The organism is Chloroflexus islandicus (assembly GCF_001650695.1).
Classification (GTDB): domain Bacteria; phylum Chloroflexota; class Chloroflexia; order Chloroflexales; family Chloroflexaceae; genus Chloroflexus; species Chloroflexus islandicus.
The window spans coordinates 57,672-173,014 of the sequence record NZ_LWQS01000082.1; the positions used below are offsets into that span (position 1 = coordinate 57,672).

Here is a 115,343-nt window from a genome sequence, read left to right on the forward strand (position 1 = left end):
TCGGGTCGGGGTAGGGATCGCTCACCACCTGCGCCAAGCCAACCGCTTGCCGCTCGTCGCCGGTATGGTAAATCAGCGCCTCATCACCGTTGCGCATCTCGCGCATGTGCTTGAGGGCCACGTTGTTTTCCACGCCATCCCATACCGTGCGGCCTTCCCGCACCAAATCGGCGAAACTATAGACGGTTGGCTCCGTCTTGAGCAACCAATACTTCGGCATAGAGGCATTCCTTGAACATTGCAATGCATGAACCATGTGGCATGATACCATTTTCATGGTACCATCAACAATTGCGCAAAGACAGCGTCCACCTGCCACCGCATAAACCGGCGGCATGCTATAATGCCCGGCGCGAAAGGGGGTTGCGTGAACGACGATTTTGACCAACTTGATGATTACGCCATCCTCGGCATCCGGCCCGGCGCAGCGCCAGCCGACATTAAACAGGCGTACCTCAAACAGATCAGCCTTTACCATCCTGACCGGTATGCCGGCGCCTCACCCGCCGAGCAAGAGTATGCGGCCCGCCGCGCGCGCCGGATCAATCAGGCGTATCAGAACCTGCGCCGGCGGCGACCGTCCGCGCCAGTCACACCGGTACAGCGTGATTACCAAGCCGAGTTGTACGCGCAAGCGCAAGCCCACCTTGCCGCTGGCAGACGATTGCAAGCGCTGGCTACCCTGCGCGAACTGCAACGCATCAACCCTTGGTACCGCGATTGCGCAACCTTGATTGCCGAGCTGGAAGCGGAATACCAAACCCCGGCCCCTGCCGGCGGGCCAACCATCTCGCGGCGCACGCTGTTAACGGCAGCAGTAGGCGGCCTGACACTGGCCCTGCTCGGCTGGTACGGCTGGCGCCAACTGCAGGGGGCAATGACGGCCCAAGAGCTGGAGCATGTGCCGGCCGCCGCACCATCACCCACCGCCGCGCCGTCCGCCGCGCCATCACCTACTGCCGGGCCGGCAGCTACGCCATCACCCACCGCCGCGCCGGCCGCCGCGCCATCACCCACCGCCGCGCCGGCCGCCGCGCCATCACCCACCGCCGCGCCGGCCACCACGCCATCACCCACCGCCGCACCCACCACCGCGCCATCACCGACAACGATCGCTGCCGGCGGGCCCGTGGTCTATCAGGCTGACTTTGGCCCCAACAGCGACTGGCCCACAACCAGCGGCAACGGCTGGAGCGTCAGCGCGAGCAATGGCGCCTATCGCATTCAAGCCAACGCCGGCCTCGGCGACATTTGGGCCTTCCGCACCTCGCCGATCGGAGCCGATATGGTAATCGAAGTGGAAGCCAGCGTCATCGGGGATTGGGGCGGCTTAATGCTGCGTTTCAACGGCCCGCAGCGCTACCTCAGCTTTGCCATCAATCCGGCCAGCGGCCAATTCCGTTGCGATGAACGCAACGGCGACCAACGCACCCTCCTCGCCGAAGGAGCATTCACCTTCACCGAACGCACCCGCCTCAGCGCACGGCTCGAAGGCCAGAGCATCGAATTGCGGATCAACGATCAAGTAGTGAGCATCGTCACCAGCGCCACCCCGCCGCCCGACGCGCGGTACGGCCTGCTGGCCCGCGCCGAACGGAACGCCACCACCGCGACGTTCAGCAATCTCGTGATTCGCGCTTTGCGTTAGCAGGGAGGAGGGAGGTAGGGAGTAGGGAATACAGTGATGCAGAGTTCCCTACTCCCTATTCCCCACTCCCTATTCCCTACCTCTCCGGCGGCAACCACATCGCCAACACGCCATCGCTGCGCCGGCTGGCGATCCCGCGCCCAATATCCAGCACATACACCCCATCGCGCGCGCTATAGACCAAGGCCCGGCCATCGCTCGACCAGAGATCGAACGACAGCGCGTAGGCATCAAAGAAATTAATTTGGGCCAAAAACTCCTGTGAAGGCGCGAAGGTCGTCAACGCGCGCGGCGCGCCGCCAGTGCGGTTGACCAACTGCCAGCGCAACTGCACCGCACCGTTCGAGGTGCGTCCGGCTGGAGTCAGATACGCCAATTGCTCACCGTTCGGCGACCAGAAAAACGCCACCACGTTATCATCTTGCGCCGACAAGGTGTAGACCTTGCCATCGAGCGCAACCAGCTTCAGCGGGCCAAACCCATTGGGGCCGATCGTCGTATACGCAATCTCATCACTCCGCGGCGAACGGCCAAAGATAATCGCCGCCTGCGGCTCACGGGCCAACGCCTGCGGCTGGGTCTCACCCACCTTCACCCGCGTCAACACACTCTCAACCTTTTCCACTGCCGGCGGGCCATCAATCGGGGGTTGCGCCACATAAAAGAAACTCTGGCCATCAACACTCCACGCCGGCGTCTGGAAAAAGCCGGGATCGCTCACTTCATACAACGGCTGCGCACGGCCGGGTTGCACCGTCACCAAGCGGCCATCTTCAAAGGTGGAGCCGCCAATATGCACCAGCAAGGCCGTACTATCAGGCTGCCACGCCAAATAGAGCGACGTCGGCGAAACACTCACCAACTCAGCGGGACGCGAACCATCCGCCGCTACAACATGCATCCCCAACCCGCCGCCGCCACGGTTCGACAAAAACGAGAGATAGCGACCATCGGGCGACCAAACCATATAGAGCGGCGGATTCGTCGCCGAGCGATAGAGTTCCACCCGGGCGCCAGTGCGTAGATCGATCACCCGCAACACACTGGTATTACCACTCTGGCTAATATACGCAATCCGGCTGCCATCAGGCGCCAACGCCGGGTAACGGAACAACTCCGGACTGCGATCATCAGCCAGCACCTGCGCCGTACCGTGGCGATCAACCAGCGCCAACCGGCGTTCTGGCCCCACCACCAGCAGCTTCTGATCGACAGGCCGGTTCGTGATCAGCAAAACGGTCAACACACCGGCGCTCAGGCTGCCGATCAGAATCACCACGCTCAACAGGCCAATCAGCGTCAGCAGAATCCGGCGCGCCGCCATGCTTCGCTCCTTTCCGGGGGACAGTACGGTGTACTAAGTAGTATACCAAGATTTGGGGCGGGGTGGGGGCTTGAATATTCCCACTTGATCAGTGATGATGTACTCACGCATACATGAGCGGGATTTTGCCAAAAACAGGGCGAAATCGCAAAAAAAACCGCATAATTTGCGGTACTGCACTGATACTATATCCGCACACAGAGCTAAAGGAAAAGACTATGCGCCGCAAAACCGAAGACCGTTACAGCCGGCTTGATGCTATCGAAAGCTACTTAGCAACCCATCCTAATGGCTGTACAACCCAAGAACTGGCCAACGAGTTTGGCGTAGACACCGATACTATCAGACGCGATCTCATTGTACTGGAAAGCCGTGGCACCGGCCTGATCAAACAAGGACGCCGGTACTTGATCGATCATCGCCGGATCGTTCATACGCTCAAGATTTCAAACAACGAGGCCCTTGCCCTCTATCTTGCGGCACGCTTGCTGTCACGCCACAGTGATGAACATAACCCGTATGTGGTAAGTGCGCTTGAGCGTCTCAGTGATGCGTTACGGCTCAAAACGCCATTGATTGCCGAGCATATCGCACGCGCGGCAGCCGCAGTACGCGAGCGGCCCAGCCGGAAAAGTTATGTCAATACTCTTGGAATTCTTACCGAAGCATGGGCGCTTGGCAAAAAGGTGTGGCTGCGATATGAGTCGCAACGCACGAACGAGGCTGGCGAAATTATCGATGACATTACAGAGCGTACCTTTGCCCCTTATTTTCTCGAACCATCAAGCATCGGCTATGCGTGCTACGCGATCGGCTTTGACGATTTACGACAAGAAATTCGCACATTTAAAGTCGAGCGGATCAGAGAGATAAGACTAACTGATGAATCTTACACTATTCCTACGACATTCGATCCACACAAAATGCTGCGTTCGGCATGGGGTATTATGTGGGGCGAAGATAACATCGAAGTCGTACTTCATTTTGCCCCACGAGCTGCGCGTCGTCTTAAAGAGAGCGTCTGGCACATCAGCCAACGGATTGAGGACAACCCTGATGGCTCATGTATTTTCACCGTTCGAGTTGGCAAAGTGATTGAGATGAAACCTTGGATTCGGCAGTGGGGCGCCGCGGTACAAGTGCTCAAGCCGGACTTTTTGCGGCGGGAACTGGCTGAGGAAGCGCGCGCGATGGTCAAGATGTACAGCGACACCAACGAGGAGTGATGATGAATCAATCTGACTTCTCTGTATTGGAATTCTGGGGTAAAACGCCTCGCGCTGGAACGGCAAGTGCGCCGTTTCATCCGGCTATCTTTCATATGATCGATGTTGCATGCGTTGCCGAGGCGTTGCTCCTCAATGGGCCGCCGCGCTTACAGCAAGCGATATGTACGGCTTGGCAAGGCGCTGATACTGGTACGCTGCTGGCTTGGCTACCGTTCCTGATCGCTCTTCACGATCTCGGTAAAATCTCAGCCGCTTTTCAAGGTCAAGATGATGAGCAACGTAAACGTTTGACCCAAGCCGGAGTGCGCTTCGACCGGCGCTCAGCCGAGATGTACCATGCCGAGATCAGTGCGCTATGGCTTCACGATCATCTTGCCCAGCACGAGACCGGTATTGCGAAGGAGTTGGTTTGGATCCTGCGCGACGCGATGGGCGGCCATCACGGACGTTTCGCTGAGGCAAGCATGCGTGAGCTACGACAACGGCTCCATCATGCGGAACGCCACGAATCACGCTGGCCGGAATGGCGTTCGCAAACGTACCGCCTTCTCCGTACCTTGCTGGCGCCAGCACATGCTGGATTAGCCGATATTGGTCTGCCGCAAGCGATACGTCCGGCCACCATTGCGCTGACCGGTTTTATCGTGTGGTGCGACTGGATCGGTTCTAACGAACACAATTTTCCACTGACTACCTGCATGCAGGCAGATGAATATCTCAAACTCAGCCGCCGGCGTGCGCAGACCGCATTACAGAACCATCGTCTGAATTTCAAGCGTCAACCGCCGCAGTACGCCAATTTTCAAACCCTTTTTCCCACAACAACGCCAAGACCATTACAAGTCCTGATTGATCAACTAGCGGACACTTTAGTGGCCCAACCACTACTGGCCATTATCGAAGCTCCTACCGGCGAAGGCAAAACGGAAGCGGCGCTGGCGTTAGCTCGGCGTATTGCTGTCGCTCGCGGGAATGATGAAATCTTTTTTGCTTTGCCCACAATGGCAACGGGCAATCAGATGTTTACCCGCCTTGAGCATTTCTATCGCACGTTATACGGTGAAGATGGCAGTGTACGTTTGACCCACAGCCAAGCTATCGTCGTGGAAGAGGAATTGCGCCGGCAGGTGGCGTTCTACACCGACCGGGATCGCTTCGATGCTGATGGCGCTAGCGCCGGCTCAGCCTTGGAATGGTTCGTTGGCCCCAAGAAGGCTATGCTGGCGCCATTCGGGGTTGGCACGGTGGATCAGGTTGAGCTTGGCGGTCTCAACGTGCGCCATTATCCGTTGCGCCTATTCGGACTAGCCAACAAGGTTGTGATCATTGACGAAGTGCATGCCTACGATACCTACATGAATGTCATTATCGATCATACCCTAACGTGGTTATCAATGCTTGGATGCTCGGTCATCTTGCTGTCGGCCACGCTGCCGCAACAGCGCCACCGCGAATTAGCCCAAGCCTTTATCAAAGGATTAAACGTAAAGACCCTGCCAGCACTACCCATGCCCATGCCTTATCCGCTGCTGGCCCTCTACAGCCAGAATAGAGCTGAGCAACACTCATTCGCCGTTTTTCGCCCTGAGCAACGCTTCACACTGCACTTACGCCAGCTTCACAGTCCGGCGGAAGAAGCGCGGCGGTTAGTTGAACTTGTGCGCGATGGCGGCGCAGTAGCGCGTATTTGCAATCGGGTCGATGATGCGCAGGCGATCTATCAGGAGCTTCTCAACCTTACCAACAGCGATTGTATTCTGCTGCACGCGCGTTTCCCCCTCTATGAACGGCAACGACGTGAGCAGCGCATTGGCGAACTCGTAGGCAAAGCATCACAACGCCAGCCGGATCAGCGGATTATCATTGTCGGCACCCAAGTGCTCGAACAAAGTCTCGACTACGATGTCGATGTGATGATCAGCGATTTTGCCCCCATTGACCTGCTTTTACAACGGGCTGGCCGGCTGCACCGCCACCAACGCCATCGTCCAGACCGCCATCGCGTCCCGGTGCTGGAAGTAGCAGTTCCGGTCGGCGAACGGAACAAGCCTGACTGGCGGCGTTGGAAGGGGATTTACGAACCTTACATCCTCTGGCGGAGTTTTGTCGCGTTGGGGGAAAGCTTGGAACACGAGCGATTGGTGACGTTGCCGCAAGATTACCGCACCCTGATTGAGGCTGTCTACAGTGAGGAATCGCTGGCAAGCCAATATGCCGGTGATATTGCGCAGGCGAAACAAGACTATCAACAAACGCTAGAGGTGCAGCGCGCAAAGGCGCGCCAACCGCTGACCCCTGACCCACTTGGGAAAGGAGCAATTGTAGAAGATGGCGGGAGGGCATTTATTGATGACGAGTCTGGCGAGGCGGCAAACCGGCAATTAGCCAAGACCCGGCTCGGTGATCAAATATCGCTCGTGCCAGTCTACTACCTAGAGGGCGAAATGTCGCTTGATCCCGGCGGCACCTTCCGGATTCCTACTGATGTGCCGCCAACGCTCGACCAGATGAAAGATTTGCTCACCCACGCAGTACCGGTCAGCGACCGCGCCATTATTGCCGCCTACCGCGATGAAAGGCGTCCACGCGCATTACGCTGGCCGTGGTCTGATGTCCCTACGCCACTGCGCAGCATGCATCCACTGCCATTGGATCGGCAAACCCATCGTTGTGCAATCAACCGGCGGCAGCTCCGTTTGGATAAAGCTTTGGGGTTAGTGATTGAAAAAGGAGACGGTGCTATGGATTGGTATGAGGAGGATCTATGAACCCATCACCGCAGTTTAATCTCTGGACTGAGCCGTGGATTCGCGTGATCCGGAGCAATCATCGCGACGACGAGGTCAGTATTCGCGATTGTCTTTTACAAGCGCCCGACCTGATCGCGCTGAGTGATCCGTCACCGTTGGTCGTTGGCGGCACACACCGGCTGCTAGCCGCGATTGTGCAAGCGATCTACCAACCAACCAGTTTGGACGATATTGCACATGTGCTGCAAGCCGCAACGTTTGACGCCGGAAAGATTGCCGCATTTGAGCAACGCTATGGGCCACGGTTTGATCTCTTCCACCCCGAAGCGCCTTTTCTCCAGACCGGCGATGTGCCCCTCGACGGTTGGAAGAAGCCAGCCAAAGGCCAAAAGAACGATTGGGGCGATCCCCAACCGATTGCCCGCCTGTTTGCCGAAGTGCCGGTGGCTACTGCGCGGACCCATTTTCATCACGTCACCGACGACGATCACTCCTATTGTCCGGCTTGCTGCGCACGCGGGTTGGTTACCGTGCCAGCGTTTGCCTTGGCAGACGGACGCAATATGCCTCCCTCTATCAACAAGACACCGCCAATCTACGTTTTTCCGGCTGGCGATACCTTATTTGAGACGCTGGCTCTTTCACTCGTCAGTCCTGACTACCAACCACGCACTGCTGATCCGGAGCGCAAGCATGAGGCCATCTGGACCACCAACCCGCCAATCGTCGCAAAGGATCGTGAAGTCAGCGCAGTCGGTTATCTCGAAAGCCTCACCTTTCCTGCCCGGCGGATGCGGCTGTATCCGCACATCGGCAAGACGGTATGCACAAACTGTGGACGCGATACCGATCTGTATGTGCGCGACCTGCTCTATGAGAAAGGTCACTGGCTGAGCAAAGAGATTGGCGTTTGGGACGATCCATTTGTGGCGTTCCGCCAGAAAAAGGATGAGATCCAAGCGATACGGCCAGAAGAGGGGAAAGCGCTGTGGCGCGAATACACCAACTTATTGTTGCAAGAGGACACGACCGCACAACGGCCACTGATTATCAAACAAATTGTGCGGTTGATCGATCACGGCTCGCTCAAGGAACACCAGTCAGTGCGTTTCCGCTGTATCGGTATTCGTACTGATGGCAAAGCCAAAATCTTTGAGTGGCTCGATGAATCGTTAGAAGCGCCGCCAGCGCTGCTCGTAGACGTGGCTACCGCAGAGTATGTTGCCGAGGCATTGCGACGGGCAACCGAGATTGCCAGCATTCTCAACGCCGTCTTTAATCGCCATTTCAAGCCAGAACGCGGCGCAAGCGGCCTTAAGCAGCAAGATCTTGTCCGCTACAAGAGCGTGCGAGAACGGCTGATCGCCGATTATTGGCGCGCATTGGGTCTTCGTTTTCGCCAGTTCATCAACGATCTGGCTCGCGCGCAACCGTACCAACGTGACGACATCGCAAGGAACTGGGTTCAAATCATTGTTGCGCTGGCCCGCGAATGTTTTGATGCGGCGCTAGCCCAGATCGGCAATCGCGCTGACGAATTGCGCGCTCGCGTCGAAGCAAAACACGAATGTGATCGCCTGCTTTACGCCAAACGAAAGGAGTGGTTGGATGAGTGACATGTCGCCGCGACAACAACAGGTTGCCGCTTTTATCACCGCTCTGGCGCGGCTCGACAATGCCGGACGGGCACGGCTCAAACGCAACGCCGGACGCACCCTGAACGAAGCACGCGATGTCCACCGGATCTTCTATCAAGCGTTGCCTTACGAAGTTGCCGGACGGCCCGAAGAAGAAATCTACTTTCTCATCGCGACGCTCTACCCATTAGCAAAGGCGCGCAGCGATGGGGTAACACTAGGGACAACCCTGCGCATGGCGCGCTTGTTACGCGAGAGTGAAAGTATTGATCGGCGCTTCCAAGCGCTGATCGATAGCGATCTTGATCAATTGCGATTTCGCTTGCGGCAAATTGTGCGGCTCATTGCCGCCAGCGAACAAGCGATTGACTGGGGACAACTCCTGAACGATCTGCTCGCGTGGAACCATCCGGATCGCTACGTCCAGTTACGCTGGGCACGGGATTACTTTGTTGGTCAGCCGGCGACGGCATAAGCTTTCTATATGAGTGAAAGGATCCATGACCATGCTTATCGCAGTGCATCTCTTGCAGAATCACGCTCCCTCGAACCTGAACCGCGACGACAACAATGAACCGAAAGATGCCATTTTTGGCGGCGTACGCCGGGCCCGCATCTCAAGCCAAGCGATCAAACGGAGCATCCGCTGGTCGCCGCATTTCCGCACCCCGTTTGAAGAAGCGCAGCTTGGGCATTTACTGGCCGTACGAACGCAACTGCTGCCTGAAGAGGTGCGCAAGCGCCTTGAACACACCGATCTGGCCGATGAGGCCAAGCAGGCGATCATCGAAGCCGCCGCGCGGCTTGGCAAAGGAGAGCGCAATCCGAGCAGCGAAGAGGACAGCAGCGACAAGAAACGCGGACGGGGCAAGGGGAAGGGAACGGCTGCTGGCGGTGAAGAGAAATTCAAGACGGCCCAATTAATGTTCTTGACCGCAAAGGACATCGATCACTTGACCACCCGTCTCAGCGACATTGTGCGTACGAAAGGCATTGACTATTTACAAGCCCTGCAAGGCGATAACCTTGTGGGCGAAATCGGCGCGTATGAACCGCACTCAGTGGATATCGCCATGTTTGGGCGAATGACCACTTCAAGCCCGTTCAAAGACGTTGATGCGGCGGTGCAAGTCGCGCACGCCATCTCAACCCACGGGATTGAGACTGAGTTCGATTTCTACACCGCCGTCGATGACATTTCCGGTGAAACAGGCGCTGGCTTCATTGGCGATACAACCTTCAACAGCGCCACCTACTACAAGTATTTCTCGATCGACTGGGAAGCGTTGGTCAAGAACCTGAACGAGGATAAGAACATCGCTGCTATGGCGGTGCATGCGTTGATCAAGGCGGCGATGTTTGCCATTCCCAGTGGCAAGCAAAACAGCTTTGCCGCCCACAACCTGCCCGATCTCGTTTTGGTAGAGGTGCGGACCGACAACATTGCCCTCAGCTATGCGAACGCCTTTGTGAAACCGGTGCGCGCGACTGCGCAGATGTCGCTATTAGAAGCATCGGCCAAAGCGCTGCAAGACTACATTCCGCAGATCAACGGCATCTACAACTTGAAAGCGGAGCGTGCTTTCTTGAGCACTGTACCCTTCACATTAAACGGCGCCACTTCCTGCACCGATCTGGCAGCTTTGCAAACGTGGCTGGCAGCGCAAGGAGTGCATGCATGAACACGCTCTTTCTCCGTCTGGAAGGGCCGCTGCAAGCTTGGGGCCTACGGGCGCGCTGGCGTGAACGGGACACTGCCGATACTCCCACCAAATCAGGCATCATCGGCCTGCTCGGCTGTGCGCTTGGTTTGAGTCGCGATGATCACCGTCTGCGCGATCTCAGTGATCGTCTACGCATAGGGGTACGGGTCGATCTACCCGGAACGCTTTTGCGTGACTATCACACCGTTGGCGGGGGACGGTTCGGCGCTGCGACAACCGGCAACAAAACGCGTTACCACGATGAACCATACATTGGCGGCGTGCTATCGGCTGAAGTGGATAAAGGCCGGATCAAAGTCAAAATCAATCAAAAAACCGGTGAACCAGAAACGGATGTCTCCGAGCGCTACTATCTCGCCGACGCATCGTTCCGGGTAGCGGTGCAAGGGCCGGACGATCTCATCGAAGAACTGGCTGCTGCGGTGCAACATCCGATCTGGCCGCTGTTCCTTGGTCGCAAAGCCTGCATTCCGGCCACCCCGATCTATGACGGCAGCGGACAATTTGCCAATCTCATCAAAGCGTTGCACGAACCAACCTTTTCGCAACGGGTCTTACAAGCGTGGGAACAGCAAAAGCCATCCACCCTGCGCGCATTGATCGAAACCGAACCCGGCAGCGGCAATCGCCAATATGACAATATCGGCATCCCAGAACGGCGTCTGTTCCGTCCGCGCTATGTACGTGAGATCTGGATCACGCTTTCAGGCGACCTGACGAGCATCAACACCTTGGAGGGATAGGATGGAAGTTTACCTCTCACGTCTCATCCTCAACGCTCGTGACAGCCGGGTACGGCGCGATGTAAGTGACACATACCAGTTACATCGCACCATCCTGTCAGCCTTTCCCCAAGCGCCGGCAGGTGTGTCAGCCCGCGAACACTTTGGCATTCTCTATCGGCTCGAAGCGCTTGAACAAGAACCGCTCTTGTTCAGACTAATCGTCCAGTCAACGACCCAACCAAGCTGGTCAGCACTTCCAGCACGCATCTTCGGCCCAGCGCCCGATGAGCGTGGTAATCCGGCAGTGCGACGGGTCGATGAAGAATATGGACGCATCAGCAATGGTATGCAATTGGTCTTCCGTCTACGAGCCAACCCAACCCGCCGAGTAAGCCAGCATTTGGAAGACAACGATCCGTTGGCGGGAAAGCGAGTAGCGCTGCTACGTGAGGAAGACCAACTGGCATGGCTTGCTCGCAAAGGCGAGCAACACGGCTTTCGCCTGCTAACGACGCACTATGCCAACATTCCAGCCGCGCAGGCCGCCAAACAAGCGAATGAACGCGGCTATCGTCCGGTAGGCGACGACCGTAAATCGATGCCACTAACGTTTGGTGCCACCGTCTTTACCGGCCAGCTTGAAGTTACCGATGCCGAGCGATTCCGCAATGCATTGTTCAAAGGCATCGGCAGCGGTAAAGCGTTTGGCTTTGGTCTCTTATCAGTAGCGTCAGCTAGCCGGTAACGAGGATAGCACGACGTTGCACCTTAACAATCCAATCACGTAACCTCGTATCTATACCGAACATGCCGCCAAAAGAAGTCCTTTTCAGGGTAGAACAACCGCTCAGGACGGATAGAGTGGTTGATGGCGCAAAGAAAACATGAAGCTCATCAACCACTCATCTCACGAAAGGAGGAATACGTTGCCAATCCACGATCTCCATATCTTGCCAAAAGTACGCGATAGTTGGAGCTTTGTCTATGTTGAACATGCCGTGATCGAACAAGATGACAAAGCCATTGCTGTATTCGACAAAAACGGCAAAACACCGATTCCATGCGCCACGCTCACTCTGCTGATGCTTGGACCGGGAACAAATATCACCCACCAAGCGATCAAAACGCTTGCGGAAAACGGTTGTCTCGTAGCATGGAGCGGTGAAGCGGGGGTGAGATTCTACGCGGTTGGCATGGGTGAAACTCGTTCAGCGGCCAACTTGCTGCGACAAGCCGCGATGCATAGCGATCCCGATCTACGACTGCGCGTAGTTCGGCGCATGTATGAAATGCGCTTTCCAGAGCCACTGCCACCTAATCTCAGCATCAAGCAAATCCGTGGCAAAGAAGGGGTCAGAGTGAGAGAAAGCTATGCGCGCTGGAGCAAAGAAACCGGTATCAAGTGGGATGGCCGCCACTACAAACAAAACGACTGGCGGCGCACGGAACCAATCAATCGCGCTCTATCAGCAGCCAATAGTTGTCTTTACGGCATAGCGCATGCCGCCATCGTTGCAGCCGGATACTCACCGGCCCTCGGCTTCATTCACACCGGAAAAATGCTTTCGTTTGTATACGACATCGCCGACATTTACAAAGCGGACATTGCGATCCCCGCCGCATTTCGATGCACCGCCGCAGGCGAGAATAGGCTAGAGAGCCGGGTTCGCCACCTCTGTCGCGACATCTTTCGCGAACAGCGACTACTGGCAAGGATTATCAACGATCTTGATCGACTTTTTGCTCACGAAGGACTCGACAAACGTGAATCTGAACTATTTGATCGCTATTACGCGCGTCCGGGCGGATTGTGGGATCCAGACGAAGGCGAAGTAGCTGGTGGGATCAACTATGGAGACGAGGAGGAATAGTCCAAAATGACCGTCATTATTGTTGAACGGGTTCCAATCGGGTTACGCGGTGAACTAACACGATGGATGCTCGAATTGCATGCCGGAATTTTTGTCGGTACGCTTTCGGCAATGGTTCGTGATCTCCTCTGGGAACACGTCTGTCGCGAACTACGGGAGGGAGCCGGTTTCCTCATTTATCAGACCAACAACGAACAGGGCTTTGCCCTGCGCAGTTGCGGTCAGACAAGTCGCAAATTAGTACAGATCGAGGGGCTATTTCTCGTGCAAATTCCGCAATGATGCGAACTATGACTTCACCGCTTGATTTCAGATCAGGATCGCGTTAGAATGCGGAAAGAGGAAGTGTTGTCCCCACGCACGTGGGGGTGAACCGTTGGCCAACTGTTATGCAATGTATGCATCGCTGTTGTCCCCACGCACGTGGGGGTGAACCGGCCTTCCCTCTTGCCGTGCTTCCCCCCCCTTTGTTGTCCCCACGCACGTGGGGGTGAACCGATTAGCAAGCCAATCAGGACAGCACCGACGAAGTTGTCCCCACGCACGTGGGGGTGAACCGGAAACTGGGAGGGCAGGATGGACGCGAGGGATGTTGTCCCCACGCACGTGGGGGTGAACCGCCAGAGCTGGAATGCCCATGCGAGTGCCCAGAGGTTGTCCCCACGCACGTGGGGGTGAACCGGAGTAGCGCTACCTCATCCGCACGACGCGCCGGTTGTCCCCACGCACGTGGGGGTGAACCGTTACTTTGGGCGATCGTGCTGGCGTTTTTGGTGTTGTCCCCACGCACGTGGGGGTGAACCGTATTGCCACGCCTCATCAGCAAGGATAACGTGGTTGTCCCCACGCACGTGGGGGTGAACCGGATAACGTGGCCGGCCGGCCACGCGGCCGGCTGTTGTCCCCACGCACGTGGGGGTGAACCGTAAGGGGGGGCGTATGGAGTTGCTGGCCGTTCGTTGTCCCCACGCACGTGGGGGTGAACCGCAAAGGTACGGAACGTTACGGGGTGTCAGGAAGTTGTCCCCACGCACGTGGGGGTGAACCGTGCCGTCGGCGCCACTCTTGTTGCGTGGGCGGGTTGTCCCCACGCACGTGGGGGTGAACCGCAAAGGTACGGAACGTTACGGGGTGTCAGGAAGTTGTCCCCACGCACGTGGGGGTGAACCGTGCCGTCGGCGCCACTCTTGTTGCGTGGGCGGGTTGTCCCCACGCACGTGGGGGTGAACCGATGGCCCGCATCGTCTCAATCTGCACACCTTTGTTGTCCCCACGCACGTGGGGGTGAACCGACATCGATAGCCTGCTTAGTCGTTACATGGTGGTTGTCCCCACGCACGTGGGGGTGAACCGGATCATCCGGGTTCGGTCGGCAGCATCTGGCTGTTGTCCCCACGCACGTGGGGGTGAACCGATGGCCCGCATCGTCTCAATCTGCACACCTTTGTTGTCCCCACGCACGTGGGGGTGAACCGACATCGATAGCCTGCTTAGTCGTTACATGGTGGTTGTCCCCACGCACGTGGGGGTGAACCGCAATATCATCATTTGATCCCGTCGCTCGATCCGTTGTCCCCACGCACGTGGGGGTGAACCGAATTGCCCCGCGGGGTGCGTGCCATCTCGGTGGTTGTCCCCACGCACGTGGGGGTGAACCGGCAACCGCATCGGCTCGTGAAACGGTTTTGGCGTTGTCCCCACGCACGTGGGGGTGAACCAAATTCGTTACACAGCGAACGAAATACATCCACGTTGTCCCCACGCACGTGGGGGTGAACCAGATGGTCGGCCTGTGTATATCGCTGAGTTAAACGTTGTCCCCACGCACGTGGGGGTGAACCGGGGAACGCTGGGCGGTGATGTTAGTGCTGACGGTTGTCCCCACGCACGTGGGGGTGAACCGCAGTTGGGGGCCAAAAACACGGGCCGGTTTAGGTTGTCCCCACGCACGTGGGGGTGAACCGTTTTTTATCTGTCAAGTGGTTGCGCGTGAAACGTTGTCCCCACGCACGTGGGGGTGAACCGCAATCGGTTGACAGATCAAGCGTTTGCACGAGGTTGTCCCCACGCACGTGGGGGTGAACCGGTTCAATCCCCCCCCAAAAAACCGATGGGGGGTTGTCCCCACGCACGTGGGGGTGAACCGCGTAGACGCGCATTGGCGGGCACGGGCCGGATGTTGTCCCCACGCACGTGGGGGTGAACCGACCCGAACAATAGTTCGTATAATGCGGGGATGGTTGTCCCCACGCACGTGGGGGTGAACCGCAATTGCGTGACATCAGCAGTAACCACCGGGGGTTGTCCCCACGCACGTGGGGGTGAACCGTACAAAGAACAGCGCGCCGTCAAACGGAATACGTTGCCCCCACGCACGTGGGGGTGAACCGGTACGCTCGATACGAGCGCGGCGGGATCCCCCCACACCTTCCCTCACCGAAAGCGTAGCTTCCGATCAGAAGAGACGACCTGCAGAGCCGTCTCTCCTGACCATGCTCTCGCAAACCCTCACCACTCGCGCCACTCTTCCGCAATGTCAAACCGGTACGGCCATTCGCGCGGATGCGATACCAGACCGGCACGCACCGGGTTGTGCTGGGTGTAGGTCAGCACGCGCTCGGCTTCTCCCGCCCGGTAGATCGGGTATTCGTAGTGATCGAGGTGCCAAAAGGGGCCGCTGCGATTGATCACTTCATTCGCGAGCCGGCCGGTCTGGCCTTTGAAACGTTTGATCAGCCGGGCTAGCGAGTATTGGTACATCGGTACCGCATTGCTGCGCTCAATGATGAGATGAACGTGGTTGGGCATGATGCAGTAGCCGAACATCCGGTAGTAGCGGCCATTGAATTCAGTTAACGCATCACTGACGATCTGCGCAATCGCTGGTTCAATCAGCCATTGCGGGCCGCCGGCAATGCCCTGATCTAACAGCGCGTCGAGCCGCTCGAAGTGATGCTGGACAAGCTGGTAGAGGTGATGGAGTTGCTCGGCGCCAGTGTACTGCGCGGTGATCGTAGCCTGCGTCCGGTTTTGTTCTTGTTTCAGTTGGAGCAGCGTTTTTTCCGGGATGGTATCGATTAGCGGGAAGGTGATGAAGGTGATGGTGGCTGGAGGAAATTGTGGCGGCGCGACGTAGTGTTTGAGTAGTTGTTGCATGATGGTGGCGACATGTTCCGGGCAAATCTGTATTACCATATTTTAACGAATGTTGGCGATTTGAGCAAATCTGGAGCGCACGAACGGCCCGCTTGCGGTTTAAATTCGTGACCGGAAACGTGTTACTATGTAGTGAGTCGAGATGTAGAGTGCGCTGTTTCGGTGTGACTCGCTATCATTCGTAAACCATTATGTCAAATCCATTAGTGGGTGTGCGGGTGACGACCGCTGCGCTGCGGGAAGTGCCACGCATGGAGGCGGCTGCTGAGATTGCGCGCCGGCGCGCGCGTGCTTTGGGCCGTCCGGTGTTGGTGAGTGTGACGACCCAAGTTGGGCTGCGTGATCCGTTGGCCCTCTTTGCCCGTGGCGCCGGTGTGACCCATAATCGGTTGTTTTGGAGCGTGCCCGCCGCCGGTTTTGAGTTGACCGGTCTCGGCGCTGCATGGAGTTTTACCCCGCCGTCTGAGGTTGATCGGTTCGCCGCTAGCGCTGCGGCGTGGCGGCAGTTGGTGGCTGAGGCGGTGATTGAGGTTGACCCTGATGTGCCGGTGCAGGGGCCAGTGGCGATCGCTGGGTTTCGCTTTGATCCTGCTCAGCCGGCTAGCGAGTTGTGGCGTGATTATCCCCATGCCTTGCTGGTGCTGCCGCGGTTGCTGATCGTTCGCCACGGTGACGTGACGACCCTCACTGTGAATGGTATGGTTGATGAGCGTAGTTCGACGCTCTCGCTTGGCGCTGCCGCCGCTCGTCGCTTGCAAGCATTGATAGGTTTGCCGTGGCGTCCCCGCCGTCCGCCGCTCGATTTGCAGGTGGATGTGTCGCTTGATCCTGCCGAATGGAAGGCGATTGTCGCCGATGCAATCGCTGATCTCCGCGCCGGCGCGCTTGAGAAGGTGGTGCTGGCCCGCGCTGTCCGTCTGCGCGGCGCTGAGCCATTCGATACTGCGGCGACGCTTGATGTGTTGCGCCGCGATTATCCGCATACTTTTGTGTTTGCGATCGCGCGCGGCGGTCGTACCTTTCTCGGCGCGTCTCCCGAACGTTTGGTCGCTCTCCGCGATGGCCGGGTGTCCGCTTCAGCGCTGGCTGGCTCCGCTCCTCGTGGCAAGACGCCGGCTGAAGATGCGGCGCTGGCCGCTGCTCTGTTGCAGAGCGCGAAGGATCGCGCTGAGCATGCGTTTGTGGTGCAGATGATCCGCTCGGCGCTGGCTGAGTATTGTGACGATGTGCAAGCGCCTGACTCGCCTGAGATTATGCAGGTGCGGAATGTTCAGCATCTCTTTACGCCGGTGACGGCATGTATCAGGCCCGGTTACGATATTTTCGATCTAGTTGGCCGGCTGCATCCGACCCCCGCCGTCGGCGGCAAACCCGGCCCGGCGGCGCTGGCGTGGATCCGCTCCCGCGAGCGGCTCGATCGCGGTTGGTACGCTGCGCCGGTCGGTTGGGTCGATGCCCGCGGCGATGGTGAGTTTGCGGTGGCGCTGCGTTCGGCGTTGATTGGCCGCCGCGAGGCGACCCTGTTTGCCGGCTGCGGGATTGTGGCCGCTTCTGATCCGGAACGGGAGTTGGCCGAAACGCGCATCAAGTTGCGCGCTATGCTGGGGGCGCTGGGGGCAGGCGAAGAGATGATTGGCTAGCGCGAGAGTCTGTTCCCGCTCATCCAGCATGGTTCCCTTGCCCCGCCGGTATGGCGAGAGGGGCGAACAACCTATTTGGCTGTGCGATGCCGCAACGTTCCTGCACTCCAATCCTCCGGGTCAGAGGGTTCAAGGGCGGACAGAACAGATGTCTGTCCGCCCCTCAACGCCAGTGGGAGAGGGGCTAGGGTGAGGGCCGACAAGGGATAAACGATGAGCGATGTTTCAACCCATCTTTATGCGCTGACTCATTGGGTGGCGGCGATTGCGAATGGTCTGGCGGCGAGCGGGGTGCATGACGTGGTGGTCTGTCCCGGTTCGCGCAGTACGCCGTTGGCGCTGGCGGTTGCGCGCCATCCGCACCTGCGAGTGTGGATGCATCTTGATGAGCGTTCCGCCGGTTTTTTTGCGCTGGGCATGGCCCGCTCCCGCAATGCGCCGGTAGCAGTGCTTTGCACATCGGGCACCGCAGTGGCAAATCTCTTGCCAGCAGTCGTTGAGGCTAATCTTGCCCGTGTGCCGTTGCTGTTGCTCACTGCCGACCGTCCGCCTGAGCTGCGCGATAATGGCGCGCCGCAGACAATTGACCAGATTGGGATTTTTGGCCGGAATGTGCGCTGGTTTGTTGATCTGCCGGCGCCGCATACGCCGCTCGTGCCTTTTTTGCGCGCCACGCTTGGCAGAGCAATTGGGGCAGCGCGCAGCGCTCCCGCCGGGCCGGTGCATCTCAACCTGCCCTTCCGCGAGCCGTTGGTGCCCGACCGCGCGCTGCTGGCGTCGCTGTTGGCCGCGCCGGTTACGCCGGTGCAGGTGGCGCCGGCGCGCCGGATGCTCGGCGGTACCGAGCTGGCTGCGCTGGCGACCAGTCTGGTTGAGTACCGGCACGGGTTGATCATCGCCGGCCCCGATTGCCCGCCCGATCTTGGCCCGCTGTTGGTGACGCTGGCCCATCGCTTGCGCTTCCCGATTTTGGCCGATCCGCTCTCTGGCGTGCGCTATGGCCGCCATGTCGATGATGTTGTACTCGGCGCGTATGACGCCTTTTTGCGCGATGAGCGGTTTGCCGCTGCGTATGCGCCGGAGGTGGTGCTGCGGTTTGGCGCGATGCCGACGAGCAAGCCAGTCTTGCTCTACCTGCAGCGTCATCCGCAGGCCCGCCAACTGGTGATCGATGGCGGGGCCGGTTGGCGTGAACCGACTAGTCTCGCCACCGAGCATCTGCCGGTTGATGAACATTGGTTTTGTATGGCGCTGGCCGATGCGCTGGCCTCGTCCCAACGCGAGGGGCCGACACTGTGGTTGCGGGCATGGCTAACTGCCGAGCGGGTGACCCGCGCGGCGATGAATGAGCATTTGCTGGCTCAGCCAACGATCAGCGAGCCGGGATTGTTTGCTCGCCTCGGCGAGTGGCTGCCTGCCGGTACGACGCTGTTCGTCGGCAATTCAATGCCGGTGCGCGATTGCGATAGTTTCCTCGGCCCGCGCGCGCTGCCGCTGGCGGTGCTCGGCAATCGCGGCGCGAATGGGATTGATGGCTTGGTATCGACCGCGCTCGGCTTGGCTGCCGGCGGCGCGACGCCGTTGGTGATGGCGCTCGGCGATCTCTCGTTGTTGCACGATGCCAATGGCTTGCTGGCGGCGCGGTTGCATCAGCTCAATGCCACTATTCTCTTGATCAATAATGATGGTGGCGGGATCTTCTCGTTTTTGCCTCAGGCCAGCGAGACCGACCAGTTTGAGTTGTTGTTCGGCACCCCGCACGGGATCGATTTTGCGCCGTTGGCTGCTCTGCACGGCGCCCGTTATACGCTGGCCGTCGATTGGCCGGCGGCCCAAGCCGCTTTGCAAACGAGTTTGGCCGGTGGTCTGCATGTGATCGAGATTCGCACCCGCCGCGACCAGAATGTGGCCGATCATCGCGTGATCTGGCCTTTGGTCAGCGCCGCGCTTGAACGGGTTGGGTTGGTGGAAAGGAGACCGGAGTGACCCATACCTTCGTGACCAATGCCGATATTATTGCCCAAGAGGCGCAGTATACCAGCGGTCTGTACCCCAAGCGCCCGCTGGCGATTGTGCGCGGAGAAGGGGCGCATCTGTACGATGCCGAAGGCCGGATGTACATCGATTGCGTGGGCGGGCAGGGCGCGGCCAACCTCGGCCATAGCCATCCAGCGATTGTGGCTGCGATTCGCGAGCAAGCTGAACGGCTGATCAGTTGCCCTGAGATCTTCCCCAACGATGTGCGCGCGGCGTATCTGGCTGAGTTGGCGGCGGCTTTGCCGTTCCCGTCCCGCATCTTTCTTTGCAATAGCGGGGCCGAAGCGGTTGAAGCCGCGCTCAAGTTTGCCCGCTTGCTCACCGGGCGGCCCGGCATTATCGCGACGATGCGCGGGTTTCATGGCCGCACGATGGGGGCGCTGAGCGCAACGTGGGAGAGCAAGTATCGCGAGCCGTTTGTGCCGCTGGTACCAGAATTTAGCCACGTGCCTTACGGTAATCTCGATGCGCTCCGCGCTGCGGTTGGCCCGCAGACGGCGGCGGTGCTGGTTGAACCGGTACAGGGCGAGGGTGGCGTGCGGCCCGCACCGGACGGGTATCTCGCAGGCGTGGCCGAGATTTGCGCGGCCACCGGTGCGCTGTTGTTGGTGGATGAAGTGCAGACGGGGTTTGGCCGCACCGGCAAGCTGTTTGCGATTGAACACAGCGGGGTGACGCCCGATATCCTGATTTTGGCCAAGAGTATCGCTGCCGGGGTGCCGATGGGGGCCGTCGCTCTTCATGAACGGTTTGGCCCTTTGCCGCCGGGAACCCACGGTTCGACCTTTGGCGGCAACCCGCTGGCGTGCGCCGCTGCCCGCGCCGCCCTGCGCGTCTATCGCGAAGAGCGCATCCCTGAGCAGGCGGCAGCTAAGGGGGCGTGGTTGCTACAGGCGCTGCGCGATCTCAATTTGCCCGCCGTGCGCGAGGTGCGCGGCTTGGGGTTGCTGGTCGGCCTCGAACTCAAGAGCCGTTCGCAACCGGTGATTGCCGCGTTGCTCGATCACGGCGTGCTGGCTTTGCCCGCCGGCCCCAACGTGTTGCGCTTGTTGCCGCCGTTGATCATCGAACAGGCTGATCTGGAACGGGTAGTGGCGGCGATTGCGGCGGTGTTGCGTTCGCCTCTGCCCGCCGCTCCAACGCAAACAACACAATCGCCACATCAGCCGGATTGATGCCTGCCAACCGCCCGGCCTGCCCCAGCGTCGCCGGGCGGAACCGCATCAATACCTGCCGCGCTTCGTTGCGCAGTCCCGGCAGCGCGGTGTAATCGAAATCGGGCGGGATGCGCCGGTGCTCCATCTTCTGCATACGCGCCACTTCCCGCTCTTGACGGGCAATGTAGCCGCTATACTTGCAGGCGATTTCGAGTTGCTCGGCCACCGCCGGCGCGAGTTCCGGCAGATCGGGGATGGCGGCGCGGAGCTGGTCGTAGCGCACATCAGGCCGGGCCAACACTTCGGCCACTGTCGCCGGCTGGCTCAGCGGTTTGATGCCTTGTTCTTCCAACGCCGCGTTGATCGCCGCCGCCGGGTAGATACGCCGCTCGCGCGCTTGCTGCACCGCCTGCTCGGTCTGCGCGCGCCGCGCTTCAACCACCGCCGCCCGCTCGCCATCCACCAACCCCAGCTCATACGCGAGCGGCGTCAAGCGCAGATCAGCGTTGTCGCCGCGCAAGATCAGCCGGTATTCGGCCCGCGAGGTAAACATGCGGTACGGTTCGCGAATCTCTTTGGTGGTCAGGTCGTCGATCAAGACGCCAATGTACGCCTCGGCCCGGCCCAGAATGACCGGCGGCTTGCCTTGCACGTAACGCGCCGCATTGATGCCGGCCATCAACCCTTGCGCCGCCGCCTCTTCGTAGCCGGTCGTGCCGTTGATCTGCCCGGCAAAGAACAAGCCGCGCAGCCGCCGGGTCTGCATATCGGCGGTAATTTCGCCGGTTGCGACCGCGTCATATTCGATAGCGTAGCCGATCCGCATCAGCTCGACATTGCGCAACGCCGGGATCGAGCGCAGCATCGCCCACTGTACATCTTCGGGCAGCGAGGTGTTGCACCCCTGCACATACACCTCCGAGGTCGTCCAGCCTTCCGGTTCCAGAAACAGGCTGTGGCGCTCTTTGTCGGCAAAACGCACGATCTTGTCTTCGATGCTCGGACAATAGCGCGGCCCTACCCCTTCGATAATGCCACTAAAGAGTGGCGCGCGGTGCAGATTGTCGCGAATAAGGGCGTGAAACTCCGGCGTGGTATGCACTTGATAGCAGGGCAACTGCGGTCGCCAGCCATCAAGCTGCGGGTGCGGGTAGACCGGCGCCGGCGGGCCGTGATAGTCCGGCGGCGGTATCGTTTCACCCAATTCGGCGTAGTAGTGGCCGAACGTCAGCGGCTTATCGCTGCCCGGCTGCAATTCGGTCAACGAGAAGTCGATCGTCGCTGCCGCCAGTCGCGGCGGGGTGCCAGTCTTTAGCCGCACCAGCGGGAACCCCAGCGCCGCAAGGTCTTCGCTCAACGCCATTGCCGGCGCTTCGCCGGCCCGTCCCGCCCCCCACATTGCCTCACCGGTAATTGCCCGCCCGCGCAAGAAGGTGCCAGTGGTCAAAATCACCGCCGGCGCGAGGTAGCGCCAGCCGGTGTGGGTCGTCACCGTAAAGCACTGGGTATCAGCGCTCGGCGGCGCAATCCGTTCCACCATCGCTTGGCGCAGATCGAGATTCGGCACCCGCTCCAGCGTCTCTTTCATCAACCGCGCGTACAACCGCTTATCGCACTGCGCCCGCAACGATTGCACCGCCGGCCCTTTGCTCTCGTTCAACAAGCGAATTTGGATCGCACTGCGATCGGTGATGCGACCCATCAAGCCGCCCATCGCGTCAATTTCTCGCACCAGATGGCCCTTCGCCGGCCCGCCAATGCTCGGATTGCACGACATATGGGCCAGCTTGTCGAGATCAATTGTTAATAGCAGCGTCCGGCACCCCAGCCGGGCCGCCGCGTGAGCCGCCTCGCAACCGGCGTGGCCGGCCCCAACGACAATTACATCGTAACGTGTCTGCATATCAGTGTGGCTATCCGAATGGTTATGAATCAAGTTTAGTCACATTGTTGAATGTTTGGTCTTTCTCCTCGCCAAGGCGAGGGCACACTGTAGAGGCAAAGCTCCGCCTTACCCCATACGGTGACGCAATCGCTTGCAAGCACGAGCGCCAACCGCACAGTGTTGACTCCCGCTCAAGTGGGAGATTGCTTCGGTCGGGCGGCATCCAGCGACGCTGGACGCCGCCGCTCCCTCGCAATGACAACGAGACAGCGTCTCGCCGCGCCCCGTTGTCATTATGCGCCGAGCGCAGTGCAGTAACACTGTCTCCTGCGCGCACAAGCGTTAGAACTTTCCCCCACCCCTCGCCCCTCCCCCTCCGGGGGAGGGTTGGGGTGGGGGCCACTTCCTCGCGCCCAATAACAACCTGTATGTTTCCGTGGCCATTCCCACCTGCCACGGCAGTACCCAAACGAGCATGGTATAATACCGCCGCGCGCAACAATCATTGTGCGCGCTATATGATAAAGATATCGCTATGCGCACTATTCTCATTATAGACGATGATGTCGCCTTCACGGCGAAACTCAAAGAACAACTCAGCGAAGCCGGCTATCGCGTGCTCAATACGAGCATCATTGCCCACGCCGAACGCGAATGCGCCCGCGAGCACCCCGATCTGGTGTTGCTCGAAGTGCGCACTGAGCGCGATGCCGGTTGGGAAGCGCTTCCGCGGCTGGCGGCCCTGCAACCGGTGATCGTGCTGAGCAGCGCCGGGTTGGAAGAAGATGTGATGCGCGGGTTTGCTGCCGGCGCTGCCGATTATGTCACTAAACCGTACCGCACCGGCGAGCTGTTAGCCCGCATTCAAGCCCGTATGCTGCCGGAAGCGCCGGTGATCGCGCCGGCGAAGCCGGTGGCGACCGCCGCTACCGTTGAGGAGACTCCTGCAATGCCGAGCAAGCGCCGCCCCGCCGAGGAAGAGCCTGAGCCGGTCTTCATGAGCGAGGCCGAAGAACTGGCGCTGCTGCGCAACACCGAGAGCACGCCGATTCGCCAGTTGACCGAAAGCGAAGAGCAGGCCAGCTTTGGTCGCCGTTTGCGCGCCGAACGCCAGCGCCGCCATTTGACGCTGGTGCAGATCGAGAACGATATCAAGGTGCGTATGTATTATTTGCAGGCGATCGAAGATGAACAGTGGTCGCTGTTGCCGCGTGGGCCGGCGGCGTTGCGCATGATGCGCGCCTACGCGAGCTATTTCGGCATCGACTCAGCGGCTGCCGAAGCCGAGTATCGCTCGCGCTATCAAGTTGACGAAAAATCGCCGGCGTTCTCATTCACCGTCGGCAATGTCAACACGCGCATCACCCGCCGCACCCCGCCCCGCTGGCTGATTATCACGCTCGCGGTTGTGCTGGCGCTCGCCATTGCCGGCGGCGCCATTGCCTATTTCGATCCGGCATTCTTTAACCAACTGTTTGGGGCGTTATCGTCATAAATTGGGGAGTGCGGCAGTTGCATTGCCGCACTCCAAACCTCCGGCTCCGCTCCTCAACCCGCCGCTACGGCTTCTGCCACGGCACATCAGCCACACCGGCCCGCGCATTGGCAACACGCGCCGCAACAAACAGAAAATCTGACAACCGGTTGAGGTATGGCACGATCTCAGGATTGATCGCCTCTTCGGCGGCCAACGAGACGACGACCCGCTCGGCGCGCCGGCAGATGGTGCGGGCCAGATGCAAATACGCCGCAGCGGCAGTGCCGCCGGGCAGAATAAACTGCTTGAGCGGCGCTAATTCGGCTTCCATCGCATCGATCTGCGCTTCGAGAAAGGCCGTCATCTCAGCCGTTACCCGCGGGATGTAGGGCGATTCCTCTGGCGCAGCCAGATCCGATCCCACCACAAACAGTTGGTTTTGCACCACCGCCAGCGCCGCATCGAGCGCCGGATCAACTCCGGCTGCCCGCACCACGCCAATCGCCGAATTGCATTCATCGGCAGTGCCGTACGCTTCCACCCGCAGCACGTCTTTCCGCACTCGCGGCCCGCCAAACAGAGCTGTTTCACCGTTATCGCCGGTGCGCGTGTAAATCTTCATGGGATGGCGCTCCTTGCCAGAGGTCTCGATGCCTGATGCTCGCTCTTCGTAGTATACACGAGAAGCGATCACCAAATTTCGTTATTGCGAAATTGTCCGATCACGTCGCCCAAAGAATCGGCTGCGATCTTGCCAAAATCGCTTTGTTCCGGCTATCCTTGCAAGTGATGGGAAATACAGAGGAGTATCAACGTGAGCGAGCGACACACGCTAACCCGTTATGCATGGCTCTCGATTGCCGCTGCTGTGGCGACGATCAGCCTCAAGCTGGTTGCCTATTGGCTGACCGATTCGATCGGTTTGCTGGCCGATGCGCTTGAGTCGCTGGTCAATCTCGCCGCCGCGGTGATGGCACTCTGGATGCTGACCATCGCTGCCCGTCCCGCCGACCACGATCACGCCTATGGCCACGGCAAAGCCGAGTATTTCGCCGGGGTGATCGAGGGTGTGCTGATTATTATCGCTGCCGGCGGGATTGGCTGGACGGCGTTCCAACGCCTGTTTGCGCCGCAGCCGCTCGACCATACCGCCGCTGGCTTGGCGGTAGCCGGCATCGCTACGTTGATTAACGGCACAGTGGCGATGGTGTTGCTCCGCGCTGGCCGCAAACACGACTCGCTCACCCTTGAAGCCGATGGCCAGCATCTCATGACTGATGTGTGGACGTCGGTTGCCGTCGTGGCCGGGATCGGGTTGGTGGCGCTCACCGGCTGGTATATCCTTGACCCGCTGATTGCATTAGCAGTGGCGGTGAATATCACCGTGACCGGCATCCAACTGGTGCGCCGCGCAGTGCTGGGGTTGATGGATACGGCCCTGCCCGATGACGAGCTGGCGGCTATTCAGACCGCGCTCGCCGATCTCGGCGACTATGGCTGTGATTATCACGCCTTGCGCACCCGCCAATCCGGCGCACGCCGCTTTATCTCGTTTCACCTGCTCGTGCCCGATACGTGGAGCATTCAGCAGGCGCACGCGATGGCCGAACAGGTTGAGGCTGCGGTGCGCGCCGCGGTACCCAACAGCACTGTCTTCACCCACCTCGAACCGCGCAACGATCCGGCGGCGCTGGCCGATATTGCACTCGATCGGGCGGATGAAGCGGAGCACGCCGATCCGGTTGCCCGTTAACCCCTTGGGGGCCGCCTCGCGGTGCGGCCCCTGTCTCCGACGATGTCTTGGTGATCAGTCGTTACGTGAATGCAAACAACGCCACCTGCACCATCCCCACGATGATAAAGACCACGATCACGATTGCAACGATCGCCCCCACAATCGCCCCTGCCCCCACCCCACGCTGCGGACGCAACGGTTCGCCGGCCAGCGTCTGCCGCACGGCCTGCGCAAGCTGGGCCGGAATGTTCGCCGCTGCCGCCGGCTCAATCCCAACCCAAGCCCAATTATTGTTGGCTACTGGGACGAACAACTTGCGTGCTGGGTAGCGATTGAGCCTGCTAGGATCGCCGGTTGGCTGCCACACGCCAACGATCAGATCGGCGCTAGCCAGTTGCGCATCGGCGTCAGGCGCACCACCCGCAATCGTAAGCGCCAGTTGCGGGAACTGTTGGCGTAACACGCCGGCAATCTGCTCCGCTAATGCGCCCTCAGCCAACACCGCTACCCGCACCTGCGCTTGCCGGCTCAATTCAGCCGCTTCGCGCATCCGGGTGTCGGCGCGCAATGCGAACCCATGTGTGACCAGTACCCCTGCCGCTATCAGGCCAAACGCGATCGCCTGCGCTAGATCGGCCAGCAAGTTGCCGCTGAATGGCTCACCCAACGCAATGCTAATCAAGCGGAAGAGCATGTAGATCAAGGCCGAGAGTAAGGTGAGCGACGCGACAAACAAAAAGCCAAAGAGGTAGATCCGCCGCACCAGTGAGCTGCGTTCGGCAACGCCGGTTTCGCCAGCCATAGCCGCCGCGCGCTGTATCTGCCGCCAGCATATTGCCCAGATCGGCAAGCCTGTGACCAAAGTCGCCCCAAACCACGCTAACGGTTCGCGCAGATCGGCGATCGCGTCAGCGCCGGCAAGCCCGCGAATGATGACGCTGAGCAGGCCGCCGATCCCAACCAGCGCTGCCACTTGGCCGATCGCAGCCACCAAATACCACGCCAGCCGCCGCACCCCCGCCTGCCGCGGCCCCTCAGCAATCGCCGCTGCGTCGGTTTGGATGACGGAAGCATGGTAGAGCGCAACCACGGTCAAGACGACCATCGGCGCCACTACGTCGATGAGGTTGCCTTCGACCTGTAGGCCCAACAGGCCGCGGAACACCCCAGCCAGCAAGAAGGTGGCGTTCGTCACGGCGGTGATGGCAGCGACGACAATCACCAGATACAGGTAGAACTTGCGGAATGCTGAACCGCGTTCATCTTCATCGGCGCTGGCAAAGAGACGCTGCGCCCGCCACCAATGGCCTAACCAGACAATGAAACCGATAAACACGTTCAGCATAGCGCTGATGAGGAGTTGGACGATGGCGGTGCCGCTCGCTGAGCCGAAAATCAGCCGGATGAGATCCATCACGCCATTCGCCCAGATCACCAAGCCGGCCCCAGCGGCAAAGAGCAAGTAAACCCGCCGCACCAGCGCCCCCGCGCCGGCCAGCGGCGCTTGATGGGCATCGTTGCGCGCCACGACGCTGTGATAGGCAAACAGCGCACCTAACACCAGCGAGGCAATCACACCGTACCAGATTTGCGCTTGCGGATCGGTGCGGCGCGCGCCGCTCAGCAACGCGAATACGGTGTCGAGCAACTCATAGACACTGCCGGTCAACGGGATCAAAAACGCTGCCAGATTGCCATACAAGTAGAGCTTGCGCACCGCTGACGCGCGCTCGTCAGGATCACGCCGCGCCAGCCGCTCGCCCCATAGCCAGTGGATCAGCCAGAGCGGCAAACAGATCACGAGCGCTGCTAATTGGAACGCGGTTGCGCTGATTGATGGCCGGATAGATGCGACCAAAACGCCGTACAGCAGCCAGATCAGCGACCATGCAAATCCTTGCAACCCGATCGTGGCGCTGATGTAGAGATACCATCGCCGTACGACTGCCATCAGCAGCCCTCCTTCTGCTCCCAGCACCACATCCAGATCCGCCAGCCGGAACTGCTGGTCAGTTGCCAGCCGGCAGCCGTTTGCTCTAATTCCATCGTAAAGGTGTTGCTTGATTGCGAGCTGCCAAACAGACCGCCGCGATAAACGTTCGTCTCCCGTACCGTTACCGTGGCCCGATTGCCGTTGATCGCGGTATTGATGATCGCGTAGCTCGTATCGCTATCAGAAACGCCAAACCGCTGCAATTGATCGCGCATGGCTTGCGCGCTGCGCGGATAGCCGGGCAACGTTGGCGAGAGATAGCTATAAGCGCGATCATAATCGCCCCGTTGCACCGCCAGTATGTAATTGAACGCCACGTCTTCCGGGCCGTTGCCGGCGCGGTATTCCGGTGCGGCGCGCGTTAACACGATCACAACCGCAATAATCGCCAAGACCACGGCGCCGCCGACAATGCCCCATAAAAAGCGGTCGCCCGATTGAATGCGCATACGCTGATCCCTTTCTTTATCACCAGCAAGATGGTGACGCTATCTGCGCCACAACCTTAAACAAGGCGCAATTCCTCACCCTCTTTTTCCTGTTTTAGATCAGACGTATTGAACAGCCGAAAAGTTCACTGCCGCTGCCGTTCTTGGCGTGGCAGCCATTGATCGTGGTTGCGATAGCGCCGCCGTAATCGCCGGCCATACCCTCCCAGCAGCCAGTTGCCTTTCGTCACCAGCCAGTCGGCGATTGTGTGCGCGGCGCTGCCGGTGCAGAAGCCGATGACGAAGGCCCATGTCTCTGTGGGATGCGCTCGTATCAATTCTTGCACCCACGCTGCCCATTCGCGATGGTAGGCCGGCGTCGTCATACCGAGTTGCCCCAGTGACCAGACGACGGCAAACGCCAACCCGTACACGACCGCCGCAAAATAGCCGAGCCGCAACAGCGGTGAGATGACCAGACTATGACTCCAAAAGCCGCGATGCGGGATGAGCCACATATAAGGCCGCCAGATCCAGAAGAAGATCCCCCAGCGGTTGTCGATTGCCGAGTCAATGTCGAGGTCGGGCGAGAACATGATTCCCGATAGCAGATGCGCGCCGCCGAGCCAGAGACTATAGGCGAGGGCGGTATCTGGCGCAACCGGCGTGTATTCCAGATAGGCATAATACGCCAGCGGGGTGATCGCTGCGCCGCTGAGGACAGTAATGAGATCATGGGTGCGAGCAGAGGGCATAAGCGGCCTTATGGAGCATTTCAGAATAATACGCGGCTGAGCATTCGTGTGCCCGCTCGATGCGAGCATATCATCTGCTATAATAGCACGTGTGTTCGCTCTGTGGCGGAGGTTTGCATGGAATCGTCCCCTATTGCCGCCTTGCCCGGCCAGCCGCCGGGGCCGCGCCTTGCCTTTGCCGGTGATCGCCAACGTCCCGACGAAATCGCTGAGTCGCTGGCAGCGCTGGCCAATGCCCACGGCGGCGCGCTGGTGATCAGCGGCGGACGCGGCCCACAACTCGCCCCGCTGCGCGATCCTGCCGCTGCTATCGAGCTAGCATTGTCGGCGGCGCTGGCCTGCACGCCGCCGCTGATTATCCCGCTGCCCCAAGTCGTTGTTTACCACGATATGCCCGTTGTCATCGTGGAAGTGCCTGCCGGTTTACCTTATGTCTACTCAGTTAATGGCCGTTACCTGCGCCGCGAGGGTGCCAGTAACCAACCACTCTCACCGGCGGCGCTGCACCGCCTGTTTAGCGAGCGAGCCGATCTCGGCTGGGAACGGCAGGTTCCTCCCGGCGCGACCTTCACCGAACTCGATCCCGATCTGATCGCCGCTTATGCCCGCCGCGTTGGCCCTCCCGCCGGCGACGATCCATTAGCGCTGCTCGCGCGTCGTGGCTGCCTGATCGACGGCGCACCGACCAATGCCGGTTTGCTGTTGTTTGGCCGCGATGTCGCTGCCCGCTTCCCCCACGCCGAGATCACGCTGGTGCGCTACCGCGGGCGCGAGCCGGCTGATGTCTTCGAGCGGGAAGATATCTGCGCGCCGCTGCCCGAAGCTATTCGCCGCGCCGAGCGCTGGCTGAATGAGCACATGCGGAAAGGGTCGCGCATGGTTGGTCTCGAACGCGAGGATTGGACGCAATTCCCTCCCGGCGCAGTACGCGAGGCGCTGGTCAATGCGGTGGCTCACCGCGATTACGCGGCCCGCGGCGAGGGCATCCGCATCACGCTATTCAGTGACCGGCTCGAAGTCTATTCTCCCGGACGCCTGCCCGGCCATGTCACGCTCGACAATATCCGCGCCGAACGCTTTTCGCGCAATCCGGCGCTTGTGCAGGTGCTGGCCGATCTCGGTCTGGTCGAGCGTCTTGGCTACGGGATCGACCGGATACTCCGCCAATTGGCTGCCGCCGGCCTCCCTCCAGCCACCTTCCGCGAGACGGCAGCCGGCTTTTTGGTCATTCTCCCCGGCCAACCCATCGCCGAAGAACTGCCCGGCGGCGTTGATACGACCGCGTGGCGGCGGATGGGGCTCAACGATCGCCAGATTGCGGCGTTGCTCTTCGTGGTTGAGCACCAGCGCATTACCAACCGCGATCTGCAAGAGATGTATCCTGACGTGAGCGCCGAGACCATCCGTCGCGATTTGTCCGATCTCGTGTCGCGCGGTTTGCTGCTGAAAGTGGGCGATAAGCGGGCAACGTATTATATTTTGAAATGATGACCACTTCCCAAACATCACGACCACGAGCGTCGAACGATCGCCCCACCCTCTGCGCCCTCTACGTCCCCTGCGGTAAAAATCCTCCGCACCCTCTGCGGTAAAATACCATTCTATGAACGAAATCGTCGTTATTCTCCATCGTCCGCAAGACCCGCGCAACATCGGCGCCGTGGTGCGGGCCATGCTCAACACCGGCTTTCGCCATCTGCGGCTGGTTGAGCCGGCCCCATTCGATCACACCGCTATCGCCGCCGTGGCCCACCGCCCCGAACCGGTGCTCGATCAGCTTACGATCTACCCCGATCTTGCCAGCGCACTGGCCGATATTCGCCATCTCGTTGGCCTGAGCGACCGACCTCACCCCGGATTGCCGTGGCGCAACGATGTGCGGCAATGGGCCGCCGAGACCCGCCAGCGCGCCGCAAGCGCCGGGCCGGTCGGGTTGCTCTTCGGCGCCGAAGGCAATGGTCTCAGCCGCGCCGAACTGAACTGCTGCCACGAGATCGTTAGCCTACCGGTCAATCCGGCCTACCCCACCCTCAACCTCGCCCAAGCCGTCTTGCTCACCCTCTACGAATTGCAACAGGTTACGCCGCCATCCGTACCGCCGCCGCCACCTGCTGAACCTCCCGCCACCCAAGCTGAGCTCGACCAACTCGCCGCCATGTTCGACCAACTCATCACCGCCACCGCCTTCGTCAAGAGCGGTGAAGGCCGCTCGCTCCGCCAGCGCCTGCGCGCCATTATCACCCGCGCTGCCCTCAGCCGCCGCGACGCCGCCATCGTCACGGCCCTGCTGCGCGAAGCGGTGCGGCGGATCACCCGCGAGCAGTAGGGGGATGAAACGCTGTGTTATCCTCGTTATGCAATGCCTCAACGCTCGATTCTCCGCTCCCCTCTCCCGCTGGCGCGGGAGAGGGGCTGGGGGTGAGGGCTAGCAGCCTGCGCAGCGGGCTTCGTAAGCCTAGCCCGGCCCTTCAGGGCCGGGCGCCGGACAGATCTTCCGTCCGTCCCCTCTCCCGCTGGCGCGGGAGAGGGGCTGGGGGTGAGGGCCAGCAGCCTGCGCAGCGGGCTTCGTAAGCCTAGCCCGGCCCTGAAGGGCCGGGCGCCGGACAGATCTTCCGTCCGTCCCCTCTCCCGCTGGCGCGGGAGAGGGGCTGGGGGGTGAGGGCTAGCAGCCCGCGCAGCGGGCTTCGTAAGCCTAGCCCGGCCCTTCAGGGCCGGGCGCCGGACAGATGTTCCGTCCGTCCCCTCTCCCGCTGGCGCGGGAGAGGGGCTGGGGGGTGAGGGCTAGCAGCCCGCGCAGCGGGCTTCGTAAGCCTAGCCCGGCCCTGAAGGGCCGGGCGCCACAGATGTTCTGGCCGTCCCCCCTCCCGCTGGCGCGGGAGAGGGGCTGGGGATGAGGGCCAACTAACTCATCGCAACGCCATCAACCATACATACGCTCATTGGTTCTGTTCGCCCTTGAACACTCGCTTAGGCAGCAAGAGGGAGAGCGGCGTCTACCCGCATCCCCCTGCAACCTCACCATCCTCGGCGATATACAACCACCACCAGCCTAAGCGCCTACCTGCTCACTACCGGCACATAGACCGGCCACCTCCCGCCATCCGTCCAAAAACCGGCGTGCAAAGCATAGTTGCCGCCACTCGAGCTGCCGGCCACCGCTTGGCCGACCGTGCCGTGCAGCGCAAACCCGCCGCCGCTGCTATACCCGCCGCCACCCGCCACCACTGCGTTTCCACCGCCGATCGCCGTGATGGTCGCGGCAAGGCGCTGCTCGCGCACCGGCGCCGCTTGCAGCGTGCCAAACGCGACCAAGATAAGGCTTATCACGACGAAGCCGTACATCATCTTGTTCACTATCATCGGTTTGCCTCATCGCACTAGTAAATTAAAACGGAGATAGGCCCGTTTTCCCGCGTCCCATCAAGCCGAAACCGCTTGCAGTACAAGCTGGTGGGTGAGGCATACGCGCAGACAACGACCCGCGGATTAGCCGCGTTAGCCGTTGCCGCATAGTAACGGTTGTCGATGTCGAAACCAAAATCGATCACGCATGCATCCAACGTGCTACTCCACGTCACGGTCACTGCCGGCGGCGCAGCCGGCGAAGGAGGGACGATGTTCACAAAGCTACGCGAGATGGATGGAGCAGACGAGCTGCAATTGACAAACGCGCCAGCCTTGACTAACCCATTGGCGCTGATTGGCTGGGCAACACTGCTGGGGCGTACTTGTAGCAGTGGACGACTGGTGGTGGCACTAGCAGTATACAACTCCCATGCGCCATTATTGAGGTCGGGATTCACTTCGTTATTAGGATTCGAATTGTACGTTGTCCATGCCCGGAATCCTCCACCGGTCGCATAACCATAAAACGGGAGCCCTCTTGCTGCTACGGTGTTCACATACATCCCACCATAGTTTACGTCGTCAGCGCCAAAATCGGCATTGATCCCAAAGACCTCTCTCCCGACGATCCGCGTGGAGCGGCCAATACCGACAAACTGGCTCGCTTGATCAACGTAGACGCCGGGCAACGAACTGGCTACCGGCGCTGCGGTCAAGAGCTGGCGCGGAGTGAGGGTGGTAAAACTGCCGCCGCCGCTCTGCCGCACCCGCACCTCAAGGTAGGTCTGCTGTTGCCAAAACGGATTGCCAAAGTCGAGTTGCACGGTGAAGACGCCATTCACAACATTGACGCCATTCAACGCGACCGTGGCGCCAAGTTGGTTCCCCCCCGTTCCACTGTCAAACAAAGCAAACTCAAAATCATACGCGCCGTTAGCCGGCGCACCGTTGTGGTCGAGCCGGCCTTGATAGGTAAAGGCTCTACCGACGGTCTGCGGGCCGCCTTGGGCATAGCCGGTCTGGTTGAAGGCATTCGCTAAGCTGATCACCAACGCGAGCAGGGCGGCAAACGATGTGAATGACGGGCGTTGCATCTCGCACTCTCCTTCCTTGTTGCTTGGGCAACGAAACCGGTACTATCAATTCGCAGCGACAACCATGCATCACGGTGTCGCCATACCATTTGCGCAGGCTGGTAAAACAACGCACCGCATTGCCCTCGCGAGCCAAGCGATGAGGCAATGCGGCAACCTGTGTGGCTGGCGATCGGCTAGAGGCGTCCAGTGCAATTCCCACCGAACACGAAGGCCCTGTGCGCATTGGCTGGAGATCCCGAAGGCATCACTGTCTTCACGAATTGATCTGATTCATGAAACGCAGAAAGAGGGTGAGAGTTGCATAAATGTTGCAAACAATGATTGGGATCCTATATTACCGGCCCAATCTCACAACGAATTTTTTGTTTGAAGCAAGGCATGCTGCAGATCGCTGTAGGTGCGCACACCATTCAACGAAATGCCTAAACTGACGATCGACTGGGCTACTTCAGGCCGGATACCGATCAATGACACCTCGGCACCCAACAAGCGCACCGCGTGCATAATCTGGATTAAACCCTGCGCTGTATCGTTATCAATCACTGGCACCCCAGTCACATCGAGCAACAACCGGCGCGCGCCAGAAGCGGCCACCTTCGTAAGCGCTTGCTCGCGCGCCTGCGCCAAGCGCACCGCATCTAACCCGCCAATCAGCGGCATCACGAGCGTGTCAAGCCGTACCGGCAGCACCGGCACGCTTAACTCGCGAATCATCTGTTGCTGTTGATCGATCAATGTGAGCTGCTCGCTCATTCGCCGGTTCGCTGCTTCCATCTCATCCCGCGCTCGCGCCATCTCGCGATAATTGGATTCGAGCGCCGCTGTTTGTTGCCGGATAGTAGCTGCCATGCGGTTGAAGGTCTGTTGGAGCAAACCAATCTCATCGTTGCTTGTCACCTTGAGTTCATCGTGCAACTGGCCTGCGGACAGCAAATCAGCCGCCGCCGTCACAGCGCGCAACGGCTGCACAACCCAGCGCTGCATTGCCCACAACGCGCCGCCGGTGAGCGCAACCATTCCTACTAGCGCCAGCGCAATGCCGGCAAAAGTGAACGTTAAGCTCTTGTCAATCTGCTGCCGGGCAATGCCACGGATCAGCGCCAGATGTTGATTGGTCTGCTCAGTGAATGCCTCGCGCGCTTCTTCAATCGTTTCAAACGAGGCATAAAAGGGTTCGCGTTGGTCAGGAGCCAGATCTTCCGGATGAGATGGTAAATCTGCGTACAGGCGCTGAGACATGCTCAAGATCGCCGTTGCTGCTTGTTTAAGCGCTTTGTGCTGCTCGATGACCATCGCATCATAAAACCCTTCATAGGTCGCATCTGATTCATTCAGCACGCCAATCAATGCTTCCAATTCCGCCAGCATTTCAGCGCTCTCTTCATACTCACCAGAATCTCCCGTCTGAAGATAGGATTGCGCCTCGGTCACGAATTGCTGGACAGTGAGATTGTAGGCGGCAATCGTCTTCACGTCGCTGATAATGACTTCATCCAACTCTTTGGCAACGACCCGCATCTCATTGACATTTATCACGATGCTCGCTGCCAACCCCACCAAAATCACGGCATACCCAATTGCCAATCCGGCAACCTTGCGCATCAGGCCCCTCATAGCGTTGCGTTTCCTCTCGGCTTGGAGAATCGGTTATCTTAATCCTTACGACAGGAGGAGATACGATCAAAAGTTTAATTTTCATTAAAATCTTGCACATCATTGGTATACGCAAATATTATATTGCAGAGTGTTACCAAAGTGTAAACAAACGAAAAAATTAACCACTTTTTTATAATGTGTCGCGTTTATCCTAACATTAACAAAGCGTCGTGGTAGGGTAACGCCGCTGTTGCCTCGTATTCCCAAAACTCTGCTATAATTATCTGCATTGTCAAATATCCACTCAACCGGTAAACAATCTACTCGCCCAAGCCGTATCTGCGTTCATGAGCAACTATGAGCACCCACATCCCGTTGGCCGCCTTTCGTTCACGTGATTTTCGTCTGCTCTGGTTCGGTAATTTCGTCTCGCTCACCGGCACCGAAATGACGCGGGCGGCAGTGAGCTGGCACATCCTCGAATTATCCGGCGGCGACCCGCTAGCACTCGGCGCGATTGGCGCGGCCCGGCTCGTGCCACTGGTGTTGCTGGCCCTTGGCAGTGGCGTACTGGCCGACGCAGTTGATCGCCGCCGCTTAATGCTCGGCGCGCAGATCGCGATGATGCTGTGCTCGTTGGCGCTGGCCCTAACCGCGAATCTGGGGTTAGCCGCGCTCTGGGTCATCTACGCCGTCACCGCTCTCGCCGCCGCTGCCAATACACTCGGCTTGCCCGCCCGGCAGGCGCTCATCCCGTCGCTCGTTCCGCGCGAACATCTCGCCGGCGCATTGAGCCTCAATATCGTGGCATGGCAACTGGCCACCATTGTTGGGCCAACCATCGGCGGTTTGCTGATCGAACGCGGCGGGGTGGGGTTGGTCTATTGGGTGGATGTGGTGAGCTTTACGGCCATTCTCGTCGCGCTGCTGCTGATGCGCCCGCGCCCGCTCGCCGCCGAGAAACGCGACATTAGTTTGCAGGCCGCGATCGAGGGGTTGCGGTTCGTGTGGCGCACCCCGTTGATTTGGAGTACGATGCTGCTCGATTTTCTCGCCACCTTTTTCAGCGCCGCCACCACGTTGTTGCCAATTTATGCCCAATCCATTTTGCAAGTCGGCCCGCAAGGGTTGGGTTTGCTCTACGCCGCCCCCTCAGTTGGAGCAGTGATCGCCAGCGTGATCTGTTCGATCTGGGGCGCCGGCAACCGGCAAGGGCCATTGTTGTTGTGGTCGGTCGCGATCTACGGCCTGAGCACCGCCATCTTTGGCCTCAGCACCCATTTCGGTCTCTCGCTGCTGATGCTGGCGATCAACGGCGCTGCCGACACTGTGAGCATGGTCGTGCGCGGCAATATCCGCAACCTCGAAACGCCGGATGAACTGCGTGGGCGGATGGTGGCGGTCAATATGCTCTTCTTTGCTGGCGGGCCGCAACTGGGCGAGATCGAGGCTGGCGTCGCCGCCCGCTTGTTTGGTACCCAACTCTCGGTGGCGCTCGGCGGGTTAGCGTGTGTGCTAATGACCGGCGTTGTCGCCGCGAAGGTGCCAATCTTGCGCAACTACACCGACGGGCGCCGGCCTGCGCCGGCCACTGCCCCCGCCGCGGCTGATTAGCGATGCCTGCGATGCAGCTCTTGCGCTAACCCAGTCGTTGCCCTTCTCCCACCTTGTGGGAGTTGAGGGGTGGACAGAACATGTGCTTGAGTATAACTGTTGATCGCTGTGCAATGCTGTAAAGCCCCGGGCTGCGCTCCCTATCACTCCTCCCCCAGCGGGGGAGGGGCAAGGGGTGGGGCATCAGCCCGCGCAGCGGGCTTCGTACCCCTGTGCTGGACAGGTGTTCTGTCCACCCTTGAACGCCAGCGGGAGCAGGGCTAGGGGTGGGGGCATCAGCCCGCGCAGCGGGCTTTGTAAGGATAGCCCGGCCCTGAAGGGCCGGGCACCGGACAGCTCTGCCCTTGAACCCGCGCCAGTGGGAACGGGGCAAGGGGTGAGGGCCAGCAGCCCGCGCAGCGGGCTTTGTAAGGATAGCCCGGCCCTGAAGGGCCGGGTGCCGGATTGAATATTGACAGTTCTTGCTTCCATATCCTACACTAGACTATGCAGGAACCACCCTTTGACGGAAAGGAAAGCCCACTATGACCATCGAGCGCCCGGAAGCGTTCGTCTTCTTTGGCCCCCAGACGGTCGTCGGCCCGGAATTGAAACCCGGCGACAAAGCGCCTGATTTCAAACTGGTCAACAGCAAACTGAAAGAGGTCACGTTGGCCGACTTTGCTGGCAAACCGCTGCTGATCAGCGTGGTGCCCTCACTCGATACCGGTGTGTGCAGCAAGCAAACCACCCGCTTCAACGAAGAGGCGGCCCGGCTGGCCGGCCAAGCCAATTTCATCACCGTCAGCGCCGACCTGCCCTTCGCGCAGGCGCGCTGGTGCGGCGCCAACAACGCCGATGCCATCCAGACTCTCTCGGATCACCGCGATATGAGCTTCGGTGCGGCGTATGGCACCTACGTGCCGGCCTTCCGGATCGAGCAGCGGGCCGTGTTTGTGGTGGATAGCGAGGGCGTGATCCGCTACAGCGAATACGTGCCGGTCGCCGGTCAAGAACCCAACTACGACGCCGCGCTTGAGGCGCTGAAGGCGCTGCTCTAACCAGCGCGATGATATGCACGGCATACCAGCGCTGCTCGTACTCAAGCGCCGGTTGTCCGCACACATGTCATACCCATCTGCGCCTTTTGCGTCTCTTTGAGGCTATTCTTCATCCGTAAATAGCAGGGAGCGCTTGCCGCCAGCGCTCCCTTATGCTATACTGCTCGCCGGCATTGCAAAATGCCAAATACGCACACCCTGAGGCGCAGCCGCTCCTGCCGGCCAACCCCGGTACAGGCTGCGAGATACGACGGGTGGAGGTGGTTTCGACCAGAGAAGGAGCAAGAAAGGTATGACTCAAGCATTGCCGCGCGTCGTCACGATTCGAGAATTGCTGGAAGCTGGCGCCCACTTTGGGCACCCCACCAACCGCTGGAACCCGAAGATGAAGCCGTATATTTTCACGGCTCGCAACGGGATCCACATTATCGATTTGCAGAAGACGGTCACTGGCCTGAGCCAAGCGTATCAGTTCATTTCTGACCTGACCGCGCGCGGCGAGAAGATCCTCTTCGTCGGTACGAAGAAGCAGGCCCAAGAGGCGATTATGGAAGAGGCGGTGCGGGCTGGCCAATTCTACATCAATCGCCGCTGGCTGGGTGGTACGCTCACGAACTTCACCACTATCAAGCGCCGGTTGAAGCTGCTGAGCGATCTCGAAGAGCGGCGCGATCGCGGCGAGTTTGGCCGCTTGACCAAGGCCGAAGCGGCCAAGCTTGAAGAGAAGATCGTGCGGCTTAATCGTGTCTTCGCCGGCCTGAAGGGGATGGAGCGGCTGCCCGGCGCCGTGTTCATCGTCGATCCGCGCAAGGAAGAGCTAGCTGTGCGCGAAGCGGCGAAAGAGGGCATTCCAATCGTGGCGATGGTTGACACCAACTGCGATCCCGACCCGATCGATTATGTCATTCCTTGCAACGATGACGCGATTCGGGGCATCCGGCTGATGACCGGCAAGATCGCTGATGCGGCCATTGAGGGGATGCGGCGGCGCGAAGCGGCGCAGGAATAACCGGCAACTGGATCGCTGCGGCAAGCCAACGCTGCGTCGTATAATGCGCCAGCGTAACGTTGGCAACCCGGTGCACCAAGCGGTTCCCTTCGCTCTGCACGCAGGGAGAGGGGAAAGGGCAAGGGCATCACCGCTGCACCGGCAATGCCGCTTGCCCGATTCGATTAAATCGGTTTACACTGGCAATATGCGCATCCCAAACCTGACCGGTTGCTCAGGGGCAGAGCTGCGCAGGCAGCCTCACATGAGGTTGCCGCACCCCGGTCACAAGAGCGCAAACCGACGTAGCACGGGGGGGCGCATGCCCCTCCGTCGCACGATCCGCACTACCTAACCTACCGGCAACGGCATTGGATAGCGGTTCTTAGGCAAAGGGAGCAAGACTGTGGCGGTATCAATCGAACTGGTGAAGGAATTGCGTGAACGCACCGGCGCCGGCATCAAAGAGTGCCGGGATATTCTTGAGCAGACCGGCGGCAATATCAATAAGGCGATCGAGATTCTGCGCGAGCGCGGGATCGAGGCGGCAGCCAAGAAGGCGTCGCGTGAGGCGAACGAGGGCCTGATTGGCGTGTACGTTCACTATGGCTCGCGCATCGCCGCGATGGTTGAGCTGAGCTGCGAAACCGACTTTGTGGCTCGCACGGCTGAATTCGGCCAACTGGCCAACGATCTGGCCCAGCATATCGTTGCGCTCAACCCGCGCTTTATCAGCGCAAGCGAAGTGACCGACGAGATGGTAGCCGAGAGTGGTCAAACTCGCCAAGCCTTCATCGAAGAGACGGTGCTGCTCGAGCAGAAGTTTATCAAGGATCCGGCTCGCACCATCGAAGAGAAGATCAAAGAAGCGATCGCCAAACTCGGCGAGAATATCGTCGTCCGGCGGTTTGTGCGCTACGAAGTCGGCGCCTAACCCACACGGATCGGGCGGTTTGCCAAGCGGGCGAACCGCCCGGTTCTCTGCTTTGCTGCGAGAAGTTCCATGCAACAACCAAAATATCGCCGGATTTTGATCAAGCTGAGCGGTGAACAGATCAAGGGAAGCGATGGCGAGGTAATTAGCTACGATATGCTCGACTTCCTCGCCCAAGAGATCGGTCGCGTTCACCGCCATGGGGTTGAAGTAGCCGTCGTGGTCGGCGGCGGCAACATTTGGCGCGGCCATCGTGCGATCGAACGCGGCATGGATGCTGCCCAATCGCACTATATGGGCATGCTGGCGACGATCATCAATGCGTTGGCGATGCAAGATGCACTCGAGCGCCATGGCCTCGACACCCGCGCCATGACCGCGATTAAGATGGATGAAGTGGCCGAACCGTACATCCGCCGGCGCGCAACCCATCATCTAGAAAAGGGACGGGTGATCATTCTCGCGGCTGGCACCGGTAACCCCTACTTCACCACCGACTCGGCAGCGGCGCTGCGTGCGGCTGAGATCCATGCCGAAGTGATCTTGATGGCCAAGAATGGCGTTGATGGCGTCTACGATGACGATCCGCGCCGCAATCCAGCCGCTACCCGCTTCGATCACATTCATTATCTCGATGCGCTTAACCGTGGTCTGACCGTGATGGATAGCACGGCCCTGACCTTCTGTATGGATAACAACTTGCCGATTATTGTCTTTAACGCCCTAGAACCCGGCACCATCGAACGGATTGTGATGGGTGAGCATGTTGGTACGCTTGTGAGTAGTCAGCGAGGAGGCGCGTAATGCTGAACGATGTAATCACCGAGTATGAGGCGCATTTAAAGAAAGCGACCGAAGCGTTGCGCCATCATCTGGCGTCGATCCGCACCGGACGCGCCTCGGCGGGGTTGGTTGAGCATCTCCATGTCGAAGCCTACGGCACGACCATGCCGCTCAATCAATTGGCGAATATTAGTGTTCCCGAAGCGCGGATGATCGTGATCCAGCCCTACGATGCCAGCATGATCAAAGCGATCGAGAAGGCGATCCAGCAGTCTGATCTTGGCCTCAACCCGAGCAACGATGGCCGGATCATCCGTTTGCCGGTGCCGCCGCTCACCGAAGAGCGCCGGCGCGAATTGGTAAAGATGGTGCGCCATCGCGTCGAAGAAGTTAAGATTTCGGTGCGTAATCAACGCCGTGATGCGATCGATGATCTCAAGAAGTTGGAAGCCGAGAAATTGATCAGCGAAGATGACTTGCATCGCGGCCAAGAACGGATCCAGCAGTTGACCGACCGTTGCATCCGCGATCTCGAACAGATCGGCGCGGAAAAAGAAGCGGAAGTGATGGCGGTCTAACGCTGTCGCTGAGAGGCGCTATTGTATGAGTCAGGATGGTGTACCGTCCGGCACAAAAATTCCGCAACATATCGCGGTGATTATGGATGGCAACGGGCGCTGGGCGCAACAGCGCGGTCTGCCACGCCTTGCCGGCCATCGCGCCGGCACTGAAAATATCCGCCCGATTGTGTCCGAATGCGCCCGGCTCGGTGTGCGCGTGCTTACACTGTACGCCTTTTCGACCGAGAACTGGAACCGGCCATCGCTGGAAGTGCAGGGCTTGATGCAGATTTTAGGCGAGTTTATCGATCGCGAGATCCGGAATCTGCATGCCCAAAATGTCCATTTGCGCCATCTGGGCCGGCTCGATGGCCTTAGCCCCCATCTGCGCGAAAAGGTTAATTACGCGATTGAATTGACCCGCCATAACACCGGTCTGACGTTGGCGATCGCGTTTAACTACGGCGGTCGCGCCGATATTGTCGATGCAGTGCGTTCGATCGTCGCCAGTGGCATCCCCGCCGACCAGATTACTGATGAGGTGATTAGCGCCCATCTGTCAACCCGTGGGTTGCCCGATCCAGATATGATCATTCGTACCAGCGGCGAACGGCGGCTTTCGAATTTCCTGATCTGGCAGTCAGCCTACAGCGAATACTGGTTTACGCCGGTGTTCTGGCCCGATTTCCGGCCCGAACATCTGCATCAGGCGATTCTTGACTATGGACGGCGCGAACGCCGCTTCGGCGGGCTCCCCGAGTCGAGCTAATACCTTGGCGACGCGCATCGCCAGTGTGGTGGTGCTGTTGCCGCTGATCATTGCCGGTGTGTGGTGGCCGCCAACCACCGCGCTGTTAGCCGGTCTGGTGATCGCACTGGCGATCGGCGAGCTGTTCGCGATCTTTCGTCACGGCGGGTATGCGCCGCGGTTGATCGAGGGGATTGCGATCGGTTGGTTGATCTGTGCGGCTACCTTTTTTCAACCACTGACGACGATCGATCTCGCATTGGTAGTGGTGTTTGGGTCGATTATCGGCGCGTTCATTGCCGAAATTGTCCGCCGCGACCGCCAGACCAGCCTGCTCAGTTGGGCATTGACCTTCGCAGGAGCGTATTACGTCGGCGGTCTTTTAAGCAGTTATCTTTTATTACGTCAACTTGAATCGCCGTTACAGGGCGGATGGCTGGCCTTCGCGCATATCCCTCCCGGCGCGGCATGGGTCTTTTTTACGCTGGCGATCACGTGGTTGCAAGATACTGGCGCGTTCTTTGTTGGACGCGCCTTCGGTCGCACCAAGATGGCGCCGGTGCTCAGCCCCAAAAAGAGTTGGGAAGGCTTCTTCGGCGGGATGGCTGCCGCGATTGCAACCGCACTGTTCTGCGTGCCACTGTTGGGCTTGCCAATTACACTGGTCGAGGCGGCGATTCTCGGCGTGGCCGCCGGTATCTTTGGCCCGCTTGGCGATTTGGCTGAGTCGCTGATTAAACGGCAAGTCGGGGTGAAGGATTCGGGGTTTATTATCCCCGGCCACGGCGGGATTCTTGATCGGATCGACAGTATTCTCTTCACCGGGCCAGTGATCTACTACCTTGTAGTGCTTTTTTCCCATTGAGCCGGCGTTGTTCTTTTGCTATAGTGCTATCGTACCGATCAAGCGGTGTTGCTGATGCTATGATTTCACCAACCGTCACCCAACAACAATGGCTTCCTGATCCGGCATTGGCCGGTTTTGAGATGCTGCCGCTTGATCTAGCTGGTGGCCGCGCGGTCTTGGTGCGCCAGTGCGATCCGCCGGCAACAGGCCGGGCCGTGCTGTACGTGCATGGCTATTCTGACTACTTTTTCCAAACCCACGTGGCTGATGTCTTCCGCGCGCATGGCTATGCGTTCTATGCGATCGATCTCCCCGGCCACGGGCGCGCCATCCAACCCGGCCAGATTCCCTGCTTTTATCGCGACATTGCCGAGTTTTACCCGTTCATCGATGCGGCAATCGCGGTGATCGACGCGGCCCACAACCGGCCATGGCTGGTCTTGCACGGCCATTCGGCGGGCGGGTTGGTGACGGCGCTCTACGCGGCAGAAGGCAGCCGGCGTGACCGGCTGGGTGCGCTGGCGTTGAATAGCCCGTTTTTCGATTTTATGATCGACCGCGCCACGCGGGCCTCGATCCCGCTGGTGATGCTCTTAGGCCGGCTGAAACCCACCCGCATCGTGGGCAAACTGTCATCGGTCTATGGCGAAACGATCTATCGCGGTACCGGCGGCGAATGGGAGTTTGACCAACGTTGGAAGCCGATCAACGGCATCCCGATGCGAGCCGGCACGGCACGGGCCATCTTGCTGGCCCAACGCCGGCTGCGGCGTGGCCTTGGCATCCGCTGCCCGATTTTGATCTTGCACTCGGCGCGGTCGGCGTGGCCCATTCCCGGCAGTCCTGAGATCACGAAGGCTGATATTGTGCTCGATGTGGCCCACATGCGGCGCGATGGCCCAATGCTGGGTGATGATGTGACCATGATTGCGATCGAGGGCGGGTTGCACGATCTGGCCTTATCGCCGAAACCTGTCCGCGAGCAGTATGTTGCTGAATTGATGGGATGGCTGGAGGAAGTAGCCGCCACATCTGTGCGATCAGTATGAAGCGACACGTCGCCATCCTGCTTTTCACCTTGCTTATCACTCTCTGGCCGTTGCCGACGCAATCAGCGAGCATTTGCTTCTGCGACGCAACCCCGATTTGGGTGCATGCCAATCCACCCGCAGCTCACGAAGTCGCTCTGTTTCGGCTTGAAGTCAACTTGGCCGTTCCGGCGCCAGCTACGACGCTGGCTATCTTCGCCGACACGCGCTATGAGGCCTACCTGAACGGCCAACTGCTTGGCCGCGGCCCGGCCCGCTTCTCACGCGCCCTCCGCGAGTATGACCAGCTCGCGATTGGCGATCTGCCGGCTGGAAGACAGGTTTTCACCGTGCGCGTCCAATGGGCGCCCAACACCCGGCGGAGTGACTCGGAACGGCCATTCCTGTGGGCATTGCTCCGCAGCAATGGGCAACCCCTAGCTAGCACCGGCCCGCATTGGCAAGCCCAACTGCTACATGCCTATCGCAGCGATGCGGCTCCGGTGCATCGCTGGGGCTTGATTGGCCCGACCGAAATCGTTGATCTGGCGATGCTGGCGCCAGATTGGGTGATGAATGGAGGCGCAAGCGGATGGCAACCAGCCGTGGCAGTCACGGCCCAGCCGGCGCCGTTTACCCCCCGCTCGATTCCGCAACTGGTTGAAGTAGCCATCCCGATCCGGTCGCTGCAAGCGGGTTGGCTCGCACCCGGATTCACGCCCATCGAATTTCCCGGCGGTGTTGATCAAGCAAGTGTGCAGATCCAGACACAACGTTCTGCGATCCTCACCCTGATCAGCTTGCAGGGTGAACTCACCAACCGATTGACGATCAACGGCCAATCGCTGAACTGGCAAGCTATGCCCAACCGTCCACCGGGGATCGTGACTGCTGCCTATCAAGTGGCTGCTGGCAAGCATACCCTACGCCTCAGCGGGTTGCATAACCAACCTGAAGGGTGGACGGTCTTGCTCTCACGCAACGATTTGGTCACCGTTCCGGCAGTAACCCCCACCAGCCATGCTGGCCGGCGGGTCTTGCTCGCCACGCCGCAACCTGATGCGCAAGCCGTGCTTAGACAGAGCGACCAGCCGCTCACGTTGCATGTTCAGCCGCCAGCCAGCTATGCTATTCTTGATTTAGGCCGGACGGTGCATGGCCGGTTATATGCCGATGTAGCAGGCCCTGCCGGCGCCATCGTTGATATCGGCTGGGATGAACGCTTGTGGCAACATACCATCCCGCTGCCCTTTCCCGGCACGCTGCACCCCGAATGGAATCAAGTCGATTCGTGGCGGCTCGATGGGCGATCCCATTCGATCAGCACCATTGACGCCCGGGCTGGTCGATATGTGCTGATTGCCGTCTGGAGCAACGAGCCGGTGGTCATACGCAACCTGCGCGTCAGCGAAGAGCGCTATCCGGTCAGGCAGATTGGTTCATTTACCAGCAACGATCCGCTGCTGAATCAGATTTGGCAAGTCGGCGTTGACAGCCTCTACCCAAACATGACCGACGCCTACACCGACACGCCATGGCGCGAACGCGGGCAGTGGTGGGGCGATGCCTACGTATCTGATCATGTCAATCAGGCCGCCTTCGGTGATCGAGGTTTGCTCCAACGTGGCTTGCGGCAACTGGCCGGCGAGTTTACGCCTGAGGGCGCACCGGTAGCAATGGCGCCGCACATTGGCGGGCGGATGCTCGATTATGGCATGTTATGGGTGCAAGCCATCGCTGATGATCTGCGGCGCACCAACGATCCGGCCTTAGCCAGCGAGTTGTGGCCAACGATGACTCGTTTTCTCAACTACCTCGCAACGTATCGCCGCAACGACACCGGCCTGCTCGACCTGCCGGCAGGTCACTGGTCGCAAACCACCTATCTCGATAGCAGCGTCACAGTTGCGCGTTATGGCCAATCAACGCCGGTGAACGCAATGTACTACGGCACCCTGCGCGCCGCAGCCGCGATCGCTACCGCGCTTGGCGAGACGGAAGCAGCGCATCGTTGGGAAAGCGAAGCGGCGTTGCTGCGCAATCGAATCAACCAATATCTCTACGACCAACCAAGACGTCACTACATTACCACTGTCATCAATGGCCAGCCGATAGCAGCCGGCCCGCATGCACAGGCCTTCGCGCTCGCGTATGATCTGGTGCCGCCTACCGAAATCTCGGCGGTGGCCGATGCGTTGCTAAACCTGATCTCGCGCGATCTCACCCGTCCCAATCTCCAGCTCTACGGGATGTCTTGGGCGCTAGAAGGACTACAGCGTGCTGGCCGGATCAATGAAGCAATTCAACTGATCAAAGAGTTCTACGGCTGGCAATTGGCGCAAGGCGCCACCACATGGTGGGAAAACGTGAACGCTAACCTCCAGTGGGGCGGCAGCCTCTCGCATAGCTGGAGCGGCTCACCAACGTGGTTTCTCACTACTGCCATCCTTGGCGCGCGCCAGACGGGACCAACGACATGGGAAGTTGATCCCGCTTGGCAGGGAGTAAGCAGCGCAGCAGGAATATTACCCTTGCCAACCGGTTCGCTTCGCGTAGAATGGGAACAGCCGGATTGTGAACTCCGTCGTGTGACCATTGAAGCGCCAAATGACACTCATGGCAATGTCTGGCTGCCACCGCCAGTAGAAACAACCGTCATCACCCTGAATGGTATAACCATCTGGACGCCAGAGACACACAATTCATTGATCCAGCAAACCAATGATGGCCGCCTGAGATTGTCACTCACCGGCGAGGTGTCTTATACGATCGAACAACGCTGTACCTGCAAGTCGATCTGGCTACCGGTCATCAGCCGTTCCTAAGATAGCGCGGAGGAGGAACTATCTTGAAACTGCAAACCATCATTGCCCTCTTCATACTCAGCATATTCGTGAGCAGTTTACCAACGGCAGCACAGCAGCCAACCAACATTACCAACATCTATGTACCGATTGTCGCATCAAATACCATTCGCCCATACGGTATTGAACCGAATACCGGTTGGTTGTACAGTTCGAGCGTTTACCCGCAAGCAGCTAATCTCGGCGCGCACTGGGTGCGGCTCAATACCCTAAGCTGGCGCGAAGCGCAACCCACGGCAGGGAGTCCTATTAACTGGAATGCCACCAGCTTTCAGCAGTTTGAACGAGAAGTGCAAGCGGCCAACTCGCTCGGCTTGCAGGTGATGGCGGTTATTGACGATCATCCTTCGTGGGCAACCAACAGCGATAAGATCTGCGCCGCTATTCTTGATGAATACCACGACGAATTTGCTGCATTCGCGCGGGCGGTGGTCGCTAAATACAGCCAGCATCCATATTACGTCCGTTACTGGGAGTTAGGGAATGAGCCGGACGTTGATCCACGCCTCGTTCCAGCCAATTCACCCTTCGGCTGCTGGGGCGACATGAACGATGAATACTACGGCGGCGAACGGTATGGCCGGATGTTGCGCGTCGTAACGCCAGCTATCCGAGCCGCCGATCCGGGGTCGAAGGTGATCTTTGGCGGGTTGTTGTTAGCGCGACCGGCGAATACCAACCACACCGACGGAAAGCCCTTCAACTTCCTTGCCGGTGCATTGCGGGCCGGGGCCGGGCCGTATTTCGATATTCTGGCGTTTCACACCTATCCAACCTATTTTGAACGAACAGGGGTTAGCCATATCGATTTCGATCTTGATGCACAAAGTATGGGCGGCGCTTGGGTGTCACGAGGCGGAACAACAGTAGGCAAGGCTCGCTTCTTACGAGAAGTGATGCAGCAGTACGGTATCAATAAGCCGCTTTTCCTTAACGAAACCGGTTTACGCTGCGATAACCGCTACAGCTCTTGTGAAACTCAACCAACGGCATACGAGCAAGCGAAAGCGAATCACCTTATCCGTTCTTCAATGCGCGCTATAGCAGATGGGGTAGAGAACTATATCTGGTACACGCTGCAAGGACCGGGATGGTCAAGCACTGGCCTCCTTGACGGCAGCCAACAACCGCGCCCTGCCTACATTGCGATGAAAACGGCCATCGAGCGCCTCAATGAAGTGCGATTGCCACCGCAACCATTCACCGGTTACGGCGCCGGCACCGAAGCCTACCGCTTCCGCGGCAATGGCTTTGTGCTCGATGTCGTCTGGTCAGTTGACAGTACCTTGCGCCAGATCACGTTACCGGCAACGTCATTCATCGCTGCTTACACTCGTGACGGCGCGCCAATCATACCGGCAAGCTCTGGCGGGAATGTGACCATCTCGGTTGGGTTTGAGAATATTTACCTCAAGCGAACGCCATAATCCTGAGTTCCCGGCTCGATTCTCTTGACGTGGCTAGATCGATCCGGTACACTACCTATGCATACGAGCGGCGGCGGGCAATCAGCTCGTCGCCGTTATTCCTCTTAGCTGCTGGAGCGCATTATGCTCGCGTCAACACTCACCAACATCTGGCAACAAGTTGCAACCGGGATTTTTGACCCGTTATTGACTGTGCTCGTCTTTCTGCTCATGCTCAGTCTGTTGGTGTTCGTCCACGAGTTGGGGCACCTCTGGGTGGGCTTGCGCATGGGGATCAAAGTCGAGGAGTTTGGAATTGGCTTCCCGCCGCGTGCGATGGTACTCTTTGAGCGCAACGGGATTAAGTACACGCTCAACTGGTTGCCGTTAGGCGGTTTTGTCCGTTTCGCTGGCATGGATGGCGAGAAAGACTCGGTCTACGGTACCGGTAGTCTCGCCGCCGCCCCGCCATGGCGCAAGATCCCCGTCATGCTGGCTGGGCCATTGATGAATTTTGTGCTGGCAGTGGTTATCTTTACGGTGTTATTTGCGACGGTTGGCGTGCCTACGCCAACTGGACGTATGTTGATTAGCAATGTCTTTCCCAATACCCCGGCTGCCGCCGCCGGTTTTCAAGCCGGTGATGCGTTGGTCAGCCTCGATGGCCAGCCGGTGGTTGATGAAAACGTGGTGCGTGAAGTAGCGCAGCGCCGGTTGGGTACGGCGATCGAAGCGGTCGTGGTACGCGATGGCGCGGAAGTGACGCTGACGGTGACACCGGGAGCGTGGACGGCGCCTGACGGGCGCGAATTTAGCGCCGGCTTTGGCTTTAGCTATGGGGCACAGACGGTTAACCAGCCAATCAACCCGATCGCGGCCATTGGGGCGGGTTTTACCCACAGCGTCGAATTGACCGGACGGATGATCATGATGCTGGCCGATCTGCCGGCAGCGATTGCCGGCTTGTTTAGCCCCACGCCGCCACCTGCCGGCGAGCCGTTGGGGCCGGTGGGGATCGCGCGCGCCACCGGTGAAGTCATTCGCCAACCTGACGGCTTTGTCTCGTTCTGGTCGCTCACGGCGGTGCTGAGCCTCAACCTGTTTATCCTGAACTTGCTACCCATTCCCGCCCTCGACGGCAGCCATATTCTGTTTGCGCTGATCGAGTGGGTTCGCGGCAAGAAGCTGCCGCCAGAGAAAGAAGCGCTGGTGCATGCCTTCGGTTTTATGGCACTGATGGGGTTGATGGCGCTGCTAACGGTGAATGATGTGATTAACGCGGTGCAGGGTACGCCGATCTTTGGTCGCTGATGGATATTATTCGGGCAAGTGAACTAGGCGAGTATTATTACTGTGCGCGGGCATGGTGGCTGCGCCGCGTCGCCGGGCAAGAGCCGGACGGCGCTGAGCGGCGCGCCGCTGGGACGGCCAGCCATGCCCGCCATGGCCGGCTGGTAGCCGCCAGCCAGCGCCTCCTCTGGATCGGGTTGGGGCTGTTCGTGGGTGGGATTGGTTTGGTGATCTGGGCAAGCTGATGGCGTGGCTCGGTATTGCGCTCATCCTGTGCGCGGTCGGGGTTTTGGCGCTGGCGATGATGGTGCGCCGGCACAGTGGTTTGCCGTGGGCGCGGGTAGTAGGTACTGACACCGGGGTGCAGCGCACGCTCGAACGACCGCTCTTTAGCGCCCGGCTTGGCCTTACCGGCAAACCAGATTATATTCTGCAACGGGGTCAGGCGCTGATTCCAGTCGAAGTGAAGCCGAACCGGCGCGCAGCGCAGCCGTATCCATCCGATCTCATCCAACTAGCGGCCTATTTAGTGTTGATTGAAGAAACGACTGGCGTTGCGCCCCCGTATGGGTTGTTGCGCTACGCCGATGAGACGTTTCAATTGCGGTACACCGCTGCAGTGCGTGATGAAGTGGTAGCAACGCTGGCCGAGATGCGCGAACTGCTCGATGACGATGATGTCGCGCGCAACCACGATGAAGCGGCCCGCTGCCGCGGCTGCGGGTTTCGCGCTCACTGCGATGATGCCCTCGCATAAGCAGCTAGCTCGTGATAAGATGAGCATAGATGCGCAACGGGAATCAGCTTTATGGATCTCACCTGCGATGATCTGGTAGCGGCGATTGCCGAACATCTGGCTGGACGAATCTCGCGCGGTCAATTGGCGGCGTGGGCATTTGACCGGTTTTACGAACTTGAACAGGGTGAGCTGATCGTACCGCTTGACGAAGAAGCAATCATCCGCGACGCGCTCGATGAGCTGATGTTTGCTGATGATGAGCCATTCGTCCTGAGTGAGCGTGAATTACGGCAACTGATGGATCGGCTGGCACAGGTATGAAGATTCAACCGCATCCCCGCTTACACGGTATGATGATCGGCGACGAGGTCTATTCGCACCACTACCATCTGGCCGCCCGGGTCGCCGACATTTTCCCCGCCGCAGTGTGTGTCCGGATTGGCGTGCTCACCACTGAGACACCGATGGAGTTGAGCCATACCCCCCAGTTGTGGCGCGCTGATGAGATCGAGAACTTGTCGGTGTGCCGCTATTGCGGTGCGCGTGATGAGGTGCGCGTTGTCAGTGAGAATGGCATCCCGTTTCGGGTATGCATCCGCTGCGCACCGGATGATAGCGAGTAGCGCCGGCCCAGTAGGCCGTGCATAAGATAGCTACGAAGAGAGTCGCTGCGCGACGATGTTCCGGTGCAGCATTCAAACGTGAGAAAAGCCACGAAAAGACACTCACATTTTTGTGAGTTTTGCGTCTTTTCGTGGCTATTATGTTAGAGCAGCGCTACTTGCGGAACCACTTCAGCGCCTGCCACCCACCCGGCAGCGCCACCGCAGCCAGCGCGATCTTGATCGCATCACCGAGCAAGAAGGGCAAGACGCCTTTCACGACTGCATTCACCGGGCCGATAAAGAAAGCCAGCCACGTCGCGCCGATCAGATAAATCACCAACGTCGCCAGCGCCATCGAAGCAACGGTCGTCAGGAAGCGGCGATCCCAACCCCGCGCCGCCAGCCAGCCGGTCAATGCCGCCGCGATCGGGAACGAAATCAGATAGCCACCGGTTGCGCCGAACAGGTGGGTATAACCGGCTGAGCCACCTGCGAAGAAGGGCAACCCAATCGCGCCTTCGAGCAGGTAGAGCAGCAATGCCGCCAAGCCCAAGCGCGGGCCAAGCAGGCTGCCAACCAACAACACCCCCAACGTCTGCCCGGTAATCGGCACCGGCGAGAAGGGCATCAGCGAAATGCGGATTTGCGCGCTAAGCGCCACAAACAGACTGCCCAACACCACTAACAACGTGTCGGCCACCAACGGGTAGGCCAGCCATCCCCGGCGCGGCAAGATCGCCTGCGCCAGCGTCTCGGTCGTGGTCAATGTCCGATTCATGACACCTCCGCCACATCAAAGCCAGTCCACTCAGTGACATAGAGTATAGCCGATCTGTGGCAAGTGTGAAACAGGCATTGGCACAACCACCCCGGCCTGATGGTGGATGAATGGTAACGAACCTCCGTCACCGCGCCAACACGCAATGCGACGGATCGGTTTCCAGTTCATGGATTTCGTCGTCGTTGAGCTGCCGCAAGCCGAGATTCGCATACAACATGGTGTCAATTGCGGCGGGCAAATCGGTTGATGGGCCTTGAACCAGCGGCAGCAGCTCGGCAGGACTGCTGGCCCGCAACCCCGGATGCGTTGCACGGATGCTCGCAAACGGCGCAGCGACGATGCCATCAGCGCGCGCTTCGGCCAAACCCATGCTCGAAGAGGGCATAATCAAGGTCTCATCGGTGACCAGTTCAGGCAACGTCGCGTGCAGACTACGGAAGAGGAGGTCAGTCCATGCTGCCGGATGGCCACCCAGATCAGTGCGTCCGCAACCGGCCAACAGTACGGCATCGCCGGTCAACAGGAACCGATCGCCAGCCGGCGAGATCACGCGGTAGACGAGGTGGCCGGGAGTGTGGCCGGGGAACCAGTGCGCTTCGATCAGCAGATGGCCGACCGGCAGCCGCTCACCGCCAAGCAACGGCATGTAGTCAAGATGGGCCGGCAGCAGGGTGCGCGGATGCAACGCATCATACGGATGCATGTAGAGCAAGGTATGGCGCGTATTGGCGAGCAGCGCTCCGCCGGACAACCTTCCCGCCGAGAGGTGGGTGAGCAACACGCGGGTCACGTCGGCTTGCGCCGCTGCTGCCACCTCTTGGTAGAGATGGATCTGGAGACCGGGATCGATCACTGCCGCTTCGCCGGCGCTGATGATCACGTAACTCAGATCACCGCGCGCTGGGCGCGCAATCTGCACGATCTGCCCCCAACTGGCGTTCACTACTTCGTGTATGGCGTGAAAATCGAGCCATGCTCGGAAACCGCCGAGCAGGTATCGCGCGTTGATGCCGCATTCGGCCAGCAGCTCGGCAACGTATTGCGAAGAGCCTTCTTTAGCGCAGATGACCGTAATCAGCCGATCAGACGGCACGCGGGCAATTGCGCTCTCGTCGTCTTCGATAAACTCAAAGTAGGGAATGTTGAGGGTCGGAATAGGCCGGCGACCGCGCACCTGATTGCGCGCAAACTCGACCTCATTGCGCACATCAAGAATAAATAGCGGCTGTTCAGCCAACAGCTCAGCATACAGCTCAGCCGGACTCAGAACACCAACGCCGGTTTGCAATCGTTCGAGCGTCGTCATCGCGCACTCCTTTGCGTTGATTGTGCCTCTTCGCGCAACCATGGAGGTAGTGTATCCGGCGCAACTTGGTGAAACAAGCGCAAGGTAGGTGAAGTTGAGTTGTGATTTGTTTCTCAGAGGGGAGGGATGAGGGCACAGCACGCTGTGCCCGTACAGAAAAGGGCTGGGGCACAGCGGCGCTGTACACGTACAGGCAGCGAGCGGCGCTGCGCTTGAGCTGAGCGCAAGCGCCGCAGGATCGCTAGGGGGCCGGATTGCGCGCTGGGTCGTTTGGGGCCGGATTGCGTGCCGGACGCGGTTTGGCCGGCTGGAAGGCAACCAGTATCCGGTAGACCGTCAAAAAGAGCACGCTCCCGCCGCTAACCCAATACAACCCGCTGAGCAGGGCAGTATCGCTACCGCTGAACAGGGCGTGCAACAGGCTGAGCAGCCAAATCGCAAAGCTGATGAAGTGAATCACCCGCCACATCGTGCGCCCGAGCCATTGCTTGACGTAGAAGCTGAGGCCAACAACGGCCATGCCGTACAACGAAAGCTGGCCCAACCCAACCCACAGCGGTTCGTAGCCACTGTAACCGAATGGCAATAGCACTTGGGCGAGAGTAGCGTTGATGTAGCGATCACCGAGCAAGATCAGTGCGTGAAAGATGGCAAATGCCAAGCCGAGCAGGCTGGTATGCTGGTGGAGATCAAACGCTCCCGGCCCTCCCGGCCACAGGCGGGCCATGCGGTTGGTCATGAGCAAGCCAAAGACCATCGACAACCAGAGCAAGACATAAGCTGCAACGGCGCTGCTGCGCGAGAGATACCAGTACGCTTTGGGTTCGCTGCTGAGCAGCGAGGCGCTGAGGCCGGGCAACCACGCCGGCAAGACGATCACTGCCGCAAACGCGCCGAGAATCGCACCGATAAGGAGCGTAAGCAGTACTCCGAATGGAATCGCTGGCGATTGCTCAACCAGCTCAGGATTGGTCGTTAAGGAGCGGGGCGGGCGCGGCGCCGCTTCAGGCTTGGCCGTTGGCGGGCGCGGCGGGCGCTCCGCCGCCGGTTGAGTTAATTGCTCGGTATTGGTCAGCGATTGATCCATTGGTGCTCTCCTTCGTTGATTGAAAAGCTGATGTTTTGCCCTCACTCGCGGCCCCTCGAATGTGCCCCCACCCCTTGCCCCTCCCCCGCTGGGGGAGGGGAGTGTGCCCCCACCCCTTGCCCCTCCCCCGCTGGGGGAGGGGAGGATTGAGCGCCTCACGCTAACCTCCACTGACAGGGCAGGGATCGCGCCAGCAATAGTGTTCCAGCGCCGGTGTGCGGATGACGTGGCCATCGGTGCTGACGAGCAATGCCGCTAGGTGCGGTCGCGCTTGCAACCAGCGTAACCCGTTCTCTGCGCCGCGGAGCAAGACTGTTTTGGCGGCCATTTCGGCCAGCGGCAAGGTAGGTGCAACAACTGTCACGCTCAGCAGATCGGTGACGGCAGGCGCGCCGGTGTGCGGGTTGATCAAATGGTGCTGCCAGCGACCAGCTTGCTGCCAGCGCCGGTAGTCGATCCCCGATGTGGCGACGCCGCCGCGCCGGATTAGCAGCAGCTCAAGGCCTTGATCGGGCGCATGTGGATCAGCCACCTCAACCGGCCACGGCGAACCGTCGCGGCGCGGGCCGCTGACGGCAATATCGCCGCCAGCGTCAACCAAGGCAGGGAAGCGGCGGCCCAACCGGCGCGCGACGAGCGCCGCTGTCCAACCTTTGGCGCTGCCACCGAAGTCGAGCTGCATCCCAGCGGGCAAGCTGATCGTGCGCCGGCGCGGATCACACTCGATCAAGCGCCAGTCTGGGGCAGGCTTGCTCTCACCTGCAGCCGATCCATTCGCCAACGCCGAAAAATCGCGATCGTAGCCGGCAGCTATGAGTGCTGCTCCTACCGCAGGCGTCACCCAGCCATCGCTCAGCCGGGCCGCCCACAGCGCCTGCTGCACCGCTCGCCAGAGCGTCTGCCCAACCCGCACCGGCCCGTGACCGGCGTGGCGGTTGAGCGCCGAGAGTTCGCTATGCGGGCGAAACCGGCTAAGGATGCGCTCGTAGCGCAGGAAGGTTTTGCGCGCGGCGGTGAGGGCAGAACGGGCAGCAGAGTCATCGCTGTCGATGATGACCGTGATCGCTGAACCCATCGCCCGAAAACTGAGCTGCTGCATCGGGAGCCTCCGGTTAGCGCGATGAACGGGTGCGGGCCATAGGCGCCGGTCGCGTGACCGGTGCGGGGATGGTTACCTCGCGCACCGCTGGTTGGGACTGAGCCGGCGCACTGGCCGTTACCGAGCCGCTAGACGGAACATTCAACGGGACAAGCGTCGGCACGGCGGGCAACTGAAGCGTTGTTGGCGCAGATTGCTCGACTACTGCGACCGCGGTGACGGGTTCCGGCGGGTTCTGGGCCGCTAACCATCCCCAACCGCCAATCGTTACCGCTAAGGCGGTCGCGCTAATCGCCCACTTCAAGCCGGTCACGTCGTTGCGGGCCGGTTTGCGAGATTGATTATTCATGATGCTGGCTCCTTTTAGGCGTGAAACTGGCGGCCCGGCGGGATACGACCCGGCGGGCCGTCGCGATCCTAGTCATCTTTATCGTCGTGCTCACGCTGATCGGCGTTCTTGACTTTGGCGTAAACCACTTGGCCGGTATAGGCATCGACGTACACTTCACTGCCGTCGGCAAATTTCACCTCATACGCATCGACGCCATGCTCGTATTCGCGCTTCACCTTGACCACCGTGCCGCCACCGAGATAGGTCGTTGCAGCGGCAATCGCCTGCTCTTGGCTAATTGGCCCGCTCTGAGCAAGGCTCGTCACGGTATTGGCGACAATCGCGCCGGTTTGGGCATCAACGTAGATCGCGCCGCGATCGAACATCACTTCGTAAGCCGGCGCACCTTGCAAGCTGACTAGCTCTGGGGCGCGCATCAGCACTGCGCCGCCGGCATTGGCCTGCGCGATCGCTTGGGCCTGCTCAACCGAGACCGGATAGGCAGGGGTCGCAGCAGCAGTCGTTACCGCCGCCGTATTCTGGGATTGTTGCGCCGCCAACTGCTGGTTCATTTCAGCTAGGCGCTGATTAGCTTCGGCCAGCGCCGCTTGGTAGGCGGCTTCGCGCTCGCGGATCAGCGCCTCAACCGTAGGATCGAGCGTGGTCGTGGCTGCCGGCGCAGGTTCGGCGGGTGCAGCAGTCGCTGGGGCAAATACACTCAGATAACTAGCGATGCCACCAATCAGCACGAGCGTAAAGACGGTCAAAGCAGCGGCGATCAACAACATGGTGCGATTCATCGGATATCCTCCTGTCAAAACTTGGTGTGAATTACTGGTTTGTCAGCGCATGCGATCAGTCATCATCCCGTTTCCCATCAGACGGCAACCCAGCGCCGCCGGGAGTGCCGGCGATCAACGCCTGCACCTCTTGCGGGGTCAGCTTCGCATCGGGATGGGTCAGCAGATAGGCACGCGGCGGCATCTCACCGTTACGCACCACCTCGGCAATTTCTTGGGCCAATTCCGCCGGTTCGCGCAGCGGCAGCGAGAAGTTCAGCTCATTACGCCCTTCGATCACGTCATACGTCACCAGCCACGACACCGGCGCGATTTTGCTGTACCACGGCCAGACCGTCTCGTTGCTGTGGCAGTCATAGCAGGCGCGGCGGGCGATACTCGCCGCTTCGGGGGTTGTCCACGCCACGTCAGTCACCACTGGCGGATTGGTTTGCCATGCCCATACCGGCACTGCTTGGATGGCCACGAAGAGAACGACCAAGGCGATTGCTACGTTGCGAGGGCGGAATATTCGTTTCAACATCGGTTTCCTCCGTTGCGCGATCAGCTTTCTGCAAGTAACAGTACTGGCGTTCGCTCAAAAGAGTCTTAAAATGAAGCAGGAATATTCCAATCTTTTTCCAAGGTTGCGGGGGTATAACAGAGGTAGTGATGGGGGAGCGCCCCCACCCCAACCCTCACCTGCTGGAGGTTCAAGGGCGGACGGAACATCTGTCCGGCACCCGGCCCGAAAGGGCTGGGCTAGGGGTACGAAGCCCGCTGCACGGGCTGCTGCCCCCACCCCGTGCCCCTCCCCCGCTGGGGGTTCAAGGGCGGACAGAACATTTGTCCGACACCCGGCCCTCAAGGGCCGGGCTAGGGTTACGAAGCCCGCTGCGCGGGCTGCTGCCCCCACCCCTTGCCCCTCCCCCGCTGGGGGAGGGGTGATGGCAACGGCACAGTAGAGCCGGACGGCTGTCCGGCTCCGCAAAGGGCGCAGAAATTTTTAACGCAACGGCGCTGTAGAGCCGGACGGCTGTCCGGCTCCGCAAAGGACGCAACGTAGTTTGATGGGAGAACGAGCTGCTTGGATTGCGCAATAACAGCGGAAACGATAGAGGAGCAAATCGTGCGGATTTTAATTGTCGAAGACGATAAGCGGCTAGCGCGCTTGATCGAGCGGGTGTTGCGCGAAGAGCGCTATACCGTCGATATTGCCCACGATGGCGAGAGCGGGCTCGATCTGCTGTTGCAGGGCGCGTATGATGTAGCCGTGATCGATTGGATGCTGCCCGGGCGTGATGGGCCATCGCTCTGCCGGGCGGCGCGAGCGGCTCGCTTGCCGACTGCGTTGCTCTTGCTGACCGCGCGTGGTCAGATCGAAGACAAGGTGTTGGGGTTTGAAAGTGGAGCCGACGATTATTTAGTTAAACCATTTGCATTTGAAGAGCTGCTGGCGCGAGTGCGCGCGCTGAGCCGGCGCTTTAACCCGAACCTCGGCAACGATGAACTGCGCCACGGCGATATTGTGCTCGATCTGCGCAGTTATACGGCCCGGCGCGGCGAACGCCGGCTTGATCTGACGCCAACAGAATGGCGGCTGCTAGAATATCTGCTGCGCAACGCCGGCCAAACCCTCACCCGCCAGCAGATTCTCGATTATGTCTGGTCGTTTGAGCATGACGTACAACCGCAGATGGTTGATGTCTACGTTTCGTATTTGCGGCGCAAACTCAACGCTCCGGGTGAGGCTGACCCGATAGTGACAGTGCGCGGCATCGGCTACCGGCTGGAGGCAGAACGTGCTTAAACCGTTGCGTTGGCAATTTACCCTGCTCTATGCGCTGACCGCCGCCGCGATCATTGCGTTGGTCGGCAGCGGCGCCTACGTGTTGGTCGCGCGCTATTTTGAGCGGATCACCGATCTGGCGCTGCAACACAAGATGGCACACGAATTTCATTCACTCAACGCGCCGTTGCCGCCGAGCTTAGCCTTTGCCGATGCCGATTGGTCGGTGTTGCGGTCGGATGGGCCGGCAGCCGGCAGGCGTATGTTGACGGCGGACGAGGCGAGCCGGATTGCGCTGGCAACGCGCGGCGGTGAGATTAAGGATGTCAAGCTGGAAACGGATAAACGCCGGTATGAGGTGAAGTTGCGTGATGGCAGCGAGGTGAAGATCGACGCCTACAGCGGCCAGATCGTTGAGATTGAGATCAACGGCGAACACGTCAACCCGCCGCCTGTCCCTATCTCGCCCCCGGCAGCGTATGAGGCCGAGCTCGCCTCCATCTTTGTCTTGCCGCTCGATGCGCAAGGACGCATTCTCTTCAACCCCAATCCCGCCGCTTTGCCGATGCTCGCCCATCAAGAAGCGCTAGAGGCGGCGCTGCGCAATGGGTCTGATCTGCGTACCATCACTACCAGCTCTGGCCAACAGGTGCGCTTGCTGACCTACCGGCTGACTCGACCCGACGGCCCGGCGGCGTTGCAATTGGGCCGTGTGTTGACCGATCAAACACAGGTGCTGAACCAATTGCTGACCGGGTTGCTCGGCTTTGGTTTTATCGGCGCAGTGATCGTCGGCGCGGCCGGGTGGTGGTTATCGGGGCGCGCATTGCGGCCGGTGGAAGAAGCATGGGCGCGCCAATTGCGCTTTATTTCGAGCGCCAGCCACGAATTGCGCGCGCCGTTAACGCTCATCCGGGCCAGCGCTGAAGTAGCTTTGCGCAACGCAGAAGACGAGGATCAGCGCGAACTCTTGGCCGATGTGCTGAGCGAAAGCGACCACATGCGCCGGCTGGTTGACGATCTGCTCACGCTCTCGCGACTCGACAGCGGGGCGTTGACGCTCCAGCGCCAGCCGATTCAATTGAGCGATTTCCTCGCCGATGTCCAGCGCCATGCATCCCGGCTCGGCGACGAGCACGGGGTGACGATCGCGCTCGCCAAAACTGAGGGTACGGTGTGCGCTGATCCCGACCGGTTGCGCCAGATTTTGTTAATCTTGATTGACAACGCCATCCGCTACACGCCGGCCAGCGGTACGATTACGCTCAGCGCCGAACTAGCCGGCAAACAGGTGCGGATCGGCGTGCGCGATACCGGTTGCGGTATCGCGCCTGAACACCTGCCTCACCTGTTCGAGCGGTTTTACCGGGCGGATCAGGCGCGCAACCGGGCCAACAATAACAACAATGCCGGGCTTGGCTTGTCGATTGCCAAAGGCCTCGTCGAAGCCCATGGCGGCACAATCGGGGTCGAAAGCAAGGTCAACGCCGGCACGTTGGCGTGGTTTACGATCCCGGCGGCGTAAAAACGCACATCTGCACGCCTTTACGCCGCCGCATACCCTAACAGCTTATGGCCGCCACGTCTCATTGCGCGTGATGGCACCGCTGCCCGGTGTGGTTAAGACCCGATTGTTACAACATTCCCACACCACATTATTACCATCACGCTTGATATACTTGTACTCAATCGTGGTATTAGCTGGCAGATTCACTGTCCCGCTCCAAATCGGATAATTTGCTGCTGAAAGCGGTACCGCCTGCGCTGGATTCCAATTACCCAATTGGGGAATGTTCCCGACCACAAAGACATTTTGTCCCCAATAAGTGGTAGCGTTCACATTGAACGTAACAGCGACCGTAGATGATGGCGGAGCGGCAAGTTTGGCATCAACGTGAATGGCCAAAGCGCTAAAGGGTGGCACCGAGACGGTAATGCGCCGATTACTGTCTACCGTCACTGTTTGCCCACTACACGCACCGTTAGCAAAATCGGCGACGATGACATTGCAATAGACGCCGGGCGCCATGCTAGTTTGAAACGTGCGGTTGAGCGTCGTCTCTTCGCGATTGATGATCACAAACCCTTTATCACCGCGGCCAAACGCGATCTGGTTATTGCCATTGCTCCACCAATCACTGACACTAAACGTCGCCGCTGTTGCATTGCGGAAAGCTACCATATTTGCAATAGGACGCCAGCGGTGCTCGCATTTCCATTCACCGAAGCAGTTGGGTTGGCCATTGATGTAGACACTGCGGGTATTACCGTTAGCATCACTCGGCGGCCCTTGAAAATCGTTGCTAAATTCATAGCTTGACATGACCTGCGGGTAACCATAAGGCCATGCTAACATAAAGACATTAGCTAAATCATAGAGCGTGCCGTTTTTATACGTTACCACTGTGCCGCCGCCGCCATGACCACGCTGATTATCGTGGTTGTCGACAAAGACAATCGCTTTGTCGCTCGGCAACATTCCCCACGGCTCGCCAAACTGGCTCAACCATGCCAGCTTACCGCTCAGAAAGACCCGCCCAATCTCATTACTGTACTTAAACTCAGTCACATCACCATTGCCAGTGTATTCACCCGGTGTAATTGGCTCGCCAGTTGCGCCAATCACCTCTTGGTAAATGTAAGGATTGCCATTCACACGCGAGAGAATAGCGGCAATATCGCTAGCAGCTATGTGCTTGGCGGCATCGATGCGGAATCCTGCCACACCAAGACTGATTAAATCGTTGAGATAGGCAGCCAGCCGATCACGGACATACGTAGAACCAGTATCAAGATCAGCTAAGTTGACCAACTCGCAATTCTGCACTTCGTAGCGATCGCTATAATTCTGGATATCGTCATTGCCATTGCGCCCGCAATGATGAAAATCTTGATACTGATAGATGCCCGGATAGGTATAAGGGCTGTACGTTGAACCAGCCGAACCAACGCCGCTGCCAACGCCGGTCATATGATTAATGACAGCATCGACATAGATATCAACGCCAACCGCCTTACAACGGGCAACCATATTGGCAAATTCCGCCCGCGTGCCGCTGCGGCTCGTTAATTGATAACTCACCGGCTGGTAGCGCTGCCACCACGGATAACCAGACACCATAGCATGCTCTTGCGGCGGCGACACCTGCACCGCAGCAAAACCACGCGGGCCAAGAAAGTTTTCACACTCTTGCGCGATGTCAGTCCACTTCCATTCAAACAGATGCACAAAGACCGTGCGTGGCGTTGCAGGTTGCGCAGTCGCTATTGATGGTTGCGCAATTCCGGCTGGAAAACTGCTGACCAGCACGAGAAGTACGACGAGGATGAGGCGACGGACAGGGTGAGATGCGGCGTTGAGCATGTTCAGGCTCCTTCGCTTGAAAGATCGGCCAACTCTGACCTAACCCAGCAATGGTTACAGCGGAGACGATGCTGCGTAAAACTATTGCATTTTCATTAGTTGCTTATAGAACAATATTATCAGGAAGCTTTCCGAATGTCAAGCAGATCACAATGGAATAAGGTTGGCGCTCTGGCAAAGCAGTGACAGATTTGTCAAGAGGGAAGAGGCAGTGAAAGGATGATTGGCTCGCACCAGATTGCCGCTAAACGATGGCCTTTCAGCACGAGCCAATCTAGGAAAACTGCACCGGAGGGCAACCGGCTCTAGGCAAGTGTAACCGCCGGCTCACCACGTCACGCTCATCATCGAACAATTCAGGCCCGACCCAATGCCCAACAAGCCAACGTGATCGCCGGGCCGTAACCGGCCCACTTCGGCGGCTTGGGCAAGCGAAATCGGCAGGGCTGCCGGGCCGACATTGCCGAGGGTCGGGAAATTGAGGAAGAGCTTGGCCGGCGTGATCCCCAAGGCTTTCGTCACTGCGGCCATGTGGCGCGCGCCGACCTGATGCGGCGCGTAGAGCGCGATCTGGCGATCGCTCCAGTTGGGCAGCGTCTCTTGGGCCAATCGCCACGTCGCCGTCGCCAACTCGACCCCGGCATGCATCAGCGCGCCGGCATCGGTCTTCATATAATCGGGTTGGCCGAGACAGAGGTGATTGTATTGGGTCGCCGCTAGTGTGACCACGCCGTTCAAGCGATGGCCGCTGCGCGAGAGGCGCTCGTGGGTGAGCAACATTGCAGCGCCACCCGACCCCAAGGTGAGGGTCGCGAAATTGTCGCGCAAATCTTGCTTGGTGGTTTCGGGCCGGCGCAAGCGGCGGATAGTCGCCATCACCGCGTCTTGCGACCCCTCGCCATCCACAATCAGCGCATACTCTATCGTGCCCGCCTCGATCATCATGCCGGCAATGGCCATGCCGTTGAGAAAGCCAAGGCAAGCGTTCCGCACATCGTAGTTGATCGCGCGCGGCGACAGGCCGAGATTGCGATGAACGAAGCAAGCGGTTGACGGTTCGAGATAATCTTGGCACACCGAGGTATTGATCAACAGACCAATTCGCTCGCGATCGATATTAACCCGGCTCAAGAGCTGCTCGGCGGCCATTGTCGCCACCGTGCTGGGCAGGGTGCCCTCATCCCAAAACCGGCGCTCGCGAATGCCCGAGAGCGCCTCAAGCTTGCCGCGCGGGAAGCGCAGCCGTTCCATCGTTTCGGCGATCTGATCTTCGATCCAATCGGACGTAATGCGGTGGGGGGCCAGCACATAGCTGACCGCCTCGATCATGACATGGCGAAAGAGCACCCAAGCCTCCGTGTTGTATTTGCTATCCCTTGCGGCAGTGCAACTGCCGCGCTCCATAGGATTGGTACGCTAGCTGCGGCAGAGGAACTGCCGCACGCCATAGAGTCCACACTTGCGGCAGTGCAACTGCCGCACTCCATAGGGTTGGTACGCTGTGGTGTGCGGCAGGCGAACTGCCGCACACCACAATGCAGCTATGCTGCTTGCTGGGCAAACGTGCGCCGCAACCCCTCTTCGATGCTAATCCGCGGTGTATAGCCGAAATCGCGTTCCGCCGCGGCATGGCTAAACCAGTGCGAATGGCTCAGCTCGTGTACCATCAACCGGGTCAGCGGCGGTTCGCCGGGCAGGCGCAGCGTCGCGTAGAGAAACTCAAGCACGGTTGCCAGCCGGTAGGCGGCGCGGGCCGGAATGCGACCGCGCACTGGCGGGTAGCCTGCGTGGGTGAGAATCTCGCCGATAAACTGCCAGAGATTGACTGGCCGCTCTTGGCCGATAAAGTAGGCTTTGCCACGCACCGGTGATCGCTCGCCGAGAGCCGATGCTGCGAGCAGATGGGCTTCGGCGACATTTTCGACATAGCTGACATCAACCAGATTCGTACCGTCGCCGATTTGAAACAGGGCGCGGCGGCGCGCGCGGCGCAGCAGGCGCGGCAAGATGTGCGGGTCGCGCGGCCCCCAGATCAGGTGCGGACGCAACGCCACCGTCGCAATCTCGGTCTGCGCCAGCACATAACGTTCGGCGATGGCCTTGGTCTGCGGGTAGGGCGCAAGGTAGCGCGCGGGATACGGCGTCTGCTCATCAGCGCCGTGGATGTCGTCCATGCCAATCGCGACCGATGGCGTCGAAGTGTAGACCAGTTTGGGCACACCGGCCCGGATTGCCGCCTTCACTACCCGCTGGGTCGCGCTGACATTGGCTTGGTAGAAGTCATCGTAGCGGCCCCATAGGCCGGCCTTAGCCGCGACGTGAAAGACCGCCGTCACGCCACGCATGGCGCGGGCCAACACCGGCGCCGCTTCGGGTGTGGCAAGATCGGCGCGGAAGGTCTCGACGCCAAGCGCTTGCAATTCAGGATACTCACCCCTCCCCACCACGCGCACGTGGTCGCCGCGGGCCAAGAGTTGTTCAACCAGATAGCGGCCAACAAAGCCGTTGCCGCCGGTAACGAGAGCGATCATTGCGTCACACCAAAGAGATTGTCGCTTGTCCGTGCTATTTCTTGGCAGTCGTTCTCAAACAGACATTCATCTCGCTTACGCCGGAGATTGCTTCGGGGGCTGCGCCCCCTCGCAATGACAACAGACCGAAGCGCCACACTTCACCCCGGCGCGCGCAACTGCTTGGCCGCCCAAACCGCCAGTTGCTCGCGGAAGATCTTGGCGTTATGGCGAATATCAACCGGAAACGAGGGGTGAATCAGGAAATCTTGAATCACCGCCGTCATCTCGGTGGTGGCGGCCAATTGGCGCAACTCGGCCACCAGTTGCGCCGGCGCAATCCGGGTATCGCGGCGTAGTTCGACAATTACGACCGGCAGTTGCGCGCCGGCTGGCCCCACCCCGACCAGCGCCGAACGGAAGACGGCGGGGTGCTGATTGAAAAGCAACTCAACCGGCTCGGTAAAGAGCGGGCCGCGAGTCGTGATCACGCGCTGGCTCTTGCGGCCATAAAACCAAAGCCGTCCGTGCTCGTCGAAATAGCCGAGATCACCCATGCGGTGCCAGATGCGATCGCCATCGGCAATCTTAGCCAGCTCGGTCGCTTGAGGCCGGCCTACATATTCGCGGGTCACTGCCGGCCCGCTCACGCAAACCTCGCCGATCACACCTGCCGGCAAGCACTGGGTTTCTTGCCACGACCGGATCGGTTCATCGCTGATCGGAATAATCGCCACTTCGACGCCGGGAGCCGGCCAGCCGACGCAGGTGCCGGCCAGTGGCGATGGCTGCTCGGCGCGGGCCGCCAACACCTCGCGCCCACTGATCGACGTGACCGGCAGGGCTTCGGTGGCGCCATACGGGGTAAAGCTGTCGGCAGGCGGGGTCAGAATGCGCTGCAACCGCTCGTGGAGATGGGCCGGCACCGGCGCGCCGGCCATCAAGACACGCCGTAGCAACGGCAAGCGAATATCGTGCTCAAGGCAATACGCAGTCACTTTTTCCCAAATCGCCGGCGAACCGAAGGTCGAAGTCACCCCCACATCCTGAATAAACTCAACCACTGCCGCCGGATCGCATTGGGCAGGGCGAGTGGGATCGATCGGCGGGATAGCCGAGGTAATGCCGAGGGCGACATTGAAGAGGGCAAAGAGCGGGAAGGCCGGCATCTCGATTTCACCCGGTTCGAGGTCAAACAGTTCGCGCAAGGTGTTGATCTGCGCCTCGAACATGCCGTGGGTGTAGAGCACCCCTTTTGGCGTGCCGGTGCTGCCGCTGGTAAAGACGATCGCTGCCGGATCAGTGGCGGCCACGTCAGCCAGCGCAAACGGAGTCTTGATTGCGACCTCGAGTTCGCGCAAGGCTACTGCGCCGGGTAGGGCCGGGCCAACCGACACGGCCCGCGTGATCGTTGCGCAGGCGCGGGGGAAGACGAGCCGGAGCAGATGCGCGCGCGGTATGCCAATCATCGCTTCCGGGGCCGCCTCGGCAATACACTGGGCCAAATTGCGCCGGCCCATCGCCGGATCAATCAAGATCGGCACACACCCCGCCTTGAGCAAGGCAAAGGTCAGGCTAATCAACGGCCCACCCGCCGGCACCATCAGCAAGACCCGCATCCCGCGGCGGATGCCATACGCAGTCAATCCCCACGCCAAGCGATCGCTAGCCGCGTGCAAGCCCGCAAAGCTCTGCCGGCGATAGATGACCTTGCCGGCCCGATCGCGGCCAACGCCGGTAATCACTGCCGTCTGATCGGGCATGTGCTGCGCCATCCACGGCAGATAGCGGGCGATATTCGCGCCGTCCGGCGTGGTGCGCGCCCGCTTCAGATCAAGCGCGCGAGAGTAAGCCATGGGTGCTCCTTGCTAACAAACAGCTCGATCGATGCGAGCATGCCAACCAGCCTAGCGCCGCTTTCGCGATACACGCAGGCCAACGAAACGTTTCGTCTCATCATACCCCTGCGCTGAGATTGCTTTGCAAGCGGGGCAGCGCCCCACTGCCTACTACTCCGCAATCCCCAACGCGGTCAAGATAAACGCATATTCCCACGCAAACTCTTCCAGCCGGGCAAAGCGGCCCGAATGGCCACCATGGCCGGCTTGCAAATTAGTGCGCAACAGCAACATCGTGTCATTCGTCTTGACCGTGCGCAGCTTGGCCACCCACTTGGCCGGATCCCAATAGGGCACCTGTAGGTCGTACAGGCCGGCGGTCGCCAGAATGTGCGGGTACGGCCCCGGCTTGAGGTTAAGGTACGGGTCATAAGAACGCATCAGCCGGTATTCGGCCTCGATCGCCGGATTGCCCCACTGCTCCCATTCGGTGACAGTCAGCGGCAGATCCGATTTGAGCATCGCGATCACGACATTGGTAAACGGCACACCAGCCACCACAGCCTGAAACAGGTCGGGCCGGGCATTGACCACCGCACTCATCAACAAGCCGCCGGCGCTGCGGCCACTGATCGCCAATTGGCGCGGCGCAGTGTAACCTTCAGCGATCAGATGCTCAGCGCACGCGATAAAGTCACTGAACGTATTGGGCTTGTGGAACATCCGGCCCTGCTCATACCACTGCCGGCCTAGCTCTTGGCCGCCGCGAATATGGGCAATCGCCACCGCAAAGCCGCGGTCGAGCAGGCTCAGCCGTTTGCTGTCGAACGAGGGATCGTAGCTGTAGCCATACGCGCCATAGCCGACCAACAAGCACGGGCCGCCGTTACGGGGCCGGTCGCGCCGGTAGACGATCGAAATCGGCACCTGCGCCCCATCAGGGGCCGTTGCCGCCAACCGCTCGCTCACGTACAGCGACGGATCGTAGCCAGACGGAATCTCTTCCTGCTTGAGCACGTGCCACGCGCCGTTCGCCATATCGTATTCCACTACCGAGGCCGGCGTCACCAGCGAGCTGTAGTTCAGCCGCAAGCGGCTGGTGGCAAACTCATCGTTCACGTGCGGCCAACAGGTATAGACTGGCTCTGGGAAAGCGATATACCGCGGATCGCTGCCGTCAGGCGCGCTGATCCGGATGTGGCGCAAGCCGGCCCGTCGCTCGTAGACCACCAGATAGTCAGCGAAACAGTCGAGATGATCGATCAGCGTGTCGTCACGGCCCGGCAACACCTCGACGGCTGCGCTTGGATCGGCCACTGGCGCTTGCAGCAAGCGAAAGTTTTCGGCGCCGTCGTTGGTGCGGATGTAGAAATAATCGCCGTGGTGATCGACAAAATAGTCAACCTTGGGCCGGCGCGGGTAGATCACACGCCACTCGGCGAAGGGGGTGGCAGTGGGCAGATAACGAACCTCGGTACCGCCATGGCTAAAGCAGGTCAACAACAGGTACGCGCCAGAGCGGGTGCGGCGGAGACTGAGGCTAAACCGCTCGTCGGTCTCTTCATAGATCAGCGTATCTTCATGGGGAGACGTGCCCAGCACGTGGCGGTACAGCCGGTAAGCGCGATGGGCATGATCGAACACGGTATAAAAAAGAGTCTGATCATCGGCCCAAGCCACATCGTCAACCTGCTCGATCGGCGCATCGAGCAGCGCGCCAGTAGCAAGATCTTTGACGAACAGGGTGAAGATGATCGAACCAGTGGTATCAAGGCCATAGGCGAGCAATTGCTGATCCGGCGACGGCTCGTAAGGGCCGAGCCGGCAAAAGGCATGCCCGGCTGCCAGCGCATTCAGATCGAGCAACACCTCTTCCGGCCCATCATCGCCTTCCGTCCGGCACATCAGCGGGTATTCGGCGCCAGTTTCAGTACGCGCATAGTAGCGGTAGCGACCACGCGGCGCCGGCACCGAACGGTCATCCTCTTTGATCCGGCCCCGCATCTCGGCGTAGAGCCGCGCGCGCAACGCCGCCGCCGGGGCCATCACCGCTTCGGCGTAGGCATTCTCGGCTTCGAGGTAAGCGATCACCGCCGGGTCGTCGCGATTCTCAAGCCACGCAAACTCATCGACGATCGCATCGCCGTGGAGATGAATCACCACCGGTTTCCGCTCAGCCACCGGCGGGTTAATCGGTTCAACGCTCATGAGGTTCCTCCAATAACCACCTTGCCAACCGCCCAATCATCTCGTCGGAGGCATCTTCCAACACATAATGGCCAGCGTCATCAATCCGGGTGACTTCAGCCTGCGGGAAACGGGCCAACCAGCCGGCCAAAAACCGGTCATCGAAACACCAATCGCGCCCGCCCCACACAATGCGCACCGGCTTGGCGCGCAACCCAGCCAGTTCGCGATCAATCGCATCAACCACCGGCCATGTGGGGTGAGCCGGATGCAGCGGAATATCCTGCACAAAGCGGGCAATCGCAATCCGGTCAGCCGGGGTCTGGTACGGCCAGAGATAACCCGCGCGCACTTCCGGCGGCAATGGCCGCACCACCGTCATGAACGTAGCGGCAAGGGCAAAGGCATTGAGCTGGCGAATCGCCCACTCGCCAATCTTCGGCGTCTTACCGGCGGCAATCCGCAGCGGAATATGCGGCGAGAGGAACGCAGCCGTATTCAGCAGCACGATCCGCCGCACCTGCTCAGGATGGCGCACGGCCCACCCCATCCCAATTGCGCCACCCCAATCGTGGACGACCAGATCGACCGGCCCCAGCTTGAGGTGCGCCAACAATTGTTCGAGATTGGCAATATGGTTGGCGAGACAATAGTCGTACTGTTGCGGCTTATCCGACAACCCGCAACCGAGATGGTCAAGTGCGATGACCCGGCGTTGCCCGCGCAAGGCCGCGATCAACCGCCGGTAAAAGAACGACCACGTGGGATTGCCGTGAAGCATCACGACCGGCAGGCCAGCGCCTTCGTCAACGTAGCGCAACACCCCGGCGGGCAAGGCATATTCGCCAAGAGCAAACGGGAAAAGAGTACGGATAGGCGACTGGGCAATGGCGCCATTGATCTGCATACAACGCCGGCTCCTCGGCTGGACGCACCACAACTCTCTGAGAGTATACACCGAATAGCAGTTGTGTGTTAGGCGGGGGGATGAAACGTTGTGCGGTTGATTAATACCTGCGTGGCATCATCAGCCGGCAATGGATAGCCGATCAAATAGCCTTGGCCATACTGGCAGCCGACCGCGCGCATACGCTCAATTTGGCCGGTGGTCTCTAAGCCCTCGGCGACCACTTCGAGATTAAGACTGCGGGCTAAATTCACGATCGCGCTGACGATGGCCTGCGAATGCTGCGCCTGTTCGAGCTGGACGATAAAGTTGCGATCAATCTTGATCTGGTCAATCGGCAATTGCACCAGATAACTCAACGACGAATAACCCACGCCAAAATCATCAATCGCAATCTGAATGCCATATTCGCGCAAGCGCATCAACACCGCCGCTGCATCGCGGCTGTACTCCATCAAGGCGCTTTCAGTCAATTCGAGCTTGAGCGCCGATGGCGGCAGCCGGTACTGTTCCAGCAATTGGACAATGCGTACATACAGATCAGGCAGCATAAACTGGCGCGCCGACAAATTGACGCTGACCGACAACGCCATCGCTTGGGGTAACGTCCTGCGCCATTCGGCCAATTGCCGGCAGACTTGTTCGAGCACCTGCCACCCAATCGCATCATTCAGCCCGGCTTCCTCGGCCACATCCAGAAATGCCGCCGGCGGCAAGATGCCACGGGTTGGATGTTCCCACCGCACCAATGCTTCAAATCCCACCAAGACGCCTGAGCTAATGTCAATAATTGGCTGGTAATAGACCCGAAACTCTTGGTGCATCACGGCCCGGCGCAGTTCATTCTCGAGCGCCACCCGCGCCTGCGCTGCTTCGCGCATCGCCGGATGAAAGATTTCATAGCGCGACTTGCCAGCGGCCTTTGCCCGGTACATCGCAATATCCGCGTCGCGCAACACTTCAGCCGGATCTTGATACTCCGCCGAACCAAACACAATCCCCACACTGGCCGATAAATGGAACAGCCGGCCATCTAATTCCAGCGGACGGCTCAACCGCTGCATAATCCGCTCGGTAATCCGGATTGCCGCCGCTTGCGACTCGACATCATTCAGCAGCACGACAAACTCGTCGCCTCCCAAGCGCGCGCACGTATCAACCGCGCGTAGACAACAGCTCAACCGCGAGGCGATGACAATCAACAGGCGATCGCCGGCCGGATGGCCAAAGCTGTCATTCACAAACTTGAAATGATCGAGATCAAGAAACAACAGAGCATAATGATAGTTCGGGTTGCGCTGGCTACGCTTGATCGCCAGCGCCAGCCGATCGCTCAACAACAAGCGATTGGGCAAACCAGTGAGGGCATCGTGCAAGATGCCGTGTTGCAGGCGCAACTCCATCAACTTGCGCTCGGTGATATCACGATAATTGATGATCACCCCCTGCACTGCCGGATCGTCGAGCCAATTGGAACCGGTAACCTCTAGCCAGCGCCAACCGCCATCGGCATGCCGCACGCGAAACTCAATCGTTGCCGAAGCGCCGGCCTGCTGGATCAGCTCGCCAAACAGATGGCGCACACGATCGAGATCCTCCGGGTGGACGAACGCAAAGCCATCGATCGGCTGCGCAAGAATGCCTTCAGTCGGGTAGCCAACCAGATTGCGCGTCGAGGGGCTCGCGTAGCGAATGCGACCGTAGCGATCAACAATCGAGATCGCATCACTGCTCCGCTCGATCATAGCCCGAAAGAGCCGCTCGCTCTGTTGCAACGCCTGCTCAGCTTGTTGGCGTTCGAGTAATAACCGCCGCTCACGCAAGGCGCGCTCGACCACGCGCGGTAAATCTAGCAACGCCACCGGGGTCTTGACCAAATAATCGAGCGCGCCAGCCTTCAACGCCGCCACCGCGATCCGCTCATCGCCGTGGCTGGTCATCAAGACAACCGGCAAAGGCAATGGCCCCTCGGCAACGCTCAACAACGCATCACCTTGCCCATCAGGGAGAAAGAGATCGCAGATAATGAGATCGAATGGTTGTGCAGCTAGATGCTGGCGCGCCTCACTCAATGAGGAGGCCAGCGTAAGCCTCACGTCACTTTGTTCAAACGCTCGCCGCGCCAATTCAACATGGCTTGGATCATCTTCGACCAATAAGAGATTGAGTGTCACTACCCAGCACTCCCCCCGATATTAGGCTGATGATAGTTAACGATTAGGACGTAGAAACACTATACCGATCACCGAGCGTCTGATTCCAGTCTAACCAGTAATCGCCAAGATCGTTCAACATCTGCGTGAACTGTTGAAAATCCACCGGCTTGACCAAATAGCTATTCGCGTAGCGTTGATAGGCAGCCTGCAGATCACGCTCGGCGCTCGATGTGGTTACGACCACGACCGGAATATGGCGCGTTTCGGCGCTGGTCTTAATCTCTTGCAACACCTCTAAGCCACTCAGCCGCGGCAGTTGCAGATCGAGCAACACAATATGCGGTTGGGGACTGGTGGCCGGATCGGCGAATTGCGCGCGCCGCCAGAGATAATCGAGCGCCGATTCGCCATCGGTGACATGGATGATCCGGTTCGGAATCCGATGATCGTTCAACGTCCGGATAATCAACTCAGTATGGTCAGGATTATCTTCGACGAGCAGAATGATAGCCGGTTCAATGCTTGTTTTCATATCTATCCTCTCTGCAAGCGCTTAGGTTGGCAGCGCCGTTGGCAACGTCAGATAAAACGTCGAACCTCTCCCCAATCCCTCTGACTCTACCCATATCTTACCACCGTGCGCTTCCACAATCCGGCGCACGAGCGTCAACCCGATGCCGGTGCCTTCCACCCGCTGGTCAAGCCGCTCAAAAAGACCAAAAATCCGTTGGGTGTGGCGAGGATCAATGCCAATCCCATTATCGCGCACACTCACCAGCACGAACTGAGGGTTATCAGCAGCACGCGCTTCGATCCAGATCTGAGGGTTTGGCTGATCACCCATGAATTTGGCCGCGTTATCGATCAAGTTCTGAAACACTTCGCGCAAACGGGTGCGATCGCCGTAGATTTCCGGCAAATTCGGCGGCAGATGCAAGTAGACATTGCGTTCCGCTAACCTCCCGCTTACCCCGGCGGCCGCTTCGCTAATCAGCAACCCCAGTCCGATCCGTTCCGGCGGATTGATTTGCCGGCCAGCGCGCGAGAGATGCAAGAGATCTTCGAGCAATTGGTACATCCGATCCGCCGCTGCAATAATGCGTTGTAAATCGGATGGGATGCGTTCGAGCTTGCCCGTCGCGAGATCGCGCTCGATATAACTGGCAAAGCCTTTAATCGTGATCAGCGGGCTTTTCAAATCGTGGGAAACCGTGTACGTAAACTGCTCTAACTCGGCATTGCGCGCTTCGAGTTCGGCAATGAGCCGCTCACGTTCAAGTTCGGCCCGCTTGCGCGCGGTAATGTCCATGCCCAACGCCTGATACTCAACCAATTGCCCCTGCTCATCGAGCAGCAGGCGATTGACCCAGCGTTGCCAGCCGATCGAGCCATCGGGATGCAACACTTCGTGTTCTTGCTCCATCACCGGCTGGGTTGGGCTGAGCTTGGCAATCCCTTCCGCCACCAACGCGCGTTGGGGAGGGGGAATGAGTTCGTAGAAGTTGAAACCAATCAATTCCTCACGGGTACGCTGAAAGGTCTGGCAGTAGAGATCATTGACAAAGGTGAGTGTACCGTCGGGCTGAAAGCGGCAGACCATCGCCGGCAGATCATTCACGAGGCTGCGATAATACAGCTCGCTCCGCCGCAGTTCAGCTTCAATCGTCTTGCGCGCAGTGACATCAATTTGCAACTGTTGTAAAAAAGCAAGCCACTGCACAACCCTTTCGCGCTTCAATCGTCTTGCGCGCAGTGACATCAATTTGCAACCCATACATCCCTTGCAGGACACCCTCAGCATCGATCACCGGTTGGCCAATGCCGCGCAGCCAGCGCAAGGAGCCATCAGGCAAGACAACCCGGAATTCAACATCGAAATCAGCACGGTCTTTGATCGAACGATCAATCGCCGCTTGCAAGGCTGCGCGATCGTCCGCATACACTTGCTCGCGCCAGCGCCGGAAGGTCAGCGTATCGCGATCAGGATTGAGCCCCAGTAACGGGTAATTTTCCGGCGACCAGCGCACCGTGCGCGCAGCGGCTTCCCATTCCCACGCACCGGCTCGCGCCGCCAACAACGCGAGCCGCAACCGCTGTTCGGCCCGCGTGCGTTCGGTAATCTCCACTTGGGCTGCCGAAAATGCCGCCGAAAGTTGAATATCGACGATGACGAGTATCACACCCGTCAGCACCAAGATGGCCAATACCATTAACGCATAGGTCAACGGCGTAGTGAGCAAGGATCCCGGCGGCAGCCATCCGGCTGCTTCCCAACCCCAAAGCGCACTAATCGTCAGACTGTTGGCGACCACTGCCGCAATGGCGCCCTTCCGGCCAAAGCTCAGCCCGGCTAAGAGCACGACAATCACATAATGTAAAATCGCCGAGCTACGCATACCGCCAGTAAACAACACCGCCACCGTGATCACCAACCAAAGCACGCCACAGACCATCCCGCCAGCAAGGTGAATGGCGCCACGCCGCACAAGCCAAGCCCCGCCGCCAAACACGGCGGTCATAATGAGCGCAGCAGCCAACGGAATCTGTGGCGTGGGGTACAGCCAAGGAGCGATGAGCGCGAATCCGCCCGCTATCACTGTTAGAAAGCTAAAAACAGGCAAGAGAAAGATCGCCACTCGCTGCCGATCATCGGCAAAGAGTTGATTGAGCTGCTGGCCAGCCGGCCAGAATGTCGAGAGAAGCTGGCGTAGGTTCATACCGCTTGCTTGACGCCAAAATCGCTGCGAACGAATGCCATGATATATCCGGCTATCAATTCAGTCAGATCTCATCGCGCATACGAAAGATAGCGTATACTATGTTTGAGCGCGAACCATCCGGGTGACGCACAATCGCGGCGAATGCTGCGCCACCTGAGCATCAAATAGTATAGATGAAATGGCTGCTTCCACTATACACAACGGTTATTACCAAATCTAGTCCGTACCCAACTCGTGAGACGATCCTTGCCTCAGGCATCCTTCACCCGTAGGATCACCATGCGACATGTACTTTGGAGTGTGTTATTCAGCATCGTGCTTGCCTCGTGCAGCACGACGCCCGCGTTACCCACACCCACACCAGTTCCAGAAGTCATCCAGCCTACCCCCGGTACACGGCTCTTGCCGGCACAGTTGTATGTGCTTGATCGCGGTCAGATTGCCCGGATCGAGACCGATGGCGCGACCCGCCGCCAGCTTACCCGTGAACGGATTGAAATGGAGGGCATTCCGCCGATTAGCGATATGGATCTGCATCCGGTGGCCGGGTTGGTCTATGTGGTTGGCGCTGCGACAGGCGACCGCTTAGTGCGCGCTGCGCTTGACGGCAGCAATCCACAGGTCGTTTACTTTGCGGAAGGGCATCAACTCAGCGCCGTGCTCTGGTCGCCCGACGCGCAATTTATCTATCTCCGCTTCCAAAACAACCGCGAGGTACGCGATCTTCCCGACGGTCTCTACCGGCTGCCGGCCACCGGCGGCAACCTTGAACTGGTGCGCGCCGATGATCCGGTTGATGATACCCTGAATCCGAGCCGGGATGTGCGCAGCTATGCACCGTTTCTCTGGAATCCGGCAGGCGATACATTATTAGTCGCGTCGTCTGCCAAGTTCTACGAGGATTGCGAACTGGTGTTTTGGCAACCACAGACTGGAGAGTTACGCCGGCCAACTGTCCCTGATGGAATGTATGGCTGGTGTGGCGAAGCATTGTGGCTTGGCGATAACCGGACGGCGCTCATGTTAGTTGGGCCGCCGGAAGGCCCCGGCGTGTGGCAAGTTGATGCGCAGACGATGCAGGCGAACCGTCTCAGCGCCGATGGCATTCTTGCCCGCGCACCGTTTCGCAGTGGGCCAGACCTGCTCTTTGTCGCAGTTGAGCGGGTAAGTGACGGTTTTACCTTTACACTCACCCGCCAGTCGCCTGATGGTACGCTCACCAAACTGCGCCCGCCGTTTCGTGAAACGCCGCTGCTTATCCGCTGGGCGCCTGATGCAAGCGGTATCGTGGCCTTGGTGCGCACCGAGACCAAGACGGCATTACGTTGGTATCCAATTGGCGATCGTCCGGCGGTTGACCTGCCGCAAACCGAGCGTGGGGTGAGTTGGTTGATGTGGGGGCCAATGCTGCCGCAGGGGTAGCCACCATCATCTTGTGACAAATCAACAGGGTAGCGTTATGGGGGGGATCATACGCTATAGCCTGACGTTCACCCTTGAGATGGCCGGCGTCGGGTTGCGCTATTGGGCTATTGTTTGGGCGAGTTCGCCGTTCTTAAGCGATGGCGCTGTTCACACCTTGGCGATCATCGGCGCGGTGGGGCCGCCGTGCTATTCGTTGCTGGCGTGGGTTGGCCCGCCGGGGGGCAACCGGGTGATGCGCTGGAAAGTGCGCGGGCGCCTGCCGACTAGCACCGAGCAAGCGATCCTTGACGAGGCATTCCGCACGCTTACCAACCGCGGCATCACCCAGCCTCGCTTCATCTACACGGTCGATCAACCTGACCTCAATGCCAGTGTCATTGGCCACACCCTCTATTTGCACCGCGATTTGTACGCTAGCCCGCATCTTATCGCCGTGATTGCCCACGAAATGGGCCACTACCATAGCAGTGACGGGCGCCTCGCGCTGGCGCTGCACCGGCTGACGATTCCCGGCGGTTGGCTGGTTGTGTCGTTCACCATGCGACTCATTGGCTTGATCGGGCGCTTGCTCAACCCCATCGTGCGCCTGCTGAGCGCGCTTAGCTATATCGTGTTGCGGATCGAAATCGCCGTTCCTGCCCGGCTCAACCAGTTTATCCAGCGCATTATAGTGTGGATGGTTATCGCGCTCGTTGGCGGGATCGGCATTGTAGCGACCGTACCGTTATGGCGCTCGTACATTCGCCAGCGCGAATTGGCCGCCGATCGGTACGCTGCGCAGCACGGGTTCGCCTGCGCCTTAACCCTCTTTCTGCGCCAAGCCCAGCTCGACGAGATGAATCTGCCGTGGAACCAAGCGTCGTTCCATCCGCCGGTAGAAGAGCGGTTAGCCGCCTTGCAGCCGTATCTGCCGCACCCTTCAGATGATGGCGTTGAGTATGCCATCTCGTAGCCAAGCAGTTAATCCATCCACCTGCTCGCCCGGTAACAACGGCAACGCCGTTAAACCGCTCGCATACGACACCGGCGTACCGGCGCCGGGGAACAACAACGCCAGCGCAGTAACCGCGCGGCTGCCGTCATGACGGCCTATTCCGGCCAGATAACTGTACCCCTCATCAATGGCGCTGGCCGGCAGCGCACCTTCCTCGCTGCGGTATTTGGCGTCGAGCACAATCAACCCCGGCGCGCGCCGCGGATGGGTGATCTCAATCGACACATCCGGCACGCGCACCCGATCGTCAAGCGAGCGGAACGGTTGGCTATCCGGCGTGTAGCGCGGCTGATAGCGTAATGCCACCGTCGCACCCGCAGCATGCGCCAGCACGAGCAAGGGTTGCTGCGCCGTCAATTGCGCTGTCTGCCCGGAAAGTAGAGCCTGCTCACGTACCTGCCAATCGTCGAGCGATAACAGCGCGAACGCAACCCGCGCCGCGCACCACGCCTCGTAGAGGCGGGCCACCTCGCGCACCGGTATCGCGAGCAGCGCCGGTTCCCACCCCACCCCCAACCGGCGCTGCACGAGCCGCCGGTAGGCCGCGACAATCCGCTCATCGCGGCTGCGTGGCCGCCACACCGAGACCCCAATCGGCGGCTGAATAGTTACGTCAAGTTGCGCACGCATTGCGCGCAGCCTCCCGATCACCATTCCCAACCGCGTCCGCGCCTCGGCAGGCAACGGCGTCACCAGCAGCGCTTGCCCGCTCGTGATCAGCCGGTCGAGCAACTGCGCAGCCACGTGCCGGCTACGCTCACGCGGATCAGGCCGGCTCGCCTGTACCCACACCCGATCGGGCCAACCAGCGGGTGGCAGCGGCGCCGCATCGGACGCAAGCCGCCAGCGGGATGGATCAGGCCGTTCACGGAGCGCACCCAATTCACGCGGCCCTTCCCATTGCCGCCGGCGCTGGGGAGGTTTGTGCGCCAATCGTTCTACGGCGGCGATCAGGCGCTGGGTCAGCGGGCCGGTCAAGAGCGCCAGCAGCGCCGCCCGATCAGGCTGGCCGGCATCACCGCTGCCGGCAGGGTGGCGGCCACCGCTCAGGGCATGGGCCAGCGCCGGCGCCAATTCGGCCAGATCAGCCAGCAAAGCGGCGTAGCGGCGCGCATCGAGCAGCGAAGGCGCAACTTGCACGATGCCGTGCCATTCTGTCACCTGCGTCGCTGCGGTGATGGTCAAACAAATCGGATACGTTCCTGCCGCTGCCGGGGCTTGCCAGCGCCAGCGCCACAGCGCGTCGCCGGGCCGCAGAAACGGTTCGAGCGGTTCGTCGCCAATCATCAACTGCGCCGTCGCTCCTGCCGGCACCGCACACGACCACTCGACGACGCTCCGCTCGATCACCGTTGGCGTGACCGCGGGTGCGCCGTCGAGCAACAAGACTGGCCCGGCTACCACCACTTCCTCCGCTTGAAATAGATCGCCAGACTGAGCGCAATTGTCGCCATCAACCCCAACGCAAAGGGATAGCCCCACGGCTGCTCAAGTTCAGGCATAAGTACGAAATTCATGCCGTAGATTCCCGCCACCAACGAGCAGGCCATCAGAATAATTGACCAGAGAGTCAACACCTTCACCAACTGGTTGAGCTGATTGCCTTGGAGTGACAGATAGCTATCGAGCGCGCTCGACAGCAAATCGCGGTAGAGGTCAATCGATTCGGTCACCCGCACCAGATGATCGTAGACATCGCGCACGTAGGCCAATTCGCGCGGTTGGAAGATGCGCACTTCTTGGCGCAGCAAGACATTGAGCACATCGCGTTCGGGGGCGACAATCCGGCGGAAGAAGAGCAAATCTTTCTTGAGCGTGAAAATCTCGCTGGCGACCTCTTGGCGGCCCCGCTGAAAGATCGCCGCTTCCACCTCGTCGATCTGCTCGCCGATCTGGTCAAGCACGACAAAGTAGTCATCAACAATGGCATCGATCAGCGCATAGAGCACGCTACTCACCTGATAGCCGGGCACATGGCTATTCGTCTGCCAGCGGGCCAGCGTCTGCTGGACGTGGCGCACCGAGCCGGGCCGGATGCTGACCAGATAGTTGGCGCCGACGAACAGCGTGATCGGCAAAAAGCGCAATTCACGCGCGTCAGCATCGTATTCTACGCTGTAGAAAATGATCAGGTAATAACCGGGATAGGTCTCGATCTTGGGCCGTTCGTGCTCTTGCAAGGCATCTTCAATCGCGAGCGGATGAAAGCCGAACTCCTCGCGTAACAAGGCAATGTCAGCCGGAGATGGCCGCTCAAGATCGAGCCAGATCAAGGTGCGCGGCTGCAAGAGCAAGTCGCTGATCTGATCGAGATCGGCGACGGGTTGCACACTCTGGCGGTGAAAGACATTGAGCGAAACCATACCGCTATGCTTCCCACACAATCAACGCCGCGTGGGGCGCCAGTGCGTCGCGGATATGATCGTAGAGAATGCCCTGCACGGTAAAGCCGCTGCGCAATTGCGGCGTCAGGGTCGGGTCGCTCAACCGGCCCGCCACCACAGCGGCCACATACTCTTCAACCGGCATCTGGTCACGATACGCCACATAACCGGGCAACATCCCGCCGGCAACCATGCCCCGCATCCCCAGCCGGCGGATCAACGCCTTGCGCGCATCGTAGAGCATCCGGCTGATGCCGCGCCCGCGGTAATCGGGGTGAACGCTCATATCAGCGCCGTACAACCACTCGCCATTAGGATCGTGATGGCCGAAATTGCCGTGATCGACAATCTCTTCAAAGGTGTGCTGGCAAAATACCTTTTCGCCGCTGATGCGGAAGGTGCTGCTCTGGCCAACCACCCGATCGCCATCGAGCGCCACATGCTGGCCTTCAGGAAAGAGCCGCAAATGAGCGGCAAAATTCTCGGCGCTAAAGTGATCTTCCGGGTCGAGGGTCGGAAAACAGATTCGCTGGTGAATCACCAACTGCGGGATGTGTTCGGGTTGGGTTTGGACAACGGTAATAGGCATAGCAATCCTTGTGCAGAAACATGAGTATGTGAGAGCGCATAACGATGCGCTCTCACGTGTACGCGCTACCCGCGCATCGCGCCGATCAACACCTCAAGCCCTTCATCAAGCTGGTCATCGGTAATCACCAGCGGCACCAGCAAGCGGATGCAGTTCACATACAGACCGGCCCGCATCGCCAGCACCCCGCGTTCGAGTGCGCGGCCCAGAATCGCCAGCACCTCTTCGGCGGCAGCCGGCGTGCGCTTGCGCCGATCCTTCACCAGCTCGATCCCGATCATCGCTCCCATACCGCGCACATCACCCACCAGCGGATCGAGCGTATCATCGGCCAGCAACGGCTCAAAGCGGGCGCGGATCTGCTGGCCAATCGCCTTGGCCCGATCCAGCAGCCGTTCGCGCTCGATGATATCAATCGTCGCCAACGCCGCCACACAGGCCAGCGGATTGCCGCCATACGTACCGCCCACGCCACCATAATGGGCCTTATCCATCACCCGCGCCCGCCCGATGGTCGCCGCCAGCGGCATCCCGGCAGCAATACTCTTAGCGGCGACGATGATATCCGGCTCAACGCCAAACTGCTCGATCGCAAACAGGGTACCGGTGCGGCCAAAGCCACTCTGCACCTCATCGACGATCAGCAACGAACCGTTGCGGTCACAGAATTGGCGCAGACGGCGCATAAACTCGACCGGCACCGGGATAAAGCCGCCCTCACCCTGCACCGGCTCGATCAAGACCGCCGCCACCGTTTCGGGGTCAACCCCCGCAATCTGCATGCGCTCGAACGCCGCCCAACACTGCTCGACCGCCTCTTCCTCGCTCACGCCCATACGGTAGGCATACGGGAAGGGAGCGCGGTAGATTTCAGGAGCAAAGGGGCCAAACTTCTTCTTAAAATAGGTGCGCGAGGTCAGCGAGAGGGTCAACAGCGTGCGCCCGTGATAGGCGCCATCGAAGACAATAATCGCCGGACGGCCAGTCGCGGCGCGGGCAAACTTAATCGCATTCTCAACCCCTTCCGCACCCGAATTGGCCAGCAACGTCTTGCACGGCTCGCTGATCGGGGCCAGCGCATTGAGCCGCTCGCACAAAGCGACATACGGCTCGTAGGTGCCAACCAGCGCCGACAGGTGGATCAACTGCTCGGCCTGCGACTGAATGGCACTCACTACCTCCGGCGGGCAATGGCCGACCGCCAAGGTGCCAATCCCGCTGACAAAATCGATCAGCGTATTGCCGTCAACATCCGTCACCAACGCGCCGTGACCAGCAGCAATCGCAATCGGCGTCGCCCGGCCCAGACCGGCTACTACGGCAGCATCGCGCCGGGCCAGCAACTCACGCGAACGCGGGCCGGGAATCTCGGTGACAAGACGAATATGGCGCACGGCAGGCGCAGTCATAGAACACTCCTTTGTGCATTTGCATCAGCAAGCGCTTCGATGCCCACCATTATAACAAAAAGCGCGGCTTGCGCCGCGCTACCAACTCACCCACTCCTCACACCCCATCTGCTGGCTCACGGCGTCATCCGCCGCACCCACGCACAGACCTGCGCCACCTGCTGCGGATGGCCAATCACCACTGGCGTCGGCAACCGCACCGTGTGCAGCAAGGTCTGCCAATCGGGCAATTCGCCCTCTAACGGGCACACCACTCCACCAGCAGCTTGCACAATCACCCAGCCGGCGGCCACATCCCACACCTTCGCACGCCCAATAATCGCCGCCTGCGCCTGCCCGCGGGCCACATAACAACAATCAGCCGCCACCGATCCCAACACCCGCACTTTACCGGGATAATGGATGGTATAGGCGCGATGGAAGGTCGAAGGGATCGCAATCCAGTCATTGGGACTCGGCGGCTGCGGCGGCGCCACGTGGATCGGGGTCTCATTCCAAAACGCACTCCCGCCGGCCAGCGCCCAATAACAATCGCCCAACACCGGCAAATAGATCACACCAGCCACCGGCTGCCCGCTCCGGATTACCCCAATCGACACGGCCCACATCGGCAGGCCCGAAACGAACGAACTCGTGCCATCAATCGGATCAATCACCCACACATACTCGCGGTCGAGACCCACCGGCTCACGCTCTTCACCCATCACGCCGTGATCAGGATAACGGGCATGAATCTGCTCGCGCAACCAATCTTCAATCGCGCGATCAGCCGCCGTCACCAGACTCTTATCGAGCTTACGCTCCGGCGACACCTGATTAAAATACGAGCGCAAGAGCAGCTCGCCGGCGCGCTGCGCCCATGCGCGCGCAAGCGCAATATCAATCTCCACACGAGCCTCCGCCGGTACGGCGCCGCAATCTCCGCCTGCTGCGGTGCGTTATCTCATTGTACTACCAATATGGCACATTTGAAACTATCCGGCACGCAACAAGCCCAACCAAATGAGAGCGCATCATTGATCCGAAGCGGCAAGGCGCATCGCGAGCAGATAACACCCAAACAACACCGCGTACACCACCAACAGACCGAGCGGGATCAGCTCCAGCGACAGCCGGTCAGCCAACACCCCAATCCCAGCCGGGATGAGCGCCATCCCAACCCCGGTTGCCGCCATCTGCATACCGATCGTATGCGCCGCAAACTGATCACCGACGCGCGCTGCCGTACCCGACATCAAGGCCGGAAAGATCGGCGCGATCGCCAACCCAATCAACCCAATCGCCAGCACATTCACGATTGGCGCTAGATTCCACAGTAACAGAGCACTCCCACCCAACGCACCAATCAAGCCGCCGCGCACAAGCCGGTCAGGACCAGTGCGCACCGCCACCACTCCGGCAGCAACCCGGCCAATCGTAAACATCAACCAATAACTGCCGGTCACAACACCGGCCAACGCCGGTTCGACCCCTCGCGCCTCGGTCAACAGCGTATAGGCCCACACCCCCAACGCCGTTTCAGCGCCGACATAGAGCACAAAGAGCGCAACGCTCACCCACACCGCCGGTTGGCGCAACGCCAGCCCTAACGGCGTCTGATAATCGGTCAACCGCTTCTTCCCACCCGGCACAGGCGCCGGCTGCTCCCACAACGACAGCGTGAGGAAAAATCCCACCGCCAATACCAACTGAAAGACGCCGACCGTCCAATACCCTACCCGCCACGACTGCCAGAGCGCCAAACCCGCCGTCATCAGCAACGGCCCTGACGTAATGCCAACTCCCCAACTCGCGTGCAACCACTGCATCAAGCGCGCGCCAAAATGGGCCGCGACATAGGTATTCAAGCCAGCATCAATCGCACCGGCGCCAAGGCCGGCCACCACCCCCAGCGCCACCACCATCCACCACAGCGGCACGAGGGTATACCCCAGCAACGCCACCCCGGTCAGCAAACAACTCAACGCCAACATCCGCCCCACCCCAAACCGCGCCAGCAGCGTCCCGGTGAAAAAACTCGACGTGGTATAGCCGGCCACCCCTGCCGCCAACAAACCACCGAGCGCATCAAGCGGCAAAGCGAAATCGGCCCGCAGCGACGGCCACCCCACGCCAAGCAACCCATCCGGCATCCCCAAGCCAACAAACGCAATAAACGCCAGCGCAACCAGCGCCAAACGCGGATGGCGCGCCGAACTCAGCCAAGCCACCATACTAACAACGCCTTTCGCCAAAAAAATCGGTGGCACGGGCAGCTTACCAACCGGCCCGTACCACCGGCATCATAACAAAAAGCGACCAAGAACACATCGGCGCAACGGCTGAAGCATCCGGCAAACACCGTTCACTGCGCACTACGCCAACAGTGAAACCCGAAGCCTATGGGTTAACCGCACACCTAAACCCCAACCCAACAATTTCATGCAGCCATAGGACGACGTCCGATGGCGCGCATCGCTTGCCTTCTGTCATTGCGCGGGGGCAGCCCCCGAAGCAATCTCCCCCTTCAGCGCCAGATATACCTATGCGGATGGACGTACCTCCCGTGTCATTGCGCGGGGGCGCAGCCCCCGCAGCAATCTCCCCCTTTTGCGCCAGACCTACCTGTGCGGATGGACGTACCTCCCGTGTCATTGCGCGGGGGCGCAGCCCCCGCAGCAATCTCCCCCTTCAGCGCTAACCATACAGTACAAGAGTGCTCTACCGTGAGCCGAAATTGTTGAAAGTTGTTTTGTTACCCCCTGCAAAATAAAATCAGGCTAGTTTCAGTGCTCTACCGTGAGCCGAAATTGTTGAAAGAGATTAGTTGGTGACAATGCCATATTTAGTTGGAACTGTTTCAGTGCTCTACCGTGAGCCGAAATTGTTGAAAGTATAGTTACTCTCCAATCGCAACTTGCGCGAAGCGCAAGTTTCAGTGCTCTACCGTGAGCCGAAATTGTTGAAAGGCGCAATGTAGACACCGGACGGCAAGCAGAGCCAGTGTTTCAGTGCTCTACCGTGAGCCGAAATTGTTGAAAGTTCACCGACAGTGCAGCGCCGTCTGCCTACATTGAACGTTTCAGTGCTCTACCGTGAGCCGAAATTGTTGAAAGGTTGAGTGAAGAACAGAAACTCCTTGCCCTCAACACGATCTTGTTTCAGTGCTCTACCGTGAGCCGAAATTGTTGAAAGGTGACGCGGCGGGCGGTGGGTTTCGGACGAACGACTTGTAGTTTCAGTGCTCTACCGTGAGCCGAAATTGTTGAAAGTCAGATCGATGATGCTACTGGCATGTTTCAAAAGCTGTTTCAGTGCTCTACCGTGAGCCGAAATTGTTGAAAGGCGAAACCGCGCCAAACGATGCGTTAGCGATATTTAGGGTTTCAGTGCTCTACCGTGAGCCGAAATTGTTGAAAGCTCACCAGCCCGCGAGGCGACCAGCGCACCCCCAACCTGTTTCAGTGCTCTACCGTGAGCCGAAATTGTTGAAAGGGACAGGCGATGAGCGAGGCGGGCGGGGCAGCGGAAGCTGGTTTCAGTGCTCTACCGTGAGCCGAAATTGTTGAAAGTTAACGGATACATACATTTCGCCGCTTGTTTTTGTGCGTTTCAGTGCTCTACCGTGAGCCGAAATTGTTGAAAGGCCGATTGCCCGTCGCACCAACCGCGCAATGACCGGTGGTTTCAGTGCTCTACCGTGAGCCGAAATTGTTGAAAGTGACGCTTGAGGAAGCGAGCGTGTTCGCTGAACGCGAGTTTCAGTGCTCTACCGTGAGCCGAAATTGTTGAAAGGCCGCACCGCACCTTGGGCAGCGACTTGCCCAGACGTTTCAGTGCTCTACCGTGAGCCGAAATTGTTGAAAGAAAACAATGTCGTCGTCATCGAGCGACACGACATCTGTTTCAGTGCTCTACCGTGAGCCGAAATTGTTGAAAGGACTGCGGCTGACAGAAGTTGTTGAACGATACAACGGTTTCAGTGCTCTACCGTGAGCCGAAATTGTTGAAAGGCGCGGCGTCACGATGCCATGCGCGCGCAACGCACGATGTTTCAGTGCTCTACCGTGAGCCGAAATTGTTGAAAGTGCCGGGCAAGATGGCCAACCCGTTGCCGATGATGTCAGTTTCAGTGCTCTACCGTGAGCCGAAATTGTTGAAAGGGCGACATGGCCGCCGCGTGGATGGCCCTGACCGATCGTTTCAGTGCTCTACCGTGAGCCGAAATTGTTGAAAGGCGTTGCGTACATCTTACATTATCCGCGTCCAGCCCACGTTTCAGTGCTCTACCGTGAGCCGAAATTGTTGAAAGTGACTACCGCTAGTATAACACAACTGGAGGCATTATTAGTTTCAGTGCTCTACCGTGAGCCGAAATTGTTGAAAGCCCCAGCGGGTTGGGGTTGTAGCAGATAGTGGTGGAGTTTCAGTGCTCTACCGTGAGCCGAAATTGTTGAAAGGCCAGCAGGCGTCGAAACCGCCCACTCGCGGCGGACGGTTTCAGTGCTCTACCGTGAGCCGAAATTGTTGAAAGATGATAAAAACATCCGTGCTCACCGTCACGATGCAGTTTCAGTGCTCTACCGTGAGCCGAAATTGTTGAAAGACGCGCTGCAATCCATGTTGCTCAGCGTGCAGGAGCGTTTCAGTGCTCTACCGTGAGCCGAAATTGTTGAAAGCGTCACCGTGCGGCGCTGGCGCAATCGGTGTATCGGCAACTAACGGAGTTTCAGTGCTCTACCGTGAGCCGAAATTGTTGAAAGGCAATCCCCTTCCGCCTCGATCAGGGCCGCGCTGCGCGTTTCAGTGCTCTACCGTGAGCCGAAATTGTTGAAAGCGCGCTGGCGCTCCTCCTCCTCGCGCATCAACCACAGTTTCAGTGCTCTACCGTGAGCCGAAATTGTTGAAAGGCCCACTGGTCGAGTTAGTGACCGCCGGCGATCACGTTTCAGTGCTCTACCGTGAGCCGAAATTGTTGAAAGGCAAGGAGGGAACGATGGAATACGCGGGCAAGGTAATGTTTCAGTGCTCTACCGTGAGCCGAAATTGTTGAAAGCTAGGGCAAGGCACCTATCCACTGTATGGCTATCAGTACGTGTTTCAGTGCTCTACCGTGAGCCGAAATTGTTGAAAGCGAATTCGCCATAAATGCCTCCAGTTGTGTTATACTAGGTTTCAGTGCTCTACCGTGAGCCGAAATTGTTGAAAGATGATAAAAACATCCGTGCTCACCGTCACGATGCAGTTTCAGTGCTCTACCGTGAGCCGAAATTGTTGAAAGTCGATGAGGTGTTGGCAACCGAGGCGCACATCCTCTGTTTCAGTGCTCTACCGTGAGCCGAAATTGTTGAAAGGTTTCACCTCCCAATCGGCATCCGCATTCGCATGTGGTTTCAGTGCTCTACCGTGAGCCGAAATTGTTGAAAGGCGCGCACCAGTGTGCGCGACATTTATCAGTATGATGTTTCAGTGCTCTACCGTGAGCCGAAATTGTTGAAAGCTTTGGGGCGGCGCTGGCCGGGCTGGTCGCACTAGCGTTTCAGTGCTCTACCGTGAGCCGAAATTGTTGAAAGACCATCACGAAAATTCATCCGAGCGGGATTCACCGAGTTTCAGTGCTCTACCGTGAGCCGAAATTGTTGAAAGCGTTACGCGCCGCTCGATCACCAGTCAATGACCATGAGTTTCAGTGCTCTACCGTGAGCCGAAATTGTTGAAAGCGGTCTGCTCATCGATCATGAGGAGCGAGAGGCGCTCCGTTTCAGTGCTCTACCGTGAGCCGAAATTGTTGAAAGTTCAGTTTGTCGTCATTTTGGAGTGGAGCGGAGGGGACAGTTTCAGTGCTCTACCGTGAGCCGAAATTGTTGAAAGAGAGGGGCTTCGGTCGTATGGTCATTATAGCAGACGGAGTTTCAGTGCTCTACCGTGAGCCGAAATTGTTGAAAGCGACAAACACAATGTCGGCGACGTTGGGGGCAACAGGTTTCAGTGCTCTACCGTGAGCCGAAATTGTTGAAAGACGAGCTAACCGTGCCGGCCGGCACGCTGTTCAGCGCGGTTTCAGTGCTCTACCGTGAGCCGAAATTGTTGAAAGCACGTTTTGAGCGTGCCAACACCGGTTGCCGCCGCTGTTTCAGTGCTCTACCGTGAGCCGAAATTGTTGAAAGATTGCTGTCGATGAGGGAGATGGTCGTCATAGGATCCCGTTTCAGTGCTCTACCGTGAGCCGAAATTGTTGAAAGCCGGCTGGAGCGGTCAGCTCATACGTCGTCTGCTCGTTTCAGTGCTCTACCGTGAGCCGAAATTGTTGAAAGCCGGCCCGCACGCTGGTGCGGGCGCACCGGCTCATGTTTCAGTGCTCTACCGTGAGCCGAAATTGTTGAAAGACGCCGACGGTCATTCGCTCGTGCCCGTCGATGAGTTTCAGTGCTCTACCGTGAGCCGAAATTGTTGAAAGCTGATGCTGGCGACGATGAGAAGTTGCGCATTGTAGGTTTCAGTGCTCTACCGTGAGCCGAAATTGTTGAAAGTTGTATCTACGCCAAGTTCATGCCGTAAACACAATTCGTTTCAGTGCTCTACCGTGAGCCGAAATTGTTGAAAGCCGCGCACCATCAGCATTGAGAGCGATCCACAGCGGTTTCAGTGCTCTACCGTGAGCCGAAATTGTTGAAAGGCAGTTGGGCGATCTCTATGCAACCGCCATTCGGGGTTTCAGTGCTCTACCGTGAGCCGAAATTGTTGAAAGGCGGCGATCCAGTCGGCGCTGCTGGCGGTGCAGGAGCTGTTTCAGTGCTCTACCGTGAGCCGAAATTGTTGAAAGGATTGTTCACTTCGAGAACTCCGTGAAGCTGCCGAAGTTTCAGTGCTCTACCGTGAGCCGAAATTGTTGAAAGATTGTGCGGAAGATTTATGAGCGTTGTTGTAGTGGCATGTTTCAGTGCTCTACCGTGAGCCGAAATTGTTGAAAGCGCAAAGCCCAACCGGTAGAGCAACGGCGGCTCAATGCGTTTCAGTGCTCTACCGTGAGCCGAAATTGTTGAAAGCCGTTTCTTCATTGCGTGCCCCCTTCCAAGTTCACCTGAGTTTCAGTGCTCTACCGTGAGCCGAAATTGTTGAAAGGCGACCAATCTTTTACGCGGCAATGTCACGCGAACAGCGTTTCAGTGCTCTACCGTGAGCCGAAATTGTTGAAAGGGATAGTGCCGGGCAACTGGTGTTATCCCTGTATCGGGAGTTTCAGTGCTCTACCGTGAGCCGAAATTGTTGAAAGTCGTTTAACTCATGCCGCCAAATCACCCGTTTCATGTTTCAGTGCTCTACCGTGAGCCGAAATTGTTGAAAGCTGCCAGTCGCCGGGCTGTGCGGGCCGGGTCTGCCAGGTTTCAGTGCTCTACCGTGAGCCGAAATTGTTGAAAGTGGTCCAAGACACTGGGGGAGTGGAGATACTGAGGGGGGGTTTCAGTGCTCTACCGTGAGCCGAAATTGTTGAAAGGGCGGTTAACAGGATTGCGCCGGCTTGCCAGTCTGCCGGTTTCAGTGCTCTACCGTGAGCCGAAATTGTTGAAAGAGCGCCTGAGCATCGCCTTGACGGAGTGCGTGCCGAAGTTTCAGTGCTCTACCGTGAGCCGAAATTGTTGAAAGGCCGCCGCACTATTGGTCTGCGTATTGGCATTTGGGTTTCAGTGCTCTACCGTGAGCCGAAATTGTTGAAAGCATCCTGATGGCCGTGACCGCCGTCGCGCCAGCAATATGTTTCAGTGCTCTACCGTGAGCCGAAATTGTTGAAAGGCGCAAGCGCCGGTGGGTGTTCAGCGAGTATTATGGTTTCAGTGCTCTACCGTGAGCCGAAATTGTTGAAAGTCCGCTTGGCGACATCGCGCAATTCGCGCAATCGGAGTTTCAGTGCTCTACCGTGAGCCGAAATTGTTGAAAGCCAGCGCGCGCAACGCCTCCACCACGCGCTGATACAAGTTTCAGTGCTCTACCGTGAGCCGAAATTGTTGAAAGGTGTTGGGCGTGATCAGCACGCGATACACCTTGGATGGCGTTTCAGTGCTCTACCGTGAGCCGAAATTGTTGAAAGAGCAGCCCACAGCGGGTCGTGCTGCGCGCGCAGGAAAGTTTCAGTGCTCTACCGTGAGCCGAAATTGTTGAAAGGCGCTGGCCAGCCCCTGTTCAATCCACTGGCGCACCAGTTTCAGTGCTCTACCGTGAGCCGAAATTGTTGAAAGCATCGCAGTATACCCCACCCCAGACGGGATCGTCTGGGGTTTCAGTGCTCTACCGTGAGCCGAAATTGTTGAAAGCAACGTCCCCCTCCCGGACATCAGACCAGCGTAGCGCAGTTTCAGTGCTCTACCGTGAGCCGAAATTGTTGAAAGGACTGGCGCGGCGGCCTCGTGGCCGGGCGCGTCAAGAGTTTCAGTGCTCTACCGTGAGCCGAAATTGTTGAAAGCGCCTCGTCGAAGATGATGGCAGCACCCCGAATGCCGCGGTTTCAGTGCTCTACCGTGAGCCGAAATTGTTGAAAGGCAAGGCTTTCTAACGCCTTACGCGCCTCTTCGCTACTGTTTCAGTGCTCTACCGTGAGCCGAAATTGTTGAAAGTGTTATGAGGTCTACGTCACAGACAGGGATACCAACAGTTTCAGTGCTCTACCGTGAGCCGAAATTGTTGAAAGCGATCATATCATAACGGAGGATGAGCCATGAGCCATACAGGTTTCAGTGCTCTACCGTGAGCCGAAATTGTTGAAAGCCAGCGCGCGCAACGCCTCCACCACGCGCTGATATAAGTTTCAGTGCTCTACCGTGAGCCGAAATTGTTGAAAGTAGTCGCGACCGAGAGCGTGAGCAGTGGGCGGCGTTAGTTTCAGTGCTCTACCGTGAGCCGAAATTGTTGAAAGTCGTCCACCCATTCGCGCATCCACGCGCCGCGCACGAGTTTCAGTGCTCTACCGTGAGCCGAAATTGTTGAAAGGCTTCGATCAAGAGCAGCGCGCCTACCGCCGCCCAGTTTCAGTGCTCTACCGTGAGCCGAAATTGTTGAAAGGTCTCGTCGCCTGCCGGCAGCAGGCGCGCAGTAGGTTTCAGTGCTCTACCGTGAGCCGAAATTGTTGAAAGCCATCGTTCCTCCTTTCCATCCCGGCGCCACCAAGGTTTCAGTGCTCTACCGTGAGCCGAAATTGTTGAAAGCCATTACCGCGCGCGACCTCGCTACCCGCGTGCTCAACGGTTTCAGTGCTCTACCGTGAGCCGAAATTGTTGAAAGCTGGCCTCGCACACCAGCGCCGCGCCGAGAACAGTAAGTTTCAGTGCTCTACCGTGAGCCGAAATTGTTGAAAGATCAGGCCAATGTCAGCGTCTATGCGACCAGCAATGAGTTTCAGTGCTCTACCGTGAGCCGAAATTGTTGAAAGCCAAGGCGCCAACGAGCACGCAGCCAAGCGCGTGCTCGAATGTTTCAGTGCTCTACCGTGAGCCGAAATTGTTGAAAGTCAACGGATGATCAACGAAGCTGATACGCATATTGAAGTTTCAGTGCTCTACCGTGAGCCGAAATTGTTGAAAGGCGAGATTGACGGCCAACCGCGCCGGCTGGCATGGGGTTTCAGTGCTCTACCGTGAGCCGAAATTGTTGAAAGATGAGTTAAACGACGGCCGGCCACCGCTGGTGGTCGGTTTCAGTGCTCTACCGTGAGCCGAAATTGTTGAAAGCCCGCGACGGAGATCAATCCCCCACCAGCGAATGTCAGTTTCAGTGCTCTACCGTGAGCCGAAATTGTTGAAAGCCGCACTCGCTTATTCTGAGTAGCGCTGCCAATTATGCCAGTTTCAGTGCTCTACCGTGAGCCGAAATTGTTGAAAGTTAGAGTGGTAGTCACGGTGACTACCAATAGGACTTGAAGTTTCAGTGCTCTACCGTGAGCCGAAATTGTTGAAAGCGGCCAGCCCGTGCATTGCCTGCTCGACGACGTGCAGTTTCAGTGCTCTACCGTGAGCCGAAATTGTTGAAAGCGTTGGGCGGCGCGTCAATTCCGTCGCGCCGCACATGTTTCAGTGCTCTACCGTGAGCCGAAATTGTTGAAAGCCAACGCTGCGTTATAGCTGACATAAACGCGGCGGAAGGTTTCAGTGCTCTACCGTGAGCCGAAATTGTTGAAAGGAAGTTGTATTCGGAAAGGAGTAAGGCGATGGTCATCAAGGTTTCAGTGCTCTACCGTGAGCCGAAATTGTTGAAAGTCTCGTTATTCTTTCCCCTACCGGCGCGATTGTCGCGTTTCAGTGCTCTACCGTGAGCCGAAATTGTTGAAAGTTCCGCCGAGGCGCAACTGGTGCGCATGCAACAGTACGGTTTCAGTGCTCTACCGTGAGCCGAAATTGTTGAAAGACAGCAGCCCACAGCGGGTCGTGCTGCGCGCGCAGGAAAGTTTCAGTGCTCTACCGTGAGCCGAAATTGTTGAAAGACCTGCTCTGGCCGACAACGCGAGAGCTGGTTGAGCGTTTCAGTGCTCTACCGTGAGCCGAAATTGTTGAAAGCCAATCGATAACGGAGACTTCAGTGACTGGATTCTTAGGTTTCAGTGCTCTACCGTGAGCCGAAATTGTTGAAAGCGACGGCGAGCATGTCCGCCCCGACCTGTACGTTGTTTCAGTGCTCTACCGTGAGCCGAAATTGTTGAAAGCGCTCAGCAAGCGGGGTTGCTGGGCGGGCGGGAAAGTGCAGTTTCAGTGCTCTACCGTGAGCCGAAATTGTTGAAAGAATGAAATCCCCGCAACCGACTGGCGATCTGAGCGGTTTCAGTGCTCTACCGTGAGCCGAAATTGTTGAAAGCCAGCGGAGCGTAATGCTCTGCTTCGTGCGGCTCAACAACAGTTTCAGTGCTCTACCGTGAGCCGAAATTGTTGAAAGCCGTTGTTGCTGAAGGCGGCGCAGGGAATGCTCGAGTTTCAGTGCTCTACCGTGAGCCGAAATTGTTGAAAGTCTATCGGGGAACCATGAGGTTCGCGATTGACCGAAACGGTTTCAGTGCTCTACCGTGAGCCGAAATTGTTGAAAGACTCGGCTGCGAGCCGAGGATATCGCGCGGCTCGTTTCTAGTTTCAGTGCTCTACCGTGAGCCGAAATTGTTGAAAGCACCCGATCCACTACGAAGCGTTGCGCGTATGCACGCGGTTTCAGTGCTCTACCGTGAGCCGAAATTGTTGAAAGCGGGAATGCCTTGACGGTGCCAGCTGTTGGCACCGTCAGTTTCAGTGCTCTACCGTGAGCCGAAATTGTTGAAAGGTCTCGAACCCCCTATACCTCATCAACACCATACCGTTTCAGTGCTCTACCGTGAGCCGAAATTGTTGAAAGAGACCAAATACCTCGCGGTTCCGCTCGCCCGTCACGTTTCAGTGCTCTACCGTGAGCCGAAATTGTTGAAAGGGCTTTCGATGTACCAGATGTTAGACCATTTGTACAAGTTTCAGTGCTCTACCGTGAGCCGAAATTGTTGAAAGAAGGCAGGCATCTGCCTTGCTGTATGCCCATGCTAACACGTGTTTCAGTGCTCTACCGTGAGCCGAAATTGTTGAAAGTCGTTGCTGGCGCGCAGCATTTTGTCGATCTTGACGTTTCAGTGCTCTACCGTGAGCCGAAATTGTTGAAAGTTGACAACCCCCATGCAACCGGCCCGATTTCAAAGAAATGTTTCAGTGCTCTACCGTGAGCCGAAATTGTTGAAAGCCGACGGATGTACTCCACGCCGATCGGCTCAATTCGCAAGTTTCAGTGCTCTACCGTGAGCCGAAATTGTTGAAAGCAAAGCGCTGGCGGGGAGCGAGCGAATGCAGATTGTTTCAGTGCTCTACCGTGAGCCGAAATTGTTGAAAGTCGGAAACAATTCTCTATTGCGTACAGCGACCAAGTGGTTTCAGTGCTCTACCGTGAGCCGAAATTGTTGAAAGTCAATTGGTGCTTTGGGTCGTCGCAATACTCGTCGGGTTTCAGTGCTCTACCGTGAGCCGAAATTGTTGAAAGCATAGCGAGCGCCGAGGTGAGCGTGTTTACTCACGAGTTTCAGTGCTCTACCGTGAGCCGAAATTGTTGAAAGCAAATTGCACGGGATCAATCGGGGCGCTGGCAGTCAGTTTCAGTGCTCTACCGTGAGCCGAAATTGTTGAAAGGTATGGGGACATCCTCGCGTTGGAGGAGGTCGACTTTGGTTTCAGTGCTCTACCGTGAGCCGAAATTGTTGAAAGGCCGCGGACGATGGCGGCGCCGTCACCGTCCGCGGGTTTCAGTGCTCTACCGTGAGCCGAAATTGTTGAAAGGTGGCCACTTGCCCATCAATGCTAATGGTGCCGTCGTTTCAGTGCTCTACCGTGAGCCGAAATTGTTGAAAGGTGGCGGCGCTGGCATCGTTGGCGGTGGCAGCACCGGGTTTCAGTGCTCTACCGTGAGCCGAAATTGTTGAAAGTGCGCTCGGCATCACGATTCGGATCGGATTTGCCTTCAAGTTTCAGTGCTCTACCGTGAGCCGAAATTGTTGAAAGACGGCAACTTTTGCCCCGCGCACCCAGAGTTCTACATTGTTTCAGTGCTCTACCGTGAGCCGAAATTGTTGAAAGCCAGTCTTCCTTTCTCAAAGAGAGTACTCTTGGCGGTTTCAGTGCTCTACCGTGAGCCGAAATTGTTGAAAGTTCGCTGTAGCGCTTTTTGTTTCGTCATTGTCGCGCGTTTCAGTGCTCTACCGTGAGCCGAAATTGTTGAAAGTGTTGCTCTTTTGCATATTCATATCCTTCTTCAGTTAAGTTTCAGTGCTCTACCGTGAGCCGAAATTGTTGAAAGGTAGCCACTTCGACGAGGTGGCTACAGGCCTTTGGGTTTCAGTGCTCTACCGTGAGCCGAAATTGTTGAAAGAACCCGCCTCGCTCGAGAATTCCTCGCGCCTCAGGCGCGGTTTCAGTGCTCTACCGTGAGCCGAAATTGTTGAAAGACGCCGTGTCGGCGTACCTGTTCTTGCGCTGGTGGCTGTTTCAGTGCTCTACCGTGAGCCGAAATTGTTGAAAGCGCAAGCGCGGGGGACGCGCAAGCCGCTTGCAAGCGTTTCAGTGCTCTACCGTGAGCCGAAATTGTTGAAAGAAGGACCAGGAGCAGCGGTAACAGAAACTCGACCGCGTTTCAGTGCTCTACCGTGAGCCGAAATTGTTGAAAGGAGCTGGCTACTCACGGAACCGGGCACGAATAGTAAGTTTCAGTGCTCTACCGTGAGCCGAAATTGTTGAAAGGAGCTTTCTCGGTGGTGAGGAAGAGAGAGAGAGAAAGGGTTTCAGTGCTCTACCGTGAGCCGAAATTGTTGAAAGCTCGTCCGCAAACGTTTGGACAAGTTTCTGGTAGAGTGTTTCAGTGCTCTACCGTGAGCCGAAATTGTTGAAAGCCTCCGGCGCAGCCGGCAAGAGCGTCAGCGATTGCGTTTCAGTGCTCTACCGTGAGCCGAAATTGTTGAAAGAACGGTGCTGGTTAGCGCGGACGGCGATTATATCGGTTTCAGTGCTCTACCGTGAGCCGAAATTGTTGAAAGCGAGGAATCCTCGAACGAGGCGGGTTAACCGCCTCGCGTTTCAGTGCTCTACCGTGAGCCGAAATTGTTGAAAGCTTTTTTTGCGATATCCGATTCATTGCAAGTTGTTTCAAGTTTCAGTGCTCTACCGTGAGCCGAAATTGTTGAAAGTGGGCAGAGATCGTAGCTCACTATACTGGTGACGATATTGTTTCAGTGCTCTACCGTGAGCCGAAATTGTTGAAAGGCGTGCCGGTTTCACTAGCGTAGCGAAGCAGTTTCAAGGTTTCAGTGCTCTACCGTGAGCCGAAATTGTTGAAAGCGCACTGCGCCGCCCGCAACAACGGTTGGACTAGAAGTTTCAGTGCTCTACCGTGAGCCGAAATTGTTGAAAGGGAGGAACGGGGTCGGGCAACGACGCATGGCGTCTTGCCGTTTCAGTGCTCTACCGTGAGCCGAAATTGTTGAAAGGACGGCAACTTTTGCCCGACGGAACAATTAATATTGATGTTTCAGTGCTCTACCGTGAGCCGAAATTGTTGAAAGAGAGTACTCTTGCCGCGCCATGCGGCGCCGTCACCGTCCGGTTTCAGTGCTCTACCGTGAGCCGAAATTGTTGAAAGGCCATTTGCGGCCCGCTACCGGGCGGTGAGGGTGCGCGTTTCAGTGCTCTACCGTGAGCCGAAATTGTTGAAAGGATTGGCTCCTCGCTGATGAGCTATGCGGCCACAGCCGTTTCAGTGCTCTACCGTGAGCCGAAATTGTTGAAAGCCTGCTCCAGCGCTACGTCGCGCGCGGTACGGATGTCGGTTTCAGTGCTCTACCGTGAGCCGAAATTGTTGAAAGTATGAGCGCCTTGTTGACGCGCAGGGCGCATTTATGTTTCAGTGCTCTACCGTGAGCCGAAATTGTTGAAAGATCGCCGCGACAAATGTGCCGTATGGCACGATCACGCGTTTCAGTGCTCTACCGTGAGCCGAAATTGTTGAAAGAACGGCTCACGCGCGGCAGTGGTGGTATCACGCGCGGTTTCAGTGCTCTACCGTGAGCCGAAATTGTTGAAAGCAGTTGCTCGCCGATGTCGCATCGCTCCACACACCGTTGCGTTTCAGTGCTCTACCGTGAGCCGAAATTGTTGAAAGCAGTTGCTCGCCGATGTCGCATCGCTCCACACACCGTTGCGTTTCAGTGCTCTACCGTGAGCCGAAATTGTTGAAAGATTTTACCGCGCTAGCGCACTAATCAGCGTGCCGGGTTTCAGTGCTCTACCGTGAGCCGAAATTGTTGAAAGGATTGCCCAGCACGTGGCCAAAGCCCGCTACTATAGCGTTTCAGTGCTCTACCGTGAGCCGAAATTGTTGAAAGTCGGCGTCAGCGATGACGACATCGCGCTGCTCGCGTTTCAGTGCTCTACCGTGAGCCGAAATTGTTGAAAGTACCGTTGCCCATCCGATCCCGGTCAGTGACAGGTTGTTTCAGTGCTCTACCGTGAGCCGAAATTGTTGAAAGCGACTATGCACGTCAGATGACGGATGATGGTCGCATGTTTCAGTGCTCTACCGTGAGCCGAAATTGTTGAAAGCGTTTTCCATTTTCTTCCTCCTCCTAGCCGCATCGACGGTTTCAGTGCTCTACCGTGAGCCGAAATTGTTGAAAGCCGCATGCCGTTTTGCAGCCGCATCCTGAAAGCCGAGGTTTCAGTGCTCTACCGTGAGCCGAAATTGTTGAAAGCGTTAACAGATTTGCCTTTGCTCTTCGGTTATGTTCGTTTCAGTGCTCTACCGTGAGCCGAAATTGTTGAAAGAGTACACTGTCAGGATTGCGAACTATCGAACCTTCAGTTTCAGTGCTCTACCGTGAGCCGAAATTGTTGAAAGCCGGCTCCGGTGGCGGGACAGGCTCCTGTCCCGCCGTTTCAGTGCTCTACCGTGAGCCGAAATTGTTGAAAGACTACAACATTTTACCTGTTCCTGCTGGGCAACAGCGGTTTCAGTGCTCTACCGTGAGCCGAAATTGTTGAAAGCAACGAGTATCGAAGCGCTTATTCCAACAAGTAAAGTTTCAGTGCTCTACCGTGAGCCGAAATTGTTGAAAGACATGTACCTACAGGCACATATTCACTTTATCTTGAGTTTCAGTGCTCTACCGTGAGCCGAAATTGTTGAAAGACGGCGACTTTTGCCCCGCGCACCCAAAGCTCTACGTTGTTTCAGTGCTCTACCGTGAGCCGAAATTGTTGAAAGCAGCCTAGTGCAACCCTATAACACCTAAAACTATTAGTCAGTTTCAGTGCTCTACCGTGAGCCGAAATTGTTGAAAGCGCCTCCATAACTAGTGTTATATATATATATCTATAGTTTCAGTGCTCTACCGTGAGCCGAAATTGTTGAAAGCTGCCCGAACTGCTGCGTGCCGATTACACTCCGCCACCGTTTCAGTGCTCTACCGTGAGCCGAAATTGTTGAAAGAGCGTATACAGGGCTGGGTGTCAACCCAGTCCTTCGTTTCAGTGCTCTACCGTGAGCCGAAATTGTTGAAAGGGTTCCGTGAGCTAGCTACGCGCGGAGAATAGTAAGTTTCAGTGCTCTACCGTGAGCCGAAATTGTTGAAAGTAGATCCGTGAGGACGTTTAGAGCGGACTGTAGGAGAAGTTTCAGTGCTCTACCGTGAGCCGAAATTGTTGAAAGACATCAATGTTGACGGGCAAGTGGCGCCACCGACAGTTTCAGTGCTCTACCGTGAGCCGAAATTGTTGAAAGTCTCGATATGACCGCCATCCGGGCGCAGGTCACGGCGCGTTTCAGTGCTCTACCGTGAGCCGAAATTGTTGAAAGGCCAACGCCGGTACCGGCGGTGGCGCCGGCGGCGTTGCCGTTTCAGTGCTCTACCGTGAGCCGAAATTGTTGAAAGCATCCTCTAGCAGCAGGTCTGTTAGCACGCCGATCGGTTTCAGTGCTCTACCGTGAGCCGAAATTGTTGAAAGTGACCGTGCCGGCCCTGCGCGCGCGCTATAACGCAGTTTCAGTGCTCTACCGTGAGCCGAAATTGTTGAAAGTTATAACGCTGCAATCCCTGATGCGCAGGTTCGTCAGTTTCAGTGCTCTACCGTGAGCCGAAATTGTTGAAAGTCCCGTTGCGGTCGCGATACGTGGATGGCGACCCGTCGTTTCAGTGCTCTACCGTGAGCCGAAATTGTTGAAAGACAGGCAATCCTTCGGGGGTATGAACTCACATTCAAGTTTCAGTGCTCTACCGTGAGCCGAAATTGTTGAAAGCCGCCTCGCTCGAGGATTCCTCGCGCCTCAGGCGCGGTTTCAGTGCTCTACCGTGAGCCGAAATTGTTGAAAGTTAGGTGTGCCGTCGAGGCGGCGTGGTGCCTCGAGTTTCAGTGCTCTACCGTGAGCCGAAATTGTTGAAAGGTGAGGAAGAGAGAGAGAAAGGAGGAAAAAAAAATGGTTTCAGTGCTCTACCGTGAGCCGAAATTGTTGAAAGCGTACTCTTTTCCCGTGACTGCCGCGGCTAACGCCGGTTTCAGTGCTCTACCGTGAGCCGAAATTGTTGAAAGCCATTGTCCCCGATATCGCCTTCCGTAAAACCGGGTGTTTCAGTGCTCTACCGTGAGCCGAAATTGTTGAAAGATCATGCGCTGCCGATGCGCTGGCGCGGGGTCTACAACGGTTTCAGTGCTCTACCGTGAGCCGAAATTGTTGAAAGCGAAGTCCTTCGGGACTTCGAGGAAGAAGTCGAAGACGTTTCAGTGCTCTACCGTGAGCCGAAATTGTTGAAAGACGATGGCGGCTCGTACTCTTTTCCCGTGACTGCCGGTTTCAGTGCTCTACCGTGAGCCGAAATTGTTGAAAGTCTTCCTCCTCCTAGCCGCATCGACGCGGCGTACCGAGTTTCAGTGCTCTACCGTGAGCCGAAATTGTTGAAAGACCGGATCGGGCAACGACGCATGGCGGCTTGCCCGGGTTTCAGTGCTCTACCGTGAGCCGAAATTGTTGAAAGGACTTATGCGAATTGAGCCAATCGTAGAGATTGTAGAAACGTTTCAGTGCTCTACCGTGAGCCGAAATTGTTGAAAGGAATCGGATACCGCAAAAAAAGCATTCATACATTGAGTTTCAGTGCTCTACCGTGAGCCGAAATTGTTGAAAGGGAGGAGGTCGACTTTGGTATTTACTCGCTCTCCCTGAAGTTTCAGTGCTCTACCGTGAGCCGAAATTGTTGAAAGGGTGCAAAATACGTGAAATTATCCCCTGATTTCTCTCTAGAAGTTTCAGTGCTCTACCGTGAGCCGAAATTGTTGAAAGCATGCAGAAAACGTAGACAAGTTGTATGAGCTTTCTGTTTCAGTGCTCTACCGTGAGCCGAAATTGTTGAAAGAGATGTAGAAAACGTATACAGTGTTGTTGATTCCCAGTTTCAGTGCTCTACCGTGAGCCGAAATTGTTGAAAGACTTGTTATCGCTGATAAAACGTGGATCAAACAGTAGTTTCAGTGCTCTACCGTGAGCCGAAATTGTTGAAAGTCGATACCGCATCTAGTGCTGCCTGAACGCTTTCGGTTTCAGTGCTCTACCGTGAGCCGAAATTGTTGAAAGCTCGATGCTTTCGTGACTCTGCTCTGGATAAGCCGTTTCAGTGCTCTACCGTGAGCCGAAATTGTTGAAAGACTACATCATTTGGCAATACTACCGCATACGTGTCATCGTTTCAGTGCTCTACCGTGAGCCGAAATTGTTGAAAGTTGATGTATCAAGCGGATACACAAAAACACTCGATGTTTCAGTGCTCTACCGTGAGCCGAAATTGTTGAAAGGTAAATATAAGTTGGTTTCGCTCGGCCAATAGCAGTTTCAGTGCTCTACCGTGAGCCGAAATTGTTGAAAGAATTGATGTATCAAGCGGATACACAAAAACACTCGATGTTTCAGTGCTCTACCGTGAGCCGAAATTGTTGAAAGTCGTTTAACTGATACGCTTTCTCTTGTATGGTACGAGTTTCAGTGCTCTACCGTGAGCCGAAATTGTTGAAAGCTGCGCAGATGGCAGAAACGCTGCTCGATAGCTTTCAAGTTTCAGTGCTCTACCGTGAGCCGAAATTGTTGAAAGACATTTTTGAGAACTCCCGCAACGCAGGGGATTCTGCCGTTTCAGTGCTCTACCGTGAGCCGAAATTGTTGAAAGCAGTGAGCCGGCTCGTCAATGCATCGACGTCGAGCGTTTCAGTGCTCTACCGTGAGCCGAAATTGTTGAAAGGCGTTGGTAGCGTGGGCGCAAGACCGGCTGTGGGATGGTTTCAGTGCTCTACCGTGAGCCGAAATTGTTGAAAGACATCATAACGATCACGTGATAAAAGCGCGTCAATGTTTCAGTGCTCTACCGTGAGCCGAAATTGTTGAAAGGGTGGTGCCGACAATCGGCACCATCAAAGCGTATACAGTTTCAGTGCTCTACCGTGAGCCGAAATTGTTGAAAGCGTGAATATCTTTTTCTTTACGACACGCTAGCAGTGTTTCAGTGCTCTACCGTGAGCCGAAATTGTTGAAAGTATTGATGTGACACCGGTAAGCGACACAAGTCGTTGAAGTTTCAGTGCTCTACCGTGAGCCGAAATTGTTGAAAGCAATAGAAACACTAGAAAAAGACTACACAGTAGACACAAGTTTCAGTGCTCTACCGTGAGCCGAAATTGTTGAAAGACATCATAACGATCACGTGATAAAAGCGCGTCAATGTTTCAGTGCTCTACCGTGAGCCGAAATTGTTGAAAGCGTCAAAAATCCGACGGCAGTCGAAAGCATGTATGTTGTTTCAGTGCTCTACCGTGAGCCGAAATTGTTGAAAGAACACGTACTCGTGTTCGTCCTAATGACGGGTTTAATGTTTCAGTGCTCTACCGTGAGCCGAAATTGTTGAAAGCGTTGGGGATTGGGTTAGGGTTGCAAGCGGCGGTGCAGTTTCAGTGCTCTACCGTGAGCCGAAATTGTTGAAAGCCAGGCCAATGAAAAAATTACACAATATAACAGTTCGTTTCAGTGCTCTACCGTGAGCCGAAATTGTTGAAAGGCCTTATCGATGCGTACCGGCAGTTGGAAGCAGCGCGTTTCAGTGCTCTACCGTGAGCCGAAATTGTTGAAAGCGCCGGTTCTTATCAAGAATATGTTGCTGCTGTTCAGCGTTTCAGTGCTCTACCGTGAGCCGAAATTGTTGAAAGATTGATAATTTGCTGCGCGACTTGATCGATCATCGTGTTTCAGTGCTCTACCGTGAGCCGAAATTGTTGAAAGGATAGCGGAAGCGGAGGCGGAAGGTAAGACAGATGAAGGTTTCAGTGCTCTACCGTGAGCCGAAATTGTTGAAAGCCGCGAACTCGTGGTCGAAGACGAACGGATGGCGTCGGTTTCAGTGCTCTACCGTGAGCCGAAATTGTTGAAAGTAGAGCGCGTCCAGCAGCAAATTATCCAACAGGCCGAAGTTTCAGTGCTCTACCGTGAGCCGAAATTGTTGAAAGCGAACGCAAAGCAGAACGCGAACGGTTGTACGCCCAACGTTTCAGTGCTCTACCGTGAGCCGAAATTGTTGAAAGGTGTTTGTCAAGCCAATACAATTGATGTATCAAGGTTTCAGTGCTCTACCGTGAGCCGAAATTGTTGAAAGAAAGCTGGCAATTATCAAGCGCTCAGCGCGCGACCGTGGTTTCAGTGCTCTACCGTGAGCCGAAATTGTTGAAAGCAACTGCCCAACGCACATGGATGCAGATTCAAACAAGTTTCAGTGCTCTACCGTGAGCCGAAATTGTTGAAAGGGGGCAAGAAACGAACAGGGCAGAGTGGATGTCCCCATAGTTTCAGTGCTCTACCGTGAGCCGAAATTGTTGAAAGCCGAACGAAGATACGTGATTTCTGTTACAGTCAAAGTTTCAGTGCTCTACCGTGAGCCGAAATTGTTGAAAGCGATATGCGTATCTCGCGGAGATTGCCGAGCTGCTGTTTCAGTGCTCTACCGTGAGCCGAAATTGTTGAAAGCGAACGCAAAGCAGAACGCGAACGGTTGTACGCCCAACGTTTCAGTGCTCTACCGTGAGCCGAAATTGTTGAAAGGGCGGCATCCGCTGTGCCAGCGAGCGGCATAAGAATGGTTTCAGTGCTCTACCGTGAGCCGAAATTGTTGAAAGGGTGTGTTGCGCGTGACGCTGCGCGCCGATCACCCCAGTTTCAGTGCTCTACCGTGAGCCGAAATTGTTGAAAGAACTGCGTGACATCCGCTAGTCGCAGTTCGGCAAAAGTTTCAGTGCTCTACCGTGAGCCGAAATTGTTGAAAGACGATTGTACGTCCGCGTTATTAACGCCCGAATGGACAGTTTCAGTGCTCTACCGTGAGCCGAAATTGTTGAAAGAACAAATTGAATAAACGGCGGGGGAAGCGGGCGGAATATGGTTTCAGTGCTCTACCGTGAGCCGAAATTGTTGAAAGATACTCACATAGAAACTTGCCCCATAACGCGACAGAAGTTTCAGTGCTCTACCGTGAGCCGAAATTGTTGAAAGCTTTTGTCATCTGTAAATACCCATGCATACGACAACTGGTTTCAGTGCTCTACCGTGAGCCGAAATTGTTGAAAGATACCGTTACCACGGTGTACGGTAATAGTACGAAGGTTTCAGTGCTCTACCGTGAGCCGAAATTGTTGAAAGCTCGTACTCTTTTCCCGTGACTGCCGCGGCTAACGCCGGTTTCAGTGCTCTACCGTGAGCCGAAATTGTTGAAAGACCCGATCCAACGAAATGATCATTTCGACGCCGGGAAGTTTCAGTGCTCTACCGTGAGCCGAAATTGTTGAAAGGAAGTACGAACTGATTATGCGGTTCGCGCGGCAAGAATGTTTCAGTGCTCTACCGTGAGCCGAAATTGTTGAAAGAGGGAGAACCCTCCGGTCGTGGAACAACCTCTCTCGAGTTTCAGTGCTCTACCGTGAGCCGAAATTGTTGAAAGGCTATGGTATACTGTTGCCATAGCGCGCCACGAGGAAGTTTCAGTGCTCTACCGTGAGCCGAAATTGTTGAAAGTCTATGTTGTTTACAAATCATACAGTGTCATTTCAGTTTCAGTGCTCTACCGTGAGCCGAAATTGTTGAAAGGCACGTATCGGGATGGATCGTCATTATCCGTCTCTTTGTTTCAGTGCTCTACCGTGAGCCGAAATTGTTGAAAGCCATGCCGTACTGGTGAGCGGCGAACAGCGAAAAGCGTGTTTCAGTGCTCTACCGTGAGCCGAAATTGTTGAAAGCAAAAGAGACGTGAAGAGATTGAAAGCGCTGATGTTGCGTTTCAGTGCTCTACCGTGAGCCGAAATTGTTGAAAGGAAACCATATATTGAGCTAATGAAACCGCGTGACACCAGGTTTCAGTGCTCTACCGTGAGCCGAAATTGTTGAAAGAACTTGCCGCGCTCGATGGGTTCTGCCGACGCGATGGAAGTTTCAGTGCTCTACCGTGAGCCGAAATTGTTGAAAGTTAGTCATGACTATACCTATTTTATCGTACCGTGAGTTTCAGTGCTCTACCGTGAGCCGAAATTGTTGAAAGCAAAATCAAACGTATCGCCAGCTAAAACAATGTGATCGTTTCAGTGCTCTACCGTGAGCCGAAATTGTTGAAAGCTAGATAAAGCGCTTTTTATTCCGTTATTGCATCAAGTTTCAGTGCTCTACCGTGAGCCGAAATTGTTGAAAGGCTCACGGAACCAGACTGACAGTTTTTTGCCCGTCCGTTTCAGTGCTCTACCGTGAGCCGAAATTGTTGAAAGCCATCGTCGTCCGCGCCGCCGCGGACGATGGTGGGTTTCAGTGCTCTACCGTGAGCCGAAATTGTTGAAAGCCTTTTGCAGTTCCGCTCGCCCGTGCCGGGCGAGGTTTCAGTGCTCTACCGTGAGCCGAAATTGTTGAAAGTTGGTCCGCTTCTTCGTGTTCACCGGCGCGTATGGCGGTTTCAGTGCTCTACCGTGAGCCGAAATTGTTGAAAGTTCCTCCTCCTAGCCGCGTCGACGCGTCGTACCGAGTTTCAGTGCTCTACCGTGAGCCGAAATTGTTGAAAGTGCACGTGTACAACCCGCGTTTGTCTGACGCGCCGGAGTTTCAGTGCTCTACCGTGAGCCGAAATTGTTGAAAGCCGCGTTTTGATCGCGCTCGGAAGTTGTTCAAACGCGTTTCAGTGCTCTACCGTGAGCCGAAATTGTTGAAAGATTGTGTCGGTTGACCTAGAGACGACAGGGTTACAGGTTTCAGTGCTCTACCGTGAGCCGAAATTGTTGAAAGTTGATATTGTCTGATGTTCCCATATGATACAGCGTGTTTCAGTGCTCTACCGTGAGCCGAAATTGTTGAAAGATAACACCGATGCGCGCTGTGCCGCGATGAGTTGATGTTTCAGTGCTCTACCGTGAGCCGAAATTGTTGAAAGATGCATGACGCAGCGTTGCAATGGGCGCGGCAGGTATGGAGTTTCAGTGCTCTACCGTGAGCCGAAATTGTTGAAAGCGACAGGGATTGACCCTGCAAGCGCGACGGCGCGCGCATGTTTCAGTGCTCTACCGTGAGCCGAAATTGTTGAAAGGTGAAACGCGACGAGCGCGACCGCCGGCGAATTACGGTTTCAGTGCTCTACCGTGAGCCGAAATTGTTGAAAGAAACGAATGAAAAATGTATTCGTCTTGCGATGGATGTTTCAGTGCTCTACCGTGAGCCGAAATTGTTGAAAGCGCATATGTGCTGGAGCTGGGCAGTTACGACGTGAAGTTTCAGTGCTCTACCGTGAGCCGAAATTGTTGAAAGTCTTAGAGCGGCAGACGGTCTGGCTCATCGAAGCGGTTTCAGTGCTCTACCGTGAGCCGAAATTGTTGAAAGCGGTCTCCCCCAGCGAAACCCTACCCGCGCAACGTCAGTTTCAGTGCTCTACCGTGAGCCGAAATTGTTGAAAGCTCACGCAGCAACCGCGTCAGCGCCCACACCGTCTCGGTTTCAGTGCTCTACCGTGAGCCGAAATTGTTGAAAGCGGACAGGCGTGTTGGATTCGAGTTCGAACAACTGACGTTTCAGTGCTCTACCGTGAGCCGAAATTGTTGAAAGATTACGAGCGAATGATCCGGTTCCGCTGCGATACATGTTTCAGTGCTCTACCGTGAGCCGAAATTGTTGAAAGTCATGTTGCTGCATCGATTTATGATGTTGTCGCTTCAGCGTTTCAGTGCTCTACCGTGAGCCGAAATTGTTGAAAGGTATCTGTTCCGCAATCGTCGCACCGATCTTCTTCGCGTTTCAGTGCTCTACCGTGAGCCGAAATTGTTGAAAGCGACATGTTTGCGCCAGAGCGCGTCGCGCGCGGCGCGGTTTCAGTGCTCTACCGTGAGCCGAAATTGTTGAAAGGAAGTTTTGGCCGGCGTGCAACAGTTGCTGGCGCAACAGTTTCAGTGCTCTACCGTGAGCCGAAATTGTTGAAAGCCGCCGGCGACTGTTTCACCATCGGCGCAATTGCCTTGGTTTCAGTGCTCTACCGTGAGCCGAAATTGTTGAAAGACTACCCTTGCGGTGGGCCAACGGGCAGATCCACAAGTTTCAGTGCTCTACCGTGAGCCGAAATTGTTGAAAGCCAATCGCCGTGTGGTCAATTTCACAGAGGTAAAGTTTCAGTGCTCTACCGTGAGCCGAAATTGTTGAAAGCGACATGTTTGCGCCAGAGCGCGTCGCGCGCGGCGCGGTTTCAGTGCTCTACCGTGAGCCGAAATTGTTGAAAGGAAGTTTTGGCCGGCGTGCAACAGTTGCTGGCGCAACAGTTTCAGTGCTCTACCGTGAGCCGAAATTGTTGAAAGCCGCCGGCGACTGTTTCACCATCGGCGCAATTGCCTTGGTTTCAGTGCTCTACCGTGAGCCGAAATTGTTGAAAGACTACCCTTGCGGTGGGCCAACGGGCAGATCCACAAGTTTCAGTGCTCTACCGTGAGCCGAAATTGTTGAAAGCCAATCGCCGTGTGGTCAATTTCACAGAGGTAAAGTTTCAGTGCTCTACCGTGAGCCGAAATTGTTGAAAGCGTATGCGATTAAAGTCATTCAGTCGAATATCAATCGATGTTTCAGTGCTCTACCGTGAGCCGAAATTGTTGAAAGCACAATGCTTCGTCCGCAAACGTCTGGACAAGTTTTGTTTCAGTGCTCTACCGTGAGCCGAAATTGTTGAAAGGCATTGCGCGTACATTGCGCGCCAAAAAAAAGCGCGGTTTCAGTGCTCTACCGTGAGCCGAAATTGTTGAAAGCCGATGGCCGTCCAGTGCCGGTTAGGGCACTGGAGTTTCAGTGCTCTACCGTGAGCCGAAATTGTTGAAAGTTTTCCATTTTCTTCCTCCTCCTAGCCGCGTCGACGGTTTCAGTGCTCTACCGTGAGCCGAAATTGTTGAAAGTGATTTGACGTGAGTGCGCCAATCGCACTCACGGGAGTTTCAGTGCTCTACCGTGAGCCGAAATTGTTGAAAGCAATTTTTTCCGAAGCAAATGGTGTGTATTTATGCTGTTTCAGTGCTCTACCGTGAGCCGAAATTGTTGAAAGGCAGATGCGCGAACCACACCGCGCGCGTCTGGCTCTCGTTTCAGTGCTCTACCGTGAGCCGAAATTGTTGAAAGCCCAGCAGTGCGACTAGCGACGCGATCCAGCGGATGTTTCAGTGCTCTACCGTGAGCCGAAATTGTTGAAAGGTTACGCGCGAAACGGTGCGCCAGTGGGTTGAGAGTTTCAGTGCTCTACCGTGAGCCGAAATTGTTGAAAGGACAAACTTTCGGGACGGGCGACTGGCTGACACGTTGAGTTTCAGTGCTCTACCGTGAGCCGAAATTGTTGAAAGGCCAACACGGGCAAGCGGGGATGTCGCGCGCTGATAGACGTTTCAGTGCTCTACCGTGAGCCGAAATTGTTGAAAGACCCGGGAACAGCAGCGGAAAAACTTCTAGCCTTTGTTTCAGTGCTCTACCGTGAGCCGAAATTGTTGAAAGCCCAACCTCTCTCTTCTCCCCCCCGCGCTGTGATCACCCTCGTAACCTGCTCCCAGCTTCTCATAAGCCGTTCTACGCAGCCAGTATACTTCGTTTCGCGCCGCTTCGCAACCGCGATTCGCCATCTGAATCGCAAGTTGATGGCTGCTACTAAACGCCAGCGAGTTGCGAATGCCGTCGATCGCGTTCTGATGCGCATCGCGCCGATTCTCGGCTCGATTTAGGCGCGCCGGCAGCCGCTTGGCGCGACCGCCGGCGCCCAAGTTGCGAATGAACCGCTTTGCGCGCCAGTTTGGCCGCCACTCTCAAACCACGTCGTTGCAGAAGCGGCGGAACTCGCAGTTGACGCATAACGCCCGGCTGCTCGGCGGTGGCGGCATCGCTTCTGTCCGGATGGCTTGCTGAATGGCGTTGATTGTCTCGAGCACGTTGCGCCGGAGTTGCGGACTGATTGGCACTTTTTCCGCTTTGCGCAAGGGGATGTGGTAGATCCAGCCTACTTCGACTGGTATCCCCCATACCTCTTCGATCAGCAGCGCATAGGCCCCGACTTGCAGTTTGAAGTGCGGCCCCGCCGCCTGTTCACTGTCTTTGTAGTCAACCACCACCGCTTTCGCCGCTGGGTCGCTCCGGTTGGGGACGGCAATCGCGAGATCGAGGATGCCTCTCACACCGAGCCGTTCTGACCGCAGGTAGACGTTGAAGAACCGTTCGCCGCTTTTTAAGCCGTAGGTGCGTAGCGACCGCCGCTCTTCGCGATCTTCTTCCGTCCGGTGGCTGGCCGCTCCCTGCCGCATGAGATCGGTCTTGGGCCGGATGGCCGGCAAGCAGTAGGCGTACCATACGACGCGCGGACAGTAGCGCCATTGTTTGATATCGCTGACTTCGATCGTGTCTAGATCAGGCATCGTCATAGTGCTGCTCCAGTGTCCGCCGTTCACCCCACGTTTTGGCGTCGAAGGCGAAGAGTTGGACGTTGGCGGTACGGCCTTTGAGCCGGCGGCTGATTTCGCCGAACAGTGCGCGTTGGTGCGCTCGGCTGAGGTTGCCGGCGAAGGCGCTGTATTGGATCCGTTGCAAGCCGTAGTCGAGGCATGCGTCGGCGACGCGCTGCCGCGCCCGGTCGTCAGGGATGTCGTAAATGACGAGACATTGCATGGCTGGCCTCGCTTACCAACCCATCACGAAGGGCGTGTAGCTCTCGCGTTCACCGCGGACGAAGGTGGCAATGTGGCGCGCTTGGCACTGGAGGATGTGCCGGATCGGTTGCCGTTTGCCTTCATACGGTTCGGTCGATTCGAGCCGCTCGAGCACTTTGCTGACGATCCGTTCGCGGGTAGCCTTATCGAGCCGTCCATCTTCTTCGCGCCCAATCTGCCAGCCGCGGGTGATTTGCCCCAACAATGGCCGGTCAACCACCGCTTGGCGAAATTCTTCGATCAGATCGAGCACCAGACTCGGTTTGCCCGGCCGGTCGGCATGCAACAGACCAGCATACGGGTCGAGACCGGCTAGGATGATGGCATGTTCGACTTGGCCGTATAAGACGCCGTAGCCGTAGTTAAGCACTTGGTTGAACGGGTCGCTTGCGCCGCGGGTTTCGCGCCCCGGCCAGTTGAGTTCAGCCGGCACGAGCAGTCCGATGGCTTGCCAGTAGCGCGCTGCGTAACGGCCTTCGATCCCCATTAGCGCTTCGCGCAGCTCGTCAACCGTCTCACCCTGCAGCCGTTCAACTGCAATCTGATAGTCAACCACTTCACCCGCCACCGCCATAAGCTGTTCATAGACCTCTGGCGCCGTCTCTTTGCGGTTTTTGGCCGCGTAGCGCAAGAGGTTGGCTTGGTTGCCAAGTTTGCCCAGTGTGAAGGCGCGGGCAAGGGCGACGCCGGCCGGCCCGTCGTAGGCGCGCAATTGCGCGCGCCGGGTGAGGACGGTGCCGGTGAGGCCGGCGCTGTAGAGGCTGGCGTGCGGGGTGCCGTTGGCGCTGATGAAGTGGATGGGAATGCCCTCTTCACTGCACGCCCGCACGGCGTCGCTGCTGATCGCTACCCCGCCGCCACAGATGATCACCTGTCGCAGGTGCATGATCGGCACCTCGCGTTTCTCGCCGTTGTCGGTGGTGACTCGCAGCCGGCCTTGGTGTTTGCCGACAAAACTGCCGCGTTCGCTAACGATGAGTTCCATGGCGCAGTCTTCCTTTCTGTACCGGCGTCGCCCGCAATGGGTGACATACTGGTTGTTAAGGTGCGGAAACGATCATGCAGTGCGCTGATAGCTGCGATGCTGGCTCGGTTGTCGCGCGCTGCCGGTGTGTTCATTGATACTCCGAAATGCCTGTCGTTGTCAAGTCCCAACGCCTCGTCGCTGGCATTACGGCAAGACCTCCATCCCAGCCGGGGTGTACCAGCCGTCGCCTTTGACCGCGTTGCGCCCGACGTGGATCAGGCTGCCCCAGACGATCAGCTCGCGCAGGGGCGCGAGCGGCCCGCTGAAGGTGGCGCTGCCGATCAGTCCGCCCACTGGGGTGCGCCGTTGCTGGCGCGACGAAACGCTCACCACGTCAACCCAGCGCGTTTGATCGACCGTTGTCGTGACCTGCTCGGCAATTGCGAGCAGGCCGCGAAAGTCGATCGTCAGCGGGCCAGCGCCATAGGCCCGGCTGAGGTCGTCGAGCCGGCGCATGAGGCGCTGGATCAGCGGCCTAAATGTGATCTGCTTCACCAGCCGGTCTTGGTCGACCAAGCGGGCCGGTGTGTGAAAGGTGAGCGTGATCTGATCGGTCGGCAACCGCGCCGCGTAGTCTTGCACCGCCGTCGCATCGATCGGCAGGCTGGGGAAGTTGACGTTGCCGCCGGGCAGCGGGTAGAGCATCTGCCGCTCGCCGCTCAGCGGGTTGTACGCTTCGATCGCGTTGAGCTTGATCGTGCCGCGCCGGCGACCGAGTTCGGTCAAGCTGATGCCGATCCCGTCACGTTCGAGTTCGCGCACGGCCATGACGATGAAGGGGAAGAAGATGTCGGCTTGACCAAAGAGGGCTAGACCAAACCGGATGGTCTCGCCGGGTTGGTAGCGTCTCCCGCTGTCGCGGGGCGGGCGCACCACATACGGACGCGGGCGCTGCTCGCTGCCTTTTTCGTCTTCGCTGCGCATCGGCGCGACCAGCGCCGCGACTGGACAATGCTGGAACAGCGGGCAGCCGGCGCAGGTGGCGGCGCTTTTGTTGGCGCAGAACCGGTTCCAGAGCGCGTTGGAAATGGCGCCGCGCACGGCCGGCCCGCTGTGCGCGGCTAGCACGACTGGGGTGGCGGCGGTGGCGGTAAAGATGAGATGATGTACCGTCAGACTCATACTTAACTCCAATCCGGATCAATCACGATGTCACTGAACGAGAGACCGTTGCGCTCGTCGTAGGGAAGCTGCACGACCCATACCCGTCGCTTGCCGGTCTCTTCCGCCGGACGCAGTTTGCCTTGGCTGCGCAAGATGGCAAACCGTTGTTTGCTGATGCTGACCAGATAATTGTTTGCTTCGATAAATTGCTCCTCGACTAATCGCTCGACATAGGCGCGCTCGAAACAGTGCGGTACGACATCAACGCCGTCAAACATGCGCTCGAAGTCGTCTTCGCGCTGTTCGTCGCTCTGGAATGGGCGTAACCCGCTGATGATCAGATCGACCTGCTGCGCCATCCGCCGGTAGGCCTCTGTCCATTGCTGTTCCAGCACGGGATCGGCGTAAATGCGGTCGAGCCATTCGTTGGTCGCCGCTTCGTCGATGATCGCGCCGTTGTGCCGTTCGAGTTCGGCCAGCGTGACTCGCACGATATGGCCGGCGCGGGCTGGGTCGCGGTCGCGGCCATAGACGCCTTGCCCGTCATTGGGCTGGCGAAAGACGTAGACTGGGCAGATGCCTTTGGCGCCGCGCCGGTTGGCGCGGCCAAACCGTTGCAAGAGGGCTTCCAGCGGGGCTGGATCACTATATACGGTGTCGAGGTCAATATCGAGGCTGACTTCGACCACTTGGGTTGCAATCAGCGCCAGCGGCGGGCGCTGGCTAGCCTCGCTGGCGCACCGTTCCCGAATCGCCTGTTCGAGCCGGTTGCGGTCGCCGTAGGTAAACCGGCTGTGGATCACGATTAGTTGCTCTGACCCCAACCCGGCTTGGGCCAGTTTGTCGCGCAGCTCTTGCACCCGCGCCACCGTGTTGGCGCAGACCAACACTTGCTGGCCATTCCGCACTTGCGCCACAATTTCGCTGATCGTCGCCGGATCGGTCAGTTCGCCGTCGCGCAGGTGCAAGCGATGGCGGCGGAAGCGGGCAAAGATGTCCGGCGTGGCGCTGATGAACGCTGTCTCGCCGAGCGCCTCGTCCAGACGGTCGCGGATGATCTGCGGGAAGGTGGCCGACATGACGAAGAAGCGGGCCGCGAACTGTTCGCGCAGATAGCGCATCAGACCAGTAATCAACGCCAGCCGCTCCGGTTCATAGGCATGAATCTCGTCAAAGATGAAAGCGGCGTGGGCGTAATCGGCCAGCATGGCCTCAAAGCCGCGCAGTTGGAAGAGCGCTTTGAGCAACTGGTAGGGGCTGAGCACCTTGAGCGGGCGGGCGTGCAGGATATTCAGGTTTTTCTCCCACTGCACCCGCCGCGCCGCCGCCGCCGACCATTCCTCGCCTTCGCGGAAGCGGGCGTAGAGGGCCTGCGCTGCCCGGCCATGCTGCAAACCAACCGCCTGATCGCCAAAGCTGCGCCGGAGCCGGTCGTACATCGCGTTCATGCTGGCCTGATAGGGCAGGGCGTAAAAGATGCGCGCCGGCGGGCAGCAACCATCCCCCAATGCCCAATACAGCGCCGCCTCGGTCTTGCCGCTGCCGGTCGGCGCCATCAGCAGCGCCGATTGGCCGCCGATCGCGCCGCTGCGCCGTTGGTGCTCATAGACCTGCTGGCCCGCCGGGACGAGGCGCTGCGCCAGCGCCGGCCACGTTTCGCTGATCGGCGGCGGCACCCGCTGCACATACGCCGACGCCATGTGATCGGCGGTGGTGATCAGGCCGCGCAGCAAGATGCCGGGCAGGCGCGCGGCGTGGTCATATTCCAGCTCGGCTACCCAGTCGTGGTAGACCTGCAACCAGTAGCGCACCCGCTTGGCATTGATCGTCACCGGTTGCGGCGCGATTGCCTCCGCCACTGTGGCCAACCCGAGCTGCTCGCGCCACGGGTTGGCGCATGTCGCCAGCCACTCGGCCAGCAACCCGGCAGTCTCCGCATCCACTTCGTTGCACAGCTCAACCAGCGGATCGTTGCGCAGGCCCAGCGGATAGGTCTGCGCAATCTCTGGCTCGTCGCGGTGGTGGGAAACGATCGCAGCCACCAGCCACCGCTGTTCAGCGGCGCTAAACCCATGCGCAACCGCGGCCACAAAGGCCAGCGAGAGCACTTCGTGGCGGTGCGGCCACGCCGGCCCGCCACGCAGCCGGCGCTGAAAGCCGTGCGCCGCTTTGCCAAAGTCGTGCAGAAACACCGCCCAATAGAGGCAATGCCACAACCGGCTCTCACCGGCGAGCTGCGGGCGCAACCGGTAGAGATCGGCCAGCCGGCAGAGCACCTGCCACGTGTGCGCCGCCAGCGTCTCGCCACCGTGTTGCACACTCTTCGCCAACAGATGATCGATCGCGTCAGGCCATAGTGATGGCTTCATCGGCGGCTCCCACAAAACTGTGAAACCACAACCCCAACGGCAACCCGTCCACCCGCGGCGCGGTCGGGTCGCTCCAATAGACCGGCTGCTGGTCGCCGAACCGCAGCATCTGCGCGCTCGTCACCCGCTCAGCCAGCATCAGATAGCGGGCAAAGGTTGGACGCCGCCGATCTCGGTAGTTAATCCAACGCGGCATCAGCGTCACCACGCCGGCCGGCGCCTGCGCCGCCAGCGCAAACGGCAGCAGCGTGTGCTCGAAATAGACCTGTGCGGCCGGTTGCAGCTCAATGACCTCGATTTGGGTGTAAGCGGCCAAGTCTTGCGAACGGCCCAGCACGACCGGGTAGCGCGGCGAACGGAAGGCGTCGATCCAGTCCGGCCGGTTCAGGTAGAGCACTAACCGCGGGAAGAGCAGAATATGGCGCTTGAACGGGTTGACGTTCCCTTCCAGCACCTTGCGTTCGCCTCCCGGCAGCTTGCCCGACGCAGCGGATAGCACGTGGATGTGTTCGAGGTCATGGCCCTCGCCGGCGACGGTGAAATGGTACGCGAACGCCAACCCCTCCGGCTCAACCCACTCGCCGAGCGCGCTGCACACATGGCCGTAGATCGTTGCCGGCGGCGGCAACGGGAAGCTCGGTTGCACGCCGAGCATAAAGTGCGGGTAGCGGAAGGAGGTTGTCACCCCTTCCAGCACAATCTTAAGCACTTGCATCACCAACTCCTATGAAGCGTAGACGCAACGTGAGCAAAGGCGCAGAGATTCAAACGCAAAGGCGCGAAGATCGCAGAGAACGCAAAGATATGTTGGTTGTTTTCCCACCACGCTCATACCCCATCCTCAAACCATCTTCGCGCCCTTTGCGAAGCCGGACAGCCGTCCGGCTCTACTGCGTCTTTGCGTTTCAAAACCTCTGCGTCTTTGCCTCCTCTGCGCCTTCCTAATCCAACCACGCCGGATGCTGGTCGCACGCCGCCACAAAGTGCAAGAACGCCTCTCGCGGATGGCTCAACTCGATGCGCGGCAAGCCGTGCTCGGCGGCGCTTGCATGATGTTCAGCCACAAACTGCTCGAACGCGGCCCGCGCCTCGTCGAGATAGCCCTTCACCCATCCCACGTACACCGGCGACAGGATGCCATCGGCAAAGACGCGCAACGCCTCGCGCAGCGCGTCGATCTTGATCTCAGGCTGGCCGGCGCGATTGGCCCCCACCGTATGGTGGAAGATGTGATTCCCGCCTTTGGTCACGGCAAAGATCACCAGCGCCGGACTAACATCGGTGTAATGCAGCGTCTGCTTCGCCCCGCCTTCGAGGTGCGCCATCCCGGTAAAGAGCGCCTTCACCCGCGCCAGCCGCTCCGCTTTGGGCAAGCGGTACGACTTCTCCGCTTCCAGATGCTCGGCGCCGCGATAGTCGCTGATAATCTTGACCCGCTCATCATCGAGGTTGCGGAACCCGGTGCGGTTCCGGTACGAGAAGGTGCCGCACGACCACAGATCGAGCGAGAAGAGCCCCTTGAGCGTCGTGCGGTAGAACTGGTGCTCGTGCGGCACCGGATTCCCCTCGTGGCGCGACATCACCCCAAAATCGTTGGTCGGATTGACCGGCGCAATCGAGACTAGCGTGCTCACCCGCAGCGGCGACGCCCGCGTGATCGTATCCGTCACCGGCGTCGCCTCGTCGAGCATCGTCATCTGCTCACGGCTCTTCTTAGCCGTATCCGACTTGCCCGGCGCGCGCATATACCCAAACAGGTCGTCATCCCAATACTTGATCGGGTTGGCATCGGTGTAGGCGATCTTTTCCTCACGGAAAATCGGCGACGCCTTCCATTCCGGCACCCGCTCTTCGAGCGTGGTGCGCAACCAGTAGCGAAACGCTTGCGCCGAGACATACGGGAAGGCGCCGGCTTTGGTCGTAATCACCTTCACGCCGACAGTGTTATCTTCCCGCTCGCCGGGGATCGCCCCCAAGTTGTTGAGCGCCGACGCCGGCGCATCGATCAAGAAGAGACCGGTCACGAATGCCATTGGGTGTCCTCCTTGTTGCTATCGTTTGTTCCAATCAAAAACCTTTGCGTGCTTAGCGTTCTCTGCGCCTTTGCGTTTGAATCCTCCGCGCCCTCTGCGGAGCCGGACAGCCGTCCGGCTCTACTGCGCCCTCTGCGGAGCCGGACAGCCGTCCGGCTCTACTGCGCCCTCTGCGGAGCCGGACAGCCGTCCGGCTCTACTGCGCCCTCTGCGGAGCCGGACAGCCGTCCGGCTCTACTGCGCCCTCTACACCTCCACCACTTCCTCTTCGCTCGGAATGGCATCGGCGTTATTGGCAATCCAATCGCGCAACTGCTCCACCATACGGATCAACACCAGATCACGCATCAACCGCCAATCGCTGCGCAACACCTCATCGCCTTCCATAAACAGCGCCAGAAAACTATCAAGATCGAACAGCGTCTCGGCCCCGCGCTTATAGCGGGTGTAGTCGATATTCGTCTTGTTCAGCAAGGTCAAAAAGTGATCACTCCGCTGCACGGTAAAGAATTGGCGGAAAAACCGTTTACCACCCTGATAGCGGGTATAATCGGCCAACTTATCGCCCAACTCCTTCAACTTCGCCACCCGATCATCGGTCATAAGCAAAACCTCCTGCACAAATAGTTCAACCAGCGGCCATGAGACAAGATCGGCTTCGCGGCGCGGCGAGTAGTCGCGGCGCGGGTCATCATCGGGCCGGCGCGGTTCGGGAATGCGCAGGAAGTAGATGCGCACAAACCGCGCCGCCTTCGCCGGCAAGTCAAATAGGTCTTCGTACAGATAGTTGAAGCGCGGCTCTCCCGGCTCGGCGGTTTTGCCCCGCTTGCCCGGAGCCGCCGGACGTTGCCAGCTCCGCTGCACCAGCTCGTTCCAGATCGCGCGGTAGGCCGGCGTGTGAACCGCCAGCAAAAAGCCGGTGATCTGCAACGGCAAGTGGTAGATATCGAGCGAAGGCGACTGGCCGTTGTTGAAATAGTAGGCCGTCACCGTTGGCCGCCGCTCGCGCCGCGCTTCCTCCTGCATTTGGCGACGGATAATCTCGGCCAGCGTCTCGATCAGCAACGTCTTCAGGCTGCGCGCCGAACCGGGCAGCTTCTCTTCGCCGGCAGCCTGCGCTTTGGCCACATCGCTCAGATTGCGTTCCAAGAAGCGCTTGGCGAAATCGATTGTCAACTGCTCGTCATCGCTATGCACCGCCAGCAAGCCGCCGCCAACCTTGGCGCAGCCGAGCGGCATCGCTTGCAGAGCCAAGATCGCTTCCGCCGCCATCGGCAAACCGGGATCGCCATTGATAAAGAAGTTGATCGAGTCATCACCCTGCAACAACGGCATCTGCGCCCGCCCCACCCGGCCCGGTTGCAGCTTGCCCGACAACTCTTGCGGCGCTGCCGGCAAACCGGTAAAGAGACACGTCTCGAGCGAGGCCGCCGCTTGCGCCCACTGCCGCAAATGCCGCTCAGCCCAATACTGGCGCTTCTGGCGCGCTTCGGCCTGCTTTGCCGGCGTCAAGCCGGGCCGGTCAGGGTTAAACGCCGATTGGGCAAACCATGCGTTGCTGGTAAACGCCATGGTCAAAAAGCTGCGTAACGGCTGCCGCACATAATTCGCCTCGATGTAATCGGCAATGCGCTGAAAATCGTTCGCGTCAAGATCGGCCAACCGGCGCTTCCCCGCAAACGCGGCCATCGTCGCCAACCCGACATCGACAAATGGATGGCCGGTGTACGCT

The 115,343-nt window shown here is 58.3% G+C and carries 79 protein-coding genes and 2 CRISPR repeat arrays (2 of these 81 cut by a window edge); of the genes, 37 read left to right on the plus strand and 42 right to left on the minus strand.

What is annotated here, in order from left to right; genetic code table 11:
• Nucleotides 1–220, minus strand: partial view of an EVE domain-containing protein gene (locus tag A6A03_RS16075; RefSeq protein ID WP_066790309.1) — the 5' portion only. The gene continues 200 nt to the left of window position 1, outside the view; 220 of the gene's 420 nt are visible here — the first part of the coding sequence; the start codon lies at nucleotides 218–220; its stop codon lies beyond the left edge, outside the window.
• A 147-nt stretch (nucleotides 221–367) separates the two neighbouring features.
• Here A6A03_RS16075 and A6A03_RS16080 point away from each other — a divergent pair, with 147 nt between their 5' ends.
• On the plus strand, nucleotides 368–1,648 hold the full coding sequence (locus A6A03_RS16080) for a J domain-containing protein (RefSeq protein ID WP_066790310.1): 1,281 nt from the start codon (nucleotides 368–370) through the stop codon (nucleotides 1,646–1,648).
• A 76-nt stretch (nucleotides 1,649–1,724) separates the two neighbouring features.
• Here A6A03_RS16080 and A6A03_RS16085 read toward each other — a convergent pair whose 3' ends face one another.
• On the minus strand, nucleotides 1,725–2,972 hold the full coding sequence (locus tag A6A03_RS16085; RefSeq protein ID WP_066790311.1) for a PD40 domain-containing protein: 1,248 nt from the start codon (nucleotides 2,970–2,972) through the stop codon (nucleotides 1,725–1,727).
• Nucleotides 2,973–3,190: 218 nt separating this feature from the next.
• On the opposite strand from A6A03_RS16085, the gene A6A03_RS16090 reads away from it, so the two are divergent.
• From A6A03_RS16090 to cas2e, 9 genes are all read left to right on the plus strand, one after another.
• Entirely contained in the window at nucleotides 3,191–4,198 is a 1,008-nt protein-coding gene (locus A6A03_RS16090) for a helix-turn-helix transcriptional regulator (RefSeq protein ID WP_066790313.1), read from the plus strand.
• Nucleotides 4,198–6,969 (plus strand): CRISPR-associated helicase/endonuclease Cas3, encoded by a 2,772-nt coding sequence (locus A6A03_RS16095; protein ID WP_082908993.1) that lies wholly within the window; start codon nucleotides 4,198–4,200, stop codon nucleotides 6,967–6,969. Before A6A03_RS16090 ends, A6A03_RS16095 begins: the two co-directional genes overlap by 1 nt.
• Nucleotides 6,966–8,567, plus strand: a complete 1,602-nt coding sequence (gene casA, locus A6A03_RS16100; RefSeq protein WP_066790318.1) for a type I-E CRISPR-associated protein Cse1/CasA — start codon at nucleotides 6,966–6,968, stop codon at nucleotides 8,565–8,567. The genes A6A03_RS16095 and casA overlap by 4 nt, the downstream gene beginning before the upstream one ends.
• Nucleotides 8,560–9,063: a type I-E CRISPR-associated protein Cse2/CasB gene (casB, locus tag A6A03_RS16105; protein WP_082908994.1), complete on the plus strand. Its 504-nt coding sequence runs from the start codon at nucleotides 8,560–8,562 to the stop codon at nucleotides 9,061–9,063. Before casA ends, casB begins: the two co-directional genes overlap by 8 nt.
• A gap of 25 nt (nucleotides 9,064–9,088) precedes the next feature.
• Nucleotides 9,089–10,270 (plus strand): type I-E CRISPR-associated protein Cas7/Cse4/CasC, encoded by a 1,182-nt coding sequence (gene cas7e, locus A6A03_RS16110; protein ID WP_082908995.1) that lies wholly within the window; start codon nucleotides 9,089–9,091, stop codon nucleotides 10,268–10,270.
• Entirely contained in the window at nucleotides 10,267–11,055 is a 789-nt protein-coding gene (gene cas5e, locus A6A03_RS16115) for a type I-E CRISPR-associated protein Cas5/CasD (protein WP_066790327.1), read from the plus strand. Before cas7e ends, cas5e begins: the two co-directional genes overlap by 4 nt.
• 1 nt (nucleotide 11,056) lies before the next feature.
• Nucleotides 11,057–11,782, plus strand: coding sequence for a type I-E CRISPR-associated protein Cas6/Cse3/CasE (gene cas6e, locus A6A03_RS16120; RefSeq protein WP_066790329.1), 726 nt, complete (start codon nucleotides 11,057–11,059; stop codon nucleotides 11,780–11,782).
• Nucleotides 11,783–11,963: 181 nt separating this feature from the next.
• Nucleotides 11,964–12,908, plus strand: coding sequence for a type I-E CRISPR-associated endonuclease Cas1e (gene cas1e / locus A6A03_RS16125; RefSeq protein ID WP_066790331.1), 945 nt, complete (start codon nucleotides 11,964–11,966; stop codon nucleotides 12,906–12,908).
• A gap of 6 nt (nucleotides 12,909–12,914) precedes the next feature.
• Nucleotides 12,915–13,190: a type I-E CRISPR-associated endoribonuclease Cas2e gene (gene cas2e, locus A6A03_RS16130; protein WP_066790333.1), complete on the plus strand. Its 276-nt coding sequence runs from the start codon at nucleotides 12,915–12,917 to the stop codon at nucleotides 13,188–13,190.
• A 65-nt stretch (nucleotides 13,191–13,255) separates the two neighbouring features.
• Nucleotides 13,256–15,298: direct repeats of the CRISPR family, unit length 29 nt; unit sequence GTTGTCCCCACGCACGTGGGGGTGAACCG.
• Between the two features lie 118 nt (nucleotides 15,299–15,416).
• Here the strand turns inward: cas2e and A6A03_RS16135 are convergent.
• Complete coding sequence (locus tag A6A03_RS16135) at nucleotides 15,417–16,064, minus strand: transposase (protein ID WP_066790335.1); 648 nt, start codon at nucleotides 16,062–16,064, stop codon at nucleotides 15,417–15,419.
• Between the two features lie 191 nt (nucleotides 16,065–16,255).
• On the opposite strand from A6A03_RS16135, the gene A6A03_RS16140 reads away from it, so the two are divergent.
• From A6A03_RS16140 to A6A03_RS16150, 3 genes are all read left to right on the plus strand, one after another.
• Complete coding sequence (locus A6A03_RS16140; RefSeq protein ID WP_066790337.1) at nucleotides 16,256–17,704, plus strand: isochorismate synthase; 1,449 nt, start codon at nucleotides 16,256–16,258, stop codon at nucleotides 17,702–17,704.
• Nucleotides 17,705–17,917: 213 nt separating this feature from the next.
• Nucleotides 17,918–19,690 (plus strand): 2-succinyl-5-enolpyruvyl-6-hydroxy-3-cyclohexene-1-carboxylic-acid synthase, encoded by a 1,773-nt coding sequence (menD, locus tag A6A03_RS16145; protein ID WP_066790339.1) that lies wholly within the window; start codon nucleotides 17,918–17,920, stop codon nucleotides 19,688–19,690.
• Nucleotides 19,687–20,916 carry an aspartate aminotransferase family protein gene (locus A6A03_RS16150; protein WP_066790341.1) on the plus strand — a complete coding sequence of 410 codons (1,230 nt, stop codon included), beginning with the start codon at nucleotides 19,687–19,689 and terminating at the stop codon, nucleotides 20,914–20,916. Before menD ends, A6A03_RS16150 begins: the two co-directional genes overlap by 4 nt.
• Here the strand turns inward: A6A03_RS16150 and A6A03_RS16155 are convergent.
• Complete coding sequence (locus tag A6A03_RS16155) at nucleotides 20,804–22,801, minus strand: tRNA uridine-5-carboxymethylaminomethyl modification enzyme MnmG/GidA (RefSeq protein WP_066790470.1); 1,998 nt, start codon at nucleotides 22,799–22,801, stop codon at nucleotides 20,804–20,806. The genes A6A03_RS16150 and A6A03_RS16155 overlap by 113 nt on opposite strands.
• 517 nt (nucleotides 22,802–23,318) lie before the next feature.
• Between A6A03_RS16155 and A6A03_RS16160 the strand changes: the two genes are divergently transcribed.
• The gene (locus tag A6A03_RS16160) at nucleotides 23,319–24,278 is read left to right on the plus strand and encodes a response regulator (protein WP_066790343.1); all 960 of its coding nucleotides are present in this window, start codon (nucleotides 23,319–23,321) and stop codon (nucleotides 24,276–24,278) included.
• A gap of 64 nt (nucleotides 24,279–24,342) precedes the next feature.
• On the opposite strand, the gene A6A03_RS16165 is transcribed toward A6A03_RS16160, so the two are convergent.
• Nucleotides 24,343–24,882 (minus strand): cob(I)yrinic acid a,c-diamide adenosyltransferase, encoded by a 540-nt coding sequence (locus A6A03_RS16165; protein ID WP_066790345.1) that lies wholly within the window; start codon nucleotides 24,880–24,882, stop codon nucleotides 24,343–24,345.
• Between the two features lie 192 nt (nucleotides 24,883–25,074).
• Here A6A03_RS16165 and A6A03_RS16170 point away from each other — a divergent pair, with 192 nt between their 5' ends.
• Nucleotides 25,075–26,013, plus strand: coding sequence for a cation diffusion facilitator family transporter (locus A6A03_RS16170; protein ID WP_066790346.1), 939 nt, complete (start codon nucleotides 25,075–25,077; stop codon nucleotides 26,011–26,013).
• 61 nt (nucleotides 26,014–26,074) lie between these two features.
• Here the strand turns inward: A6A03_RS16170 and A6A03_RS16175 are convergent, their stop codons facing one another.
• From A6A03_RS16175 to A6A03_RS16185, 3 genes are all read right to left on the minus strand, one after another.
• Nucleotides 26,075–27,946, minus strand: a complete 1,872-nt coding sequence (locus A6A03_RS16175) for a DUF5671 domain-containing protein (RefSeq protein ID WP_066790348.1) — start codon at nucleotides 27,944–27,946, stop codon at nucleotides 26,075–26,077.
• Nucleotides 27,946–28,437 carry a nuclear transport factor 2 family protein gene (locus A6A03_RS16180; protein ID WP_066790350.1) on the minus strand — a complete coding sequence of 164 codons (492 nt, stop codon included), beginning with the start codon at nucleotides 28,435–28,437 and terminating at the stop codon, nucleotides 27,946–27,948. Before A6A03_RS16180 ends, A6A03_RS16175 begins: the two co-directional genes overlap by 1 nt.
• A 125-nt stretch (nucleotides 28,438–28,562) precedes the next feature.
• A complete protein-coding gene (locus A6A03_RS16185; RefSeq protein ID WP_066790352.1) occupies nucleotides 28,563–29,171 on the minus strand; it encodes a metal-binding protein in 609 nt (202 codons plus the stop codon).
• Between the two features lie 117 nt (nucleotides 29,172–29,288).
• Here A6A03_RS16185 and A6A03_RS16190 point away from each other — a divergent pair, with 117 nt between their 5' ends.
• The gene (locus tag A6A03_RS16190) at nucleotides 29,289–30,659 is read left to right on the plus strand and encodes an ATP-binding protein (RefSeq protein WP_066790354.1); all 1,371 of its coding nucleotides are present in this window, start codon (nucleotides 29,289–29,291) and stop codon (nucleotides 30,657–30,659) included.
• Nucleotides 30,660–30,774: 115 nt separating this feature from the next.
• Complete coding sequence (locus A6A03_RS16195) at nucleotides 30,775–31,497, plus strand: RNA methyltransferase (protein WP_066790356.1); 723 nt, start codon at nucleotides 30,775–30,777, stop codon at nucleotides 31,495–31,497.
• Nucleotides 31,498–32,228: 731 nt separating this feature from the next.
• On the opposite strand, the gene A6A03_RS16200 is transcribed toward A6A03_RS16195, so the two are convergent.
• The 3 genes from A6A03_RS16200 to A6A03_RS16210 form a co-directional block, all read right to left on the minus strand.
• Nucleotides 32,229–32,531 (minus strand): hypothetical protein, encoded by a 303-nt coding sequence (locus A6A03_RS16200; RefSeq protein ID WP_066790359.1) that lies wholly within the window; start codon nucleotides 32,529–32,531, stop codon nucleotides 32,229–32,231.
• A gap of 17 nt (nucleotides 32,532–32,548) precedes the next feature.
• Nucleotides 32,549–33,610: a hypothetical protein gene (locus A6A03_RS16205; protein ID WP_066790361.1), complete on the minus strand. Its 1,062-nt coding sequence runs from the start codon at nucleotides 33,608–33,610 to the stop codon at nucleotides 32,549–32,551.
• Nucleotides 33,611–33,961: 351 nt separating this feature from the next.
• Nucleotides 33,962–35,215 (minus strand): STAS domain-containing protein, encoded by a 1,254-nt coding sequence (locus tag A6A03_RS16210; RefSeq protein WP_245669028.1) that lies wholly within the window; start codon nucleotides 35,213–35,215, stop codon nucleotides 33,962–33,964.
• Nucleotides 35,216–35,566: 351 nt separating this feature from the next.
• On the opposite strand from A6A03_RS16210, the gene A6A03_RS16215 reads away from it, so the two are divergent.
• The 16 genes from A6A03_RS16215 to A6A03_RS16290 all read left to right on the plus strand — a co-directional run bounded on the left by A6A03_RS16215 (nucleotide 35,567) and on the right by A6A03_RS16290 (nucleotide 50,673).
• Nucleotides 35,567–36,823 (plus strand): MFS transporter, encoded by a 1,257-nt coding sequence (locus tag A6A03_RS16215; RefSeq protein ID WP_066790363.1) that lies wholly within the window; start codon nucleotides 35,567–35,569, stop codon nucleotides 36,821–36,823.
• Between the two features lie 524 nt (nucleotides 36,824–37,347).
• Nucleotides 37,348–37,863 (plus strand): thiol peroxidase, encoded by a 516-nt coding sequence (tpx, locus tag A6A03_RS16220; RefSeq protein WP_066790365.1) that lies wholly within the window; start codon nucleotides 37,348–37,350, stop codon nucleotides 37,861–37,863.
• A 292-nt stretch (nucleotides 37,864–38,155) separates the two neighbouring features.
• Nucleotides 38,156–38,872, plus strand: coding sequence for a 30S ribosomal protein S2 (rpsB, locus tag A6A03_RS16225; protein WP_066790367.1), 717 nt, complete (start codon nucleotides 38,156–38,158; stop codon nucleotides 38,870–38,872).
• A 385-nt stretch (nucleotides 38,873–39,257) separates the two neighbouring features.
• Nucleotides 39,258–39,785 carry a translation elongation factor Ts gene (locus tag A6A03_RS16230; RefSeq protein ID WP_066790369.1) on the plus strand — a complete coding sequence of 176 codons (528 nt, stop codon included), beginning with the start codon at nucleotides 39,258–39,260 and terminating at the stop codon, nucleotides 39,783–39,785.
• Between the two features lie 69 nt (nucleotides 39,786–39,854).
• On the plus strand, nucleotides 39,855–40,589 hold the full coding sequence (gene pyrH, locus A6A03_RS16235; RefSeq protein WP_066790371.1) for a UMP kinase: 735 nt from the start codon (nucleotides 39,855–39,857) through the stop codon (nucleotides 40,587–40,589).
• Complete coding sequence (gene frr / locus A6A03_RS16240; protein WP_066790373.1) at nucleotides 40,589–41,146, plus strand: ribosome recycling factor; 558 nt, start codon at nucleotides 40,589–40,591, stop codon at nucleotides 41,144–41,146. Before pyrH ends, frr begins: the two co-directional genes overlap by 1 nt.
• Before the next feature lie 25 nt (nucleotides 41,147–41,171).
• Entirely contained in the window at nucleotides 41,172–41,897 is a 726-nt protein-coding gene (locus tag A6A03_RS16245; RefSeq protein WP_066790375.1) for an undecaprenyl pyrophosphate synthase, read from the plus strand.
• A gap of 4 nt (nucleotides 41,898–41,901) precedes the next feature.
• Complete coding sequence (locus tag A6A03_RS16250) at nucleotides 41,902–42,741, plus strand: phosphatidate cytidylyltransferase (protein WP_245669029.1); 840 nt, start codon at nucleotides 41,902–41,904, stop codon at nucleotides 42,739–42,741.
• 59 nt (nucleotides 42,742–42,800) lie between these two features.
• Nucleotides 42,801–43,772: an alpha/beta hydrolase gene (locus tag A6A03_RS16255; protein WP_066790378.1), complete on the plus strand. Its 972-nt coding sequence runs from the start codon at nucleotides 42,801–42,803 to the stop codon at nucleotides 43,770–43,772.
• A complete protein-coding gene (locus tag A6A03_RS16260; protein WP_066790380.1) occupies nucleotides 43,769–46,576 on the plus strand; it encodes an alpha-L-rhamnosidase-related protein in 2,808 nt (935 codons plus the stop codon). Before A6A03_RS16255 ends, A6A03_RS16260 begins: the two co-directional genes overlap by 4 nt.
• Nucleotides 46,577–46,599: 23 nt before the next feature.
• Nucleotides 46,600–48,042, plus strand: a complete 1,443-nt coding sequence (locus A6A03_RS16265; protein ID WP_066790382.1) for a cellulase family glycosylhydrolase — start codon at nucleotides 46,600–46,602, stop codon at nucleotides 48,040–48,042.
• A 123-nt stretch (nucleotides 48,043–48,165) separates the two neighbouring features.
• Nucleotides 48,166–49,332, plus strand: a complete 1,167-nt coding sequence (locus tag A6A03_RS16270; protein WP_066790387.1) for a M50 family metallopeptidase — start codon at nucleotides 48,166–48,168, stop codon at nucleotides 49,330–49,332.
• On the plus strand, nucleotides 49,332–49,556 hold the full coding sequence (locus tag A6A03_RS16275) for a PD-(D/E)XK nuclease family protein (protein WP_066790389.1): 225 nt from the start codon (nucleotides 49,332–49,334) through the stop codon (nucleotides 49,554–49,556). The genes A6A03_RS16270 and A6A03_RS16275 overlap by 1 nt, the downstream gene beginning before the upstream one ends.
• Nucleotides 49,556–50,068, plus strand: coding sequence for a CRISPR-associated protein Cas4 (cas4, locus tag A6A03_RS16280; RefSeq protein WP_066790391.1), 513 nt, complete (start codon nucleotides 49,556–49,558; stop codon nucleotides 50,066–50,068). Before A6A03_RS16275 ends, cas4 (A6A03_RS16280) begins: the two co-directional genes overlap by 1 nt.
• 51 nt (nucleotides 50,069–50,119) lie before the next feature.
• Nucleotides 50,120–50,371, plus strand: coding sequence for a hypothetical protein (locus tag A6A03_RS16285; RefSeq protein WP_066790393.1), 252 nt, complete (start codon nucleotides 50,120–50,122; stop codon nucleotides 50,369–50,371).
• Entirely contained in the window at nucleotides 50,368–50,673 is a 306-nt protein-coding gene (locus A6A03_RS16290; RefSeq protein WP_066790395.1) for a hypothetical protein, read from the plus strand. The genes A6A03_RS16285 and A6A03_RS16290 overlap by 4 nt, the downstream gene beginning before the upstream one ends.
• 154 nt (nucleotides 50,674–50,827) lie before the next feature.
• On the opposite strand, the gene A6A03_RS16295 is transcribed toward A6A03_RS16290, so the two are convergent.
• The 7 genes from A6A03_RS16295 to A6A03_RS16325 form a co-directional block, all read right to left on the minus strand.
• On the minus strand, nucleotides 50,828–51,433 hold the full coding sequence (locus A6A03_RS16295; RefSeq protein ID WP_066790397.1) for a biotin transporter BioY: 606 nt from the start codon (nucleotides 51,431–51,433) through the stop codon (nucleotides 50,828–50,830).
• A gap of 127 nt (nucleotides 51,434–51,560) precedes the next feature.
• The gene (locus A6A03_RS16300) at nucleotides 51,561–52,742 is read right to left on the minus strand and encodes an MBL fold metallo-hydrolase (RefSeq protein ID WP_066790399.1); all 1,182 of its coding nucleotides are present in this window, start codon (nucleotides 52,740–52,742) and stop codon (nucleotides 51,561–51,563) included.
• A gap of 241 nt (nucleotides 52,743–52,983) precedes the next feature.
• Entirely contained in the window at nucleotides 52,984–53,829 is an 846-nt protein-coding gene (locus A6A03_RS16305; protein WP_066790401.1) for a hypothetical protein, read from the minus strand.
• A 160-nt stretch (nucleotides 53,830–53,989) separates the two neighbouring features.
• Nucleotides 53,990–54,928, minus strand: coding sequence for an FAD:protein FMN transferase (locus tag A6A03_RS16310; protein WP_066790403.1), 939 nt, complete (start codon nucleotides 54,926–54,928; stop codon nucleotides 53,990–53,992).
• A gap of 13 nt (nucleotides 54,929–54,941) precedes the next feature.
• On the minus strand, nucleotides 54,942–55,277 hold the full coding sequence (locus tag A6A03_RS16315; RefSeq protein WP_066790405.1) for a hypothetical protein: 336 nt from the start codon (nucleotides 55,275–55,277) through the stop codon (nucleotides 54,942–54,944).
• 68 nt (nucleotides 55,278–55,345) lie between these two features.
• Nucleotides 55,346–56,059, minus strand: a complete 714-nt coding sequence (locus tag A6A03_RS16320; RefSeq protein ID WP_066790407.1) for a PepSY domain-containing protein — start codon at nucleotides 56,057–56,059, stop codon at nucleotides 55,346–55,348.
• A 55-nt stretch (nucleotides 56,060–56,114) separates the two neighbouring features.
• Nucleotides 56,115–56,582: a heme-binding domain-containing protein gene (locus A6A03_RS16325; protein WP_066790409.1), complete on the minus strand. Its 468-nt coding sequence runs from the start codon at nucleotides 56,580–56,582 to the stop codon at nucleotides 56,115–56,117.
• Between the two features lie 585 nt (nucleotides 56,583–57,167).
• On the opposite strand from A6A03_RS16325, the gene A6A03_RS16330 reads away from it, so the two are divergent.
• Together A6A03_RS16330 and A6A03_RS16335 are read left to right on the plus strand one after the other, a co-directional pair.
• Nucleotides 57,168–57,848 carry a response regulator transcription factor gene (locus A6A03_RS16330; protein WP_066790411.1) on the plus strand — a complete coding sequence of 227 codons (681 nt, stop codon included), beginning with the start codon at nucleotides 57,168–57,170 and terminating at the stop codon, nucleotides 57,846–57,848.
• Nucleotides 57,841–59,352, plus strand: a complete 1,512-nt coding sequence (locus A6A03_RS16335; RefSeq protein ID WP_066790413.1) for an ATP-binding protein — start codon at nucleotides 57,841–57,843, stop codon at nucleotides 59,350–59,352. Before A6A03_RS16330 ends, A6A03_RS16335 begins: the two co-directional genes overlap by 8 nt.
• A 45-nt stretch (nucleotides 59,353–59,397) precedes the next feature.
• On the opposite strand, the gene A6A03_RS16340 is transcribed toward A6A03_RS16335, so the two are convergent.
• From A6A03_RS16340 to A6A03_RS20945, 10 genes are all read right to left on the minus strand, one after another.
• A complete protein-coding gene (locus A6A03_RS16340) occupies nucleotides 59,398–61,191 on the minus strand; it encodes a carbohydrate-binding module family 20 domain-containing protein (RefSeq protein ID WP_066790414.1) in 1,794 nt (597 codons plus the stop codon).
• Between the two features lie 327 nt (nucleotides 61,192–61,518).
• Entirely contained in the window at nucleotides 61,519–62,538 is a 1,020-nt protein-coding gene (locus tag A6A03_RS16345; RefSeq protein ID WP_066790416.1) for a 3-oxoacyl-ACP synthase III, read from the minus strand.
• 194 nt (nucleotides 62,539–62,732) lie between these two features.
• Nucleotides 62,733–63,722, minus strand: a complete 990-nt coding sequence (locus tag A6A03_RS16350) for an NAD-dependent epimerase/dehydratase family protein (protein ID WP_066790417.1) — start codon at nucleotides 63,720–63,722, stop codon at nucleotides 62,733–62,735.
• 140 nt (nucleotides 63,723–63,862) lie between these two features.
• Nucleotides 63,863–65,557, minus strand: a complete 1,695-nt coding sequence (locus tag A6A03_RS16355; protein ID WP_066790419.1) for a fatty acid CoA ligase family protein — start codon at nucleotides 65,555–65,557, stop codon at nucleotides 63,863–63,865.
• A 153-nt stretch (nucleotides 65,558–65,710) separates the two neighbouring features.
• The gene (locus A6A03_RS16360; protein WP_066790421.1) at nucleotides 65,711–67,747 is read right to left on the minus strand and encodes a S9 family peptidase; all 2,037 of its coding nucleotides are present in this window, start codon (nucleotides 67,745–67,747) and stop codon (nucleotides 65,711–65,713) included.
• Nucleotides 67,737–68,633 carry an alpha/beta fold hydrolase gene (locus A6A03_RS16365; RefSeq protein WP_066790423.1) on the minus strand — a complete coding sequence of 299 codons (897 nt, stop codon included), beginning with the start codon at nucleotides 68,631–68,633 and terminating at the stop codon, nucleotides 67,737–67,739. The genes A6A03_RS16360 and A6A03_RS16365 overlap by 11 nt, the downstream gene beginning before the upstream one ends.
• A gap of 68 nt (nucleotides 68,634–68,701) precedes the next feature.
• Nucleotides 68,702–70,807: a putative bifunctional diguanylate cyclase/phosphodiesterase gene (locus tag A6A03_RS16370; RefSeq protein ID WP_066790424.1), complete on the minus strand. Its 2,106-nt coding sequence runs from the start codon at nucleotides 70,805–70,807 to the stop codon at nucleotides 68,702–68,704.
• A gap of 43 nt (nucleotides 70,808–70,850) precedes the next feature.
• Complete coding sequence (locus A6A03_RS16375; protein WP_066790426.1) at nucleotides 70,851–71,321, minus strand: response regulator; 471 nt, start codon at nucleotides 71,319–71,321, stop codon at nucleotides 70,851–70,853.
• Between the two features lie 21 nt (nucleotides 71,322–71,342).
• A complete protein-coding gene (locus A6A03_RS20940; protein ID WP_245669030.1) occupies nucleotides 71,343–72,509 on the minus strand; it encodes a sensor histidine kinase in 1,167 nt (388 codons plus the stop codon).
• The gene (locus A6A03_RS20945; protein WP_245669031.1) at nucleotides 72,472–73,506 is read right to left on the minus strand and encodes a PAS domain-containing protein; all 1,035 of its coding nucleotides are present in this window, start codon (nucleotides 73,504–73,506) and stop codon (nucleotides 72,472–72,474) included. Before A6A03_RS20945 ends, A6A03_RS20940 begins: the two co-directional genes overlap by 38 nt.
• A gap of 282 nt (nucleotides 73,507–73,788) precedes the next feature.
• Here A6A03_RS20945 and A6A03_RS16385 point away from each other — a divergent pair, with 282 nt between their 5' ends.
• Nucleotides 73,789–74,931, plus strand: a complete 1,143-nt coding sequence (locus tag A6A03_RS16385) for a TolB family protein (protein WP_066790428.1) — start codon at nucleotides 73,789–73,791, stop codon at nucleotides 74,929–74,931.
• A gap of 37 nt (nucleotides 74,932–74,968) precedes the next feature.
• Nucleotides 74,969–75,886, plus strand: coding sequence for a M48 family metalloprotease (locus tag A6A03_RS16390; RefSeq protein WP_066790430.1), 918 nt, complete (start codon nucleotides 74,969–74,971; stop codon nucleotides 75,884–75,886).
• On the opposite strand, the gene A6A03_RS16395 is transcribed toward A6A03_RS16390, so the two are convergent.
• From A6A03_RS16395 to cas8a1, 14 genes are all read right to left on the minus strand, one after another.
• A complete protein-coding gene (locus A6A03_RS16395) occupies nucleotides 75,854–77,332 on the minus strand; it encodes a nuclease domain-containing protein (RefSeq protein WP_066790431.1) in 1,479 nt (492 codons plus the stop codon). The genes A6A03_RS16390 and A6A03_RS16395 overlap by 33 nt on opposite strands.
• Nucleotides 77,326–78,291 (minus strand): magnesium/cobalt transporter CorA, encoded by a 966-nt coding sequence (gene corA / locus A6A03_RS16400; RefSeq protein WP_066790432.1) that lies wholly within the window; start codon nucleotides 78,289–78,291, stop codon nucleotides 77,326–77,328. Before corA ends, A6A03_RS16395 begins: the two co-directional genes overlap by 7 nt.
• A 4-nt stretch (nucleotides 78,292–78,295) precedes the next feature.
• Complete coding sequence (locus A6A03_RS16405; RefSeq protein ID WP_066790433.1) at nucleotides 78,296–78,901, minus strand: GNAT family N-acetyltransferase; 606 nt, start codon at nucleotides 78,899–78,901, stop codon at nucleotides 78,296–78,298.
• Nucleotides 78,902–78,966: 65 nt separating this feature from the next.
• Nucleotides 78,967–80,310, minus strand: coding sequence for an aspartate aminotransferase family protein (locus tag A6A03_RS16410; protein ID WP_066790435.1), 1,344 nt, complete (start codon nucleotides 80,308–80,310; stop codon nucleotides 78,967–78,969).
• 116 nt (nucleotides 80,311–80,426) lie between these two features.
• The gene (locus A6A03_RS16415) at nucleotides 80,427–81,200 is read right to left on the minus strand and encodes an inositol monophosphatase family protein (protein ID WP_066790437.1); all 774 of its coding nucleotides are present in this window, start codon (nucleotides 81,198–81,200) and stop codon (nucleotides 80,427–80,429) included.
• 123 nt (nucleotides 81,201–81,323) lie between these two features.
• Nucleotides 81,324–82,523: an MFS transporter gene (locus tag A6A03_RS16420; RefSeq protein ID WP_066790439.1), complete on the minus strand. Its 1,200-nt coding sequence runs from the start codon at nucleotides 82,521–82,523 to the stop codon at nucleotides 81,324–81,326.
• A gap of 476 nt (nucleotides 82,524–82,999) precedes the next feature.
• A CRISPR array of direct repeats spans nucleotides 83,000–105,879; the repeat unit is 37 nt; unit sequence GTTTCAGTGCTCTACCGTGAGCCGAAATTGTTGAAAG.
• A gap of 305 nt (nucleotides 105,880–106,184) precedes the next feature.
• A complete protein-coding gene (gene cas4 / locus A6A03_RS16425; RefSeq protein ID WP_066790441.1) occupies nucleotides 106,185–106,793 on the minus strand; it encodes a CRISPR-associated protein Cas4 in 609 nt (202 codons plus the stop codon).
• Nucleotides 106,780–107,037 carry a CRISPR-associated endonuclease Cas2 gene (gene cas2, locus A6A03_RS16430; protein ID WP_066790443.1) on the minus strand — a complete coding sequence of 86 codons (258 nt, stop codon included), beginning with the start codon at nucleotides 107,035–107,037 and terminating at the stop codon, nucleotides 106,780–106,782. Before cas2 ends, cas4 (A6A03_RS16425) begins: the two co-directional genes overlap by 14 nt.
• Before the next feature lie 12 nt (nucleotides 107,038–107,049).
• Nucleotides 107,050–108,063, minus strand: coding sequence for a CRISPR-associated endonuclease Cas1 (cas1, locus tag A6A03_RS16435; RefSeq protein ID WP_066790445.1), 1,014 nt, complete (start codon nucleotides 108,061–108,063; stop codon nucleotides 107,050–107,052).
• Between the two features lie 186 nt (nucleotides 108,064–108,249).
• Entirely contained in the window at nucleotides 108,250–109,227 is a 978-nt protein-coding gene (gene cas6, locus A6A03_RS16440) for a CRISPR system precrRNA processing endoribonuclease RAMP protein Cas6 (RefSeq protein ID WP_066790448.1), read from the minus strand.
• A 2-nt stretch (nucleotides 109,228–109,229) separates the two neighbouring features.
• Nucleotides 109,230–111,578: a CRISPR-associated helicase/endonuclease Cas3 gene (locus tag A6A03_RS16445; protein WP_066790450.1), complete on the minus strand. Its 2,349-nt coding sequence runs from the start codon at nucleotides 111,576–111,578 to the stop codon at nucleotides 109,230–109,232.
• Nucleotides 111,556–112,293, minus strand: coding sequence for a type I-B CRISPR-associated protein Cas5b (gene cas5b / locus A6A03_RS16450; RefSeq protein ID WP_066790452.1), 738 nt, complete (start codon nucleotides 112,291–112,293; stop codon nucleotides 111,556–111,558). The genes A6A03_RS16445 and cas5b overlap by 23 nt, the downstream gene beginning before the upstream one ends.
• Before the next feature lie 226 nt (nucleotides 112,294–112,519).
• On the minus strand, nucleotides 112,520–113,611 hold the full coding sequence (gene cas7i / locus A6A03_RS16455; RefSeq protein WP_066790454.1) for a type I-B CRISPR-associated protein Cas7/Cst2/DevR: 1,092 nt from the start codon (nucleotides 113,609–113,611) through the stop codon (nucleotides 112,520–112,522).
• A 246-nt stretch (nucleotides 113,612–113,857) separates the two neighbouring features.
• A protein-coding gene (cas8a1, locus tag A6A03_RS16460; protein ID WP_066790456.1) for a type I-B CRISPR-associated protein Cas8b1/Cst1 crosses the window boundary here: on the minus strand, nucleotides 113,858–115,343 show its 3' portion. Its footprint extends 14 nt past the window's final position; only the last 1,486 of its 1,500 coding nucleotides appear in the window; its start codon lies off the right edge, out of view; its stop codon occupies nucleotides 113,858–113,860.

What these genes read in the sequence shown, in the direction of transcription:
- A6A03_RS16085 (WP_066790311.1), bottom strand. Translation starts at nt 2,972, where the DNA reads ATGGCGGCGCGCCGGATTCTGCTGACGCTGATTGGCCTGTTGAGCGTG.
- A6A03_RS16090 (WP_066790313.1), top strand. Translation starts at nt 3,191, where the DNA reads ATGCGCCGCAAAACCGAAGACCGTTACAGCCGGCTTGATGCTATCGAA.
- A6A03_RS16095 (WP_082908993.1), top strand. Translation starts at nt 4,198, where the DNA reads ATGATGAATCAATCTGACTTCTCTGTATTGGAATTCTGGGGTAAAACG.
- casA (WP_066790318.1), top strand. Translation starts at nt 6,966, where the DNA reads ATGAACCCATCACCGCAGTTTAATCTCTGGACTGAGCCGTGGATTCGC.
- casB (WP_082908994.1), top strand. Translation starts at nt 8,560, where the DNA reads ATGAGTGACATGTCGCCGCGACAACAACAGGTTGCCGCTTTTATCACC.
- cas7e (WP_082908995.1), top strand. Translation starts at nt 9,089, where the DNA reads ATGACCATGCTTATCGCAGTGCATCTCTTGCAGAATCACGCTCCCTCG.
- cas5e (WP_066790327.1), top strand. Translation starts at nt 10,267, where the DNA reads ATGAACACGCTCTTTCTCCGTCTGGAAGGGCCGCTGCAAGCTTGGGGC.
- cas6e (WP_066790329.1), top strand. Translation starts at nt 11,057, where the DNA reads ATGGAAGTTTACCTCTCACGTCTCATCCTCAACGCTCGTGACAGCCGG.
- cas2e (WP_066790333.1), top strand. Translation starts at nt 12,915, where the DNA reads ATGACCGTCATTATTGTTGAACGGGTTCCAATCGGGTTACGCGGTGAA.
- A6A03_RS16135 (WP_066790335.1), bottom strand. Translation starts at nt 16,064, where the DNA reads ATGCAACAACTACTCAAACACTACGTCGCGCCGCCACAATTTCCTCCA.
- A6A03_RS16140 (WP_066790337.1), top strand. Translation starts at nt 16,256, where the DNA reads ATGTCAAATCCATTAGTGGGTGTGCGGGTGACGACCGCTGCGCTGCGG.
- menD (WP_066790339.1), top strand. Translation starts at nt 17,918, where the DNA reads ATGAGCGATGTTTCAACCCATCTTTATGCGCTGACTCATTGGGTGGCG.
- A6A03_RS16155 (WP_066790470.1), bottom strand. Translation starts at nt 22,801, where the DNA reads ATGCAGACACGTTACGATGTAATTGTCGTTGGGGCCGGCCACGCCGGT.
- A6A03_RS16160 (WP_066790343.1), top strand. Translation starts at nt 23,319, where the DNA reads ATGCGCACTATTCTCATTATAGACGATGATGTCGCCTTCACGGCGAAA.
- A6A03_RS16165 (WP_066790345.1), bottom strand. Translation starts at nt 24,882, where the DNA reads ATGAAGATTTACACGCGCACCGGCGATAACGGTGAAACAGCTCTGTTT.
- A6A03_RS16175 (WP_066790348.1), bottom strand. Translation starts at nt 27,946, where the DNA reads ATGGCAGTCGTACGGCGATGGTATCTCTACATCAGCGCCACGATCGGG.
- A6A03_RS16180 (WP_066790350.1), bottom strand. Translation starts at nt 28,437, where the DNA reads ATGCGCATTCAATCGGGCGACCGCTTTTTATGGGGCATTGTCGGCGGC.
- A6A03_RS16185 (WP_066790352.1), bottom strand. Translation starts at nt 29,171, where the DNA reads ATGCCCTCTGCTCGCACCCATGATCTCATTACTGTCCTCAGCGGCGCA.
- A6A03_RS16190 (WP_066790354.1), top strand. Translation starts at nt 29,289, where the DNA reads ATGGAATCGTCCCCTATTGCCGCCTTGCCCGGCCAGCCGCCGGGGCCG.
- A6A03_RS16195 (WP_066790356.1), top strand. Translation starts at nt 30,775, where the DNA reads ATGAACGAAATCGTCGTTATTCTCCATCGTCCGCAAGACCCGCGCAAC.
- A6A03_RS16200 (WP_066790359.1), bottom strand. Translation starts at nt 32,531, where the DNA reads ATGATAGTGAACAAGATGATGTACGGCTTCGTCGTGATAAGCCTTATC.
- A6A03_RS16205 (WP_066790361.1), bottom strand. Translation starts at nt 33,610, where the DNA reads ATGCAACGCCCGTCATTCACATCGTTTGCCGCCCTGCTCGCGTTGGTG.
- A6A03_RS16210 (WP_245669028.1), bottom strand. Translation starts at nt 35,215, where the DNA reads ATGCGCAAGGTTGCCGGATTGGCAATTGGGTATGCCGTGATTTTGGTG.
- A6A03_RS16215 (WP_066790363.1), top strand. Translation starts at nt 35,567, where the DNA reads ATGAGCACCCACATCCCGTTGGCCGCCTTTCGTTCACGTGATTTTCGT.
- tpx (WP_066790365.1), top strand. Translation starts at nt 37,348, where the DNA reads ATGACCATCGAGCGCCCGGAAGCGTTCGTCTTCTTTGGCCCCCAGACG.
- rpsB (WP_066790367.1), top strand. Translation starts at nt 38,156, where the DNA reads ATGACTCAAGCATTGCCGCGCGTCGTCACGATTCGAGAATTGCTGGAA.
- pyrH (WP_066790371.1), top strand. Translation starts at nt 39,855, where the DNA reads ATGCAACAACCAAAATATCGCCGGATTTTGATCAAGCTGAGCGGTGAA.
- frr (WP_066790373.1), top strand. Translation starts at nt 40,589, where the DNA reads ATGCTGAACGATGTAATCACCGAGTATGAGGCGCATTTAAAGAAAGCG.
- A6A03_RS16245 (WP_066790375.1), top strand. Translation starts at nt 41,172, where the DNA reads ATGAGTCAGGATGGTGTACCGTCCGGCACAAAAATTCCGCAACATATC.
- A6A03_RS16255 (WP_066790378.1), top strand. Translation starts at nt 42,801, where the DNA reads ATGATTTCACCAACCGTCACCCAACAACAATGGCTTCCTGATCCGGCA.
- A6A03_RS16260 (WP_066790380.1), top strand. Translation starts at nt 43,769, where the DNA reads ATGAAGCGACACGTCGCCATCCTGCTTTTCACCTTGCTTATCACTCTC.
- A6A03_RS16270 (WP_066790387.1), top strand. Translation starts at nt 48,166, where the DNA reads ATGCTCGCGTCAACACTCACCAACATCTGGCAACAAGTTGCAACCGGG.
- A6A03_RS16275 (WP_066790389.1), top strand. Translation starts at nt 49,332, where the DNA reads ATGGATATTATTCGGGCAAGTGAACTAGGCGAGTATTATTACTGTGCG.
- cas4 (WP_066790391.1), top strand. Translation starts at nt 49,556, where the DNA reads ATGGCGTGGCTCGGTATTGCGCTCATCCTGTGCGCGGTCGGGGTTTTG.
- A6A03_RS16285 (WP_066790393.1), top strand. Translation starts at nt 50,120, where the DNA reads ATGGATCTCACCTGCGATGATCTGGTAGCGGCGATTGCCGAACATCTG.
- A6A03_RS16290 (WP_066790395.1), top strand. Translation starts at nt 50,368, where the DNA reads ATGAAGATTCAACCGCATCCCCGCTTACACGGTATGATGATCGGCGAC.
- A6A03_RS16295 (WP_066790397.1), bottom strand. Translation starts at nt 51,433, where the DNA reads ATGAATCGGACATTGACCACGACCGAGACGCTGGCGCAGGCGATCTTG.
- A6A03_RS16300 (WP_066790399.1), bottom strand. Translation starts at nt 52,742, where the DNA reads ATGACGACGCTCGAACGATTGCAAACCGGCGTTGGTGTTCTGAGTCCG.
- A6A03_RS16305 (WP_066790401.1), bottom strand. Translation starts at nt 53,829, where the DNA reads ATGGATCAATCGCTGACCAATACCGAGCAATTAACTCAACCGGCGGCG.
- A6A03_RS16310 (WP_066790403.1), bottom strand. Translation starts at nt 54,928, where the DNA reads ATGCAGCAGCTCAGTTTTCGGGCGATGGGTTCAGCGATCACGGTCATC.
- A6A03_RS16315 (WP_066790405.1), bottom strand. Translation starts at nt 55,277, where the DNA reads ATGAATAATCAATCTCGCAAACCGGCCCGCAACGACGTGACCGGCTTG.
- A6A03_RS16320 (WP_066790407.1), bottom strand. Translation starts at nt 56,059, where the DNA reads ATGAATCGCACCATGTTGTTGATCGCCGCTGCTTTGACCGTCTTTACG.
- A6A03_RS16325 (WP_066790409.1), bottom strand. Translation starts at nt 56,582, where the DNA reads ATGTTGAAACGAATATTCCGCCCTCGCAACGTAGCAATCGCCTTGGTC.
- A6A03_RS16340 (WP_066790414.1), bottom strand. Translation starts at nt 61,191, where the DNA reads ATGCTCAACGCCGCATCTCACCCTGTCCGTCGCCTCATCCTCGTCGTA.
- A6A03_RS16350 (WP_066790417.1), bottom strand. Translation starts at nt 63,722, where the DNA reads ATGATCGCTCTCGTTACCGGCGGCAACGGCTTTGTTGGCCGCTATCTG.
- A6A03_RS16355 (WP_066790419.1), bottom strand. Translation starts at nt 65,557, where the DNA reads ATGGCTTACTCTCGCGCGCTTGATCTGAAGCGGGCGCGCACCACGCCG.
- A6A03_RS16360 (WP_066790421.1), bottom strand. Translation starts at nt 67,747, where the DNA reads ATGAGCGTTGAACCGATTAACCCGCCGGTGGCTGAGCGGAAACCGGTG.
- A6A03_RS16365 (WP_066790423.1), bottom strand. Translation starts at nt 68,633, where the DNA reads ATGCAGATCAATGGCGCCATTGCCCAGTCGCCTATCCGTACTCTTTTC.
- A6A03_RS16375 (WP_066790426.1), bottom strand. Translation starts at nt 71,321, where the DNA reads ATGAAAACAAGCATTGAACCGGCTATCATTCTGCTCGTCGAAGATAAT.
- A6A03_RS20945 (WP_245669031.1), bottom strand. Translation starts at nt 73,506, where the DNA reads ATGAACCTACGCCAGCTTCTCTCGACATTCTGGCCGGCTGGCCAGCAG.
- A6A03_RS16385 (WP_066790428.1), top strand. Translation starts at nt 73,789, where the DNA reads ATGCGACATGTACTTTGGAGTGTGTTATTCAGCATCGTGCTTGCCTCG.
- A6A03_RS16390 (WP_066790430.1), top strand. Translation starts at nt 74,969, where the DNA reads ATGGGGGGGATCATACGCTATAGCCTGACGTTCACCCTTGAGATGGCC.
- corA (WP_066790432.1), bottom strand. Translation starts at nt 78,291, where the DNA reads ATGGTTTCGCTCAATGTCTTTCACCGCCAGAGTGTGCAACCCGTCGCC.
- A6A03_RS16405 (WP_066790433.1), bottom strand. Translation starts at nt 78,901, where the DNA reads ATGCCTATTACCGTTGTCCAAACCCAACCCGAACACATCCCGCAGTTG.
- A6A03_RS16410 (WP_066790435.1), bottom strand. Translation starts at nt 80,310, where the DNA reads ATGACTGCGCCTGCCGTGCGCCATATTCGTCTTGTCACCGAGATTCCC.
- A6A03_RS16420 (WP_066790439.1), bottom strand. Translation starts at nt 82,523, where the DNA reads ATGGTGGCTTGGCTGAGTTCGGCGCGCCATCCGCGTTTGGCGCTGGTT.
- cas4 (WP_066790441.1), bottom strand. Translation starts at nt 106,793, where the DNA reads ATGACGATGCCTGATCTAGACACGATCGAAGTCAGCGATATCAAACAA.
- cas2 (WP_066790443.1), bottom strand. Translation starts at nt 107,037, where the DNA reads ATGCAATGTCTCGTCATTTACGACATCCCTGACGACCGGGCGCGGCAG.
- cas1 (WP_066790445.1), bottom strand. Translation starts at nt 108,063, where the DNA reads ATGGAACTCATCGTTAGCGAACGCGGCAGTTTTGTCGGCAAACACCAA.
- cas6 (WP_066790448.1), bottom strand. Translation starts at nt 109,227, where the DNA reads ATGAGTCTGACGGTACATCATCTCATCTTTACCGCCACCGCCGCCACC.
- A6A03_RS16445 (WP_066790450.1), bottom strand. Translation starts at nt 111,578, where the DNA reads ATGAAGCCATCACTATGGCCTGACGCGATCGATCATCTGTTGGCGAAG.
- cas5b (WP_066790452.1), bottom strand. Translation starts at nt 112,293, where the DNA reads ATGCAAGTGCTTAAGATTGTGCTGGAAGGGGTGACAACCTCCTTCCGC.
- cas7i (WP_066790454.1), bottom strand. Translation starts at nt 113,611, where the DNA reads ATGGCATTCGTGACCGGTCTCTTCTTGATCGATGCGCCGGCGTCGGCG.